This window comes from Paenibacillus sp. BAC0078, assembly GCF_054483875.1.
On record NZ_JBTLRW010000008.1, the window covers coordinates 230686 to 320203 of the forward strand.

General features: G+C 50.4%; 82 protein-coding genes and 2 riboswitches. Of the genes, 59 read left to right on the forward strand and 23 right to left on the reverse strand.

The window, feature by feature from the left end:
* Positions 1-191 precede the first annotated feature (191 nt).
* From nirB to ACX1DY_RS17135, 10 genes are all read left to right on the forward strand, one after another.
* Positions 192-2627 carry a nitrite reductase large subunit NirB gene (nirB, locus tag ACX1DY_RS17090; protein WP_458965393.1) on the forward strand — a complete coding sequence of 812 codons (2436 nt, stop codon included), beginning with the start codon at positions 192-194 and terminating at the stop codon, positions 2625-2627.
* 19 nt (positions 2628-2646) lie between these two features.
* A complete protein-coding gene (gene nirD / locus ACX1DY_RS17095) occupies positions 2647-2964 on the forward strand; it encodes a nitrite reductase small subunit NirD (RefSeq protein WP_458965477.1) in 318 nt (105 codons plus the stop codon).
* 22 nt (positions 2965-2986) lie between these two features.
* On the forward strand, positions 2987-3751 hold the full coding sequence (gene cobA, locus ACX1DY_RS17100) for a uroporphyrinogen-III C-methyltransferase (RefSeq protein WP_458965478.1): 765 nt from the start codon (positions 2987-2989) through the stop codon (positions 3749-3751).
* Positions 3752-3883: 132 nt separating this feature from the next.
* Positions 3884-4210, forward strand: a complete 327-nt coding sequence (locus ACX1DY_RS17105) for an iron-sulfur cluster biosynthesis family protein (protein ID WP_458965394.1) — start codon at positions 3884-3886, stop codon at positions 4208-4210.
* Between the two features lie 351 nt (positions 4211-4561).
* On the forward strand, positions 4562-5251 hold the full coding sequence (locus ACX1DY_RS17110; protein ID WP_458965395.1) for a response regulator transcription factor: 690 nt from the start codon (positions 4562-4564) through the stop codon (positions 5249-5251).
* On the forward strand, positions 5244-6341 hold the full coding sequence (locus ACX1DY_RS17115) for a sensor histidine kinase (protein ID WP_458965396.1): 1098 nt from the start codon (positions 5244-5246) through the stop codon (positions 6339-6341). Before ACX1DY_RS17110 ends, ACX1DY_RS17115 begins: the two co-directional genes overlap by 8 nt.
* An 83-nt stretch (positions 6342-6424) precedes the next feature.
* Positions 6425-7300 (forward strand): M15 family metallopeptidase, encoded by an 876-nt coding sequence (locus ACX1DY_RS17120; RefSeq protein ID WP_458965397.1) that lies wholly within the window; start codon positions 6425-6427, stop codon positions 7298-7300.
* Complete coding sequence (locus ACX1DY_RS17125; RefSeq protein WP_458965479.1) at positions 7297-7782, forward strand: VanZ family protein; 486 nt, start codon at positions 7297-7299, stop codon at positions 7780-7782. Before ACX1DY_RS17120 ends, ACX1DY_RS17125 begins: the two co-directional genes overlap by 4 nt.
* Before the next feature lie 91 nt (positions 7783-7873).
* The gene (locus tag ACX1DY_RS17130; RefSeq protein ID WP_458965398.1) at positions 7874-9394 is read left to right on the forward strand and encodes a family 43 glycosylhydrolase; all 1521 of its coding nucleotides are present in this window, start codon (positions 7874-7876) and stop codon (positions 9392-9394) included.
* Between the two features lie 257 nt (positions 9395-9651).
* Complete coding sequence (locus ACX1DY_RS17135; protein ID WP_458965399.1) at positions 9652-11049, forward strand: sedoheptulokinase; 1398 nt, start codon at positions 9652-9654, stop codon at positions 11047-11049.
* A 22-nt stretch (positions 11050-11071) separates the two neighbouring features.
* Here the strand turns inward: ACX1DY_RS17135 and ACX1DY_RS17140 are convergent, their stop codons facing one another.
* Together ACX1DY_RS17140 and lacZ are read right to left on the reverse strand one after the other, a co-directional pair.
* Positions 11072-11632 carry an acetylglutamate kinase gene (locus ACX1DY_RS17140; RefSeq protein WP_458965480.1) on the reverse strand — a complete coding sequence of 187 codons (561 nt, stop codon included), beginning with the start codon at positions 11630-11632 and terminating at the stop codon, positions 11072-11074.
* 203 nt (positions 11633-11835) lie between these two features.
* Positions 11836-14949 (reverse strand): beta-galactosidase, LacZ type, encoded by a 3114-nt coding sequence (gene lacZ, locus ACX1DY_RS17145; RefSeq protein WP_458965400.1) that lies wholly within the window; start codon positions 14947-14949, stop codon positions 11836-11838.
* A 107-nt stretch (positions 14950-15056) separates the two neighbouring features.
* On the opposite strand from lacZ, the gene ACX1DY_RS17150 reads away from it, so the two are divergent.
* Entirely contained in the window at positions 15057-15878 is an 822-nt protein-coding gene (locus tag ACX1DY_RS17150; protein ID WP_458965401.1) for an AraC family transcriptional regulator, read from the forward strand.
* A 306-nt stretch (positions 15879-16184) separates the two neighbouring features.
* Here ACX1DY_RS17150 and ACX1DY_RS17155 read toward each other — a convergent pair whose 3' ends face one another.
* The 6 genes from ACX1DY_RS17155 to ACX1DY_RS17180 all read right to left on the reverse strand — a co-directional run bounded on the left by ACX1DY_RS17155 (position 16185) and on the right by ACX1DY_RS17180 (position 21782).
* Positions 16185-17603, reverse strand: a complete 1419-nt coding sequence (locus ACX1DY_RS17155) for a DHA2 family efflux MFS transporter permease subunit (protein WP_458965402.1) — start codon at positions 17601-17603, stop codon at positions 16185-16187.
* Between the two features lie 23 nt (positions 17604-17626).
* On the reverse strand, positions 17627-18412 hold the full coding sequence (locus ACX1DY_RS17160; RefSeq protein WP_458965403.1) for an N-acyl homoserine lactonase family protein: 786 nt from the start codon (positions 18410-18412) through the stop codon (positions 17627-17629).
* Between the two features lie 48 nt (positions 18413-18460).
* Positions 18461-19240 carry an ABC transporter ATP-binding protein gene (locus ACX1DY_RS17165; RefSeq protein WP_458965404.1) on the reverse strand — a complete coding sequence of 260 codons (780 nt, stop codon included), beginning with the start codon at positions 19238-19240 and terminating at the stop codon, positions 18461-18463.
* A gap of 1 nt (position 19241) precedes the next feature.
* Positions 19242-20048 carry an ABC transporter permease gene (locus tag ACX1DY_RS17170; RefSeq protein ID WP_458965405.1) on the reverse strand — a complete coding sequence of 269 codons (807 nt, stop codon included), beginning with the start codon at positions 20046-20048 and terminating at the stop codon, positions 19242-19244.
* 61 nt (positions 20049-20109) lie between these two features.
* Positions 20110-20715: a cysteine hydrolase family protein gene (locus ACX1DY_RS17175; protein ID WP_458965406.1), complete on the reverse strand. Its 606-nt coding sequence runs from the start codon at positions 20713-20715 to the stop codon at positions 20110-20112.
* Positions 20716-20729: 14 nt separating this feature from the next.
* Positions 20730-21782, reverse strand: a complete 1053-nt coding sequence (locus ACX1DY_RS17180; protein ID WP_458965407.1) for an ABC transporter substrate-binding protein — start codon at positions 21780-21782, stop codon at positions 20730-20732.
* 112 nt (positions 21783-21894) lie between these two features.
* Positions 21895-22000, reverse strand: a riboswitch (guanidine-I (ykkC/yxkD leader).
* 195 nt (positions 22001-22195) lie between these two features.
* Positions 22196-22303, forward strand: a riboswitch (guanidine-I (ykkC/yxkD leader).
* Positions 22304-22369: 66 nt separating this feature from the next.
* On the opposite strand from ACX1DY_RS17180, the gene ACX1DY_RS17185 reads away from it, so the two are divergent.
* From ACX1DY_RS17185 to ACX1DY_RS17205, 5 genes are read left to right on the forward strand one after another with little or no spacing between them, the layout of a single operon-like run.
* A complete protein-coding gene (locus ACX1DY_RS17185; protein ID WP_458965408.1) occupies positions 22370-23101 on the forward strand; it encodes an urea amidolyase associated protein UAAP1 in 732 nt (243 codons plus the stop codon).
* Between the two features lie 34 nt (positions 23102-23135).
* Positions 23136-23792 (forward strand): urea amidolyase associated protein UAAP2, encoded by a 657-nt coding sequence (locus ACX1DY_RS17190; protein WP_458965409.1) that lies wholly within the window; start codon positions 23136-23138, stop codon positions 23790-23792.
* A 28-nt stretch (positions 23793-23820) separates the two neighbouring features.
* Entirely contained in the window at positions 23821-27429 is a 3609-nt protein-coding gene (uca, locus tag ACX1DY_RS17195; RefSeq protein WP_458965410.1) for an urea carboxylase, read from the forward strand.
* Between the two features lie 18 nt (positions 27430-27447).
* The gene (locus ACX1DY_RS17200) at positions 27448-28812 is read left to right on the forward strand and encodes an allophanate hydrolase (RefSeq protein WP_458965411.1); all 1365 of its coding nucleotides are present in this window, start codon (positions 27448-27450) and stop codon (positions 28810-28812) included.
* Positions 28809-29204: an allophanate hydrolase-related protein gene (locus ACX1DY_RS17205; protein ID WP_458965412.1), complete on the forward strand. Its 396-nt coding sequence runs from the start codon at positions 28809-28811 to the stop codon at positions 29202-29204. Before ACX1DY_RS17200 ends, ACX1DY_RS17205 begins: the two co-directional genes overlap by 4 nt.
* Positions 29205-29241: 37 nt before the next feature.
* Here the strand turns inward: ACX1DY_RS17205 and ACX1DY_RS17210 are convergent, their stop codons facing one another.
* Positions 29242-29853, reverse strand: coding sequence for an AAA family ATPase (locus tag ACX1DY_RS17210; RefSeq protein WP_458965413.1), 612 nt, complete (start codon positions 29851-29853; stop codon positions 29242-29244).
* Positions 29854-29999: 146 nt separating this feature from the next.
* Between ACX1DY_RS17210 and ACX1DY_RS17215 the strand changes: the two genes are divergently transcribed.
* Genes ACX1DY_RS17215 through ACX1DY_RS17230 form a run of 4 tightly spaced genes read left to right on the forward strand, consistent with a single transcriptional unit; the run spans position 30000 to position 33350 of the window.
* Complete coding sequence (locus tag ACX1DY_RS17215) at positions 30000-31160, forward strand: DUF116 domain-containing protein (RefSeq protein ID WP_458965414.1); 1161 nt, start codon at positions 30000-30002, stop codon at positions 31158-31160.
* Positions 31157-32338, forward strand: coding sequence for a YARHG domain-containing protein (locus ACX1DY_RS17220; RefSeq protein WP_458965415.1), 1182 nt, complete (start codon positions 31157-31159; stop codon positions 32336-32338). Before ACX1DY_RS17215 ends, ACX1DY_RS17220 begins: the two co-directional genes overlap by 4 nt.
* 56 nt (positions 32339-32394) lie before the next feature.
* Positions 32395-32958, forward strand: a complete 564-nt coding sequence (locus tag ACX1DY_RS17225; RefSeq protein WP_458965416.1) for a TetR/AcrR family transcriptional regulator — start codon at positions 32395-32397, stop codon at positions 32956-32958.
* The gene (locus ACX1DY_RS17230) at positions 32958-33350 is read left to right on the forward strand and encodes a DMT family transporter (RefSeq protein ID WP_458965417.1); all 393 of its coding nucleotides are present in this window, start codon (positions 32958-32960) and stop codon (positions 33348-33350) included. Before ACX1DY_RS17225 ends, ACX1DY_RS17230 begins: the two co-directional genes overlap by 1 nt.
* A 129-nt stretch (positions 33351-33479) precedes the next feature.
* Here the strand turns inward: ACX1DY_RS17230 and ACX1DY_RS17235 are convergent, their stop codons facing one another.
* Positions 33480-34025, reverse strand: coding sequence for an NADPH-dependent FMN reductase (locus tag ACX1DY_RS17235; protein ID WP_458965418.1), 546 nt, complete (start codon positions 34023-34025; stop codon positions 33480-33482).
* A 119-nt stretch (positions 34026-34144) separates the two neighbouring features.
* Positions 34145-35602: an alpha-L-fucosidase gene (locus tag ACX1DY_RS17240; RefSeq protein WP_458965419.1), complete on the reverse strand. Its 1458-nt coding sequence runs from the start codon at positions 35600-35602 to the stop codon at positions 34145-34147.
* Positions 35603-35723: 121 nt separating this feature from the next.
* Between ACX1DY_RS17240 and ACX1DY_RS17245 the strand changes: the two genes are divergently transcribed.
* Positions 35724-36560 carry an AraC family transcriptional regulator gene (locus ACX1DY_RS17245; protein ID WP_458965420.1) on the forward strand — a complete coding sequence of 279 codons (837 nt, stop codon included), beginning with the start codon at positions 35724-35726 and terminating at the stop codon, positions 36558-36560.
* A 3-nt stretch (positions 36561-36563) separates the two neighbouring features.
* Here ACX1DY_RS17245 and ACX1DY_RS17250 read toward each other — a convergent pair whose 3' ends face one another.
* On the reverse strand, positions 36564-37340 hold the full coding sequence (locus ACX1DY_RS17250; protein ID WP_458965421.1) for a DeoR/GlpR family DNA-binding transcription regulator: 777 nt from the start codon (positions 37338-37340) through the stop codon (positions 36564-36566).
* Between the two features lie 280 nt (positions 37341-37620).
* On the opposite strand from ACX1DY_RS17250, the gene ACX1DY_RS17255 reads away from it, so the two are divergent.
* The 7 genes from ACX1DY_RS17255 (at position 37621) to ACX1DY_RS17285 (ending at position 45434) form a co-directional block, all read left to right on the forward strand.
* On the forward strand, positions 37621-38421 hold the full coding sequence (locus ACX1DY_RS17255; protein WP_458965422.1) for a creatininase family protein: 801 nt from the start codon (positions 37621-37623) through the stop codon (positions 38419-38421).
* Positions 38422-38442: 21 nt separating this feature from the next.
* Entirely contained in the window at positions 38443-39216 is a 774-nt protein-coding gene (locus tag ACX1DY_RS17260; protein ID WP_458965423.1) for an ABC transporter ATP-binding protein, read from the forward strand.
* Positions 39217-39245: 29 nt separating this feature from the next.
* Positions 39246-40607, forward strand: a complete 1362-nt coding sequence (locus tag ACX1DY_RS17265; protein ID WP_458965424.1) for an FAD-binding oxidoreductase — start codon at positions 39246-39248, stop codon at positions 40605-40607.
* The gene (locus ACX1DY_RS17270; RefSeq protein ID WP_458965425.1) at positions 40604-41491 is read left to right on the forward strand and encodes an ABC transporter permease; all 888 of its coding nucleotides are present in this window, start codon (positions 40604-40606) and stop codon (positions 41489-41491) included. Before ACX1DY_RS17265 ends, ACX1DY_RS17270 begins: the two co-directional genes overlap by 4 nt.
* A 31-nt stretch (positions 41492-41522) precedes the next feature.
* A complete protein-coding gene (locus ACX1DY_RS17275) occupies positions 41523-42851 on the forward strand; it encodes an amidohydrolase family protein (protein ID WP_458965426.1) in 1329 nt (442 codons plus the stop codon).
* 150 nt (positions 42852-43001) lie between these two features.
* On the forward strand, positions 43002-44042 hold the full coding sequence (locus ACX1DY_RS17280; RefSeq protein WP_458965427.1) for an ABC transporter substrate-binding protein: 1041 nt from the start codon (positions 43002-43004) through the stop codon (positions 44040-44042).
* Between the two features lie 51 nt (positions 44043-44093).
* Entirely contained in the window at positions 44094-45434 is a 1341-nt protein-coding gene (locus ACX1DY_RS17285; protein WP_458965428.1) for an amidohydrolase family protein, read from the forward strand.
* Positions 45435-45603: 169 nt separating this feature from the next.
* Here ACX1DY_RS17285 and ACX1DY_RS17290 read toward each other — a convergent pair whose 3' ends face one another.
* From ACX1DY_RS17290 to ACX1DY_RS17300, 3 genes are read right to left on the reverse strand one after another with little or no spacing between them, the layout of a single operon-like run.
* On the reverse strand, positions 45604-46200 hold the full coding sequence (locus ACX1DY_RS17290; protein WP_458965429.1) for a ferric reductase-like transmembrane domain-containing protein: 597 nt from the start codon (positions 46198-46200) through the stop codon (positions 45604-45606).
* The gene (locus ACX1DY_RS17295; RefSeq protein ID WP_458965430.1) at positions 46181-47125 is read right to left on the reverse strand and encodes an FAD:protein FMN transferase; all 945 of its coding nucleotides are present in this window, start codon (positions 47123-47125) and stop codon (positions 46181-46183) included. The genes ACX1DY_RS17290 and ACX1DY_RS17295 overlap by 20 nt, the downstream gene beginning before the upstream one ends.
* 15 nt (positions 47126-47140) lie before the next feature.
* On the reverse strand, positions 47141-47437 hold the full coding sequence (locus tag ACX1DY_RS17300; protein ID WP_458965431.1) for a hypothetical protein: 297 nt from the start codon (positions 47435-47437) through the stop codon (positions 47141-47143).
* A gap of 154 nt (positions 47438-47591) precedes the next feature.
* Here ACX1DY_RS17300 and ACX1DY_RS17305 point away from each other — a divergent pair, with 154 nt between their 5' ends.
* The 6 genes from ACX1DY_RS17305 to ACX1DY_RS17330 all read left to right on the forward strand — a co-directional run bounded on the left by ACX1DY_RS17305 (position 47592) and on the right by ACX1DY_RS17330 (position 55175).
* Positions 47592-48266, forward strand: coding sequence for a response regulator transcription factor (locus ACX1DY_RS17305; RefSeq protein ID WP_458965432.1), 675 nt, complete (start codon positions 47592-47594; stop codon positions 48264-48266).
* Entirely contained in the window at positions 48256-49665 is a 1410-nt protein-coding gene (locus ACX1DY_RS17310) for a sensor histidine kinase (RefSeq protein WP_458965433.1), read from the forward strand. The genes ACX1DY_RS17305 and ACX1DY_RS17310 overlap by 11 nt, the downstream gene beginning before the upstream one ends.
* A gap of 37 nt (positions 49666-49702) precedes the next feature.
* Entirely contained in the window at positions 49703-50995 is a 1293-nt protein-coding gene (locus tag ACX1DY_RS17315) for a VTT domain-containing protein (protein WP_458965434.1), read from the forward strand.
* 191 nt (positions 50996-51186) lie between these two features.
* A complete protein-coding gene (locus ACX1DY_RS17320) occupies positions 51187-52836 on the forward strand; it encodes a spore germination protein (RefSeq protein ID WP_458965435.1) in 1650 nt (549 codons plus the stop codon).
* A 25-nt stretch (positions 52837-52861) separates the two neighbouring features.
* A complete protein-coding gene (locus tag ACX1DY_RS17325; RefSeq protein ID WP_458965436.1) occupies positions 52862-53965 on the forward strand; it encodes a GerAB/ArcD/ProY family transporter in 1104 nt (367 codons plus the stop codon).
* Complete coding sequence (locus tag ACX1DY_RS17330; protein WP_458965437.1) at positions 53958-55175, forward strand: Ger(x)C family spore germination protein; 1218 nt, start codon at positions 53958-53960, stop codon at positions 55173-55175. The genes ACX1DY_RS17325 and ACX1DY_RS17330 overlap by 8 nt, the downstream gene beginning before the upstream one ends.
* A gap of 72 nt (positions 55176-55247) precedes the next feature.
* Here ACX1DY_RS17330 and ACX1DY_RS17335 read toward each other — a convergent pair whose 3' ends face one another.
* A complete protein-coding gene (locus tag ACX1DY_RS17335; protein WP_458965438.1) occupies positions 55248-56048 on the reverse strand; it encodes a YheC/YheD family protein in 801 nt (266 codons plus the stop codon).
* 196 nt (positions 56049-56244) lie between these two features.
* On the opposite strand from ACX1DY_RS17335, the gene ACX1DY_RS17340 reads away from it, so the two are divergent.
* From ACX1DY_RS17340 to ACX1DY_RS17350, 3 genes are read left to right on the forward strand one after another with little or no spacing between them, the layout of a single operon-like run.
* Positions 56245-57249 (forward strand): FecCD family ABC transporter permease, encoded by a 1005-nt coding sequence (locus ACX1DY_RS17340; RefSeq protein ID WP_458965439.1) that lies wholly within the window; start codon positions 56245-56247, stop codon positions 57247-57249.
* Position 57250: 1 nt separating this feature from the next.
* Positions 57251-58285, forward strand: coding sequence for a FecCD family ABC transporter permease (locus ACX1DY_RS17345; protein ID WP_458965440.1), 1035 nt, complete (start codon positions 57251-57253; stop codon positions 58283-58285).
* A 47-nt stretch (positions 58286-58332) separates the two neighbouring features.
* Complete coding sequence (locus tag ACX1DY_RS17350) at positions 58333-59292, forward strand: ABC transporter substrate-binding protein (RefSeq protein ID WP_458965441.1); 960 nt, start codon at positions 58333-58335, stop codon at positions 59290-59292.
* Positions 59293-59353: 61 nt separating this feature from the next.
* Here the strand turns inward: ACX1DY_RS17350 and ACX1DY_RS17355 are convergent, their stop codons facing one another.
* Both ACX1DY_RS17355 and ACX1DY_RS17360 read right to left on the reverse strand, forming a co-directional pair.
* On the reverse strand, positions 59354-60322 hold the full coding sequence (locus ACX1DY_RS17355; RefSeq protein ID WP_458965442.1) for a cysteine peptidase family C39 domain-containing protein: 969 nt from the start codon (positions 60320-60322) through the stop codon (positions 59354-59356).
* Entirely contained in the window at positions 60300-61220 is a 921-nt protein-coding gene (locus tag ACX1DY_RS17360) for a helix-turn-helix domain-containing protein (RefSeq protein WP_458965443.1), read from the reverse strand. The genes ACX1DY_RS17355 and ACX1DY_RS17360 overlap by 23 nt, the downstream gene beginning before the upstream one ends.
* A gap of 165 nt (positions 61221-61385) precedes the next feature.
* On the opposite strand from ACX1DY_RS17360, the gene ACX1DY_RS17365 reads away from it, so the two are divergent.
* Genes ACX1DY_RS17365 through ACX1DY_RS17385 form a run of 5 tightly spaced genes read left to right on the forward strand, consistent with a single transcriptional unit; the run spans position 61386 to position 66288 of the window.
* Positions 61386-61628 (forward strand): acyl carrier protein, encoded by a 243-nt coding sequence (locus ACX1DY_RS17365; protein ID WP_458965444.1) that lies wholly within the window; start codon positions 61386-61388, stop codon positions 61626-61628.
* Entirely contained in the window at positions 61625-62944 is a 1320-nt protein-coding gene (locus ACX1DY_RS17370) for an ATP-grasp domain-containing protein (RefSeq protein ID WP_458965445.1), read from the forward strand. Before ACX1DY_RS17365 ends, ACX1DY_RS17370 begins: the two co-directional genes overlap by 4 nt.
* 16 nt (positions 62945-62960) lie before the next feature.
* Positions 62961-64085, forward strand: coding sequence for a UDP-glucuronosyltransferase (locus tag ACX1DY_RS17375; RefSeq protein WP_458965446.1), 1125 nt, complete (start codon positions 62961-62963; stop codon positions 64083-64085).
* Positions 64085-65278, forward strand: coding sequence for a radical SAM protein (locus ACX1DY_RS17380; RefSeq protein ID WP_458965447.1), 1194 nt, complete (start codon positions 64085-64087; stop codon positions 65276-65278). Before ACX1DY_RS17375 ends, ACX1DY_RS17380 begins: the two co-directional genes overlap by 1 nt.
* The gene (locus ACX1DY_RS17385; RefSeq protein ID WP_458965448.1) at positions 65275-66288 is read left to right on the forward strand and encodes a Gfo/Idh/MocA family protein; all 1014 of its coding nucleotides are present in this window, start codon (positions 65275-65277) and stop codon (positions 66286-66288) included. The genes ACX1DY_RS17380 and ACX1DY_RS17385 overlap by 4 nt, the downstream gene beginning before the upstream one ends.
* A 67-nt stretch (positions 66289-66355) precedes the next feature.
* Here the strand turns inward: ACX1DY_RS17385 and ACX1DY_RS17390 are convergent, their stop codons facing one another.
* On the reverse strand, positions 66356-67144 hold the full coding sequence (locus ACX1DY_RS17390) for a hypothetical protein (protein WP_458965449.1): 789 nt from the start codon (positions 67142-67144) through the stop codon (positions 66356-66358).
* Between the two features lie 187 nt (positions 67145-67331).
* On the opposite strand from ACX1DY_RS17390, the gene ACX1DY_RS17395 reads away from it, so the two are divergent.
* The 4 genes from ACX1DY_RS17395 to ACX1DY_RS17410 all read left to right on the forward strand — a co-directional run bounded on the left by ACX1DY_RS17395 (position 67332) and on the right by ACX1DY_RS17410 (position 69864).
* Positions 67332-68102, forward strand: a complete 771-nt coding sequence (locus ACX1DY_RS17395; protein WP_458965450.1) for a flavodoxin family protein — start codon at positions 67332-67334, stop codon at positions 68100-68102.
* 30 nt (positions 68103-68132) lie between these two features.
* Entirely contained in the window at positions 68133-68543 is a 411-nt protein-coding gene (locus ACX1DY_RS17400) for an FMN-binding protein (protein ID WP_458965451.1), read from the forward strand.
* Positions 68544-68843: 300 nt separating this feature from the next.
* Positions 68844-69389 (forward strand): helix-turn-helix transcriptional regulator, encoded by a 546-nt coding sequence (locus ACX1DY_RS17405; RefSeq protein ID WP_458965452.1) that lies wholly within the window; start codon positions 68844-68846, stop codon positions 69387-69389.
* On the forward strand, positions 69367-69864 hold the full coding sequence (locus ACX1DY_RS17410; protein WP_458965453.1) for a hypothetical protein: 498 nt from the start codon (positions 69367-69369) through the stop codon (positions 69862-69864). The genes ACX1DY_RS17405 and ACX1DY_RS17410 overlap by 23 nt, the downstream gene beginning before the upstream one ends.
* Positions 69865-70173: 309 nt before the next feature.
* Here ACX1DY_RS17410 and ACX1DY_RS17415 read toward each other — a convergent pair whose 3' ends face one another.
* Complete coding sequence (locus ACX1DY_RS17415) at positions 70174-71829, reverse strand: cellulase family glycosylhydrolase (RefSeq protein WP_458965454.1); 1656 nt, start codon at positions 71827-71829, stop codon at positions 70174-70176.
* Between the two features lie 188 nt (positions 71830-72017).
* On the opposite strand from ACX1DY_RS17415, the gene ACX1DY_RS17420 reads away from it, so the two are divergent.
* Positions 72018-72629 (forward strand): DUF2239 family protein, encoded by a 612-nt coding sequence (locus tag ACX1DY_RS17420; protein WP_458965455.1) that lies wholly within the window; start codon positions 72018-72020, stop codon positions 72627-72629.
* Between the two features lie 43 nt (positions 72630-72672).
* Complete coding sequence (locus ACX1DY_RS17425; protein ID WP_458965456.1) at positions 72673-73563, forward strand: alpha/beta fold hydrolase; 891 nt, start codon at positions 72673-72675, stop codon at positions 73561-73563.
* A gap of 128 nt (positions 73564-73691) precedes the next feature.
* Here the strand turns inward: ACX1DY_RS17425 and ACX1DY_RS17430 are convergent, their stop codons facing one another.
* Positions 73692-76157, reverse strand: a complete 2466-nt coding sequence (locus tag ACX1DY_RS17430) for an FAD-dependent oxidoreductase (protein ID WP_458965457.1) — start codon at positions 76155-76157, stop codon at positions 73692-73694.
* Positions 76150-76446 (reverse strand): ArsR/SmtB family transcription factor, encoded by a 297-nt coding sequence (locus tag ACX1DY_RS17435; RefSeq protein ID WP_458965458.1) that lies wholly within the window; start codon positions 76444-76446, stop codon positions 76150-76152. Before ACX1DY_RS17435 ends, ACX1DY_RS17430 begins: the two co-directional genes overlap by 8 nt.
* A gap of 196 nt (positions 76447-76642) precedes the next feature.
* On the opposite strand from ACX1DY_RS17435, the gene ACX1DY_RS17440 reads away from it, so the two are divergent.
* From ACX1DY_RS17440 to kdpC, 11 genes are all read left to right on the forward strand, one after another.
* Positions 76643-76999, forward strand: coding sequence for a rhodanese-like domain-containing protein (locus ACX1DY_RS17440; RefSeq protein WP_458965459.1), 357 nt, complete (start codon positions 76643-76645; stop codon positions 76997-76999).
* A 68-nt stretch (positions 77000-77067) separates the two neighbouring features.
* The gene (locus ACX1DY_RS17445) at positions 77068-77889 is read left to right on the forward strand and encodes a methyl-accepting chemotaxis protein (RefSeq protein ID WP_458965460.1); all 822 of its coding nucleotides are present in this window, start codon (positions 77068-77070) and stop codon (positions 77887-77889) included.
* A gap of 99 nt (positions 77890-77988) precedes the next feature.
* A complete protein-coding gene (locus tag ACX1DY_RS17450; RefSeq protein WP_458965461.1) occupies positions 77989-78891 on the forward strand; it encodes a DUF1835 domain-containing protein in 903 nt (300 codons plus the stop codon).
* A gap of 135 nt (positions 78892-79026) precedes the next feature.
* Complete coding sequence (locus ACX1DY_RS17455; protein WP_458965481.1) at positions 79027-81678, forward strand: DUF4118 domain-containing protein; 2652 nt, start codon at positions 79027-79029, stop codon at positions 81676-81678.
* Positions 81671-82366: a response regulator gene (locus ACX1DY_RS17460; protein WP_458965462.1), complete on the forward strand. Its 696-nt coding sequence runs from the start codon at positions 81671-81673 to the stop codon at positions 82364-82366. Before ACX1DY_RS17455 ends, ACX1DY_RS17460 begins: the two co-directional genes overlap by 8 nt.
* An 18-nt stretch (positions 82367-82384) precedes the next feature.
* Positions 82385-83131, forward strand: a complete 747-nt coding sequence (gene map, locus ACX1DY_RS17465) for a type I methionyl aminopeptidase (RefSeq protein ID WP_458965463.1) — start codon at positions 82385-82387, stop codon at positions 83129-83131.
* Between the two features lie 218 nt (positions 83132-83349).
* On the forward strand, positions 83350-83523 hold the full coding sequence (locus tag ACX1DY_RS17470) for a hypothetical protein (RefSeq protein WP_458965464.1): 174 nt from the start codon (positions 83350-83352) through the stop codon (positions 83521-83523).
* Positions 83524-83885: 362 nt separating this feature from the next.
* Positions 83886-83963, forward strand: a complete 78-nt coding sequence (kdpF, locus tag ACX1DY_RS17475; RefSeq protein ID WP_458965482.1) for a K(+)-transporting ATPase subunit F — start codon at positions 83886-83888, stop codon at positions 83961-83963.
* Positions 83964-83993: 30 nt separating this feature from the next.
* Positions 83994-85670: a potassium-transporting ATPase subunit KdpA gene (gene kdpA, locus ACX1DY_RS17480; RefSeq protein ID WP_458965465.1), complete on the forward strand. Its 1677-nt coding sequence runs from the start codon at positions 83994-83996 to the stop codon at positions 85668-85670.
* Positions 85671-85686: 16 nt separating this feature from the next.
* Entirely contained in the window at positions 85687-87714 is a 2028-nt protein-coding gene (gene kdpB / locus ACX1DY_RS17485; protein WP_458965466.1) for a potassium-transporting ATPase subunit KdpB, read from the forward strand.
* Positions 87715-87753: 39 nt separating this feature from the next.
* The gene (gene kdpC, locus ACX1DY_RS17490) at positions 87754-88374 is read left to right on the forward strand and encodes a potassium-transporting ATPase subunit KdpC (protein WP_458965467.1); all 621 of its coding nucleotides are present in this window, start codon (positions 87754-87756) and stop codon (positions 88372-88374) included.
* 195 nt (positions 88375-88569) lie between these two features.
* On the opposite strand, the gene ACX1DY_RS17495 is transcribed toward kdpC, so the two are convergent.
* Positions 88570-89518, reverse strand: a 949-nt coding sequence (locus ACX1DY_RS17495) for a transposase (protein WP_458965468.1), incomplete at its 5' end; no start/stop codon positions are given.

Genomic DNA, 89518 nt, shown 5'->3' on the forward strand with positions numbered 1-89518 from the left:
ATATGTCATAATTATTGACGTATCCGGAGCTCCTGTAGTATAGTCGGTTTAACAAAAATCTACGAATACAACGATGTATTCGCTTGAAGCGGCAATGGCGCCTGCTCTCACTTTCGGCAATCGGAAATGTATGTTTCCGTGCGGAGTGAAGCGGGCTTTTTCTGTTGTCCACATGGGGAGGAGAGAGACAGATGTCAACTATTCGCAAAAAACTAATCCTGGTCGGCAACGGAATGGCAGGGGTACGGGCTATCGAGCATTTGCTGAAATTAGCTCCGGATGCCTATGAAATTACTATATTTGGCACTGAGCCGCATCCTAACTATAACCGGATTATGCTGTCTTCTGTCCTTGCGGGCGGAGCTAAGATGGATGATATTATCATCAATGATCTGGAATGGTACCGCAGTCATGGCATTAAATTATATATGGGCCATACCATCACCGCGATAGACACCACGCAGCGCAAAGTTTACTCCGATCAAGGCATTGAACTACATTATGATGAGCTGATATTGGCGACTGGCTCCAATCCCTTTATGCTTCCACTGCCCGGAGCTGAGAAGGAGGGCGTGATTGCCTTCCGCGACATTAAGGACTGCGAAATCATGCAGGAAACCTCGAAGTCCTACCGGAAAGCGCTGGTCATCGGCGGCGGCCTGCTCGGTCTGGAAGCGGCCAGAGGCCTGCTGCATCTGGGAATGGAAGTTTCCGTGGTACACATTCATGAATATATTATGGAACGCCAATTGGACGAGGCGGCCTCCGTTATGCTGCGTAGAGAGCTGGAAGATCAGGGGATGAAGTTCCTGCTGAGCAAGCAGTCGGAAGCCATTCTCGGCAAAAAAAGAGTCAAAGGCCTGCTGTTCGCTGACGGCAGCATTGAAGGTGCTGATCTGATCGTGATGGCTGTCGGCATCAAGCCGAGCATAGAGCTGGCCCAAAAAAGCGGAGTTCAGATCGGCCGCGGCATCATTGTCAACGATTATATGGAGACGAATATTCCCGGCATCTATGCTGTAGGGGAATGCGCGGAGCACCGGGGGATTGCCTACGGACTTGTGGCCCCGCTGTATGAGCAAGGCGCTGTACTAGCCAAAAGACTGGCTGGAGTTCCCACTGAAGGTTATGCCGGCTCGGTAACATCGACCAAGCTGAAGGTCTCCGGTGTAGATGTATTCTCGGCAGGCCAGTTCACGGAACTGCCCGGCTCCAGGGCGTTGCGTTATCAGGATGAAATCGACGGGGTATATAAGAAGCTGGTCATTAAGGATGACAAGCTGATCGGCGCCGTACTATTCGGCGATACAGGTGACGGTGCGCAGTTGTTCTCGATGATCAAGAACGGCGAGAATATAAAAGGGAAAGAGAAGGAGCTGCTGCTCGGAGTCTCCTCTGACGCTCTTGCTTCTCCTAAAGGCAACCGGCTGGAAGGGATGGCCGATGATGAAATCATCTGCGGCTGCAACGGTGTCTCCAAAGGTGCAATCGCCGAAGCTATTCAACAGGGAGGCTGCACCAGTGTCGGGCAGATCAAAGCCTGCACCAAAGCTTCCGCTTCCTGCGGCGGCTGCAAGCCGCTCGTAGAAGGATTGCTGCAATTGTACGCCGGAGACAATGTGGTAACGGTAAAAGAAGGCATCTGCGGCTGTACAACGCTTAGCCGTGATGAAATCGTCGCTGAAATCCGGCGGATGGAGCTGAAGTCCATCAAGGAAGTCATGAATGTGCTGGAGTGGAGCAATGAGGAAGGCTGCGCCAAATGCCGTCCGTCCCTGAATTATTATTTGGGCATGCTGTGGCCTGAAGATTATGTGGATGAGAAGGAATCCCGTATCACGAACGAGCGTTATCACGCCAATATTCAGAAGGATGGGACATACTCTGTAGTTCCGCGAATCTATGGCGGAGTGACCTCACCGGCTGAGCTGATGAAGATTGCCGAAGTGGCGGCTAAGTTCGAAGTGCCGCTGGTGAAGTTCACCGGAGGTCAAAGACTTGATCTGCTCGGTGTCAAAAAAGAGGATTTGCCATTGATGTGGGAAGAGCTGGATATGCCGTCCGGCCATGCTTACGGGAAGACGCTGCGCACGGTTAAGACCTGTGTAGGTTCCACCTTCTGCCGGTTTGGTACCCAGGACGCTATGGGGATGGGAATTCGGCTGGAAAAAGCTTTTGAACGGCTGAACACTCCAGGCAAGGTGAAGCTGGCTGTCTCCGGCTGTCCGCGCAACTGCGCTGAAGCGACAATTAAGGACTTTGGCGTTGTAGCCATTGACGGCGGCTGGGAGCTGCATGTCGGCGGCAACGGCGGCGTGCATGTCCGGGCAACCGATCTGCTCTGTGTGGTCAAGACCGATGATGAGGTTATGGAGTGGGCGAGCGCATTCCTGCAATATTACCGGGAGAATGCCGGATGGAATGAGCGAACCGCACAGTGGGTGGAACGTGTAGGTCTGGACAGCATTAAGGAGGTTTTGGAATCGCGGGAGAACCGGCTGGCGCTGCAGGAGAGAATTCAGGCAGCACTGCGCCTGACAACTGATCCGTGGAAGCAGATTGTCAATGAGCCGGAGCTGCGTAAAAATTTCGAACAGCTCGCACAGCCTGAGACTGAGACCGTATAAGGAGGCCGCACCTATGAAGATGACCAAAATGCTTGTTGGCAAAGTGACGGATATTGACGTTAAGGGCTCACGGATCTTCCGGGCGGGGAACACTGAAATTGCACTGTTCCGGCTGTCGGATGGAGAGGTGCTGGCCGTTGAGAATAAATGCCCGCATAAAGGCGGGACGTTGTCGGAGGGCATGGTCTGCGGTTCGAAGGTCCACTGTCCGATGCACGATTGGCGTATCGACCTGCATAGCGGAGCCGTACAGGAGCCGGATACCGGACATGTAACCACCTTCGAGGTGGAAATTGACCGGAGCAGCGGTTCAATCTATGTCACTCTGGAAGATTAGCTAATCTGGAGGTGAGCCTATGGTGCAGGGGAAAGTGTCGATTATCGGAGCCGGACCGGGAGACCCGGAATTGATTACGGTCAAAGCCATGCGCCGGATTCAGACGGCGGACGTTATTCTGTATGACCGGCTGGTGAATGAAGAGCTGCTGAATTACGCGAACCCCGAGGCTCTCCGCATTTATTGCGGCAAAGCGCCGGGCAAGCATTCCATGCCCCAGGGAGCCATAGAAAAGCTGATCATAAAATATGCAGCCGCAGGCAGCCATGTCGTCCGCTTAAAAGGAGGAGATCCCTTCGTGTTTGGACGCGGCGGGGAAGAGGCACTTGCCGCCGCTGCCGCCGGGATTCCATATGAGGTGATTCCCGGCATTACCTCGGCAATCGGCGCCGCAGCGTCAGCGGGAATTCCGCTGACCCACCGCGGCCTTGCCGCCTCCTTTGCCATCGTAACCGGCTGCCGCTGCACCGGCCACACTTCACCTGTCCGCTGGGACGGGCTGGCCCATAGTGTGGATACTCTTGTCATTTACATGGGAGTAAGCACGTTAAGTGAAATCCGCGAAGAACTGCTGCGGCACGGAAAAGACCCGAATACTCCGGCAGCGCTGATTGAGAATGGAACAACAGACCACGAACGGACCGTGACAGGGACACTTGGCAACATCGACAAGCTGGCTGCGGCGCTGAAGATCAGCAATCCGGCGCTCATCATCATTGGTGAAGCGGTGAAGGTAAGAGAACAACTGCTGGCGATGGAGAGAGCAGCACGCTCCCAGATCGGTTAGGCATTGGCATATAGTTGAATGACTGTCATAATAAAAGTGATTGCAGTCACAGGGGGGTACTTCATAACCGGATTATACTTGTGCCCGTGATCCATTCGGAGAGAACCCTGCTGTAAAGGAGAGAACTATGATATGTACATTCAACTAGACACACTCGCTTCGAAACGGCTGGAAGAGCATCTGGCGGAGCAATCCGGTTATCTTAAGCTGTTCTATGATACGGAAGGCTGCGGCTGCAATGGCGTGCTTGTCATCCAAATCGTGAGCGAGCCGAACAATACTGACATTGTGATTCAGAGAGAGCCCTTCACCTTTCTCTGTGACCGCCAGCAGGAATCCTTATTTGATGAGCATATGAGGCTGGAGGCGGATGAACACTATCCTTCCTTTAAGCTTAGCAGTGACTCCAGTTTATTCAGTAGTAACGTTAGAATTCAGGATCTGCGTGCAGCAGACTGAAGCAATTGTAGCAAAGCCCGTTCCCACGAAATACAGGGGAACGGGCTTTTTCTGCTTTAGCCAAAGTTAAGATATGGCTCATTTCTAAATACTGTTGCTATATAGATTGAACTTGAAAAAATAAAAAAGAGGGGAAAAGTGACGGAGGGGAAGTTTGAAACTGGAAGAGCAGTAGCGACCGCCTTTGTCTCCGGATGTTATCCGCACAGCGGTATAATCAAGAAATTCTTACGACAACAGCGGCTGGAAGTCCAAACATTCCCCGGAGTCACGACCAAATCCCACAAAAAAATCACAAGTTCAATCTTTATAGTATAATAATCCTTATCTGACACAGGAGGCTGTACGAAAATGAAGCCGATTACGATCTTGATTGCGGATGATGAGACTGAAATCGCCGAGCTGATCGCCATGCATCTGGAAAAGGAAGGGTATCTTACGATCACTGTCGCCGACGGGAGCGCAGCCATTCAGGCCATCCAGTCCCAGCCGGTGGATTTGGCGATACTCGATGTGATGATGCCGAAGCTGGATGGCCATGAGGTCACTCGTCAAATCCGCGAGAAATACCGGATGCCGATTATTTTTTTGAGCGCAAAGGCCTCGGATCTGGATAAAATCACCGGACTGGTCATCGGGGCAGATGACTACATGACCAAACCGTTTAACCCGATGGAATTGGTTGCACGGGTCAAGGCCCAACTGCGCCGCTTCATACAGCTGAACCCGTCACCCGCAGATTCCCCGTCTATGCTGCAAATCGGCGGGTTAACCATCGACCCGGAAAAGCGCACAGTTACGATATATGATCAAACGGTAGAGCTGACGCCGAAGGAATTTGATATTTTGCATCTGCTCGCAAGTCATCCCAATAAGGTGTTCAGCGCGGAGAATATCTTTTTGCAGGTTTGGGGCGAGTCATACTACGACAGCGGGAATACAGTAATGGTCCACATCCGCACACTCCGCAAGAAGCTAGGCGAAGACCCCAAGAAATTTATAAAAACCGTATGGGGAGTAGGGTATACGTTCAATGACTAGACAAAGGCGCAGCTTTCGCACCAGTATGCTGATGCTGTTCGGACTTAGCATGCTCATCTCAGGTTTACTCACTTATTTGGTCTATAAAGTCTTGCAGCGATATTATCATGAGAAGGTCTTTGCGGAGGATGATTTGGCCCGAATGAGACTTTTCATAAACCAGGTAGGGGATTTGAATTTCTTTTTAATCCTGTTTATACCGCTTGCGATTATCTTTTTCTTCCTGCTGACCAAGCGCTACGCAGATTATTTTGAGAGGATTTCCGGGGGGATACATAAGCTGGCCAACGGCGACTTTGACTCGCGGGTGGAAATAATCTCCCATGATGAGTTCCAGCTCATTGCCGAAGACATTAACCGGGCCAGCGAACAATTGCAAAAAGCTTTGGAACGAGGCGATTTTGCTGAAAGCAGCAAGGATCAACTGGTGCTGAACCTGGCCCATGACATCCGAACCCCGTTGACCTCTGTTCTGGGATATTTGGATTTTATTCTGAAATCTGCGGATTTAACGCCTGAACAGGCCCGCCATTATACAACCATTGCCTATGCCAAATCACAGCGGCTTGAGAAGCTGATCGAGGAGCTGTTCGAGATCACCCGGATGAACTACGGGAAGCTGACCGTGCATAAGGAGCCGATTGACCTTAGTGAGCTGTTGCTCCAATTGAACGAGGAGCTGTTCCCGCTTTTTGAACAGAGCAAGCTGGTCTCCCGCCTTTACATTGATCCGCATCTGGTGGTTCCGGCAGACGGGGAGCTGCTTGCCCGTGTCCTTGAGAATCTTCTGACCAATGCTTTGAGATACGGCAAAGACGGGCAATATGTGGATATACATTGCAGGCAGGAGGCTGCTTCCGGAGCAGCGGTTGTTCAGGTGACCAATTACGGGCATTTCATCCCGCCGGAGGAGCTGCCTTACCTTTTTGATATGTTCTATACTGGTGACAGGGCACGGACCTCTAGTGAAGGCAGTACCGGCCTTGGCCTGTTCATCGCTAAAAACATCGTGGAGGGACACGGGGGGACCATATCCGCCGAGAGCAGTGTAACCAAGACGATCTTTGAAATACGCTTGCCGCTAATTTAAGAAAAACTTTATTTTTAGCCCACTTTGAACTTAAACATTTCCCATTAGTCTAGGTGAAGACACACTAAAGGGAGATGCTTATTGTGAAGAAGTGGCTTTTTTTATGCATAGTACTGCTCGTCATCGGATTTAAATTCTATCAGAAGGAAGAGGCGTCTATAAAATACCGGCCAGATACAGAGAATGTCGCTGTGCAATCAGACGCTGAGGGCAGCGAGAAGACGATACATATTAATAAAGAACAAATTTACGAGGGAAATCTGATACTGGTCAATAAAGATTATCCTATCCACAAGAAAGGTACTGCTTCAGACATCATCAAGTTATCTCAGCATGAAGAGCTGACTAACGGATTTAGCCTGCTCGATCATTCAATACGGCTGTCGCAATCTGTGACGGAGCAGTTTGCACGGTTGACGGAAGCTGCGGCAGAGGAGGGGGTTACCCATTTTCGGATCAGCAGCGGCTACAGGGATTCTGAAGAGCAGGAGGTCCTGTACCGGGAGAAAGGAGCCGATTATGCGCTGCCTGCAGGATATAGCGAGCATAACTCAGGGTTATCGCTGGATATTGGTTCTACCCTTGGTGAAATCGGGAAAGCGGCTGAAGGTGATTGGCTCAAAGCTAACGCCTGGAGATATGGATTTATTTTAAGATATCCGAAGGACAAGACAGCAATTACCGGCATTAAGTATGAAGCATGGCATTTCCGCTATGTCGGCCTGCCCCACAGCCAAATTATGAAGGACAAGAATATGGTTCTGGAAGAATATCTGGAATATCTGAAGCAGCAGAGGAGAGTGCAGATTACTGTCGATAACCGAAAATATCTGGTATTGTATGCCCCCGTTTCCAAGAATGCGAGCATTCAAGTTCCGGCTGGCCATCCTTATGAGATTTCAGGAAACAACAGCGACGGCGTTATCGTCACGGTTCTGTTGAGTACGTGGAAGTTATGAAGCGGCTGAGTCGAAGTCTCATTATCCTGCTTTATGTCGTGTATTTGTACCTGCTGACCAAAATTATCCTGTTCAAGTTTGGCTCAGGGGACATCAGAAATCTTTGGGAACAGCTGCAACTGGCGCTGGAAGATCCTAGGCGCATTCAGAACCGGTTGATGTTTGCGAATTTCATTCCGTTTGTATCCATAAGGGGCAATCTGGAAAGGCTGTCCAATCCGCATGACTTTATCAATCTGGTGGGGAATATCGCACTTTTTGTTCCTCATGGAATGTTCATACGGTTAATGGTAAAAAGAAGCTTTGTCAAAGCACTCCTCTACTCCCTGGGGTTAAGCTTAGGATTGGAATGCTCCCAGCTTATCTTTTCTATAGGGACTTTCGATGTGGATGATCTTATTCTTAACACCCTCGGAGGCTTGCTTGGATATGGAATATTCATGAAAAAATCACAAAACGTTACTATTCAAAGTAAATCGTAAGTTTGTACCCTTACTATTTAAAATCAAAACGTTATAGTATAAATCGAGCAAGATGAACTGCCAATATCTCAAAGTGGAAAGGAAGTCGACAATGAAAGCTTTTGTTAAAAAGCATCGCCTTCTTCATAGCTTTCTGCTGCTTATGTCTGCCGTACTGCTCTTTGGGGCAGCCAGCGCGAGTGCTTCAAGCGAAACACTCACAAACGATGTGTTCTGGAAGGATACCTCTAACAATCCTATCTATTCGCAGGGCGGAGGCATATTGAAGGTAGGCAGCACTTATTATTGGTATGGCGTCAAGTATAACGGGGCGGTGACCTATTACAACAATCCCGTCTCCAAGAACAATGATTCCAGCTTAAATGCAGTGACTTGCTATTCTTCTACAGATTTGGTCCATTGGAAGTTCGAAGGAAATGTGATTAACTCGGCTTCCGATGGTTCAACCTGGGACACCGATTGGGTGGGCAGGCTGGGTGTAGTCTACAACAGCAATACCAAGAAATATGTGCTCATTACCCAATATGTCGGGTCCGCCGGATCGGGGATCGCTTTTGCAACGAGCAGCAGTCCTACAGGGACCTTTGTTTTTGATCATGTGCAGACTTCCATTGCCAATGTAGTGAACAATATGTCGGGGGATCAGTCGATATTTATCGACGACGACGGCAAGCCTTACCTGGTCTTCAGCAACACCAAAGGGCGAAGCCATCTGTATGTATCGCCGCTGCGCTCCTCGGATTATCTGAATGTCGAACCGGCTACCAATGTGTTCAACAGCAGTTCGGGCGGCCGGGAAGGCAACGCCATGTTCAAGTACAATGGGGTTTATTATTTAGCTTCCTCCGATTTGCATGGCTGGAATGCTTCCCATACGTACTACATTACCGCCACCAATATTCTCGGCCCGTATTCCGCTGAAGCGGTAATGAATAATACAGATGCGGATTTCTCGCACGTCACACAGACCGGGCTATTTGTCAGCGTACAGGGAACCTCCGGTACCACCATCCTGTTCGGAGGCGACCGCTGGAGTGATTTTGCCGGAAATGGGATCGGATACAATCAATGGATGCCGATTACTTTTAACGGAAGCGTTCCAACACTCAATTCCTTGAGCGAATTCAATCTCGATGCGACGGCGGGCACGTGGAGTGTTGGAAGCGGCAACAATTATGCGCTTAACCCGAGCTATGAAGCGGACCGGGTAGCACAGACTGCTCTGGCGGGCTGGACGAATTGGACGAATGCCGCTGCGGACCCGAACAGCAATGTACTCGGCGGGCATACTGGAAGATGGTCTGCACAGCAATCGGGAACGGCAGCCTACAGCACCAGCCGGTACCAGAATCTGACCAATTTACCTAACGGCACATATACGCTAAAAGTATGGGTTCAAAGCAGCGGCGGGCAAATGGCCGCCCAGATCTTTGTGAAGAACTACGGCGGGGCGGAAAAGAATGCAGCCATCAACACAGCCATTGGCAGTTGGACACAAGTTACCATTCCCAACATCAATGTGACGAATGGCTCTGCCCAGATCGGGGTCTACAGTGTCGCAAATGCCGGCAATTGGGTTAAGGTGGATGACTGGACATTCATTAAGAATTAACCGGATTAAGTTAATCCAAGCAGAAACGGCTTCGCCGTCCTTAAAAGAAGCCTATGCTTCCGAAGCAGCGATACTCTGTATCGCTTTCAGGTATCCGTTTCAGCGAGAAATATAAGGATGATTCATGGCGTAAAACATATAAATCTTATATTTTAAAAAGCCAAAGGGTACATAGCGCCATTCAGGGCTGCTGTTGTACCCTTTTTAGTTGGCTGAAATTCACGTATAATGCTTAGAAGTAAACAGGAGGGAAGCATATGAAAATAATCGGACTGGACATTGGCACGACCTCCATTTCCGGCTTAGTGTACGATTTGGAGCAGCGCAGTGTACTGCATGTCATTACAGAAGCGAATCCGGCTAACCTGCCCGGCAGTCAAGGGGAATGGGAGCGCCTGCAAGATCCGGAGGCCATTGTGCAATCTGTGAAAAGAGTGCTTGAGCAACTGCTCACCCGGGTGCCTGACGCAGCGGGAATTGGACTTACCGGACAAATGCACGGCATTGTATATACAGATCAAACGGGCAAGCATGTGAGTCCGCTGTTTACCTGGCAGGATGGCAGAGGAGGGCTGCCGTATGACAATGACAGCTCTCATACCTATGCGCAGAAGCTAAGCGAAGCAACGGGATATACCATCGCCCCCGGTTATGGACTGGCAACGCATTTCTATAACATGCAGCACGGCCTTGTCCCTCATGAAGCGGTCAGCATGTGCACAATTGCTGATTATGCGGCGATGCGGCTCACCGGAAGGACAATTCCCCTTATGGAAGCGACTCAAGCTGCGGGATTAGGCTGTTACAGCTTCGCTGCCGGTGATTTTGACAAGCTGGCCCTTGCAAAAGCGGGGATACATCCTGACATGCTGCCCAAGGTTGTCCCGTCGGGGACCCCGGTTGGCCTCACCGATGACGGCCTTACAGTATACACATCAATTGGTGACAACCAGGCCAGCTTTCTTGGCAGTGTGCCGTTTCCTGAGGAAGCAATGCTGCTTAACATCGGAACGGGAAGCCAGCTATCCGTACTGCTTAGTGATTCAAGCAGCTATACCGAAGAGCTGGAGGCGCGGCCTTTTCCCGGTGGGGGTCATCTGCTCGTCGGCGCCGCCCTTAGCGGCGGGAAATCCTATGCGCTTCTGGAACAATTCTTCCGGCAAATAATTGAAGCCTATACCGGGGAAACCCAAGGTGAGCTATACCCGTTAATGGACACACTTTTACAGAATGAGACCTCCTCAGGCGGTCTAAAGGTGAAGCCGCAGTTTCTGGGAACACGGCTTAATTCTGAAGCGCAGGGCAGGATAGAGGGGATTACGCCGGGCAATTTCACACCCGGTATGCTGACCCATGCTTTTCTTCAAGGAATGGTCGATGAATTGTATGCTTTTTATAGAAGCCTTGGAGATGCGGAATCCGCGAAGCCTTGGACACGGTTAATCGGCTCGGGCAACGCACTGCGCGCAAATCCGGTTCTCTGCAGGAAGGTAGAAGAGAGGTTCGGACTGCCGCTGCTGCTAAGCTCAGCTATGGAGGAAGCTGCGGTCGGCGCAGCGTTATGCGCAGCGGTTGGCGCAGCGTTATGCGCAGCGGTTGGCGCGGGAATGATCGGCAGCTTCAGGGAAGCAGGGAAGTATCTTGGATGGAGGTAATGGCTGGACTGAAGCTGAACAATCAGAACATTTGCGGGAATTGATTGATGATTGCAGTGCTGATCATATCGGCCATAATCAGAGCCTCTTTTTCGATCCGGTCATAGAGCTGCACACTTAATTTGTAATCTTTATTCAGCAAGGATACAGCTTCTGCTTTGGTTAATGCCAGATGCGAATAGAACATTTTTCTGAACTGTTCTTTCGGGAAATATGGATTGATGCGGCTTAGAAATTCAACAATTTGGTCAGCATTTGCGTACCACTTTTTCTCCGCTACCGCAGCAGCTTGCTGGTCGCCTGCCTTAGCAGCTTTGACAAGGTCTACTGCAATGACTAAATGCTCTTTAATAAGATTGCTGTAGGTTTGGGCTGCAGCTTCACCATAGAAGGGCTTCAGTGCTTCCCCCATATCCGGTCCGTTTTGCAGAAGCCGGGCCACGACCACATCGGTGTCAGGCAAATCAAAAACAATGCTGAGGATTGCCATTCGGGTCCAGGCCACATGCTGCTCCCAAAGCGATCTCATGTGATTCATGTAATCAACCTGCGCTCTGCTCAGGCATTCCTGCTTTGCCGGCATATATATTGGCATCGGATGGGGATAGGCATATCGCATTCTATCTACGGTAAAACAAGGCCCCCAATAAGGTTGCATCATTGTATCCTCCTTAGGAAATATATAACCAATAATATGGTTCATTTGCCTAAGTGGTTCATCATAAACTCTCATTATTAAAAAAAGGCGCGACCCCCAGCTTCATGCCGGTGATCGCGCCTTTTAGATTAAAGTATGGACAGGGTAAAGTGGAAAGTATAAGGCCGGTTAGCCGGAAGTGTGAACTGATCATGCGTTGGTGCGCCCCAGCTATCATCTCCGCCGACACCCATTTGTTTGTAGTTGACTCTCAGCACACTCTTGGTGGAAACCGGCAGCTTATAAGGATGATCGCTTGCTTCCAGCTCTTCCGGCGTCCAAGGAAGCACGTTAACTTCCATAGGCAAGGTGCTCTCCAGATGAAATCCGCTGCCTGTTGCGCTCTCCGTAAGGGAAGCAAAACGTACATCGGTTTTGTTGCCGCATTCCTGAGGACGGAGATAATTAATGAACTGCTCACTTACCTTGCCGGTATAACGTCCCAGCTTGGCGCCAGTCTTCCGGTCCCAATAGTTCTCATGCGGCCCATTGCCATACCAGGACACGGTATCGAGCTGTTCATCCAGCAAGAACACCAGCCCGAATTCAGGAATTTCCGGCAGTCCGGCGCTTCCCGGGTTCATTTCCTGAGTGATTTCCACAGTTCCGTCCGGGGTAATTTCATAGCGCAGACGCAATGTGGAAGCAGGACTCGTAGCCAGCAGGTAGTTGACCGTCACAACGCAGAAATTGTCGCCGGTGGAGTAGGAGAAGCCCGTGAGTGTTCTGTTGTAGGAAGCTTCTTTCCAGACTGCACAGCGTTTGTCCAGGCCATTGCCCAGGTCGTTGTCCGTTACCGCTCTCCAGAAGTTAGGTCTTACAGGTGCAAGCAGACGTTCCTTCCCGGAAGATGTATAGGAGAATAAGTCTCCGGTTGCGGTGCTGAATGCCAGCGCGAATTGCTCGCCTTGAATGGTGACAGCCTGCTCTTGTTCGGTTACGCGCAGTCCATTTCCAGCGGTGTGGGAAGCGCTTCTTCCGATGTAAGGTGTCAATACAAACTGTTCCCAGGCGATCTCATGATCAGGCTGCGACCAAGAGGTTGCCTCATGCTGGATGAAGGAAAGGGTGAGGACAGCTTCTTGCTCCTCGGTAATGGAGCTCCATTCATAAGGAACAGTGATTTGGGCGGTTTCCCCAGGCTCGGCAGAGACGCGCAGAGCACCTTGTTGTTCAGCCTGACCGTTCAAGGCAATTTCCCAGTTCAGCTCGAACTCTTCAATATTCGTGAACAAGAATCCGTTACGGATCTGGAACAGTCCTTTTTGAAGATCAACAGCCGTTATTTTCACATTCTGATAGCATTTCTTAACCTCAAGCAGCTTAGGTGTTACAGCACGGTCGGCGAACAGCAAGCCGTTGCCGCTGAAGTTGCCGTCATGCGGGGTTTCGCCAAAATCGCCGCCGTAAGCCAAGTACTCGATACCCTTAGCAGTTTTGGTGCGGATCGCCTGATCGACCCAGTCCCAGATGAAGCCGCCCTGGAGGATATCATATTTGTCAAACAGGTCCGTGTACAAATGCAGACCGCCGCAGGAGTTGCCCATCGCATGGCTGTATTCGCAGAGGATATATGGCTTCTTCGGCTCATTCAGCGCATATTTTTCAACGTCAACCGGCTTCACATACATCGTGGATTCGATATCGCTTGCCGCTTCCGATGGACGGTAGTGGAAAATACCTTCATAATGAATAACCCGGCTCGGGTCAGCTTCCTGCAGCATATCATGCATCGCGATAAAGTTGTCGCCGCCGAAGGACTCATTGCCGAGTGACCAGATGATGACGGACGGGTGGTTCTTGTCTCTTTGCATCATGGAGTTGCAGCGGTCGAGCACATTGGCGCGCCATTCCGGCTTGCTTGCAGGAACGTTGAATTCATTCAGTTCCTTTTGCCCATATTTCCAGGAGCCATGTGTCTCCAGGTTGGTTTCGTCAATAACATACAGTCCATACTGGTCGCACAGCTCATACCAAATGGATTGGTTCGGGTAATGGGAGGTACGCACCGCATTGATGTTATGGGCTTTCATCAGCTCGATGTCGCGGATCATATCCTCTTTGCCAAGCGCACGACCGGTCTCACAGGAGAATTCATGGCGGTTCGTGCCCTTGAAGAGAATTCTTTTTCCGTTAATCTTCATCAGACCGTCCTTGATTTCAAATGTGCGGAAGCCCACCTTGCTGCTGACCGCTTCCAGTAAATGCCCCTGTTCATCCAGCAATGAAATGACAAGCGTATATAAATTAGGCTTCTCAGCGCTCCATTTAAGCGGGTCCGCAACAGGCGCCCCCAGCTTGAGCTTCAGGACATCGTTTTCATTAAAAGATACTTCACCGGACACCGGTGCTGTCCAGACCGTCTTGCCGCTGGCGTCATAGAGCTGCATTTGAAGCGTGTACGGACTCAATTTCGCGTTAAAATAATTCTCGACCTTCAGGTCCACATTCAGCTCCGCATCAACATACTGCTCATCCAGATCGGTATGAACGAAGAAATCGGCAATGTGCACAGAAGGGGCTGTATACAGATAGACATCACGGAAAATACCGCTGAGCCGCCAGAAATCCTGATCCTCCAGCCAGCTTGCATCACACCAGCGGTAGACTTCAACCGCCAGCTTATTTTCACCTTCCTGAATGTATGGAGTAATGTCGTATTCAGATGGGGTAAAGGTGTCTTCGCCATAGCCGACCAATTCTCCATTCACCCATACATAAAAGGCGGATTCTACGCCCTGGAAGCTGAGGTAGACCGGCTGGCCTGTCCAGGCTTCCGGCACTGTAAAGGTACGTACATAGGAGCCTACCGGATTATAGACTGTTGGTGCAAAAGGCGGCTTCAAATCCGGCTCGGATACTGCCCACGGATAACGCACATTCGTATATTGAGGGTAGTCATGGCCATGGAATTGCCAGTGGGACGGCACAGGAATTTCAGCCCAGCTGCTGCTGTCATAGTCTGCTGTATAGAAGTCCTTGATCCGCTGCTCCGGAGTTTCGGCGAAGGCGAATTTCCATGTGCCGTTCAGCGAGCGGTAATTAGGGGAAGCGGTTTTGTCTCCGTGCAAGGCTTCACTAATGCTGGTGTAAGAAATCATGGAAGCATGCGCTTCCAAACGGTTCAGTTGAAAAATTTCGGGGTTATTGTTCCATTCCGGGTAGCCATTGGCTGGCGGCTGATAGATAAACTTCTTGCGCACATTAACATCTCCTCATGTTATGATATTCATATTATAAATTGGAGACATTGCAAGGGATATAGTAAAATATTCGCACGCATATCAAAATATGAAACTGGAGAGCGGACATGGAGAGCAAACTGATATTTTGTGAGACGGAGGACATCTCGTTACTCCCGCTGTATGTGACAACCGTCGGATTCTGGGAGCATCAGCCCGAAATGGAGCGGCCTACAGGCTTTCCGGATTATCAGCTGCATCAGGTGCTGGAAGGCAAAGGGGAACTGATTCTGGGGGATAAGCGTTACATTGTGGAGCCGGGGGATGTGTTCTTTCTGTTCCCGAATATTAAGCATGCCTATGCTCCCATCAGCCAGCAGTGGAAGCTGTCATGGGTCTCATTCAGCGGAAGGGAGGCGGGAGGGATGCTGCTGTATGCCGGAATCCGGGAATCCGGTCTGGGAAGGCTCAGCGATCACCAATTAATGAAGCCACTGGAGAAGATGCTGCTGATGCCAAACGGCAACGACCTGGAGGAGAATCTGGAACGCTCCAAGCTGCTCTATGCACTGCTGCTCGACCTCAAACACCTGTTGTCGGCGCCTGCGAATGAGAAGGATGAAATGGAACGCATCAAGCCGGTGCTCCAGCATATTGAGCTTAATCTGCACCGGCCGCTGGCGCTGAAGGAATTAGCCGACGTGGCTTCCGTGTCACCGCAATATTTATGCCGCTTGTTCAGGCGGACGATGCATGAGCGGCCTGTAACCTATATCAACAAACAGCGGATTAACCGGAGCAAGCAACTGATGTTCAGCGGCAGAGAGAAAAAAATTTATGAAATCGCGGAGCAGGCCGGATTCGAGAACACGAGCTATTTTTGTGCGGTGTTCAAACGGGTGACCGGAATGAAGCCGGAGGAGTTCAAGCAGCTTCATGGCCTGGCTTAAGGTGAGGCCTGTGGTTGACAAAGGGCTGGCTCACAGTAGATTTATCTACGAATGAGCCAGCCCTTTTTATTCGAAGCAGGGAGCATATATAAGTTAAACTTTAAAGGAATCATAAAAAGGTAGGAGTGCGGAGGGGGAAGTTTGGAACTGGAGGAGCGGTAGCGTCCGCCTTTGTCTCCGGATGTTATCCGCTATTAGCGGTACAATCCAAAACATCTGGAGACAACAGCGGCCGGAAGTCCAAACATTCCCCGTAGTTACGACCAGACCCTAATATGAAAATCTAAAGTTCCACTTATACAGTTGTCAGGAAATCTTGCCGGATTTGCGGAAGGTAAGCACTAGCGGCAGCATACAGACCAGCATGAAGGCTACCAGCATGAACACCTGCTGCACACCGAAGACTACGGCTTCAGAGCTGCTAACTGCTGCCGGCCCGTCTGAAGTGTACACCTCCGTTCGCCAGGTGTAGAAGGCAGTGAAAATTGCAATAGACAGCGAACCCATGCATTGGCGGAACCAACTGGTCATTGAGGTGGCGTACCCGATCAGGTTATCGGGCAGGCCGGACAGACCTGCATTCATCAGCGGCATTGACGAGAAGGCGATGCCGACATTGCGGGTAACCGTCCACAGAATCACTTCGCTATTAGCTGTATCCACTGTCATGCGTGAGAGCATCCAGGTGCCAAGCACCATCAGGGAAATCCCCGCAGCCGCCAGCTTCATCGGCCCCAGCCGGGAATACAATTTGCCTACCAATGGGAGCAGCAGCACCATCACAACAGAAGAAGGCAGCATTACAAGCCCGGTGCTGGCAGCGGGGACCCCTTTGGCCGTCTGCAGAAAATAGGGCACGAAGTAGACCGCCGCGAACAATGCGGCATTAATTAGTCCGAGCAGCAGCACGCTTATCGCGTAAGCGCGGTTCTGAAATACGCGGAATTCGAGTAGCGGAGTATCCGCTCTGAGCTGCCGTCTAACGAAGAGAATCAGCAGTAGGATTCCAGCCGCGAGCAGCAGTAAGGTCCTGGTGTCCAGGAGGCCCCAGGCGGAGGCCTTGCTGAAGGCGAACAGCACAGTGAAGCTGCCGATACTGGATAATACAGCACTGAGCTTGTCCAGCCGCATGCTTGAATCTCCCGGACTTGCGGGTACATAACGGAGGACAAGGAGAATGGACAGCAGGAGCAGCGGTAAGTTCAACAGGAACAGCCACCGCCAGCTTAAGAACTGCAGACAAAGGCCGGAAACGGCAGGGCCAAGTGCCGGACCAAGCCAGCCTGCTGCTTCCCAGAGACTGACTGCCATCGGCTGCTGCTTGCGTTCAACCGTCCGGTAGAGCAGGGTAAGTGTGACGGGCAGCATCAGTCCGGCACTGCCCCCTTGAATCACCCGTGCGGCAATCAGGAAGAGGGGATTCCAGGCCAAGGAGCAGAGAAGAGAGGCGAAGGAGAAGCCGATTAGCGTAGTGGCGTACACCTTCTTCGTGCCGAATCTGGAAATCAGGAAGCCGGCGAGCGGTGAGCCGATGCCTATAGCCATCATATATCCCGTAAGCGCCCACTGGATGACCGGCATTTCGGTATGAAACACCTTCATCAGCGTCGGTACGGCAAGATTGACTGTGCTTGTATTCAGATTCGAGATAAATACACTGCAGAAGACAGCAATCATAATAGGCGCCAGCGGGACGGAGGCGGCCTGCTTGGGTGTGGATTTCAATGCGTTACATCTCCTTGCAGATTTCAATCATAGTAGAGCGGTGCCAGCTTGGCGGTCTGGATAAAATTCGGATCATGCAGCGGGAACAGAATGCTGCCGGGTTCTTCGGCAAGCTGCTTCAGCCGCAGGATGGAAGCCAGAGCTTGTGCGTCATCACTTGCAGTGCCGGGAAGCAGCTCCTGCTCGAAATTCTGCAGGAAGTCTCCGGCATCGAAGGTGAGCACAAGACGGCTCCCGCCAGGTAAAGAGATAAGTGCGGACTGATGCCCGGGCGTATGTCCGGGTGTGGCGATGAGCTGTATGCCCGGCATCAGCTCGCAGTCTCCTTCAATGAGCTGCCAGTCCAGATCGGGAAGATTGTAATCCTCTATGATATTTCCCAGCTCAGGCGGTGTGTGCAGAGCATAATGATGTTCTGCCCGCTGGGCGATAATTTTCGCGTGGCGGAACAGCTTCAGATAGCCTGTATGATCGGCGTGCAGATGGGACAGCACGACCTGTTGAATGTCTTCCGGGCGCACTCCAATTTCCTTGAGTTGACCGGTCAGAGAATGGGCAGGCTGCACAACAGGAAGCGTGGTCCAGCCCCGGTCGGTATAATAGGTCTTGGCGAGAACCGGATCATGGATACGTGAAGCGTCGATGCCTGTATCGAACAGGACCCAGCCTGTATCGGTTTCTGCAAGATAAGCGCAGATTGGCTCTGCAACAATAATGCGGTTATCGCTGCCCCGGATGGAAACTCCCAGCGGGAGCACCTCGAAACCGCACAGCAGGACGTATAATTTTTTGACTGCAGTAGCTGTCATAATGCCTCCTATCCGCACAGGGCTGCTGGCCCGGATTCGCTTATGATATTATTCCTTGGAATGCAGCAGATCAACGATTTCCTTCTTGAGCGCGATAAATGGCTCCGAATCCTTAAGTTCCTTGTTCTGGCGCATATCGGCGGGGATTTCAATCTCCCGGACAATGCGGCCGGGCCGGCTTTTCATCACATACAGTCTTTCCGACAGGAAGATCGCTTCCTCAATATCGTGGGTGATGAAGAGGATGGTCGCTTTCTCATGCTTTTGAATATTCAGCAGCAGCTCCTGCATGTCTCCCCGCGTCTGTGCGTCCAGTGCGGCAAAGGGCTCGTCCATTAGCAGCATCTCCGGGGAATTGGCCAGCGCTCTGGCAATCGCCACCCGCTGCTTCATACCGCCGGACAACTGCTTGGGATAGGTATCCCCGAAATTCACAAGGTTCACCAGCTCCAGATATTTATCGGAGACTTCTCTGCGCTGCTTGCGCGGAACGTTCTTTAGCGCCAGGCCGAACTCGATGTTGTCGCGGACAGTCAGCCAGGGGAAGAGCGTATAGGATTGAAAAACAACACCACGGTCTGCACCCGGACCCTCAATCGTTCTGCCGGAGATGGAGGCTGCTCCCGAGGAAGCATCTTCAAGACCTGCCAGGATCCGCAGCATGGTAGATTTCCCGCAGCCGGAAGGGCCGACAAGGGTAACGAACTCATTTTCATAAATATGCGCGTCTACATGATCCAGGGCCAGAAAAGTGTCCTTTTTAGTTTCATAGCTTTTGGATAAGGAATTAACTACGATTTTGCGTTTTCTGGATTGGTTTGTGCTCATTTTATCGTCCTCCTTCAGCCCAAGGGAACAGCTTCTTATTGAGCAGTGCGAACAGCCGGTCAATAATCAGCCCCAGCAGCCCGATGATAAGAATTGCCATGAAAATAGTCTCAGTCTGCATATAACGCTGTGCGCGAATAATCATGAATCCAAGCCCCGAGCTTGCAGCGAACAGCTCGGCCGCCACCAGGTAGGACCAGGCCCAGCCCATGATCAGGCGCATGGAGTTCATCAAATCTGGAAGCAACGCTGGCAGAAGCACCTTGCGGAGCACCTGGATTTTGCTTGCACCGAGTGTATAGGATGCCTGCAGCAGTTCACCGGACACGGATTTGGCATTGTCGGCAACCATCAGTACCATCTGGAAGAAGCAGCCGACGAAGATCACCGATATTTTGGCGGATTCACCCAGCCCGATCCATACAATAATTAAAGGAATGAAGGCCGTAGCCGGCATATAGCGGATAAATTCAGTTACAGGCACGATGATAGCCTCGAAAATCTTGAACGTACCGGCAAGAATGCCGAGCGGAATAGCGAGCAGACAGGTCAGCAGATAGCCCATCAGTACACGGTAGGCGCTGATCCCGACATAACCCCAGAAATCCGCATCTTGCAGATTCGTTGTGAAGGACTGCCATACTTTTCCCGGTGACGGCAAAAAGGTTGCGCTGACCAAATTCCCATAGCTGAGCAGGCTCCAAATCGCGAGTATAGCGGCAAATGTAGCAAATACAGTGATCAAATATACCTTGCGGCTGATGTCACCGCGGATTTTGAACAACTGCCTGTTATTCTTTTTCTTCATCTAAAAGCTCTCCCTCCGTTAAGCAGCCTTGCGGATTACTTATGGTTGACAAGCACCCGTATTAAACGGATGCTCGCTTTTCCTTGCCCCAAGCTTCAATTAATGGAACCATTTCATCGGAATTTGTGCGGGATGCATGCTGCAGATAAGTCATGGCCTTGAGAGACGCTTCGTGTGCTTCATCACTGGAGCCACGGCAGGCGTCATGAAGGACACGGATATAATAATCATGCTGATGGGCATCCACAGCGGTGTAATGTACGCAGACATCTGTGTAATAGCCGCCCATGATCAGCGTTTGAATGTTCAGCCCGCGCAGCAGAATGTCCAGGTCTGTACCGAAAAAGCAGCTATACCGGCGTTTCATATTGGTAAACTCTCCATCAATAGGCTGCAGACGCTCAATTATATCAATATACTCCGAGCCCTCCAGGCAATGGATGTTCTCGGTTCCGTCCAGCTCCCGGCCATAATCGACCATTTCCTTGCGGTGAATTTCCTGGAAGAAAATGACCGGCATGCCGGCCTCCCTGGCAGCTTTCAGCACACGCTCCAGTGCTACAACGGACGCTTCCACATCCTTGGCGGGAGATTTGTAGATTCCTTTTTGCGGGTCAACCAGCAGGAGGGCGGGATTGCCAACGATTTTACGCGATTCTTTTTCCATTATTCATTCTCCTTTTATTGGTATAGGAACGTATTGATAATGCCTGCAGGATCGACTGGCGACGTGATGATCTTCTGGTCCATGAAGAATGCGGAGAATCCCTTCATCGTAGTTTCCCATTCTGCCTTGTTATCAACCAGCATCGTTTTGGAGGCATCGGAGGTCGTCAGATCCAATGTGGCAATAGTACTGTCTACAGCAGCAACATCCATGCCCAGCGCATCGGCAACGATTTTTTTGCCTTCATCGGTGGTGCTGAACAGCTTCAGTCCTTCATCAAAAGAAGCAACCATTGCTTTCAGCGCTTCCGGGTGCTCATCAATCATGCTCTTCTTGACAACCAGCGCATCAACGATCAAATTCGGCGCATCCTTAGTGGAGTAGAGCAGGTGTCCGCCCTTGGCGGCAGCTTCGGACAGGTATGGCTCCCAGGTTACTGCTGCATCGACTTTACCCGCCATGAAGGTGGAGCCGGCCAGGTTGTTATTCATATTGACAATATTTACATCGCTTTCCTTCATATTCACTGTCTGAAGTGCATTCAGCAGCAGGAAGTGGGCGACTGAACCGATGGATACGGCAACATCCTTGCCTTTGAGATCCTGCAGAGTGGCGACATCCTTGCTTGCAATAATTCCATCCGCACCTTTGGAACGGTCAATAACAGCAATAACCTGAACCGGGTCCTTCGGATCTTCAGTGGCTTTCATTTGTACAACGGCGTCAAGGGATTGCACAACCGCATCCAGCTTGCCGGACATAAACGCATCCTTCGTATTGCCTTCCATTTGCACAAATTCTACATTTACACCTTTATCGGCAAAAATTTTCTTCTCGTTGGCAACAATCGCACCGGCTGAACCGAGCCACGGGCTGTAGCCAAACCGGATGTTCACATCATCTGCTGCCGGAGCGGCTGAGCTTGAGGCTTCGGTTGTTGGCGCTGTGGTTGCTGCGGCGTTGGCGGCATCATTACTTTTATTGCTCGCATTGCCGGCTCCACAGCCGGCGATAAACAGCAGAGTGGACATGGCGAGTGCAAAAAATCCTTTTTGGTGCTTTTTCATTTAGGTACCCTCCGTTTAATGTGTTATTTACTGTCCTACCCGTTAAATCCAACTGCTGCCTCCTTATGTTATTTTAGGTAAAATGAAAAACCCGGAAGATTATTTGGTAATAATCTCCCGGGTTTTTATCCCTCCGTGTCACATGCCGCATCCAAAAGCAGCAAGTGGTTTACTCTCGGACCTGACCCCGTTAAGGCGGAACCCTAGTAAACTGTTTTGTTTTTAATTTATGTTACGTATACTAACATATGCATTTTTCTTTTGACAAGCTTTTCTTTAAAAAAACATAAAATTCACTGTAAACGTGCCGAAAAATGCTGAAAAATGTCATTTCCCGAATTATTGTTTGACATAAAAATGAATCTAATGTTATATTAACTGACGTAATAGCTAGTGCGATTCTAATTGAATAACTAATAGTCTACTAGGGTTCCGCCGGCATCGCAGCCGGGGCTGGTCCGAGAGTAGACAGCTTGCCGCCGAGCGGCCAGCGGACACGGAAGGATAAAAACCTGGGAGATATCATCGAGACGCCAAGTCTTGTGATGTCTCCCTTTTATTTTTCCATAATACAGACATTAGAGGAGATGAGCGGGATGAAATCGCAGCAGCATTGGAGTGAAACTATGACTCCGGGAGGCAAATGGTCAGGCAGAATCGGGAAGGGGAAGCTGGTCCGCTTTACGGCTTTGGAGCAGGGGGCCAATGTTTCACTTCTTCTGTACAACATGCAGGACTTAACGGAGCGCTATAACATGCCGGATACCCTGAAGGCACAGCACACTGCCCACCTGACTCAAGGCCATGTGCTGATGAGCGACAACGGACGCGCTATGGCCAGCATTGTTCAGGACTCTCTGGGCTGGCATGATCCGCTTGGCGGTTATACCTTGCGTTCGGCGACGGAAGCCAAATATGGAATCAGCCGCTACCAGGAGGTGCGCAATGAACGTTACCGCAGCGGCCAGGACAATTTCTCTGTAGAGCTGGTGCGTAATGGTCTCGCGGTCAGGGATTTGTCACCTGCCATCAATCTGTTCTCCAAAATTTTCTGCGATGAGGAAGGAAATATGCATTTTGCAGACGGACATTGCATTGAGGGGTCCACTGTAACATTGCGTACGGAAATGGACATTCTGCTGCTGGTTTCCAATACTCCTAATCCGCTTGATCCAAGCAGCGTCTATCCTTCGGTTCCGGTCAAAATCGAAATTCTGGGCGCTGAGCCGCTGAAAGCGGACGATGAATGTGTGAACGCCCGGCCGGAGAACCGGCGCGCCTTCGAAAATACATGGAAGTATTACGCGCTTCAAGGCTGAAGCTACATCAATAAGTAACAGGGAGGATACAAAAATGAACGGATTTCATCGGGTGGAAAGCAGCCGTAAGGCTGATGAAGCAATATATAGCATGATCATCCCCGCGGGTGAAGGCTGGATGCAGGAGCTGAAGCCGGGTCAGGTGCTGCGGATTGTTGATCTGGAGGGCAACCAGGCTGCTGATACATTGCTCTATGATGCAGAGCATCCCGAAGATCACTATAGCGCGGTGCAATCTATCGCTGCCCAGAAGAATATCTATCTGACCACCGGCTCTGTGCTGATGACCGAATCGGGTCAGCCGCTTGCCACCATAGTAGCTGATACCTGCGGACGCCATGACACGCTTGGGGGAGCCTGCTCTTCACAGAGCAATACCGTGCGGTATGCCCATGAGAAGGGACATATGCATAACTGCCGGGATACCTTCATGCTCGAGCTGTCACGCCATCCCGAGAGCCATAAATACAGCAAACGCGATTTGTCACCGAACATAAATTTCTTCATGAATGTGCCCGTAACCCCTGCAGGCGGTTTGACCTTCGAGGATGGGGTATCCTCTCCCGGTGCTTATGTGGAGATGCAGGCGCAGCGCCGGACCACGGTGCTGATCAGCAATTGTCCGCAGCTTAACAACCCCTGCAATGCCTATAATCCGACACCGGTGCAGGTACTAATCTGGGATAAATAAGATCAAATCTTCAGGGAGGAGGGCAACTATGTTTACAAAAGTGCTAATCGCAAACAGAGGCGCAATCGCCGTCCGCATTGAACGTACGCTCCGGGCCATGGGGATTGCTTCTGTAGCTGTCTATACCAAAGCAGATCAAGCCAGCCTTCACGTTGCCGGAGCGGATGAAGCAGTACTGATCGGGGAAGGCGCTCCGCAGTTCAGCTATCTGAACGCTGAACTGATCCTGCAGATTGCCAAGCAGACCGGCGCGCAGGCGATTCATCCCGGTTATGGCTTTCTGAGCGAGAATGCCGGATTTGCCCGTGCCTGCCGGGAGCAGGGGATTGTGTTCATTGGTCCATCGCCTGAGCAAATGGAGATGTTCGGCCTTAAGCACTCGGCCCGGGAAATCGCCGAAGCCGCCGGGGTCCCGCTGCTTCCGGGAACCCCGCTGCTGACCGAACTTGAGGACGCGCTGCAGGAAGCCGAAGCCATCGGCTATCCGGTTATGCTCAAAAGCACAGCCGGGGGCGGTGGGATCGGGATGCGTATCTGCGGTGCGGCGTCAGAGCTGCGGGAAGCCTTCGCTGCCGTAACCCATCTGGCAGCGTCCAACTTCAATAACGGCGGTGTCTTCTTAGAGAAATACATCGCCAAAGCCCGGCATATCGAAGTGCAAATTTTCGGCAACCGGGCGGGTGAAATCGCCGTTCTGGGTGAGCGGGACTGCTCGATTCAGCGGCGCAACCAGAAGGTGGTTGAAGAGACTCCGGCTCCGCTGCTGCCGCAGCGGATAAGGGCCGACCTGCTGGAGTCCGCCCGCAAGCTGGCGGCAGCGGCCGGCTACCGCAGTGCCGGAACGGTCGAATTTCTCTATGATCCGAATGCTGAGGCCTTTTACTTCCTTGAGGTGAACACCCGGCTGCAGGTGGAGCATGGGGTCACCGAAGAAGTGCTTGGCGTCGATCTCGTGGAATGGATGGTTCGTGAAGCTGCTGATGAGCTGCACGGACTGCAGGCGCTTGTGCCTGAACCGAAAGGGCACAGCATCCAGGCCCGCATTTATGCCGAGGACTGCCTGCGTGATTTCCGCCCCAGTGCGGGACGGCTGGATCAAGTCATACTCTCGGGAGGCTCCCGCAATGAAACCTGGGTGACAGATGGTGTAGAGGTGACTACACTCTATGACCCGATGCTTGCGAAGATTATTGTTCACGGCAAGAGCCGTGAGGAGGCCATTCATCAGCTTGCTGATGCGCTGGCAGAGAGCCGCTTCTATGGTTTGACCACGAATTTGTCCTATATTACCGAACTGCTTCGAGAGCAGGAGTTCACTGCCGGACGTGTCTATACCCGGCTGCTGGACGGATTCGCGCCATCCGAGCATGCCTTGGAGGTACTGGATGGTGGAGTACAGGCTACTGTGCAGGATTATCCCGGACGGACTGGCTATTGGGATGTGGGAGTTCCCCCCTGCGGACCGATGGACCCGCTCGCCTTCCGAATCGGCAACAAGCTTCTGGGCAATCCCGATACTGTTCCCGGACTTGAGCTGACCTTGCGCGGCGGAACTTACCGCTTCCGCGGCGCCATGTGGTTCTGTCTGACTGGAGCAGATATGAAGCCAGTGCTGGACGGTCTTCCTGTTCCAATGTTCCGCCCGGTCCTGGCTGAAGCGGGCCAGACGCTGGCGTTCGGCGAGGCACAGGGCGGAATGCGCACTTACCTGCTGCTTGGCGGCGGCCTGGATATGCCCCGGGTGCTGGGCAGCGCCTCCACCTTCACGCTTGGCGGCTTCGGCGGACATGGCGGGCGCGCAGTGCGGACAGGGGATGTGCTGGGTGTCAAGCCCGCGGCGGCCCTGCCCTCCGCTGTGGAGCTGCTTCCCGGGAACCGTCCGGCACTGGTCCGGCACTGGTCAATCGGCGTAGTTCCGGGACCTCACTGCACCGAAGAGTTCCTGAATCCGTCCTATTTGGACCAGCTTACCGGCACCGAATGGGAGGTGCATTTCAACAGCTCCCGGACCGGAGTCCGTCTGATGGGACCGGCACCGCTCTGGGCACGTGAGGATGGAGGCGACGCCGGACTGCATCCCTCTAACATCCATGACAACGCCTATTCAATAGGCGCTCTTGATCTAACCGGCGATATGCCCATTCTGCTTGGTCCGGACGGACCGTCGCTTGGCGGCTTTGTCTGCCCTGTCACTACCGCTTCGGCGGAATTCTGGAAGATTGGCCAGCTTCGTCCGGGAGACAAGATCAGCTTCCGGCTGCTGACTCTGGAAGAAGCGGAGAGGCTACGTGAAGCGCAGGAGCAGTTCCTGCTTGAGCTTGGCACAGGCCAGAACAGGGCTAATCTGCCTGCGCTGCAAGGTGCCGGCACCCTGGTGGCACCGGATTACCCAATTCTTCATCACGAAGAAGCGGGCCGCCAGTTTGCGGTTACGATCCGCGCCAGTGGAGATGCCAACCTTCTGGTGGAATACGGGGATATGGAACTGAATCTCCTGCTCCGCTTCCAGGTTCATGCGCTGATGCAGGCAGTTCAGGAGCATGGAGAAATTCCAGTGATGGACCTGACTCCGGGCATCCGCTCCCTGCAGGTTCATCTGGATGCATCACGGATGACGGTCAAGGAAGCGGCGCTCCTCATTGCTGAAATCGACCGCTCGCTGCCGCCGCTGGAATCCATCCGCGTCCCTTCGCGGATTGTGCATCTTCCGTTATCCTGGGATGATCCCGCCACCCGCATCGCGATTGAGCGTTACCAGCAAACCGTCCGGCCGGATGCCCCCTGGTGTCCGAGCAATATTGACTTTATCCGCCGGATTAACGGACTGGACAGCATTGAAGACGTCAAGAAAATCATTTTCGAAGCCAATTATCTTGTGCTTGGCCTTGGAGATGTCTATCTGGGCGCCCCAGTGGCAACACCGACTGATCCGCGCCACCGGCTGGTCACGACCAAATACAACCCGGCCCGCACCTGGACTCCGGAAAATGCAGTCGGCATCGGCGGAGCTTACCTGTGTGTGTACGGCATGGAGGGGCCGGGCGGCTATCAATTTGTCGGACGCACCATCCAGATGTGGAATCGCCTCAGATCTACAGACAGTTTCCAGCCAGGCAAGCCGTGGCTGCTGCGCTTCTTCGATCAAATCCGGTTCTATCCGGTAAGTGCGGAGGAGCTGTTGACGCTTCGCGAAGATTTCCTGCTTGGCCGATTTGAAGCAAGAATTGAAGAAACTAGCTTCGATCTCGGAGAATATCTGGATTTCCTTGAGTCAATTGAAGAGAGCACCGCTGAGTTCCGTGCCTGCCAGCAAAGTGCGTTCCAAGCGGAACGCGAGAACTGGAAAAAGCTCGGGCTCGCCGAATACATGTCCGAGCAGGACCACGCACAGCCGGAAGCTGAGCATGAGCTGCCGCCCGGCACAGTCGGAGTGCGCAGCGACATGCCGGGCAGTGTGTGGAAGATTATGGTCGCCCCAGGCCAGCACATCAATGAAGGCGACACGCTGGTCATTCAGGAGAGCATGAAGATGGAATTCAATCAGAAGGCAACCTCCTCAGGGACGGTTGAGGCGATCTATGTTGCTCAGGGTGAAACCGTGCAGGCGGGCCAGCTTCTGGTCAGTATTGTCACTTAGGAGAGGAGAGGCAAGCTAATGAACAATAAGGACATCCCGCATAAACTGACGATAACCGGATTGCGGACTGCTTATCTAAGCGGGGACACCACTCCATACGAAATCATTCATGAAATTATTCTGCGCGCAGACAGAGACAAGAGGATGAATATTTGGATCACAGCCCCGGACCTGGAGTTCATACAGCCTTACCTGGACCGCTTGTCTGCGCGGAATCCGCTGGATTACCCGCTTTGGGGGATTCCCTTTGCCATCAAGGACAATATTGACCTTGGCGGGGTGCCAACCACGGCGGGGTGCCCTGAATATTCCTACATGCCTGAACGGCATTCCGGTGTGGTTGAACGTCTGATCGCCGCTGGAGCCATTCCGGTCGGCAAAAGCAACCTGGACCAATTCGCCACCGGTCTCGTCGGTACCCGCAGTCCCTACGGCGAAGCGCATAACGCGCTGCGCCCGGAGCTGATCAGCGGCGGCTCCAGCTCCGGCTCCGCGGTGGCCGTTGCCCGGGGGCAGGCCGCTTTCGCGCTCGGAACCGACACCGCCGGCTCGGGGCGCGTGCCTGCCGCGCTGCACGGCCTGGTCGGCTGGAAGCCCAGTCTGGGCTCCTGGCCGACGGTTGGCGTCGTTCCGGCCTGTGCCAGCCTGGACTGCGTTACCGTTATGGCTCATACGCTCGCGGATGCGCTTGAGGTAGACCGCACGGCAAGCGGCTTCCACGAAGATGATCCGTGGTCGCGCCCCCTGCCGCAGCCCGAAGAGAATCTGCCGCTACGCATAGCGGTTCCGGCAGAGACGCCAATGTTCTATGGGCCATTCGCGGACAGCTACAGACAAGCCTGGGAATCCGCACTCGTGAGTGTGCAGGAGCTTGGGATTCCGCTAGTTGTCGTCGACACGGCGATGTTCTCGGAAGCCGCCGCAATTCTGTACGGCGGTCCGTGGGTAGCCGAGCGCTGGGCGGATCTCGGCAGCTTCATAGAAGCGAATCCCGGAACGGCCTTCCCGGTGACGGAGACCGTTCTGCGCTCCGGAGCGGCAGCAGAATATACTGCCGCCTCCGTCTTCCTGGCCATGCACAAGCTGCAGGCCTTCAAGCTTGAAGCGCGGAAGCTGCTGAAGGACGCAGTGCTTGTGCTGCCGACAGCAGGCGGAACCTGGACGCGGGATCAGGTGCGGAAAGATCCGGTCTTTACGAACAGCCAGATGGGGCTGTATACCAATCATTGCAATCTGCTGGATCTTTGTGCGGTGGCGCTGCCTGCGGGTGAAGCGGAAGATAGCCTTCCGTTCGGCATCAGCTTGTTCACACCGGCTGAAGATGAGGGACGGCTGCGCGCTTTTGCCAAGCTGTATTCGAAGAATGGAGGGAGGGAGCAATGATGGAACAGCAGACGATTACGGTTGCGGTATGCGGCCTGCACATGCGCGGATTGCCGCTTGAGCAGCAAATGAACAGCAGCGGCGCGCAATTTCTGCGAGAAGTAGTAACGGCAGCGAAATATAAGCTTTACAAGCTCCCGACGGTGCCGGCCAAACCGGGTCTAATTAAACAGACAAAAGGTGGAGCTTCCATCCGACTGGAGCTGTGGGAGTTGCCGCTTGCTTCATTCGGCGCATTTACCGCATCCATTCCTGCGCCGCTTGGCATCGGCAAGGTGGAACTGGAGAACGGCGAAGAAGTCAGCGGCTTCATCTGCGAAGGCTATGCGGCGGACACCGCCGAAGACATTACCTCATTCAGCGGCTGGCGCAGCTACATCTCCAAGACTTAACCGATCCCATTGTAACCGAAAAAACCTTGCCCGGCGCTCATTCTGCCAGCAAGGTTTTTTCGGCTCTGTCATAAATGAATTCTTCCACTTCTGCGGCGGCAGCCTGAACATCCGGGTTCGAATTGTCAATGTGCCGAATGTTCCCGGCCGGAAGCGGCCAGGCCACCGTGCGGCTTCCCAGCGCAGAACGAAATTCGTTCCAGTGATTGAATTTCCAGTCATCCAGCAGCGAGTGTCTGCCCTCAATCCGCTTCCGGTACAGCTCCTCACTCCCCAGCTCCACCAGCAATACCTTGACCTGGGTATCCTGAAGGGAGCGTCCTATCCGGGCCAGCTCGCTACTGATCCACTCCGCATCTGCAGCTTCCTTGGTAAAAGGCCCCACTACAAATACATCACAATCCAGCCCCATATTGTCGAGCGCGGCATCCATTGTAATCCGGTAGCCCAGGTCGCGGCAGAGCCGTTTATATTCAGCGGAATCCCGGTCCGCCGGGTCTAGTCCGTGCATCGTCATGATGGCATCGGCGGCAGGACGCAGCAGGATATCCATATCCAGAACAGCGGCTTTGCGCCGGGACGCTACGGCTTTGGCCAGTGTGGTTTTGCCCGCGCCCGCTGGTCCCAGAAAAAATACAAGCTGATTCATCGTGGGTCTCTCCTTAGCTCACAGGTTCATCTGTACTATCTTATCATTTTTTGCCAATAAAATCGCTGGTAGAAGCATGTCTGATCACTGACAGCCTTCACTGGAAATGCTACCTTGGTCATATAGCTAAGCAAGAGGTGATCTTCATGAGTGAAAACTTTATAGAAACGTTAACCTACTCTTTAAGTGATAGCAGCGGAGGGACTGAAACTTATTATGCGGATGTTGCTGCTTTTACCGATGAGGTGCTGGCAAAATTGCATACAGAACAAGCTGTAGGCAAATTCAGCCGTTATCTTGCACTCCGCAAGCTGGAACCGTTCGCTCCAGACGTGTGTGCCCTTGAATATTTGATGATTGGTGTATTATGGAAGGTCTATGGAGATAGAGCGGTTGCGGGCAGTGTGTTTACCGGACGGCTGCTGTCATCAATTTACGGACAAAAAGGATGGAGCGCGGGTGCGCGCAGAGCGGTGGATCGGCTGAAAGGGTTTGCCGGAACCGCCATATTAGCACGGCATAGACAGCCCAAGGAGCGGATTCGTTTGCAAGAGTTCGCCAGGCTTGTTGGCTGGCTGCAGGCGAGCGGAGAGTTCGAGCAGGAGTGTAAACGCCTCACGCTCTGGCTGGATTTTATGAAGGGGTTGCCGGCTGGGGAAAGCGACAGTATGTTGGTAAAAGCAGTAAAGAAAGCCGTCTGGTTCGAACACGAAAGTGTCGAGCGTCTGGGCAGCTACACAACGAGTGTAGATTCATATATTGAACGCAACCAGCAGCGCCTGAAATGGCAGGAAAACCGCATCTTCTGCAGCCGCGCTCGTGTGGAGTATCATCTGAATATGGTGGGCGCTGAGATCATGAACAGGGTCTTTCACGACGGCTTCCTGGCAGCCAAAGAAAAAATGGTCTTTCTCCCCGTGTGCATGCGCAATAAATCGGCTGACGCTTGCCGGGCTGTACAGGAGGGGACTGGCTATGTCTGCAAGGGTTGTTCCGTGAACTGCCGGGTAAATGCAGCTACCAAAATGGCCGCAGCCTACGGCTGCAAGGTGCTGATGATCCCGCATGCCTCAACTGCGTTCGGCCGTGAGCACATTCAGAAGGGAGAGATTGGTATCGTCGGGGTGGCCTGCGTGCTGAATCTGATTTCCGGCGGATATAAAGCGAAAGAAATGGGATACGAACCGCAATGTGTACTGCTCCATCAATCAGGCTGTGTGCAGCATTGGCACCCGGAAGGCATCGAGACCTGCATAGATATGGAGCGGCTGGAGCGGGTTTTGCGTGAGGGAGGCAAACTAAATTGAATCGCCGTAAACTTCAACTTTTACTACTTATAGCAGCCTTGCCGCTGCAGATTGTCGGATGTGATGCTGAGCAAGCCGCACAGCCGGAGAAATCTCCGGAAGTACATATAACGGAAAATGTTCCAAGCAAAAGCAAGGATTCGGAAGCTTTTCAAGGCAGAGATTATATATTCCAAGACAGCAGCACAACGTTGTTAACGGAAGCCAATCTCAGCAACATCGACAGCAGAATGCTGGAGCTGGCCCGAAATGAGATATTTGCCCGGCATGGATTGGTGTTTAAGCGGGCGGACCTGAATGACTACTTTGCAAGCAAACGCTGGTACAAGCCTGATGCCCATTACAAAGACGGTCTGTCGGAGATAGAGAACAAGAATATCAAGCTGATTCAAAAACACGAAAAGCTGCTCGCGGCGAACAAGCTGACAAGGGAGTGGGACGTAGATTATCATGTGCTGGGTTATCCGCAGGAGGAGGGTTCAAAGAGGCTTCAGAATGCCTATGTGGACTTAAACGGTGACGGAACAGTTGACCATATCCAAATGACCTTAAGCAAACACAATGAAGAAGATGACGAATGGGTGCTTAAGGTGAATGATACTTCAGTGAAATTTTTTCTGTCCAATTTTGTGCCGAGACCCTATTTCAAAATCGTAGATGCCGATATTCAAGACCCGTATTTTGAGCTCGCCTTGGAGGATGTCAATGTAAGCGCGCAGCGTTCCACGAATTACTATTACTACAACGGGAAAAAGCTGATCAGCATGGGGACTCTGGACGGGTATACCGGAAACGCACAAGCGATGGATGGGCGGGGAACCGCCATTTCTTCCAGACAGGCCTATGACTTTCAATGCTGGTTCTATCTTGAAAAATATAAGCTGGACAGCAACCACTTGTGGAAAGAAGCTCCTGCTGATTTTTATCCAATGGAGCCGCCGACTCCCTGGGTCGCCAAAGTGCGGTTTCCGGTTTACAAAACCTCCGGGAGTCAGGATATCCTCAAATGGATAGAACCGGGGGAGACGGTTTATTTTCTGGGCGGAGATACCAAGAAGTATGGAAAGATTAAGACGAAGGGTGGTGCAACCGGCTGGATTTGGCTTGAAAATGATAAGCTTTCCGGGACGGATATAGATATCAACGATTGCTTTGATGGAAGACTGTTATACGGGTAACTAATTTGACAACTAAACCGTCCAGACGGTATAGTCATTTCAGGACGGTGATGAATATGGATTCGCAAGCTCAACAGAAGGAGAAAATCCCCAAACGGAAGCTAATCTTGATTGCTGCCACATCTGTGATGAAGGAGCTGGGCGGAGAGCAATTGACTCTGGATTTGGTTGCCAAGAAGGCAGGCGTCAGCAAAGGCGGTCTGTTGTACCATTTTCCCAGTAAAGAAGCGCTGGTGCTCGGTGTGGTGGAAGAGATGACGGCAACCTTTGAGGCCGATGTGGCTAAAAGAATTGTGCGGGACAAAGAGGAACGGGGGAGGTGGAGCAGGGCTTATATCGAGTCTACCTTTGATGATGCAGGTGTCGGTAATGAAATGGGTCCGGTGCTGTCTTCAGCGCTCTTTTTCAATCCCGAATCGTTAAATAGCATGCGTTCTGCGTATGAGAAGTGGCAGCACAATATTGAGAATGATGGACTTGATCCTGTGCAATCGACCATTGCCAGACTTGCGGCTGACGGTCTTTGGTTTGCGGAAATGTTCGGCCTTGCGCCTCCTGATAAGGAATTGAAGCAGCAGATCCGAAACGAATTGCTGCGCTCGGCGAAGGAGGTGAAATGATGGCTTACTTATTATTGGCCTTATCCATTTCCAGTGAGCTGCTCGGAACCTCGATGCTGAAGGCTTCTCAGGGATTTACCAGACTGTACCCGTCTATCGTGACGGTTATTGCTTTCGTCTGCTCGTTCTACTTCTTGTCGATATCACTGAAGACCATCCCGCTGAATGCGGCTTATGCGATCTGGTCAGGGCTTGGCACAGTTGCAACAGTGATTATTTCGGTAATCATATGGAAGGAAAAGATTAATACGGCAAGCGTTGTTGGCATCGCCCTCATCATCATCGGGGTAGTTATCCTCAATCTGCTTGGCCCGGGCCATGCTTCCTCAGAAGCTGCAGCCTCTTCGGACGGTCAAATTCATACAGTGCAAGAGCAAAGCGGAATCCAGTAAGCAGCATAGAAGTCCAAACATTCCCCGCAGTTACGACCAGACCTAATATGAAAATCTATAGTTCAACTAATATAGAACACTCAAAAAAGCCACTTCAGATTTTGAAGTGGCTTTTGGAGCAGTTCTTTTTTATTTGGAACGCAATGGTTTCAAAGCGCCGCTCCAGGCAAGCACTTGATCAAGCATTGCATTTACGTTGGCAGTGTGGAGTTCTGCTGGTTTGAAGACAGATCCGTTCTCGAAGTCAGTGAACAGGGACAGAAGCGGATGTACCCGAACGTCGGCGACCATCAATTCGCCAAGGATTCCGCGCAGATGCTCTGCTGCACGAACGCCGCCGGCAGAGCCGTAGCTGACGATACCCGCTGCTTTGTTGTTCCATTCCTCACGGGCGGAATCCAGCGCATTCTTCAAAGCGCCTGTAACGCTGTGGTTATATTCCTGGGCAATGAATACGAAGCCGTCCAGAGTAGCCAGCTTAGCCGCCCAAGCCTGTGCCGGAGCATAGTCATCCGATTCTCCAAGGAGAGGCAATTTGTAGTCGGCAATATCTACGATCTCATAGTTCGCATCCCCGCGCGCATCCGCAATACCTTTTACCCATTCGCCTACCTGTGGGCTAACACGTCCTTGACGGGTGCTGCCCAGAATAATTCCGATGTTTAGTGTTGTCATTTGAAATTCCTCCTAAATAGTTGATTTTACTTGCCTAATCTGATTTATTTCTTAACATGTTTTTATTATAGCACATTACTTTTATATAGCAAGTTTTATTTTGAAAGCATAAAATTTTATTAATCCAGCTCAATTCTGAACACAACCGGCAGCACACTTGCAACTGTGGAAGTTGTAATTATAAGAGCTTCTCCCGTTCTCTTCCAGGCTGGGACTTCATCGAAGCCAAGAATGCTGATATTCTTGATGATCCCTTGGAAATGAGGGGAATTCACCTTAAGTGACTGAATATGCACCGAACCCTTCTTAGGATACACAAGGACGGTGGCATATAGAACAGAACCTTTGACCGTAAAACGGATATCCTCGCTTGTGAACAGCTTGGTCTGGCCATCAGTAAATTGGCCTTCCTGAATTTCTGTCGGTCCTTCACCGAACGTTCGCCAGTAAGCCGTATCATAGATAGCTTCGCCGTTAGCTTTTAGCCATCCCCCAATCTCCAGAAGAATATTCTTGTCCTCCTCGGGAATAGTGCCATCCGCCTTAGGGCCAATGTTCAGCAGCAGGTTGCCGTTTTTGCTGACGATATCGACCAGATCTCTGATAATCTCCGCAGCGGATTTGTAATTGTTGTTTTCGGTATAACACCAGGAGTTTTTGGCCACAGCTGTATCAGTCTGCCAGAAATAAGGCTTAAGCCCGGCAAATTGGCCTCTCTCCACATCGGGAACGGCAGCGCCGAACATAAAGGCATCATGCTTATAATTAATCGCCACAGGGAAACCCCATTCTTCACCTCTGTTGTAGTAATATGCGGCGAATTTCTTGAGATAAGGCTTAAAGGCGGCGTTCTGAATCCACCAGTCAAAATAAAACACCTTAGGCTGATACTGATCGACCAGCTCGCAGCAGCGAACCAGCCAGTCCTCCAGAAATTCATCAGTTGGGGGAGAACCATATAAGTCATGATGATCCGGTTCAGGCATTGACGGCCAGTAGAAATCTCCGGGAGCTAACGGCTCATGAACATCGGATTCGAATTCTTTGCCATGCGACATGAAGAACCAGTGCTCCGCACGGTGTGAAGACACGCACAGCTCCAGCTCCTGCTCGGCGAAGGCAGCCTTCATTTCCCCCAGAAGATCACGTTTTGGCCCCATTTCGTACGTGTTATAATGTGAGTATGCGCTTTTATACATTTGAAAACCGTCATGATGCTCTGCAACCGGCATAACGTATTTTGCCCCGGACTGCTTGAAAAGCTCTGCCCATTCGGTCGCATTAAAGTACTCCGCCTTGAACAACGGGATGAAATCCTTATAGCCGAAATCTGTATGCTTACCGTATACAGCCAGGTGATGCTCATATTCCGGGGAGCCCTGAATGTACATATTGCGGGAATACCATTCGCTCCCAAAAGCAGGAATCGAGTAAAGGCCCCAATGAATGAAGATGCCGAATTTCGCTTGCTTGTACCACGCAGGAGCCTTGAACTCACTTAACGAGTCCCAGGTATCCTTGAATCTGCCACACTCAATCGTATCCTTAATCAATTGTAAATATCCGGCTTTGTCCATTATTATTCCCATCCTCTCGTAATTCTTGTACCGCTCTCATTGTAGCGGGGGATGGAACGAATAGGTATGTAGATCATTAACTTGTTGATGTACAAAAATAACTCACTGAGGCGGTCTCTTTATGGATAACCACATGCTGCTCACCAGCTACATTTCCAACCTGAAGCTTGATTTAATTATGGCTGACTATAATCTGTGCAGCACGGAGTGGAAGGATTTGGACTATACACCTGACTATAGCAAGTTCTATTTCATATGCGAAGGCGAAGGGTGGCTGAAGATCGGGGATCAGGAATATTATCCTCAGCCTGGTGAGCTTTTTTTGATGCCGGAGGGAGTGCAGCAATCTTATTCCTGTATCAGCAATCAGCCTTTTCTCAAATATTGGTGTCACTTCAGCGTGAAGTCTGGAGATATTAATCTGTTCAAAATATTGGAGCTGAGCCACACATGCAGCGCCGTGGACCGCGAGGTTGTCAAGGAAATGTTCAGCAATATCGTACTCCACGTCAAATCGGGTGAGATCTACGCCCAGTTGCTCGCCAAGAGCAAGCTGATGGAGCTTTTTTCCTATTACCTCAGCAAGCTGGACCCAAATGAAATCACTCTGAAAAATCTGTCCTCTGTCGAAAAGCTAACCAAAATCCTGAACCACATTGAAACGAATATTGAGCAAAATATTACGGTGCATGAGCTTGCCGAGATTGCCCACATGCATCCCAATTACTTCATCCGCTTGTTCAAGAAGCAGCTCGGCGTGCCGCCCATACAGTACATAACGCGAAAAAAGATCGACAAAGCCAAGGAGCTGCTCACATCTACAACCAGCACCATTAGCGAAATCGCCGTACAGCTCGGGTTCAGCGACATGTTCTATTTCTCCAAGCAGTTCAAGAAGAATGCAGGCCTTGCGCCTACAGACTTCAGAAAGCAGATGCAGCTCCTGCCGGAGAAATAGCGATTATTTCACGGGGACGATTCGAAGCGGATAGCCGGCACTCTTGTACACATCCGCTTCATCCTCATCGAGTCCGTCTTCGGTAATGATCTCGTCGAACGCATCCAGACTGGAGAAAATCGCAAGCGAGCTGTAGCTGAATTTGGTCGAATCCACCAGCAGAATATTTTTGTCCGCCGCATTCATAGCCGTTTGCCTGGCGCCTACGAGTACAGGTGACCACGCCATAGCCCCTTTGGCATGTGAAATAGCTTCACATGTAAGGAAAGCTACATCCACTGTTAACGAAGCCAGCATCTTCTCCGCATAAATTCCGTCCAGACTGTATGCCCACTTGCTAAGCCGGCCCCCTGTGCAGTAAACATCGAAACTGCCGAATCGCTCTTCGTTAGAGAGGAGCAGGGCTGTGTGCAAATCACGGGTAATGATTTTCAGACCTTTGAATTTCTCCAATTCGTCCACCATAGCCGCGACCGTTGTTCCCGCATCCAGAATAATGCTCATCCCGTCCTGAATATGGTTCACTGCTTCCCTCGCGATCGCCATTTTCTCCGCCTTGTTTTCATTGGCCCGCTGGTCGTAATCAGCGCCCATGAATCGTTTAACCTTGACAGCTCCTCCATGGGACCGTTTTATTCTGCCTTCGGACTGCAATTGGTCCAGATCGCGGCGGATCGTCATATGTGAGACTTTGAATGTCTCAGCGAGCTCCATGATCGTGATTTGCTGCCTGAGCTCCAGCAGCTTCAGGATTTCATGTTGTCTTGTTCCCATGAGCATAGATGAATCCTCCCTGGAAAATCTCTTTCTTGACAATTATAGCCTGCTAAAGTTCTGTTGTCAGCAAAGAAATGTTAACTAATGTTCGTTTGATGTGAATTTATACTATGCAAACTTTCGTTTATGTGATATATATGATGTACGAATGTTAGTTTAGTTAACTTGATTCTCAAAAAACAACCTAATTGTCTATGCTGAGTATAAAAAGGAGGAGGAAATTGCATCGTTATGTCATTTTACATCACATATTTAAAATTTGAAATGATAGGAGAGTGGTTCGATGTTCAGATATACCGGAAATGCCTTTAATCGCCGATTTCTGCCAAGACTAACAACACAGGAGATCAGGGAGCTGCCGAAGGAGGAGGTGCTGATTGTCCTTCCCGTGGGTGCCATCGAGCAGCATGGGGCGCATATGCCTGTCTACACTGACACTTTGCTTGGAGAGGCGTTATTGGCCGAAGCCTTTGAGCATTTGCCTGATGACGCCCAGATTTGGCTAATCCCCTCTTTCAGCTACGGAAAAAGCACCGAACACACCGAATACCCCGGGACCCTTACATTGTCAGCCCAGACGATGATGATGCTCCTTCAGGACATTGGCGCTTCCCTCGCCAGAAGCGGATTTACAAAGCTGCTGCTGTTCAATACTCATGGAGGCAATGCTGATCTTCTCGGTATGATGGCTAGGGAAATCCGAATCTCAACCGGACTCGCTGTATACCGCCTTGATCCGGGTGCGGTCCGTTACAGCGAATCATTCACCGATGATGATGAGAAGAAGAGCGGCATTCACGCTGGAGATGTTGAGACTTCTCTGCTAATGGCAGTCTGTCCGGAATGGGTTCACCCCGAGCTGGCAGTAAGAGAAATGCCTAAGTTTCCTCAATCGGTATCGTTCAACTTCCGTTCCAGGTCGTTTGCATGGGTTATGAAAGACATCTCCCGCAGTGGAATTGCCGGCGACGCGACCAAAGCAACACCTGAGCGGGGCGAGGCGATGCTTAAGAAGGCGGGACCGCTTCTGGCGGAAGCTCTTATGGAAATTGCTGCATTTGATATGGAATCCATGAAGGATTAAGGGGAGGAGCTGAAACAGCATATGGAAGTGACAGCGGCCAGAAAAGAAAGAGTGGCAATGGAGCAAGTGTCCAAAGTGTATCCGAATGGCACCATCGCCGTTCAGGACGTGAATCTCTCTATCAGTGAGGGTGAATTTCTTTGTTTCGTCGGCCCTTCCGGCTGCGGCAAGTCAACAATCTTCAAAATGATCACCGGTCTATCCGGACCGACGGGCGGGGTGCTTGAGGTGATGGGAGTTTCACCCAAGCAGGCCCGCAAACAAAGTGATACCGCCTTCGTCTTCCAGGACCATACGCTGTTGCCCTGGAGCTCCGTTATTGACAACGTGACCCTCCCGTTGGCTATTCGCGGCGTCCCCCGCAAGCAGCGTCAGCTAGAAGCAGAGCATGTGCTTGAGCTGGTGGGTCTGAAGGATTATACGAAGGCCATGCCCAGACAACTGTCCGGGGGGATGAAGATGAGAGCTTCGATTGCCAGGGCGCTCATCTCCAAACCGAAGCTGCTGCTGATGGATGAACCGTTCGGCGCACTGGACGAGATTACGAGACAGACGCTTCAGCTTGAGCTGCTGGACCTCTGGAGCCAGGACAAGGAAATGACTGTACTCTTCGTCACCCACAATGTTTTCGAAGCTGTATTTTTGTCCACCAGGGTAGCTGTCATGACTCCAAGACCCGGGAAGGTAGCCGCTGTAATTGACGTGCCGGTTCCTTTTCCCCGCACTGAAGCTTTTCGTACCACACCGGAATTTGGACAGCTTGTCCGTTCCGTATCGGATGCTCTGCAGCACTGACTCACAGAACTTGACGATAGGGAGGCTATATGATGACGGTTGTTTGGACTAAGGAAATGACGGAGATTGTCGGGGAAGATAGGCTGCTGCTCAGTTTAGAGCAAGTTGACAAGCTTTCGAAGGATTATTACTGGTATTCCCCCGTACTGGAGCCGCTGCTTCGGGACAAGAAAGCCGATGCAATCGTCATCCCTCAGACGGAGGAGCAGGTTACAGAGGTGCTTTCCTTCGCTTATCGCAACGGAATTCCAATCACTACCCGCGGAGCGGGAACTGGAAATTACGGTCAGGCAGTACCGCTCGAAGGTGGGGTTGTCCTCGACCTCAGCGGACTAAGCGCCGTGCATGAGATAACTAATGAATACGTCCGGGTTCAGGCCGGTGTCCGCTTGGGGGTACTGGAGAAGCAGCTTCGTGAACAAGACAAGGAACTGCGGATTTATCCGAGTACTTTCGTGAAAGCTACGGTAGGCGGCTTCGTCTGCGGCGGTTCTGGAGGCATAGGCTCCATCACCTGGGGAAATTTGTGGGATGGAAACGTGCTGGAAGCGGTCGTATATACAATGGAAGAAACTCCCCGGAGGCTTATCGTGAATGGCCCCGAACTGGCTGCTTACATTCATAACTACGGAACCACTGGCGTCGTAACGGAGCTGAAGATACCCGTCGCAACAAAGGTAACCTGGCGGCAGACGGTCGTGCAATTTGATGATTTTGAAGCAGCGTACCGTTTCGCTCATGCTGTGGCTCTGGATGACTCCATTCGCAAGCGATTGGTCACTCCCATCGAATGGCCAATTCCATCGTTCTTCAAGCCGATCGTAAAACGGTTAGAGCAGGGGGCGAGTGTGTGTTTTCTGGAGACGGAGGAAGGCACCCAGACTGCGCTAGAGTCCCATGCCGCCATATTTGGCGGACGCACCGGCTATGTGATCCCCTCAGATCAGTACCACCTGACTATCGGGCTATCCGATTTCACCTGGAACCACACCACCTTATGGGCGCTCAAGACAGATCCTTCACTTACTTATCTTCAGGCAGGCTTTGACCCTGTAGATTTCCCCCGGCAAATCGGTCAAATCAAGGCAGAGTTCGGAGACGAAGTTCTGTTGCACCTTGAATTCATTCGTTCTGCCGGTGTCGTCGTCCCCGCCGCACTGCCTATCGTCCGCTATACCTCTCATGAACGATTATATGAGATCATTGAATTTTTCCGTTCGATTGGCGTGGGAATCAATGATCCCCACACATGGCTGCTTGATATGGGCGGACGCGGGCAAATGGAGGCGATGCGTGCAGCCAAACATGCGAACGACCCGCGATCCCTGCTTAACCCGGGCAAGCTGAAGAATCCTACTCCACTGGAAACGACAAGGAGTGATGACCAATGAGTGAAGAGATCGTTATGAAGGCCGCAGACTCCAGTCTTCATTCTCTTACAAAGACAACCCCGAGAGTGGTGCCGGAGCGGAAATTAAGCCTGTTCAAGCAGTCATGGTGGAAAACGGTGCTCCCGCCCGTCGTAGCGTTTGTGATTGTCATTGGCGGTTGGGAAATTTTCTGCCGGCTGGCCGATATTAAGCCTTATTTGCTGCCAAAGCCTTCCGATATCGTTCTGGCTGCGTCGGAGAACGCCGCAAATCTGTGGGTATCGGTGTATACGACGATTATTGAAGCCGTGCTTGGGTTTCTCCTCAGTGTTGTACTCGGGATTGGATTCGCGATTGTTCTGGCGAGCTCCAAGCTTGTCGAGCGAAGCATCTACCCTTACGCCATTATTATGCAGACCATTCCGATTGTCGCCATCGCGCCGATCATCGTAATTTGGTTCGGGGCCGGAATCAACGCCATAGTGATCATTGCATTCCTGATCGGCTTTTTCCCGATGCTGTCCAATACGCTGATCGGACTCAACTCCACCGAACACAACATGAAGAACCTATTTTACCTCTATAACGCTACTCCTCTGCAATCCATGTTTCGCCTGCGTCTGCCGTCTGCACTGCCTTACATCGTCGCCGGCCTGAAAATTTCCTGCACCCTTTCCGTCATCGGAGCCATCGTGGGCGAATACATCGCCGGCATCGGAGGAGGGCAAGGAGGCTTAGGATATGCCATCACCGTGGCGGCGTCCCGTCTTCAAACTGCTTATCTATTCGCCTGCGGCCTTTCGGCGTCTCTGCTCGGAATCATTTTCTTCCTGCTGGTTAATGCCTTCTCCAAGTGGATGCTCAGCTCCTGGCATGAGTCCGAGATGAGTTCGTCGGAAGGGTAGCGTACGTTAGACTTGAAAGGATGGTATCAGCATGCCAACTGATCTGGAAGCTGTCAACGCAAGGTTGCCCCTTGCCGCGAGCGGCGGATTGTTCATGCTAAGGATCAAGAACGGGAAGTGGGTATCCATTCAGGCCCAAGAGGGCCCCGTTGTTTCAGAAGAGCACCTGCCGATCACTGAACTAAACGCTCAGGAGCTTCGGACAGCCGGAGCTATTGATTTGCAGGGGCGGGTGGTGCTGCCCGGATTTGTAGACGTTCATATGCATCTGGACAAAGCCTACACGATTGCTCATGTGCGCAATCGTTCAGGAACGCTTCTTGAAGCCATCGAGAATTATCGTTCCGTTGCCCCGACCTTCAGCAAGGAGTCGATTAAGGAGCGGATCGTCCAGGCTGCGCTTCGAGCAGCCTCCTTCGGCAGCCTGTCGCTGCGCAGCCACCTTGATGTCCCTTATCATCTTGGCCGTGAGGTTGCCCTTCGTACGGTTGAGGCAGCTTTGGAGGCCAGAGAGATTGTGAAGGATGTTCTTGACATCCAATACTTTCCAATGTTTTTCTACGATCCAGCCCACAAGCGGGAGCTTACCGAGTTCGCCGAGGAGACGCTGCGGATGGGTATCGACGGTGTCGGCGGAGCGCCGCACCTCACGCCTGATCCGAATGAGGGCATTCGTTGGGCGATTCAGCTTGCCACAGCGTTTGACCGACCGATTGACCTGCACTGCGATGAATCTGATCATCCTGAAGTAAAGACGATAGATTTCTATTGCGACCAAGTCCTCTTGCACGGCTATGCAGGAAGAGCGACAGCAGGCCATCTGTGTTCGCTATCGGCGATGACTCAGCAGGAGGCAGATCGGCTAATCACTAAGATAGCAGAAGCGGGAATCGGAGCAGTCACTCTTCCTGCAGTCAATCTGTACCTGCAGGGCCGCGGCGATCAAGGCAACATAAGACGCGGCATAACGCGTGTCAAGGAGCTGTTGAACGCGGGAGTTCCCCTTGCGGCAGCCTCCGACAACATTCAGGACCCGTTTCACCCTTTTGGCCGGGGAGACATGCTGCAAATGGGTCTTATGACGGCCTATGCAGCACATCTGGCCCGTGAGGAGGATATTGTTACGGTGCTGCGGATGCTGACCCATCAACCTGCAGCTATATCCGGGATTCCTGAATATGGCGTTACTGCTGGTAATCCGGCAAGCTTCGTTGTCCTGGATGCAGGTTCAGGAGAAGAACTGTTACAAGAAATACCTGCCTCACGTTGGGTATATAACAAGAACCGCTGGATCTATACGTCCCGGTTGAAGCAGCAGTGGACGGAACCGTTAGGCAGCGCTGCCACCGCAAGTCTCTGATATTTGCAATGACGCGTTTTTCACCCCAGACCACCGTAGTTCCCTGATTATTTAGAGACTTGACCCAGACAGGCTGATTTCCTCGGGTGTTTATCTGCGCAACATGCGGATGCACATATAGATATTCATTAGGATAAGGGAGGAAGAAACATGCGCGCAAACAGTACGAGAGACAAGAAAATCAGGTTAGCCCTGTTATCTCTAATCGTTTCGGCCGTCATGGCGTTGTCGGCCTGCGGGTCCGATAAGAATGGAGAGGCTGCTCAGAGCAGCGAGACATCTAGTAACAAGCCCGCTGAGGTCAAGCTGACGAAAGTCACACAGGTGACGAACTGGTTTGCGCAGCCGGAGCATGGCGGACAGTATGCAGCACTCTCCAAAGGCTTTTATAAGGATGCAGGTCTTGACATGACGATTCAATCCGGCGGACCTGGTGTCTCAGCATCGCAGATTGTTGCTTCCGGCAAGGCCGAATTTGGAATGGGGCAGGCAGATGAGATTTTGCAGGCGCGGCAAAACGGGATTCCTCTCGTAGCAATTGCAGCGATCTTCCAAAAGAACCCGCAGGGCATTATGTATCATAAAGGAAAATACAAGGATATTTCTGAGCTGAACGGTCATAAGGTTTACGTTGGCAGTGGCGTATCGTTCTGGGATTATCTCAAGAAGGCTTATAAGCTTGACAAGGTAGAAGAGATGAAGTATACAGGCTCGCTCGCTAATTTCGTTGCCGATCCGGACTCCGCCACGCAGATTTATGTTACCTCTGAGCCATTTTCTATGCAGGCGCAGGGGGTGGATGTTGATTATATCCTCAACTATGATCTAGGATACAAGCAGTATGGCAACATACTGTTCACCACGGAAGACTACATGAAGGACCACCCGGATATCGTTAAAGCGTATGTCGAGGCCTCGGTCAAGGGCTGGGATTACTACAAGGACAATTCCGAAGAAATCAACAAGAGCATGCAGGAAAAGAACCCGGATCTGAAGCTGGAAGCAATGGCATTCGGCACGAAGGCTCAAGAACCACTTATCTACGGCGGGGACGCGGAGAAGAACGGTGTCGGCTATATGAACAAGGACATCTGGGAAGGGTTGCAAAAGCAGTTGGTCGACATCGGCATTCTGAAGGAAGCTGAGCCGATTGACAATGTGTTCACCAATCAATTTCTTCCTGGAAAGTAAGGAGTAATTCCGAATAGGTGCCAAAGGCATTAAGTGAATGGCGGGGATGAGATGACGAACCCTTATGATTTGATTGTGAAGAATGTCCATCTGGCGGGAGACGGTGCAGGTGTTGATATTGGTATACGGGATGGACGGGTTGCGGGCATAGGTCGTCTGACAGAAGCGACTGCTGTAGAAACAATTAACGCGGAAGGCAGACTGCTGGTGCCTCCGTTTGTTGAACCTCATGTTCATCTGGATACGGTTCTGACCGCTGGAAATCCTGTTTGGAACGAGAGTGGCACACTTACAGAAGGGATCGAAATCTGGTCTTCAAGAAAGCTCAAGCTCACGAAGGAGGATGTCATCACAAGAGCAGAGCGCATGATTCGCCACTATCTCAGCTACGGTGTGCTCCATCTGCGCTCGATGGTTGATATTGGAGATCCGAAGCTGACCGCGCTGGAAGCGGTCATGGAACTCAAAGAACGGTACCGCGAGCAGATAGACATCCAGATTACCGCTTTTCCCCAGGACGGAATCATAGGCTGTCCGTCCAATGAGGAGCGGATGAAGGAAGCACTGCGGATGGGCGCAGACGGAGTGTCCGCAGTCCCCCATTTGGAACATACCCGGGAAGAGGGAGTACTGTCCTTGCGCAAAGTGTTTGATCTTGCAGAGCGCAGTGGCGCTTATGTTCATGTTTTCTGTGATGAGACAGATGACATGAACTCCAAGTTTTTGGAGGTCTGCGCATCGCTGGCGCTATCCACAGGGATGGGCTCTCGGGTGACAGCGGCACATGCAAACGCCTCAGCTTATTATAATGAACCGTATTTTCAGAAATTAATGGAGCTTGTCAAGCAGTCTGGTCTTTCGATCGTTGCTTGTCCGCTGATTAACAGTGTGATGCAAGGCCGCTATGACAGCTTTCCCAAGGGCAGAGGAATTGCGCGCATTAAAGAATTTCATGGCGCAGGCATCAATGTCGCGTTATCCCACGACGATACTCGTTCTCCGTTCTATCCGCTGGGTACGGGAAATCCGCTAGACGCCGCCCATATGGCCGCACATCTGGCCCATATGAGCGGACGCTCCGAAATGCGAAGCCTGATTGGGATGATAACGGAAAGCGGAGCTGCGGCGATGGAATTGGAGGATTACAGTTTTCATGGAGGTAGCCTCAAGGTAGGAGCCCCGGCCTCGTTTCTGTTATTCGATGCGAAGACCGCTGACGATTTAATCCGCCAGCGCCTGTCCCCAAGGTACGTATTCCGAAACGGCGTTGTGCTCGCAGAGACATTGCCCCCGGTGACAATTCTGAGAGGCGTGTATGAAGAGAAGGATCGAACAGGTCCGGTAGAGGAACCCAAGCTTACGATACAATTGGGGGCGTCACCCAATCAGTAGTATTCATGTGGGGAGAGCGTGACTTGTCGCCGAATTCATCAAGTCGCTTTTGTACGACAGAGACGTGCACTGAAAGCCATGATCCGAAGTGGAGCACCGCTTACAGTACACGTCTCTTTTTCATGCTTGTTTCTCTTTTGGGGGACTCAGCAGTGAGCAGCTCCATCGTTCACTTATGCTGAACAATAGAAACGGATACCTGCCGCTTCTTCTCTTTGACTCCCCGTCCTGAACTTATTCTTCTAATCACCATGCAGGCAACTGCGAGTGCAGTCAGCATGTACAGGACCTGTATCCAGGCCGTGCTGCTGTCAGTGCCAAGCATGATCCCATGAAGCAGGGCCATAACATACGTTGGCAGGGCAAGAAAGTGGATCGCACGCCACAGCTTTTTACTTATTTTACGCATCAGATCAGAGCTGGCCATGATCGCAAGCAGCATATAAAAAGAGAGGCTGCCGAGTCCGGTCCAGAGGGGTTCATTTTTCGCGGCAAAAGGAATAACAATGTCGAAGAACGAGTATCCCACATATTTGTCAAAGGTGAGCACCAGTCCGTGAACGATGCCGAACAGCAGCCCAAACCAGCCGCTCCATTGATGAATCAGCAGAAGCTGGGCCCGCCGGGTTCCTTTTGCCCATGCCTCGCCCTGCAGCAGTCCTGCAATTATAGCGACAAATAACAGCAGATATGAAGTGAATCCCGCTGCTCTTACTGTAGTCCAGACCGATAAGCTATCTGAGAGATTACTTAACCAAGCTTGCATGTGCACCGCCTCCTTGCCGTTCTAAAATGCAGCATTCTGCCTGGCCTGTCTTCATGACCACGCCGTCCGCCCGGACGGCAACAGCACTGCAGTCGGGATGGTTGCGCTCAAGCCAGGGCAGTCCTTGCTCCGATCCCAGAATTAGAATGCATTTCGCATAAACCTCTGCCTGCGTAAGCGTTGGACAGATCGCCGTCACCTGCACCAGATCCGAGGCACTGGGTCTTAGGGTGTGTGGATCCAGGATATGATGCCGCTCACTGCCATCCGCTGCGGTCCATCTGCGCTTCATTCGGCTGCTGGTGGCGATGCCCGCCCCTGAATTCAAACGGATGGCTGCAATATTACGGTCAGGCATGAAGGGATCGGCAATATCAATCAGCCGCGCGGTTTCCCCCCATAGCATAATATCGCCACCGGCATCCAGGGCCCCCTGGTGTATTCCTTCCCGGATAAGCTTTCCCGCAAATTGCTCCGCGCTCCACCCTTTGGCAATGCCGCCAAGGTCAACAGCATAGCCTGGAGAGAGGGTAACGGAGCTACGAGCAGTATCCAAGCTGAGGACTGTTGAGGAATCAGGCAGAGGGTGTGATGCAGACTGCGCGTGTGACTCCGCGCCTCCCGTTCCTATCAGCTCGAAGCTGTCTTGATACCCGGCTGCAGCCAGAACATTGCCCAGATAAGGGTTGAACAAGCCTCCCGTTTCTATATAAAACTTATCCGCCTTGAGCAGCACCTCGAACAAAAGAGGAGAGACAACCACCGGAGCGCCAGCCATACGGTTCAGCTTCGTCAGCCCGCTGTCCTGCTTGAACCGGCTTAGCTCATCTTCTACAGCTCGGAACCATTGTTCAGCTTGTTCATGAGCAGCGTCCGGCAGACCATAAGTATAGCAATCTGTATTCATCGTCCGAAAATGCTTCATTATCCTCGTCCTCCCTTAAGATGCGCGGGTGCGGATTCTTCCATCACTCTGGCTGTCCCCTGAATCCGAATTGCCTGAGAAGGCGGATTGATTCCGGTCAAACCCTGAACCGAAATCTCCCCGGCGCTCCCTTGGCTGTTGCATTGTTGAGGTACTATCATTGTCTTGATTCTGTTCGTAATTGGACGAAGCCGTAAGGGAACTATTATCACTATGTGCTGAACCGGAATTGTCGATATATCCAACGAATCCTGTAAATAGCAAGGCTCCAGTGACTCCGGTCAGCCATTTAATCCATGTTTGCTTTTTCACTGTGATCTACCTCATTTCGTTTTGTTGTTATTTGGAGATTACTTCAGCTTGGTGAAAATATGGTGAAAGCGGGAACCCGCTGCTTTTCATGTAAATTTCATCATCCGATGCTATCCTTAAATCATTACTTCACTTAGCTAAAGGGGATAGAACCATGAGAATACTGCTGGCTGAAGATGATTCGCGTCTTGGTGAACTGATTGCCCACATGCTGAAGAAAAAAGCCGAATGCGACGTGGATTGGGTGATTACCGGTGAAGATGCCTATCTTTATGCTTCCGGATCTGTCTATGACCTGCTGATTCTGGATTGGATGATGCCGGCAGGGGATGGGGTAAGCATATGCCGGAGGCTGAGAAGCGAAGGATATATGGGGGCCGTGCTGATGCTGACCGCCAAGGATAGTCTTTCGGATAAAATCACTGGCCTTGACGCCGGAGCCGACGATTATTTAATCAAGCCCTTTGAAATAGACGAGCTGCTCGCCCGTATTCGGGCCTTGCAACGCCGGAATTTTGCGCCGATTCTGGAACAGGAAATCCGGGTTGGCGACATCTTCCTCAACCGTACCGCCCAATGGGTTAAATCCGGCAACGGCGAGGTACAGCTCACTCCCCGCGAATTCCAGCTCCTTGATCTTTTGGTGCAAAATATCGGGATTGTGCTATCACGGGAGGTTATTCTGGACCGGATCTGGGGTCTCGAAACGGATGTCGGGCCTAAGACAATTGATGCCACAATCAAGCTGCTGCGCAAAAAGCTGGCCGGGATAACCGGGGAAGGCTGGATTCAGAGCATACGGGGGGTCGGCTACAAAATTGACAAATAAGCTGCGCAAGAAATGGAAATCCGTATTTGGCAAAACCAGAGGTACTGACCTGCTCAGACGCACCCAGCGGAAGCTCACCATCCAGTACAGCGCCGTTCTGATCACATTTCTGATCTTGTTCGTTTCCACGGTCTATGGACTGCTGCATTATTTGCTGATTAACGAGCAGAAGCAGCAGCTCGAAACCTGGCTTGTGCAGAAGGCGGGTTCGATGCGGGGAGATGGAGAGTATGGGGGAGACAAGAACCGGCTTCCAGGTCCTCCAAAAGAAGGGGCAAGTGATGATACTTCGGCCAGGGCAGGAGGAATCAGCGGGATCTTTGTAGATCGTGACGGAGAGCTGCTGACTCCAGATTTGCCTTTCTCCCTGTCGGTCAACCAGATCAGCGCATTCCTGAAGGGATTAGAGCCAGCAGGTGAAGAGACCGTATACCGGACAGTGCGGTACAGTGAATCGGATAACAGCAATACAGGACAGAAGGATCTCTCCGGCCAACTCCTCATCGCCGGCAAAACGTTGTTTCACGATGGGCAGGCCATAGGAATCCTGTATGCTGTCAAAGATGCGTCAGCACTGTTCCGTTTGCTTCAGTGGCTGCTTGTAATCCTGATCGTCATCGCGCTGCTTTTTTTCGGGCTGGCAATCTTCCTGAGCTACAAGATGTCATCGAAAGCAATGGTTCCGGTCAGGCGCTCGTTCACCAGACAACAGGAATTTGTTGGCGACGCTTCTCATGAGCTGAGAACTCCTTTAAGCGTGCTGTTGTCGTCAATCGACACGCTGGAAATGGAGGGGGTAACGGATAATCATCCGTTTGCCCGCAAGGTGCTGGACAATATGAAGGATGAGGCCAGAAGAATGATCCGTTTGTCAGATGGCCTGCTTACACTTGCGCGCTCGGATTCCGATGCGGCTACACTACAGATGGCTCCTTTTAATCTGGTGGAGACTGCTAGTAGGCTTGTCCGTTCACTTCAGCCGATAGCGGCCGCCAAGCAAATCCCGCTTCACGTTCATGCCGCTGAGACGCTGATGATGAACGGCGATGAAGCAAGAGTGTCGCAACTGCTTGTGATCCTGCTCGACAACGCGATCAAATACACGCCGGAAGGCGGCAATGTGAACCTCACGATATCCCGGAGCGAAGGACGGTCCCGCAAGCTGATCATTGAGGTGAAGGACAGCGGGATTGGCATTGCCCCTGAGGATCTGCCCCGCATATTTGAGCGCTTCTACCGTGTAGACAAATCGAGGGCACGGGAGCTTGGAGGTTACGGCATCGGCCTTTCCATTGCCAAATGGATTGCAGAGGCGCATGAAGGAAGAATTACCGCGGCTAGCGTGGTTGGCGAAGGCAGCATTTTCACAGTTGAAATTCCAAGTGCAATAGAATTCTGAATATGTACACACTATAAAGAAGAGGAGGGGGTTAAAAATGGACATAAACACATGGCTTGAGCATTATGGATACGGATTGATTTTTATCGCCGTATTTCTTGAAATGCTCGCCTTGCCTCTTCCGGGTGAAATGCTGCTCAGCTATACGGGCCTGTTTGTTTTTGAAGGAAAGCTGAATTTCATGTTCAGCATTATAGCAGCTAGTGCCGGCGTAACCTCCGGCATTACACTTTCTTACTGGATTGGCTACCTGCTGGGTCAGCCATTCCTGCATAAGCATGGGCACCGCGTTCATTTGGGGGAAGAGCAACTATTGAGAATGAACGTGTGGTTCGAGAAATACGGCAACAAGCTGTTATTTGTTGCTTATTTCATTCCCGGGGTCAGACATATTACCGGATACTTCAGTGGAGCAACCCGCATGCCCTTCCGAAAGTACGCGATATATGCCTATTCCGGTGCGATTTTCTGGGTCAGCCTGTTTATCTCTCTTGGCAAAGTCCTGGGACCCAAATGGGAAGTCTATCATCAAAGTGTAAACCGTTATATGCTCCTCTTCGCGGTTGCGTCTGCTGTGCTTACCCTGATGATTTATCTTCTGAAGAAGTACAGACAGCGTCTGCTGGCAGTCTTTACCCATTTGCTTGCCAAAGGAATAGAACACTTTCATTCGCTGGACAAAGTCAGATTTCTGATACTAACTTCATTTGCAGCCTTTGTATTGTTTGTTTCCTTGATGCTGGGACTGATTCAGGATTTCCTCGCGAAAGAGTTCACTCAATTTGATGAGGTTACAAGCTACATCGTCCATTCTTTTTTTGGACCTGAGTGGCAGGGCTTCATGAACCGGCTCACCGAACTCGGCTCGATTTATTTCTACGGTCCTGTAATCGCCATAGCCGTTCTTGGGATCGCCATTTACGCCCGTGAAAAGCTGCTGGAGCTTCTGTTCCTGTTCTGGGTGGTCATTGGAGGCGAGGGGCTTGACGAAGGCCTGCGTCTATTGTTTCATCGTTCGGGACCGGTTGCTGCCGGGTTCCAATGGTTTAATACCTTTCCAAGTGAGGAGACATTAACTTCAATCACGGTCTGCGGTTTTTGCGCTTTTTTGATTCTTCGTCATAATAGCAACAGACTCATTCGGATTTCGGTTACTTTAGCGGTGATATTGGTATGTCTGTTAATTGGAGTAAGCCGGATCTATTTGAATGTACAATTCCCAAGTGATGTAGCTGCGGGCTATGTGTTCGGCGGAGTCTGGATCAGCCTGAATGTACTGCTTCTGGAGATTTTCCGAATACTTCAAGCGGATACAGGCAGCCCTGTCTGACATAACACTTCATCTCAAACAAAAGACTCCTGCCAGTGAACAACTCTCTGGCAGGAGTCTTTGTTATGGGCATATTCCCGCGAGTTTATGGATGGAATTACCTTAGGTGAGTTTTATTAACTGTGACTAAAGAAAACTGTTATTTGGCACACTTTAGGTTATAGCCTACCACCTGCGAAAGGATGATCAGGATGTGGTCAACTATTGTTTCTTATATTCCTGATTGGAAAACATTTATGCAGGCCGCAATAACGCTAGTGTGTCCGATAGCAATTTATTTTATCTACAACTCGCTGTACTCCGTTATCGGGAGCGGAAGGGCCGCTAAAGCAGGGAAAGCCCCGGCTCACCCTTCAACTTCGAATAAGACTGCACCAGCTAGTAAACAGCTTAGCGGGGACTATAATGCTGACCTAATGTCCATTAGACAAGCCATTGGCGAGAACAGTGATGTGCATTTTCGTGAATTTACGGTGAAGGCGCATAACCTTCGGGCAGTGCTTATCTTTGTAGAAGGCATGCAGAATGAAGCAATGATTAACAAGCAAGTGCTGCAGGTGTTGATGCTAGACAACCAAGCTGACAATGAAGTCATGACCCTATCCCTGTTAAAAGAAAACATGCTTCCACTGACTGAGCTTAGTGAAATCAATGAAATGGACAGCCTGCAGGAGATGGTTCTGTATGGCTATACAGCATTAATCGTAGAAGGAATGTCTACAGCGCTGCTGGTGGGAACGCGGGACGGGAGCAAACGCGCGATTACAGAACCAACCTCGGAAGCCTTGCTTCGCGGGCCGCGGATCGCATTTTCAGAGGTGCTGAGCGAGAATACATCCATGCTTCGCCGCCAAGGCCTGAGTACAAACTTGGAAATGAAGCTTTACGAGGTTGGAAGCCGCATGAAGAGAAAGCTGGTTATTGCCTATATTAAGGATATCGTTAACCAGGAGCTGCTTCAGGAGGTTAAGGATAGAATTTCCAAAATAGATATGGACTTTCTCGCTGAATCCGGGTACGTAGAGCAACTGATTGAAGACAATTATTTGAGCCCCTTTCAGCAGACTCAGAATACAGAGCGGCCTGACCGGGTGATTAACTCGTTACTTGAAGGAAGAGTAGCCATCCTACTGGACGGCACCCCGTTTGCCCTCATCGTCCCTGTGACCTTTAGCATGCTGCTGCAATCTCCAGAGGATTATTATGAGCGGTGGCTTCCGGGAACTATGCTGCGGTTGCTGCGGTTTTTTGCAGCCTTTCTGGCATTGATGGCTCCGTCTTTGTATATTTCGTTTATCTCGTTCCATCCCGGCCTAATCCCCACGCAATTGGCGATTACCATCATTGGGACCCGGCAAGGCGTACCGTTTCCATCTCTTATTGAAGTTATGATTCTTGAGGTATCCATTGAGATCCTGCGTGAAGCGGGGATTCGGCTGCCTAAACCGATTGGACCGGCAATGGGCATCGTAGGGGGCTTGATTATTGGGGATGCTGCTGTTAATGCCGGGATTGTCAGCCCATTTCTGGTGATTGTCGTTGCGGTTACTGCGATCTCTTCCTTCTCCATACCGATGTACAGTGCCGGCATAACACTCCGCATTTTGCGTTTTGTGGGTATGTTATTTGCCTCCGTACTAGGGATGTTCGGTACGATATTGTTTTTTCTGATGATCATCGTTCACCTCTCCAAATTAAAGAGCTTTGGAGTGCCTTATGTTACCCCCTTCACACCAATGCGTTTTAGTGACTGGAAGGACCTCTACATTCGTGCTCCGATCCCGGTTATGAAACGAAGACCGGAGATGATGAAGCCGCAAAAGAAAAAACGCAGATCCTAGGAAGTTAGAGGAAGGGGGAGAAGAAGTGTTTGTACGCTCTGATGATAAAATCACATCGAGACAGGCAGCGTTATTCTTGACGAATACGGTACTGGGTGCGGGAATCCTGACTTTGCCGAGGAGTGTGACAGAGGCTGTTAAGACCCCTGATTCATGGATGTCTGTACTGCTGGGCGGAGCCATTGTAATGCTGGTGATTTGGGTAATGGTGAAATTAAGTCAACAATTCCCCGGCAAGACCATTTATCAATACTCCAAGCGCATCGTCGGAACATACCTTGGAGGATTTTTGTGCACGCTGTTAATCATTTACTTCATGACCATAGCCGGCTTTGAGATACGCGTATTAGTTGAAATTACGTTGTTTTTTCTGCTGGAGGGCACACCCGACTGGGCCATCGTCATTCCGTTCATCTGGGTGGGGGCGTATCTGGTGTTTGGAGGAATCAATTCCATTGCCAGAGCCTATGGAATAATTTTCCCTATCAGTTTCCTCGTCTTGTTCTTATGTTACATCTTTAGCATCAGAGTATTTGACATTAACCATCTGCGTCCTGTGCTGAGCGAAGGTTTTATGCCGGTAATTAAAGGATTAAAGTCTACTATCCTTGTTTATACGGGCTGTGAAGTGGTGATGACGATTACAGCCTTCATGCAGCATCCTCAGCAAGCGGTTAAGGCTATGTTAATTGGAATTGGCGTACCTATGGGCCTATACTTGCTGACAGTAATTCTGGTTGTAGGAGGATTGACCATAGACTCTGTGGTTACGAGCACGTGGCCTACCATTGATCTAGTCCGCAGCTTTGAGATTTCAGGATACTTTTTTGAACGCTTCGAGTTCCCGTTGCTGGTGATCTGGATGATGCAGATGTTTTGCAACTTTTGCAGTTTCTTCTTCAATGCGTCCCTGGGGATTTCCCAGGTCTTCAAGCTCAAGCTTGTCCCTGTGATCTTTGGAATGATGCCGCTGATATTTATCTCAACCATGATTCCCAAACGTATTAATGATGTATTTGCCCTTGGGGATGCTATCGGAATAATGGGGGTGATTTTGTTTTTTTTGGTGCCTGTATTGTTGTCGGTAGTGCTGATCATTCGAAAGAAGGGATTGAAGCAGGATGTGTAAACGTCAGCCACTTCTTGTATTGCTCGTTGCTACGCTCCTAATCACACAATCCGGCTGCTGGAGCAGTAAGGAAATTGAAGATCTAAGTCTCTACACCGGGCTTGCTCTTGACAAAGGGGAGCTTACTTCCACAGAGCAGGCCTTAGAGAATGAGGGAGGAAGCTATTATAAGAACAACAAGATTACGGCTACAATTCAAATTGTTCCCAAAAAAATGTCTGGAAGCGGCGGCGGCGGCAGCGGCAGTTCATCCAAGTCATCCGATACCGAAAAAACGCCTAGTTATATCAATGTCTCGGAAACGGGCGACTCTTTGCTAGAGATTTTCCGCCAATACTCGATTCGTCTGGACCGCCCGATCATTGGTCACCACCTGAAAGTAATCGTAATTTCTTCGCAACTGCTGCAGCAGCAGAGGATACAGCAATTGATGGATTTTGTGCTGCGTGACAACGATATCCGTCCAAGCTTGTTTGTCTTCTTGAATGAGGGGCGGGCAGCAGATGCTTTTGTTATGAAAGATAAGGATGAAATTCCTTCCTTCCATATCAGTGAAATGATCCGCAACCGTTTTCGTACCAGCAAAATTATGAAGGACGTGAAACTGTCCACTCTGGATGCGCTGATGCATTCCAAACGAAGCTTTGTGCTGCAAAATATTGTCGAAGCGAACGGAGAGCTAGAGTTTTCTGGAGGCGGAATAATCAAAGGGGACACCGGCAAGTGGATCGGGTCATTGGAGCAGGACGACCTGAAGAGTATTGCCTGGATCAATGGAGAGGTCAAAGGCGGGACGATCAAGACGTACAATGAGCATCATGAACCGATAACCTATGAAATCAAGTCCGCAAAAAGTAAAATAACATCTAAAATTATGGAAGACAACAAGGTCTCATTTCACGTAAGTATCGAATCGGAAGGACGCTTAATTGAAAATTGGGACCCGGAACAGCGTTCAACAGAGGTACCCGCGCTTAAAGAGAGGGAGCAGTTCTTCAAAAAACGGTTGACCGGCATGCTTGAACAACTAATGCAAAAGATGCAGTCGACCTACAAAGTGGAGGTTGCCGGATTTGGGGACCGGTTAAGCATTGGACATCCCAAGGTATGGAAAAATCTGAAGGATCATTGGGATGATGTCTTTAGCCAAACCCCTGTTACCTTTGATATTAAGCTCTCGATTACGGATTATGGGGCATTTAATAAATGACCATGCAGGTCATACAGGAAACCGCCAAACAGCAGTTTCCTGTTTTTTGTATATATGCGCTGCTAAGCCGTTCTATTTCTTGGCATCCTTCTTGCGGGCCTTGATCAATCCGTTAACGCGCTTGAGCTTGATTACTCTGCGGAACATCGCTTTTTCTTTCAGTTGATTGAAGATGTATGCATCCGGATAGGTGTTAACCTCAATAATCCACGGTTTCATTTCCTTATCTATTCCAATATCAAGGCCCAGCTCCTTAAAGCCCGGGTGTTTTTTCTGAAAAGCATCCGCAACCTCATAGCCCAGGCTCACCAGCTTACGGATATACTCTTTTTTCTTATCACCCTTGAGATAAGGGCTGAGCAGCGTTTCCAAGGGGAGAGGTTTTCCGCTGTTATGAAAGTTGGTTACGACCTTTTTCGGGTGCGCAAGCCGCCCGATATAACCGCTGACCTCCCATTTCTTAACCTCATTCTTCTGGATCATAATACGGATATCAAAGATCCGTTCCTGATACTTCAGCAAATGTATCCCTTGTTGAATCAGGTACGGGCGGTTTAGTTTTCTTTTACCCAGCGCGGCGTAGAGGCCTGAAAATGTTGAAAAGCTGCGCGGGGTGGTGCCGGAATGGTAAGCATATTTGTTCTCACTGTGTTTAATGACCTTGATAACGCCATTGCCGCAGGAGCCGTTAACCGGCTTGACATAGACCATCTTGTGTTTATTTAACATCGTATTAAGGCTTTCCTGTGAATACATGACTGTTGTCGGAATCAACTGACTCAAACGCGGATGCTTCAGCAGAATCTTTGTTTTTAACCATTTGCTAACCAGTGTGCTTTGTATTTTCGGTTTTATCTTTTCCTTTGTAGTCATCGGACAGATCCTCTCATTCGGATTTCTGAAGGGAACAGATATAACAGAATATGAATAACCGTTGCAAACAACCACGGGCATACGCACAGACGATTGGCGGAATATTTCATTAGACAACAAGCTGCTGAATACATATAATTGATACTGATTATCATTATCTACAATGAACAGAGGGAGGCTGTCCAAGCGAAAACATATGAAACTAACTCGGAGAATCAGCACATGCCTATGGTTTATCGCTGCCGCAGCGGGATTATTCCTGACTATTTTCCTGTCCATTTCATACGGGGCCAAGGAATTGACACTGCGGACGGTCTGGGCGGCAGTCTTTCAATATGATCCCTCATTAACCTCTCATCAAATTGTGCATGAGCTTAGACTTCCCCGTGTGCTTGGAGCGGCGGTGACAGGAATGGCTTTTGCGGTGGCGGGTGCGATCATGCAGGGGGTTACACGCAATCCGCTGGCGGACAGCGGAATACTTGGGGTAAATGCAGGCTCTGCTTTTGCAGTTGCTGTGTGTTTCGCCATTGTGCCGGGAATGGCCTACTCGGAGCTGATCCTGTTTTCTTTTATCGGGGCGGCGTTGACCACAATGTTTATTGTCCTGCTGGGCTCTGCAGCGAAGGGGGGCTTAACCTCAATCCGGCTGACGATTGCTGGAGCGGTGGTAGCGGCTATTCTTCACTCGCTCAGCACTGGAGTAGCCATCTATTTTGAGCTGAGCCAGGATCTGGCCTTCTGGTATGCCGGGGGTGTTGCTGGAGTAACCTGGGAGCATCTGCGGCTGCTTACACCAATAGTCCTGATCACAATTGTATGGGCCATCATGCTGGGGAAACCGATCACCCTGATGGGAATGGGCGATGAGACAGCCGTCAATCTGGGAATACATACGAATCGCATTCGCATTCTTGGGCTTCTTGCTGCTGTAATCCTTGCCGGTTCTTCGGTGGCGGTGGCAGGGTCCATTGGTTTTGTAGGTCTGGTAGTGCCGCATGTCGCCCGCCGGCTGCTGGGCGTGGATTACCGGGTGTTGATCCCTTTTTCTGCACTGCTTGGAGCCATTCTGCTTGTCTGGGCCGACTTCGCCTCACGTATGGTGAATCCTCCTCAGGAATTTGCAATAGGCGCTATGGTCGCTATGGTAGGCGTTCCTTTTTTCCTCTACTTGGCGCGCCGGGAGGGAAGGGAGCTATAGAATGAAACAGAATATCAATGTGCACGAAAGAAAAAGAGGGCAGAAGGCACTCTTTGTCAGCCTTATACTGCTGCTGCTTGCAATGGCCGTCATAACGGTCAGCCTGAATACCGGGACGATTTCCTTATCGCCAGGAACAGTATGGAAGACGCTGCTCGGCTATGGATCAGCCGAAGATTCAATGATTTTGTTCGAATATCGTATGCCGCGGATCATCGTAACGATGCTGGCGGGGATCGGGCTTGGAATATCCGGGGCCGTATTTCAGGGAACTACCCGGAATACCCTTGCAGACCCCGGCATACTCGGAATCAATACCGGAGCAGCACTCGGGCTGATTATTTTTGTCTCCTTTTTCCGTACAATGGAAGGTCCGATGGCGCTCTTGATTCCGTTGTTCACCTTTATCGGGGGGACCTTAGCCGCGCTGATGATCTTCATCTTCGCTTATGACCGCCACAGAGGGATTGTGCCGATTCGATTAATCCTGGTCGGCATTGCGGTTGCTGCCGGTATTAGTGCGGTTACGCTGCTGCTCTCCCTGAAGCTGGACGAGGATACCTACGCATTCACAGCACGCTGGCTGGCCGGAAGTGTCTGGGGTAGGGATTGGATTCATGTGCTGGCTCTGCTGCCATGGATTATTGTGCTGGTGCCGCTGATCTACAGCCGTTCCAAAGCGCTGGATCTCTTCGTATTGGGCGACGAGATTGCCTATAGCGTGGGCAGCCATGTCACCCGTGAACGGCTGCGGCTGCTGGGTATGGCCGTAGCTCTCTCCTGTGCCAGTGTATCCGTTGCGGGCGGAATAGGTTTTATCGGCCTGATCGCCCCGCATATTTCAAGAAGGCTCACGGGTCCGCAGCACCGCTATTCCCTGCCGGTGGCCGCACTGATCGGCCTGGTCATTTTGGTCACAGCCGATACCATCGGCAGATCTATTTTTCGGCCAAATGCCATTCCCGCGGGCGTAGTTGTTGCGGCAATCGGCGGCCCGTACTTTTTATATCTGCTGTTCACAAGTAGAGACGGCTAGGCCGTCCAAAAAAAGACTGATCTTACAACCTGGAGGAATCTGCTCATATGAAAAAACTAACCTTAACACTTGTCTCCATACTGCTGCTTGCCGTGTTGTCCGCCTGCGGGCAATCCAAGGAATCGGCGGCAAATTCTACAGCAACACAACCTGCCGCGTCTGCGTCTGCTTCTGCCGAGCCTGCAGCGGATTCGATAACCCATGATCCCAATGCAAGAATCGCTTCAATGTCGATTCATATTACCAATAACCTGCTTGCCCTGGGCATTACACCTGTTGGCTCAGTTGTCGGCGGTGATGTGAAAGACTTTTTGCCGCATGTGGCGGATCGGCTGCAGGGAGTGACCAAGCTTGGGGTGGTTACGGACCCGGATATGGAAGCAGTACTCGGGCTTAAGCCGGATGTCATCTATATTGATGAAGAATATTCGGGAGAGGATCTGGCCAAATTCCAAAAAATCGCCCCAACGATCTCCATTGACATGAATAGCGGAACCTGGAAAGATCATCTGAAACGAATTGCCGCAAATGTAGGGCGCGAGAAGGAAGCAGATGCTTTTATTCAGGATTATGAAGCTAAGGCTGAACAAACGAGCAGCCTGATCACAGCAAAGCTCGGTGCAGATGCCAAAGTGATGGCCATTCGCATGACGGCGAAGGAGCTGCGTGTGATGGGAACCAAGAAACCGCTGGGGCCGATTATGTTCAAGGATTTGAAGCTCAAGATGGCCGACGGAGTAGAGAAGATTCCGGCTGACGAGCCGTACCAGGTCATTTCCAAGGAGGTGCTGCCTGACTTTAATGCCGATGCCATCTTCGTAATTATCAGCAAGGGCAAGGAAGCGAAGGGGAACTTCGAAGAGCTGGAGAAGAATCCGGTATGGCAAAATCTGAAGGCTGTCAAAAACAATCACGTCTATCTCCTGGATGGACAAAAATGGCTCGACTACTCCTCGATAGGCCAAAGCATGGCGCTTGATGATGCCGAGCAGTTGTTCAGCAAATAAGCAAGTTTACAAAAGATACTCCACCAGGCATGATGTCTGCCGGAGTATCTTTTTGTTTATTTTACACAACCAAACTTTCAAGCTCTTGCAGCATCTGCTCTTCTATGTTAATCATTTCATGCATTTTTTTATGGATTTTACTTCGCTGATCCAGCTTATTGCCTGAGCACATGACCTTTATTATGAATTGATTGATCGCATGCCATTGCTCTCCGACATATTGATAGCTAGCCGCGATCCGTTTGAGAACTGCCGAATTGGAATCTCCAGCAATGTAATTCAAGAAGAGGCTGTATCTCACCCGGCTGATAGGGATGCTATTCGCTGCCATCAAGAAGTAAGAGCTGTACTCTGCGGGGGATTCTGCCGAAATTCCCGTTTCCAGATAGGAGTCGGCGTAGACTCTGAGATGATCCGCCACTTCGGCAGGCGGCAGATCATTTGCCGGATTGAGAAGGGTATGCTGAAGAACGCTGTGCCAATTGGCAGGAGAGCGCGTCTCCTCACACTCTGTAAATATCGCGTAGAAATGACAGGCTTGTTCGAACTCGTCAAAATCAACGATTTCATGAGGTCTTCCATAATACGCATCCAATAATTCAATCCTGCGGTGCAAGCGGTCAAGCCCAATGGCAAGACAGGCATGGCTGGTATGCAGCCTGCGGTAGGCGACACACCATGGGCAATCGTACGAATCAAACCCAACCAACACTGGCATACCTGAAGCTAATTGGCTTTCCAGCATATCGAGCATGAAGTGGCTATCCATGAATGAATCATCCCGTGCGATATAGCTGAACTGGATTCCATGATACTCAGCGAGATATTCCCGGCTGATATGTGGAATATGTACCCGCTCAATCAGTTGTTGATCTGGAGACTGCTGATCTTCATACGATAATTGCCAGGCGTTGCCGTACATGCACTTGTTGCCTTTGCTGAGCCCTTCGGCTACAGACTGGATACTGTCATCTATGCAACTGCGAATCGTGGGGTAGGGGGTGCTTTTAACGGGCAGTATGTTCAACATAGCTCATCATCTCCTTAACTGATGAAAAATGGCTATGCAGCCAATTGCGGTAACTGGCTGGAGTCATTCCACTGTATTCGCGGAACAAACGGTAGAAATATTTCATATCCCCGATCCCGACCTCCAAGGCAATCTTCTGAATACCAAGGTCCGAGAAGAGAAGCAGAATGCAGGTGTACTTCATACGGATTTCCTGAAGCATCTGGATAAAGGATTTACCGGTCTTTAGCTTGAATAATCTCTGAAATTGCCGGGAGCTCATAGAAATATAGCGGCTGATCTCCTTCAGCGAAATTTTTTGCCGAAAATTAGTAATCATGAACAGGATCACATCGTGGAGCGGATCATTGTTTTTCCGCGAACTATCTTTGAACGGAATACAGGCAGACGGACCGATCAGGCCGAGAAGCTCAAACAGCAATGAATACATTCTTAGCTTGTTCATGGGGAAATCATCGTTACTTAATTCTTGCATACGGCTGAACAAATCTGCCAATTCCGTGTTTTGCTCCCTGTATCCGGACCAGCACTTCTGCTCCCGTAAATGAGTTATTCCGGCAAGGTCATTTTGGGAGAAGTGTTCAGACAATTCCGCAGGGACCTCGAACACTTCGGATCTCAGCATACAGTTCAGAATACGAAGCGGCTCGGAGCCGGTTAGATCCTGCGGATGGAATACATGGGACACTCCGGGTGGAATCACAAATAAATCGCCTTTTGCAACTTGTATTTTATTCTCGGCAACAAGGTGTATTCCCTCCCCCTGATAGACATAGGCAATTTCCATAAAATCATGCTGATGACGTACTGATGTGAGTGTTTCCTCAGTCAGGAGCAATTGAACCGGTGAATGGGTATCAAATAGATATTCTCCAGTAACTACCGGATAAATTTCCATAGACAAACCTCCGTTTCCTACTTCCTTATAAGAAAAATTGCGATAAGTACTTGAAACCACCCTAGTATAACTGAATATTTTGGCGCATTCAACCATATATTTACATGTTATATTTTGATATATTCATAACATTATTTCCTAACACTTGCAGAAAGGGGTACACATATGCAGCAAAAAATAATTAAAATCATCGCCGAAATCAAGGAGGAGCCTCGGCTGCTGCACACGCTGAACGGAGCTTCCGATCTGACAATGGATGCCGCACTGGATTCGCTGCAAATTATTAATTTTATTCTGAGAATCGAAGATGAGTTTGATATTGAGGTTGATTTCGACACCTTTGATCTGGAGCATTTGAAATCGGTTGACCGGTTTACTGAGTATGTTGCCGGACTTGCCGTACGATGAAGACCACAGTGCATTGCGGCAGCTTTGAATCGGAGCGGTTTTGGCGGGAGGAGGATCTGGCCGTATTGCCTGCAATACCCGATGCCAGCGCTATATCCATTGTACAGGCTATGGATGAGATGCTGTTTGTTTTCTGTGGCAGTGACGATGTTCTGCTGACACGCCACGGCATGGAGAAGGCACAGTTCGATTATCTGCGTTCTCTCGGACACTCATTCAACACTAATTTGTATCCGCTGATAGGAGGTAGTGATACTTCCGGAACGCTGGACAAGCTGAATGTGTTTGAACTGCTTGACAGGCTGGAGCCGGAAGGGACTGTAGGGTCGCTAATCCCCGAAGGAGCGGTGCTTGAACCCTTTGCCGTACTTCCCGGGACACAGCATGCCGCCCGGCGCTACCAAATGTCATCCAATCTTCCTGATGAACAGACGGTTCGCAAGGTGAATACCAAAACCTACTCGATTGCGATGCGCGATAGATTAGCTCTGCCCAACGTAGGCGTTGCAGTTTCCAGCATAACAGAGATGCTGAAGACTGGGCAGCAGCTACTTACGCAGGGGCCGTTCCTGATCAAGGATGAGTACGGCGTATCCGGTAAAGGAAACCAGCTTGTGGATAATGAACGAACCTTGCGGAGAATCACCGGTTACCTTGATTCCAGCAGGAACAAGGATAAAAGAATACGCTTTGTGCTGGAGCCTTTACTTGATCGCGAATCGGATTTCTCCTGTCAATTCTATATTGATCCGGCAGGTGTGATCTCCATTCTGTCTGTGCAGCAGCTAGTGAACAATGGCTTTGCTTTTGGTGAATCCCATTCTCCGGCTCCGGGGCTGCTCGAGAAGCTGGAGCGGGAGAGCTACTGGGAACTCATGCACAAGATCGGAAAGGAACTGTATGCGGATGGCTATCATGGCGATGTCTGCGTGGATTCGATGCTGCTTCTTGATGGAACACTCGCACCTTTGGTAGAAATCAACGCCAGAAAGTCGATGAGCCTGATCAAACATCAAGTAGACCGTCTTATTAATCAAGAAGAGTTGCATTCCTGTCTTATACAAGTCCCGCTAATCCCCCAGAGCGGCGCTCTTTACGGGGATCTTCTGCAGCGATTGGAGCAGGAAGGCATTCTGTTCACCCTTGGGAGCGGGGAAGGTGTCATACCTTTATCGTCGGGAACCCTTCGTCCTGCGGGTTCCGGCAAGGGTAAGCTGTATGCTGCACTTGTCTATCCTGGCAGCGAACATAAAAATAGACTTTCGCTTAAGCTGAACGAAGTGCTGCAAGGATCAGGATATACCACTTTGCGATAATGAAAGGAAGCAGCAGATGAAGGATACAGTGACAATTCTATGCTCTGGTTTTGGGCTTGGCTTCTATGTCCCCGGATTGCTGATTGAACGTAAACTCAAGACACTCGGTCTCCAGGCTGAGGCTGAGGTCTTTGAAACGCTTATGACTGACGGTAAAAAGAAACAGACGGATGACAGCCGCAAAGCTTATAGGGAGAGCTTTGATGTGGCGCTGACTTCACAAAAAATACCGGGAGACATTAGAAACAGCCTTGATATGACCGCTGTCGAAACCTTATTTGCGCGCTGGCGTTCAGAGGGAAGACGGCATTTCATTGTGCTGTCCGGGCACTGGGTTCATGTTATGGATATGTACCGGAAAGCTGCCAATAGGCCAATATCTGTTGATCTGCTATATATCGACGCTGATCTTTCACCCTCCTGGAAAAATTTGCGCAAGCTGAACCCAGGCTATGCCGATGGCTACCATGAAGTTAGCCTGTATGACCGCGAGAAGCGGGAGGTGCTGTGCAGCATTTCTACGGGCCCCCTGGAACCGCTGTCTGCTCATGCAAGAAACGGCCGGTTGGTCGTTCATGGCGGGGGCTGGGGAATCGGAACGTTCCGCCAAAAGTTCAATGAACTGGAGTCGGCGGGGTACCAGCTCGATATTGCCGCTTACAGCGCCGAGGAGATCGGTGATGATATCGCCGGGAGACAGTACTATATGAACGATCCCGAGTGGCGGACTTGGCTCCGTGACGAGGACGGGAAATACACCCTTCCTCCTTTTTCCAGAGTGAGCAAAAGTGAAACCAACAGCTTTCCGCTTTGTCATCACTATCACGAGGGAATGTTCGGAGTTATCCGGCAGGCTGCGGCCGTCATCAGCAAGCCCGGGGGAGGCGCTTTGATTGATTCACTGGCTTCGGGAACCCCGTTAGTGCTGCTGGAGCCGTTTGGCCCTCATGAGAAGATTAACAGCGACCTCTGGGAAGCTCTCGGCTACGGCATCCGTTTTGAGCGGTGGCAGCAAACCGGCTTCGACAGTGAAGAGCTGCGGCGGTTGTCGGACAACATTATGACTGCCAGGGAACGTTATCCTGATTATGCTGCGAGTTATGTGGAACGTCTCTATACAGCAGAAGGGAGAAGAAGCTAATGCAACCCACCAGCAAAGTAACCCTGGATACCCAATCGTTCGAGGCGCTTAAACGCACGATCAAGAATGTCGTCGTACCTCATAGACAGCGGAAGCAAGATCCCGGATTCAAGACGGTCATGCCTGAAATTATGTCATTGAAGCTGACCAATCGCTGTAATCTCCGCTGCAAGCATTGCTATCAATGGAACGAGTCCGGCTATCATCATGATATGGACAAGGCGGAGCAGAATCTGGATATGGATGTGGAAATGATCCGTGAACTTCTGGAGGAAACGGATGAGGTGCAGTCCCGCTTGTATTTATGGGGAGGGGAGCCGTTGTTTCACCGGGAGGCCAAACAAATTCTGGAGCTCTTGCAGAAGCATCCCCGGGATACAACCATTTGCACCAACGCCTACATGATTGATAAATACGAAGAGGAGCTGTGTGCGATCTCGGACAATCTGGAGCTGCTGATCCCGATCGAGGGTTTTGAGCAGGAGCATGATTGGCTGCGCGGCAAGGGCTCCTTTCAGAAAGTGCTTCAGAATGTGGACAGACTGCTGGCCTTGCGGGAGCAGGGGAAGTTCAAGGGCAGAATTTCGGTGCATAATGTGATCAACGACAATATGATCGGCAGGCTGTATGAGCTGGTAGAATTTTTTGAACAAAAGGGAGTCGATCTGGTGCTGCTCTGCTTCCCCTGGTATATCTCCCCGGAGACGAGCCTGGCTATGGACCAGTACTACAATGATCACTTTCAGTGGCTTGCCGAGCTGGATCCGAACCACCGCAGCAGTTGGCATGCTTTCAAGTATCATATCAAGCCTGACAATGTCGTCAGGCTGACCGAAGACCTGAAACAAATCAATGCCCATACCTGGCATAATACCCGTATCCGTTACCAGCCTGGACTGGATTTTGATGAAATTGAGGATTTCGTGGCCGGCAAGCCTATGGCCTCACGGAGCTCGTCGAAATGCCTGGCGCTCAGCACCAGAGTGGATATTGCCCCAAATGGACAAGTGAGCGCCTGCAAGTTTTTTTCAGAGCTGTCTATCGGCAATGTGAACGAGCAGTCCTTAACGGAAATATGGAACTCACACCGCTACGACCGGCTGCGGCGGATTCTGGATGAAGGCTTGTCCCCGGCCTGCTCCAAATGCAATGTGCTGTATCTGAACACTTATTCGGCTCTGACACACATATGAATACCGGAAGCGATAAACGTATCTACCGGCTGGGCCTTCTCGGTTCCTCGAATATTGCCGTGCCCGCCTTGCTCGAACCGGCCCGGTATGTTGATTCAATAACCGTATCCGCAATTGCCAACCGGACACAAGTGAAAGCTGTGAAGATGGCCGAGGCCTACCAGATCCCCTGCATTGCAGGCAGTTTCGACGAGCTCCTGGCGATGAAAGAGCTGGATGCCATATATATTGCCCTTAGCAATGAGCTGCACACGGAGTGGGCCTTAAAGGCGCTCGAGGCCGGTAAGCATGTTCTGGTCGAGAAGCCGATTGCCTTAACTTCTGAAGAGGCGGAGCGCTTGAAAGCTGCTGCGGAGCGCACACCAGACCTTAGACTCGTTGAAGGGCTGATGGTGGCGCATCATCCCTGGCAGCAAGTGTTGAAGTCTATTGTAGACTCCGGGGAATACGGTCAGTTGCGCAAAATCAGGACACGCATCTCCGTGCCCGCTAGTGACAGGCACTCCGGGAATTACCGCAGCAGCAAGCACAAAGGCGGGGGAACTTTTGCTGATCTGGGCTGCTACTGGCTGCAGTTCCTGCAAGTGCTTGTTGGTCTTCAGAACACGGAGGTCTCCGCTCAGTCCGAGTTTGCCGGACCGGATGGCTGTGATTGGACCTTCCAGGCAGCGCTCCGTTATAGTAGCGGTTTGGAGGCAGAGTGTCTTACTTCTTTTGAGCTGCCTTATCGCGCTTCGCATACGCTGTATTTTGATCGGACGGCGCTGACGGTTCCGGATTTTTTCCGGGCGATCAAAGGGTTCTACAAAATCAAAATCCGCCATGACCTGCCTGAGAACCGCAGCACTCTCCATGAGTTTGCGCCAATGAATTATTATGTGAACCAGCTTGAAGCCTTTGCTGGAATGTTGGATGGACGCCGGGCGGGGGAACTTGAGCCTTCTCTGGAACGGGTAAAGCTCCAATCCAGAATTATGTCTGCGGCTGAACAAGGCTGGGTCCATCGGTGAACAAGCAGCAGCCTGCATCCAGTACCAGAACCAATGGTACTTCATGCAGGCTGTTTTTCTGTGCAAATTAACGATCCTGTAAAGGAGGAGGCTGCTCCATCCAGTTCCGCTCATTGTTCTTTACATAAATCCCTAATGCCTGATCAAAGGAAAGGCCCGGGTTATAGAATACGAGTATCATTGTGGCGAACCGCACACTTTTGTCAGCGCTTGGGTTCTGCAGCAGCTCACTGGCCAGCTTCCTGAAATTTTTCGGCTTGTGCTCCACAGTCTCCACCGTATCAAGCAAAGCCTTGTGACTCGGGAACAGTACCCGGTTATACGCCAAAATAATCCGGCCGCTGAACAAGACCAGATTGCTCACCGCATGAACGAGCAGGTAGGGGTCATTCTTCTTCGCAGCTTCCCTGGCGAAATAAAATGCATGCAAATAAATCTGGGCCGTGAAATCCTGCAAATTCCGTTCACGGTTCTCCTCGGGGTAGACTGGGATTCGGGCCACCAGTTCATCCACACCGGGGATTCTGGAGAACAGCACCTCTGACCCGGTAAAAGCATACCGTGTTGGTTCATTGCCCTGTGTCGCGGCAAGCTCCAAAAAACGGAGGTTGATGACCTTCACATCTGCGTAGCCGCCTTCATAGGTGCTGACCTCACGATCCACAAAGGACAGGGTATTGCTGTTGTAATATTCTTCATACGCTTCATCGGCTACCAACAGGTGGACATCCACATCGGAGGTGGCCCCTGCTTGTCCCTGAGCGACCGAACCGCTGGTGATGACAGCCAGGCAAGCAGGGTTCTTTTCCAGCTTCTGCACCAGCCTCTCCAGGGTTTGTTTGTGATGCTCTAACATCAGTTTCATCCTTTCTTAACTATCTTTCATAGCTTAAGGGTATCGTTTGAATCGCTCATCGGCTATGGTCTATTCAGACAAGAACAGATTGAAGACACCTTAGGACTGTGCTACAATATGAATGAATATTTTATTATTCATTCATATTGAATAGGATTAATAAAAGCGCTCTGAAGGGAGGACTTAAATGAAAAAAGTTACAGTATTTCTCGGCACTCCGCGAAAGCAGGCAACGTATAGGGCGGTATGTGAATTTGAGAGTTATCTGAGAAAACATGCGGAAATTGAATTTGAGTATATCTTTTTAAAAGATTACCGGCTGGACTATTGTCTCGGCTGTAAGGTTTGTTTTGACAAGGGTGAGGAATATTGCCCCTTAAAGGATGATCGTGATTTGCTGCTGGAGAAGATGCAGGCTTCCGACGGCGTTATTTTTGCGACTCCGGTGTATGCCTTTCAGGTATCTGCACCCATGAAGAATTTGCTGGACCGTCTCGCGTTTGTATTCCATAGGCCGCAGTTTTTTGGCAAGACCTTTACGTCAATCGTCTCTCAAGGAATACTCGGCGGGGAGAAAATTGTGAAATACCTTGACAGCATGGGAGAATACTACGGCTTTCAAGTCGCCAAGGGCCTAGTCTTGAAGACACTGGAGCCAACAACCGAAGCTGTGCAACTAAGAAACTCCCGCGAACTGGGGAAAGCTGCAGCCAGATTTCACAAGGAGCTCATGCGTACTTCCATTCCTGTTCCTTCATTGCTCAGACTGATGTTGTTTCGTATGGCCCGGACAAACATCAAAAGTATGCTGAATCCCAAGTACCGCGATTACAGGCATTACGAGGAGAAGGGCTGGTTCGAGTCCGGCTATTATTACTCTGTATCTCTAGGGCCCTTCAAAAGAATATTCGGCCGCCTGTTTGACTTCTTGGGGACACGAATGTTTAACCGTCCTTAGCGGACAGATAGAAGAAAGGAGCACTCATGCATGAAAAAACTATTATTAAAGGCATTTCTGGGGATCGTTGTTCTGCTGATTATAGGTGGCGCTGTTTCCTGGACTGTGCTGTCCAAAGAGCACCGTGAAGCGAAGAACCTTTCTCTTGATTCGAGTTACTTTCAGCATCTCCAAGACGGCACTTATGTCGGGAAATACGAAGGTGGGATGTACAAATGGAGAGCGAATGCGGTTCGGGTAACAGTCTCCTCCGGTAAAGTTACAGCCATTGAGCTGCTGCAGAACAAAGAGAATCAACCGCTGGAATTCACGAATACACTATACGGCAGGGTAATGGCTTCACAGTCATTGCAGGTGGACACGATGAGCGGCGCAACCCTCACTTCCAAGGCCTATCTCAAGTCGGTGGAGAGCGCACTGGCCAAAGCCCAGAAACCATAAATGAAGCGGTTTAAGTTGAGTTTATAAATGAGAACGGCAAGATCGTGATTCAGCGAACGAGAAGAGATAGAGATATTGAAAATTGCAGTTTACTTTGAGAAATCTAAAGGGATAACATCCTTTTGGATTTTTTTGCTGTACAAACACTATTGACAAATCGATCGTCAACCCATATATTTAATGTATCGAAACGATATATATCGAATGAATATATATAACTTAGCTATATGTAAATAGAGATAAGTTCACTTTGATTTCAGAAGGATAATTCACTATACCAGGAAAGAAGGGATAGATTTTATGTTGATTTATGTAATACTTGGGTTCCTCTGCGAAAAGGATATGACGGGATATGAAATCAAGCAGAAGATGACGTTAAGTACTTCCAACTTTATTGATGCCAGCTTCGGAAGCATATATCCTATGCTGAAAAAAATGGAAAAGGGAGAGCTAATCAAGTATGAGGAAGTGGTAGAGGAAGGCAGATTCAAAAAAACATATGGTATCACGGAAAAAGGGAAGAGTGAATTTATAGAATGGTTAAAAACACCATGTACTTTTTCTCCTTTTAATTATGAGTTTTTGAGTAAGCTTTTCTTCTATAAATATCTTGACGATCTTGAGGTTGTTCGATTGATTGCCAGCTTTCAAACCACTGTCGCCAGTGAACATAACAAGCTTGCTTTGATAGAAGATAATCACGTTCATGAGATGGGCGTATATGAGCACGCGACGTTGATGTTTGGCAAAGAATATTATGAAATGATTATGAATTGGCACGATCGACTCACAAGAAAAATTACAGGAAAGAAGGATAATGAATATGAGAATGACAAAGAAATTTAAATTGCAGATTGCAGCTAACAATGTGGATTTGTACAAATGGGTAACTGAGATGACTCCATCTGAATATGAATCATTTTCAAAAGGTCACAAGGCAATGGGCAGTCATTTTGAAGATGGTGAATTCTATATGGTTAATGTGGAAAATATGGGGAATGAGATGATAGTTCAGCACTATCAATTAAAAGAGCACACCAAGGATCATTTGCGTTTCTACTCTGACAGGACAAAAGCATATATATGGCGATGGATACCAGCCATTGTTGGAGTTCCATGGGAAATGAAGGTCACGCCAATTGATAACTACTCTTGCGAATTAAGTTGTACGATTGGAGCGGACTTTCCATCTCGGCTACTGGCTTTTGCAGCATGGATAAATGGTTTTGGCGGATTCTTTATGAGAAAACATTTAGCCGATGAGGGCGGGGAATTTGCTAAAGATATAGAAAAGAAATTTAATAACGGCAGGTATGTATAATTCATGAACGTACTGATCAGAAATCTAGGCCAGTCCCATTTCAAAGCACTGGGTAAAGCGGAGATCCAGTGCTGGAGTTGACTTTTAATCAGGGCGGATAGTTTTTTGCCGACTTCATCACATAGCAAATAAACAGTCCGCCCGTCACGTGATTCTTGAACCGAGCCAGAAGTTCCACGGCTTAGCTCCGGTCTCGTTTCAGGGGTTTAATGGATCTTCGACAATCTCACTTTACGAAATGAACCCCCGGCATGAGACCGACTCCATTTTGACTCTGTGAAAGTTGAGTAAATAAATCCATACCGGCTTCTAAGGCTCTATCCCATAAATCAGCTTTCCCTTATGGTAGACCGTGATCCGATCGTTCGCTGTGTAGCTGGTAAGGGATGGCTTAAAGGAATAATCATCGGCCTGATTGTAGTTCGCCCAATTATTTTTGTGAATGCGGAACTGGATGTCACCAGTTGTGCCGGAAGCGGCGAGAGAGCCTGCGTTTGAAGTGAAGCTGATTTCCGCATAGGTGTCAGCACCGGTGGCCGGCTGGGCCATAGATACAACAGACGTCAGCAATTTTTCTTTTCCAATCGCCGCATAATCAAATTCCACAGTCTGTGCTGTACTTCCCTCACTGGTATACCAATAGCGGACAGTTAGTTCACTCAAGGGGATGGGGGCACCCGACTCGTTCTTCAACTGCAGGCTGGCCCTGATCGAGTTGACAGCAGTTCCCGTCTCGCCAACGCGATAAAGAGGAGTCACTTTGGGATTCCCGGGGTCCGGCCCACCACCAGGCTCGCCAATGGGCGTAAAAGTTACCGGTTTCATAATAGTGTCCAGCATCGCCTGCTTCGGTTCATTCCAGGAGGTCCAGTCATCCAGCAGCAGACCGCCCGTATCTCCGCTGTTCGGGTTAAGGCTCCAATAGGTCCAATATAGATTGTTCTGACCAATATATTTCACCAACGCATTTTGCCATTTTCCTTCCACCGAAAGGTTATCCACACTGCGTCCGCCAAATTCACCTACAAGAATCGGCGCAATTTGTTCTTTGCTGATATAACCCCACATACTATCCCAGAGCTCAGGCATATTGTTCGGGAAATTGGCAGCGCTGAACCAGGGCTGTGAAGCGACGCCGGGACCGTAATCATGCGGGGAATAGACCACGCGATTCGGTACCGAAAGTTCAACCGGATAGTTCCGTACCCCCGTCAGATTGCCTCCCCACCAATAACCGCTGGAGTTTCCTTGCACATTTTTTTCGATGCCTTCCACAATGATCAGCCAGTTCGGGTTCACGGCCAGAATCGCATTACCCGCCCGCTGGCTGGCAAGCCGCCAATCTGTGTTCAGATCACCGGTGCCCCAGCTTGCTGAGCCGTGCGGCTCATTATGGAGATCTGCTCCGATGACGACCGGATTATTCACATAACGTCCGGCGAGCATCACCCAATCGCTGATCCACCGGGATTCAGGGTAGGCTGCGGTGTACCACAACGTCGATTGTCCGCCCGAATCCGGCCGGTGCCGGTCGAGGAATATCCGAATCCCGCGGGCTCCGGCTTTTTCAATCAGTTTATCCATGATTTGAATTGGCTTCAGGCCAACCAGGTCCGGGTTCTTGGCATAATCAATACTGTTGGCCTGCGAGCCTGCATCAAACATTTGGTTACAGTAGGGCAAGCGGATCAGGTTGTAGCCTTCTGCTTTGATTTGGTCCAGCACATCATCCATTGAACGTGACCATAAGCCGTGCGGGGAGTAATTAGAGGTTTCGAAACCAAACCAATTGAGGCCGTTAAAAACTGCCGGGTTGCCTGCAGCATCCACAATCCGGTTGCCAGAGGTGTGATAATAGCCTTCCGTGCCGGCAGCCTTAGCCGGTTGACCGGGATAGGCGTAAGCACCCGCAAGTAGCACCAAAGCAAGTAAAACCAACCCAAGCTTCCTGAAACCAAAGATCATTCATTTTCCTCCTCTTTCTGATTTGAGAACATGAGGTCAGACTTTATAGTCTACGAACGAAAAGTAAACGTATTCATGGCAGCCAAGCTGTAATTATGGCGAAACTGAAAAATAAATTTACCCGGGTAATATTGATTTTTGTTTTTACCCGGGTATAATTAGTGAGGTATTCAGAGGAGGAGGTCAGCATGAGAAATGAACTAACGAGCTTTTACTACACGGCATTTTTGGGTGTGGGAGTCGTCGCCCGTGGTTCGTTACAGCACGTTGTTTCTACAGTGAAGGATACTCTGGATGAGAGAGACCTCACACAGCTGCTTATTTTTGACGATTCCACGGGGAAGCCAATAGATGTTGATTTTCGTGGGAAGACAGATGATGTGCTCGAACGATTAGGAGAACAGTTTGGTGACTTTCCCGCTACGGAAGTGAATGACCAGCCTACACGGCGGGTAGGTCGACCTAAGCTGGGGGTTGTATCCGGTGAGGTTACGTTGTTGCCGCGACATTGGGAATGGCTCAAGAGTCAACCTGGAGGAGCGTCGGTAACATTACGAAAACTCATTGATGAGGCTCGCCGTGCTGGAGAAAAACAGAGCAGTATCCGAGAATCACAAGAAGCAACATATAACTTTATGACAGCTACGGCCGGGAACTTCCCTCAATACGAAGAAGCTTTGCGGGCACTGTATGCAGGTGATTTGGAGCGTTTTTACCACTTCATCGATGATTGGGCACCTGATATCAGAAACCATGTCAAAAGATTAGCCGCAAATGCATTCCCTGAAGAGGGCTTATAAAAGAAAGCGAAGATTCACAAATTAATTGAAGGAGAACATGATCATGAATATTCTGAAAGTCAACGGTGTTGAGTTGGCCTATGATAGTTTCGGTAACGAAAATGACGAGGCTATTATCCTAATCGCCGGGCTTGGAACCCAGATGATCCGGTGGACGGTTCCGTTTTGCGAAATATTGGCAGCGCGTGGCTTTCGGGTGATCCGCTTTGACAATCGCGATGTAGGTTGCTCGACACACTTTAGCCATTATCGGACGCTGGATTTTGACGCACTAGCGACTGCTCTCATGTCGGGACAGCGACCGGACATCCCTTACACTCTTGATGACATGGCAGGCGACGCTATCGGACTGCTCGACGCCCTTTCCATTGACCGGGCACATTTCGTAGGCAGATCAATGGGCGGAATGATCGCCCAGATTGCAGCCAGTGAGTACCCTAAGCGGGTGTTATCCCTCACCTCCATTATGTCTAGTTCCGGTAATCCCGCCCTTCCGCAAGCTTCCCAGGAAGTCATGGCGATGATGACTAAACCGGCGCCGAATCCCTTTGAGGATGAAGCCGGATTTTTGGCGCACAGCCTCACTTTTGCCAAACGCATCGCTGGCACCGGCTTTCCGTTTGAAGAAGACGCTTATCGTGCGCTCATTCTGGAAGAAGTTCAGAGAGCCTACGATCCAGGCACTGTAGGACGACAAATTGCTGCGATTGCTGTCTCCGGTGACCGTCGTCCGCGGCTGGGGACCATAAAAGTACCAGTTCTTGTCATTCATGGAGTGGACGATCCCCTGTTCGTCCCGGCGTGTGGCGAGGACACGGCTTCTGCCATCCCGGGCGCCGAGCTAATGTTGGTTGAGGGCATGGGACACGACCAGCCGCATCAACTGTACAAAGTAATCGCTGATGGCATAGAGCGAACGGCTCGCCGCAATTGACACGCGCTTCCTGAATAGACAGCCAGCCGGAGTCCCGTGGTGCTAGAGATTCCATTTGAACGTATATGTGGAGATGCTCGAAAAAAAATGCCCCAGAGCCATATTGCCGGCTTTGGGGCACCTATATTTTAGATAAATAAATTATGGCCGGAATGTTCAGCTTGACCGAGATAATAACCTACGCCTCCGAGACCAACACCATCAATAAGCTCTTCATGGCTGATGCCCATGAGATCCATGGACATTTGGCAGGCGACAATCTCAACACCTTGGTCGATAGCTGATTGAATTAATGCCTCTAATGATAAAACGTTCTTGCTCTTCATCAGTGAACGGATCATCTGCGAGCCCATGCCCAGCATGTGCATATTGGACAGCTTCAGCTTCCGGCTGCCCCGGGGCATCATCGCGCCGAACATTTTACCCATGAGGTTCTTGTCCACGGCTACCTTCTCATGCTTGCGGATAATATTCAGTCCCCAGAAGGTGAAGAACATCGTTACTTTCTTGCCGCTGGAGGCTGCTCCGTTAGCAATTATGAATGAGGCAATCGCCTTATCCAGGTCCCCGCTGAAAACAACCATCGTACTGCTACTATGAGCTTGAGACTCTAGGGAGTTTGCCGGTTTATCCTCCTCCGGGATGCCTTTGCATAAGTAAGCTTCGATCATACCATTAGGCAGCTTGGTCAGCTTCATCAGCCGATTGCCGGACATTTGCGCCCAAGCCTTAATATCTTCAAAGAAACCGGGATCGGAGGCGGTTACCTTCAAGATCTGTCCGTCCTGCAAACGGTCCATGCTCTGTCTTACCTGAATGAGCGGTCCCGGGCAGCACAATCCGCAAGCGTCCAGAACATCATCGGGTGTTAATTCTGATTGAGAACCGGAAGTTTCTTTAGCTGTTTCAGATGGCGTAGGCGGGGCGGTCAGATTATCTTTTTTGGCGAGAACAGGATTACTCATCAGATAAGTTTTGTAGCCGCCGGTCAGGTTCTTCACCCGCAAGCCATGCTGCTGCAGTATCCGGGATGCCGTATAACCCCGCAAGCCAACCTGGCAGTACACCCAGATCTCTTTGCTTGGATCAAGCTCGGCCAGACGTTCACGCAGATCGTCCACGGGAATGTTGATGGAGCCTTCAATGTGGCCATTCGCATGCTCCAGCTCCGAGCGCACATCCACCAGGAGGGTGTTGCTCTTGTCACGCTGCTTGAGATCTGACGGAACAAAAACCTCGGTCAACCCTGACAATACGTTCTCCGCAGTATAACCCGCCATATTGACAGGGTCCTTCGCGGATGAGTAGGGTGGGGCGTAAGACAGCTCAAGTTCGGTCAAATCTGTAACTGTGCCTCTGAAGCGGATCACCGTCGCAATATCATCAATTCGTTTATCCACTCCGTCATAGCCGACAGCCTGGGCCCCGAGCACCGTTCCTTGTTTATCGAAGAGCAGTTTCAGGGACAAGGGAGTAGCGCCCGGATAATAAGAGGCATGAGAATTAGGGTGAACATGGATAACATGATAGGGAATATTCAGACGCTGCAGCGTTTTTTCGTTGTTGCCGGTAGCAGCTCCTGTCAGGCCGAACACTTTAATGATGGATGTTCCTTGTGAGCCTTTGTAGGTTGTTCCCAGTCCGCATACATTGTCCGCAGCAATCCGGCCTTGTTTGTTCGCCGGACCGGCCAGTGGGATAGCGGTTTTGCTGCCATTAACGAAATCTACGACTTCCACCGCGTCACCAACCGCAAACACATTCTCCAGATTGGTCTCCATGCGTTCATTGACTAAGAGATGCCCACGGGGACCAAACTCCAATCCGCTGTCCTTCAGGAAGGAGGTGTCCGGCGACACCCCGATAGCCATCAAAACCATATCACTCTGAACCGTAGCGCCGCTCGACAGACTAACCTCAATTTGGGTTCCTTTGTCTGCGAATCCTTGCACCAGATCAGAGAGAATAAGGTTCACCCCGTGATCCTCAAGCTCCTTGGCCAGCACTGAAGCCATCTCAGCATCAAAGGGAGCCATGATCTGCGGACCTGCTTCGATCAGCGTTACTTCAAGACCCGCATCCCTGAGATTCTCCGCCATTTCCACCCCGATAAAGCCGCCCCCGATGACAACAACCGAGCGTGTAGCTTCTTCAGTAATCTTGGCTTTGATCCGGTCCGTGTCAGGTATATTCCGCAGCGTGTGAATTTTGGAACTTTCAATACCCGGCAGAGCAGGGCGGATAGGCTTAGCACCCGGGGATAAAATAAGCGCATCATAGCTCTCCTCGTACACGCCTTTGTCCTTGCTCTGAACACGGACCGTCTTGTTCTCAGCATCAATCGAGAGGACTTCACTCTGAATCCGCACATCAATGTTAAAGCGTCTATTCATCGCCTCAGGAGTCTGAACGAGCAGCTTGGAACGGTCCTGGATGGAACCCCCGATATAGTAGGGCAGACCACAGTTGGCAAAAGAAATATAAGGATCACGCTCAAACATCACAATATGTGCCTCTTCGTCCAATCTACGCAGCCGGGCTGCGGCGGAAGCGCCTCCCGCAACTCCGCCGACAATCAGTACTTTTTTACTCATAATCATCTGTTCCTCCCAAAAATAATTGAACTAGCTGTTTGACTTTCTCATTCTTGACCGAATAATTCACCTCAAGGCCGTTTCGCTCAGTCTCAACGATGCCTGCAGCTCTGAGCTTCTGAAGATGCTGGGAAACCGTTGATTGCGGAAGCTCCAGGCATTCTTGCATAAAACTAACGTTGCAGCTCCCTTTTTTCAGCAGGCCTTTAACGATGCATAATCGAACGGGATGAGCCAGAACTTTTAAGATATCAGCCGTTTCGTTATAGGTTTTAAAATTATTGTCCATAGAGCGTAACACCTCATTTCGCCTTTATTGAATCCTAATATCGCAATATTACGATATAAGGATATTAAAATCAAGCTCCTGCACTTAAATCATGATCTCTTGACAGCGGATTTCAAACTGGCTACGATCATATTATACCCATAGGGGTATGTGTAATCAACATTTTTTTGATTTGAATATGAAAGGAGGGCTCTACGTGTTAATTGTTATAATGCTGCTTGTAATATGTGCCTTATGGTTCATACGTTATCTTTGGCCTGTAAATGGTCTGGCCTTCATTGATATGGAGGCAATGGCTAGAAGCGGAGAGGCTTATGGCGCTATGAAAATTCTCGATATAAGGGATGCGGTGGACTACCAGAGCTGCCATATGCCAAGCGCAATTAATATATCCATTGGCCGCTTGCCTTTTGTCTGGAATAAGGAAATTTCACCTATAGAACCTGTTCTTATCATGTCCGATAGCCTGTATAAAAGCAAAAAGGCTGCGCGGCTACTGAAGAAACGTGGCTTTAACCGGCTTTATGCGCTTCGTGGACTGCCCTGTTCATAATTTTCTCCTAAATAAAATCCAAAATGTGTCGATAATAATTATAAATATTCACATTTAGGAGATGCCTTATGGATAATTTGACTGCACTAGTATTGGCCGCGCCTTTTTTTAAACAGATTCATTCACAGGATATTATGGTTGGAATTACGGATAAGGAGATCTTTCATTATTACGCGCCCAGCAAGGTGCTCGACTTCGGGCTGACCAAAGGAAGCCCCATTCCGCCGGATGATCCGTCGCTTGGGAATGCCCTTGCAGGGCGCGCGACGACAAATCGTCTGTCACCTGAATTATATGGGTCCACTGTGATTTCCTCCGCAGTGCCGATTCTCGATGGGGAAGGGGAAGTCATCGGCGCATTTGCGATTGCCTATACCTTGGAGAACGAAGACAAGATGGAGCATCTGACCGAGAGCATCAACCTGATCAGCGGCCAATTGGTCGATATGGTCCAGAACGTGGCTGCCCAGTCCGAAGAGCTGTCGGCTACCACGGCACAAATCCTGGAGAATTCACGAAAGACAGTAGAAGAGTCCACACAGGTAAGCAAAGTGGCCGGCTTCATCCGTGAGATTTCCGAGCAGACGAACTTGCTTGGCCTGAATGCGGCTATTGAAGCGGCCCGCGTCGGTGAGCAGGGGGCAGGCTTCGGTGTAGTGGCAGCAGAGGTCCGCAAGCTGTCGGTCAATACGAAGGAAGCGACCAAGTCCATTGAAGAATCGCTAAGCCTCGTTCAGCGTTCCATTCAACTGATGGAGAAAGAGATCGAAGCCATTGCCGCTTCCTCTCATGAACAGGCCGAGCTTGTCACCGAGTTCAGCGATGTTATTGAACGTCTGAATGAGACCAGCAGCGAGATGACGCGTTTCATTTCATCCATTATTCAATAGAGATTCCATAACGTACCTATAAGCCAACCCCCGGGATGATTTCTTTCCGGGGGTTGGCTTATAATGAGTAGAGCGACTTACGTATTGGGAGGAGATCAAATGAGAAATGGGCTGCAAGAAAAAAGAAATCGCTGGGACCCGGTGCCGCACTGCACTCATGTTCATCTCGTATACGGCGACTCCTTTGCAGGCAGCCTGAAACAGGCACTTCTTGGTCTTGGCTGGGAAGAGACACATAAGCTGATAGTTTTCAGAGAAAACTATTCCATCGGCCCGCTCCTGGAGCTGGACTCTCCTGAAGGCAGACAAGCACGGAGTACCTGGTTCCGTGATAATATCGCCGGTGCTGTGGAAGCTTACTCTGAATTTGAAGAAGATTATAATGAGCTTCAAGGCAGGATAGAGTGCATACCGCAGCAGGCGGAGGTTGTGCTCTGGATAAGCAATAATGCCTGTGAGCAGACGGCCATGCGGCACATGCTCCATCTGCTGCATGGCACAAGCAATGTGCTTGCAGTATATGATGCTTGTGCTGTAGCCCAGGAGCTGTACAATCGGCCGGATGCCTATATAGAGTATCGGCACTCAGGGGAGATTCCGGCAGACAAGCTCTGCGATGCGCTTTTACATATGGATGGGAGCGGGAGACTGGATAATGCCCTAGTCCAGCAATTGCAGCGGGAGTGGCAAGCCATCACCGGGCAGGCCGGAGTACTGCGAATCTGGCGTGACGGTGCTGTGGCCCAGGTGCCTGCCGATTATTTTGACAATTATTTGCTGGACAAGCTGGATAAGCTTAAGCCACCCGCCGGCGATAACGGCTTTCTCAAATCAGCCCGGCTGATCGGAGAGGCCATTGCCTACTGTGAGCAATATATCGGTGATGCTTACTTTGAATACCGGCTTAGACAGATGATCTATGACGGAATCCTCGAAATAAAGGGCGTGCCGGCGGCTATGAGATTTTACAGTGTCAGACGCAGAAGGGATTTGGCGAAATAATTCCTTTCTTAATACGATCTTAATGTGATCTTAATGCTACGGCCAAAGTTGTAACACTATGCTGATTTTTCCCGTGATATACTAGCGCTAAAACTCAGAAAGGGGGGGATATTCCTGCTTCATCGGACTTCAGACATACCTGCGGAGAAAAAAAGCGGACGGCTTAAAATATTTTTCGGCTATGCGGCGGGTGCCGGCAAAACCTGCGCCATGCTGAATGCCGCACAGGAGGAGCAAAAGAACGGGAGCGATGTGGTCGCAGGTTTTATAGAGTCCCATGAAAGGCCGGAAACGGCAGTTCTTACAGAGGGGCTGGAGCTGATTCCGCCACTGGAAATCCCCCTTAACGGTGCTGTTATCCAAGAATTTGATCTGGATCGTGCGATTCGCCGGAGACCGGAGCTGATCTTGTTGGATGATCTCGCCCATTCCAATGCTGCCGGCTGCCGGCACAAAAAAAGATATCAGGATATTGAGGAGCTTCTCCGGGCGGGAATTCACGTATATACCACCATTAATGTTCAGCATATTGAAAGCTTGAATGATGTTATCGCCGCTATTACCGGCAGCTCTGTGCATGAACGTATTCCTGACAGCGTATTCGAAAGCGCCGAGCAGATTGAACTGGTCGATATTGAACCTGATGATCTGATAGAGCGCTTGAACAAAGGGAAGATTTATCAGGATGAACCGGCTCAGAACGGGCATGCCCATTTGTTCAGCAAAGAAAAACTGATCGCCCTGCGTGAGATCGCGCTGCGTTACACGGCGAAGCAGTTGAACCGGATCGCGCTGCAAATTAGTGCAGAGGAGCAAAATAACGAGTACTATACGAAAGACCATATCTTAGTGTGCCTGTCTTCGGCTGCAACCAACAAAAAGGTTATTCGCACTGCTGCGAGAATGGCCGATGCGTTCCACGGGAATTTCACAGCACTCTACGTGGAAACACCGGAGAACAAGCATCTGACCCAAAAAAACAAGACAGAGCTGAGGGCGAACCTTAGGCTGGCCGAGCAGCTCGGGGCACAGCTTGCAACGGTTTATGGGGAGGATATCCCGGGGCAGATAGCCGAATACGCCAGAACCAGCCGGGTTTCGAAAATCGTCATGGGACGTTCCCATAACAACAAAAAAAGATGGTTTGCCAAACCAAATGTAGTGGATCGGCTGACTGCCTCTTCGCCGAATATTGATTTTTATATCATCCCTGACACTCAGCCATCTTTCTACAAATGGTTCCCCCAGTATAGAAAATCCCCAAATTTCTCATTGGTGGACACAGTCAACACCGTGGGAATATTGGCTGGCTGCACCTTAATCGGACTCTGGTTCCAATTTCTGGGTTTTCGGGAAGCGAACATTATCACGGTGTATATTCTGGGTGTTCTGCTGAGTGCTATTATTACCAAGGGCAGGATATATAGCGCGATAACTTCGGTATTAAGCGTGCTTGTCTTCAATTATTTTTTTACTGAGCCTTACTATTCACTGACCGCCTATGATCCGGGTTATCCGGTTACCTTTTTGGTTATGCTGTCAGCTTCCTTCATTTCAAGTACTCTAACCATGCGTGTAAAAGAACAGGCCCGCCAATCCGCGCAAAAGGCCTACCGCACAGAGGTACTATTAGAAACAAGCCGTAAGCTGCAGCAGGCGAAAGACACACCCGCAATCATTAACGAAACGGCGCATCAAATGGTGAAGCTGCTGGACAGAACGGTTATTTTTTATCCGGTAGGGGAGAATTCCTTGGCTGAGCCAGTGATTTTTGCAAAAGAAGAATCGGCTGTTGATCCGCAGATTTACACGGAAGATAATGAACGTGCGGTTGCTGACTGGGTATACAAGAACAACAAGCGCGCCGGAGCGACAACGGACACCTTCTCAGCCGCCAGTTGCTTGTACCATGCGGTACGGGGAGGCGATTCTGTTTTTGCGGTAGCGGCCATTGTTATGGAGCAGGAAGACCCTCTGGGGATTTTTGAGAAAAGCCTCATGTTTGCCATGCTGGGAGAATGTGCGTTGGCGCTGGAGAAGGAGCACCTGAACGAGAAGCAAAAAGAAATATCCATGCAGATTCAACAGGAGCAGCTTCGCGCTAACCTGCTTCGGGGCATTTCCCATGATTTACGTACCCCGCTGACCAGCATCTCCGGGAATGCGGGAATTCTCATCGGAAACTCCAAAGTGCTGAGTGAGGAGCAGAAGCAAGGACTATACACGGATATTTATGACGAATCCATGTGGCTCAATAATCTGGTTGAGAACCTGCTGTCGATAACCCGTATTGATAACGGCACATTAAATCTGAATTTACAGCCGGAGCTGCTCGAGGAGGTCATTGCGGAAGCGCTGCTTCACATCAACCGCGACAGTAAGGACCATCATATCAAATCTGTGGTGAATGACGAGCTGATCATGGCAAAAATGGACTCCCGGCTCATCGTTCAGGTGCTCATCAACATTGTGGACAATGCAATAAAATATACGCAATATGGCTCGCATATCACGGTCTCGGCGCGGCGTGAAGAGGATCTAGTGGTAGTGCTTGTGGCCGATGACGGACCCGGTGTCTCTGATGAGGCCAAGGCGAAACTGTTCGACATGTTCTATACGGCTGACAATATCCGTGGGGATGGCCGGAGGGGCTTGGGTCTTGGGCTTGCTTTGTGCAAATCCATTATTATTGCCCACGGCGGCACTATTGAGGTACATGATAATTTCCCGCAAGGTACAGTATTCCGCTTTACCCTGCAGGCTGAGGAGGTGAGTGTGCATGAATAAGCCTTTGATCCTTGTTGTAGAGGATGACAAACCGATCCGCAAGCTGATTACTACCACTCTGGAGACACAGGGCTATAAATATCACACGGCTGAAACGGGGGCTGCTTCGATTCTGGAGGCAGCCTCCAGACAGCCGGACATTATGATTCTGGATTTGGGGCTTCCCGATATGGACGGCGTGGATATCATTACCAAAGTCCGGTCTTGGTCGAATATCCCAATTATTGTAGTCAGCGCACGCAGTGAGGACCGGGATAAAATTGATGCGCTGGATGCAGGTGCGGACGATTATCTGACCAAGCCCTTTAGCGTGGAAGAGCTGCTGGCCAGGCTAAGGGTGAGCTTGCGGCGCATCCGTAATGACACGGATAAGCTGCAGAAGGATGCCTCCATATTTACCAATGACAGCCTGAAAATTGATTATGCAGCAGGCTGCGTATGGCTGGATGCGGAAGAGATTCATCTGACTCCCATTGAGTATAAGCTGTTATGCCTGCTTGCAAAGAATGTGGGCAAGGTGCTGACGCATAATTATATCCTGCATGAAATCTGGGGCACGCATACCTATGACATTCCAGCGCTGCGCGTTTTTATGGCAACCTTGAGAAAAAAAATTGAAAAAACACCTTCGCAGCCAAAGTACATCCAGACGCATATTGGCGTGGGTTATCGGATGCTTCAGGTGTAGGAATATGGGGGAGCTTGTATGACAATAGGATCACAAGACGATATTGATGGCCTGAAGGAAATTGGCAGAATCGTTGCAATGACGATAAATGAAATGAAAAGTCACGCGCGCGCCGGAATTACGACCAAGGAATTAGATGAAATTGGAGGACAGTTTTTGAAAAGGCACGGGGCTGTGCCTGCACCTAAAGCAACCTACAATTTTCCCGGCAACACCTGTATTAGTGTTAATCATGAAATTGCCCACGGAATACCGGGAAACCGGATCATTCAACCGGGCGATTTAGTAAATATTGATGTTTCGGCTGAATTGGGCGGCTATTATGCAGACTCGGGACATTCTTTTCCGATAGCTCCATACGAGCCGTCATTAATGCGTCTGTGCCAATACACACACGACACGATGATGAAAGTAATCTCATCGCTTAAAGCTGGAGTAAAATTGAACGAAGTCGGAAGGATCATTGAAAGCGAGGCTGAAAAAGGCGGCTATACTGTCATTGAGAATCTATGCAGCCACGGTGTCGGGAGGTCACTGCATGAATCCCCAAGCGAGATTTTGCCGGTATATAACAAGCACGATAAACGTAGATTGAAAGAGGGGATGGTCATTACAATCGAGCCCTTTTTATCTACAGGTGCAAGGTATGCCGATGAGCAAGGGGACGGATGGACGTTATGTGTACCGGACAACAGCTTTGTGGCACAGCATGAGCACACCATTATCATTACAAAGGATCAGCCGATTATCTTGACTGCAGTATAGATCATCAAATGAAGAATTCGTGTTAACGAAGCGCGCAGGTTCAATAAAAATAAAACAGCGGCAGTCCAGGACTTTTTTTCTCGTCCTTGGCTGTCGCTGTTTAAATTTCCAGGTCTTTATGCAATCTTTATCCGCTCATAGAAACCCTAACCCTGAACTAATGGCGGGAGTGATACGCTATATCCGTAACCAAGAATAAGGGAGAAGGAGTCTTTTTTATGAATGAAATTTTGAAAAATACCGGTCTTGTATCGCTCATGCTGGTGCTGCTGTATAGCATTAAAAAAATATTCGACTATTGCGATTTGCGTAGCACTGACAGCTATGAGGATGAGAACGTCAATAAAGCGGCTGAAGAATTTGTCCGGGAAATCTCCCGCAAGGGCAAGTAGAAACGGCTAGCCGTCCATAAAAGGACGGTATCCGTTTCAGCGAGAAATATAAGGATAATTTATAGTGTGAAACATATAAATTCTTATATTTTGAGAAGGCTGATCTATGACAATGTTTCTGGCGTATCTTAATGCAATCTTTATCCGCTCATGAAAACTCTAACCCTGAACTAATGGGAGAAATGTTACGCTAAACCGGAAGAATAAAAGAGTTGGAAAGCAGAAAAAGGTAGAGAGAGGGGAGTGGCAAAGGCGATGCTGGATGTGTATATGGTGGCGGCTTTGGCCGGGTTATTCGTTTTATTTTACACATTTGTACTGTGGTGTGGGAAGGTTGTTGATGATAAAGGAGGAACCGGGCAATGACGGTGGTCATTATAGCAACCTTGTTATTGTTTCTGTATTTGATTTATGCCTTGGTTAATCCCGAGAAATTCTAAGTCAGCTTTTACATTTAAGGAGGAGCATCCGTGGGTATAGTGCAAATCATTGCTGTCATTGCCATACTGCTGCTGCTGGTTAAGCCAGTAGGAACTTATTTATATCATGTATTCTCAAATGAACCGAACCGGACAGACCGGATCTTCGGTGGTTTTGAACGGGGGATATTCAAGCTAAGCGGTCTGAACAACCGCAAGGGAATGTCCTGGAAGAGGTATGCCATCAGCTTTCTGGCAACCAACATCGTACTGGTCGCCTTCAGCTATTTGTTCCTTCGCCTGCAAGGCGCATTGCCGCTTAATCCGAATGGAACCGGCAAGATGGAACAGACGCTTTCGTTCAATACAGTAATCAGCTTCATGACCAACACTAACTTGCAGCATTACAGCGGTGAGACCGGCCTATCGTATTTCTCGCAAATGGCGGTCATCACCATGATGATGTTCACTTCGGCAGCGAGCGGATTTTCTGTAGCCGTGGCCTTCGTGAGAGGCATTACCGGCAGGGACAGCGTGGGGAACTTCTTCGAAGACTTCGTGAAGGCGATCACCCGTGTATTCCTCCCGCTTGCGCTGCTGATTACACTAGTGCTTGTGGCGCTGCAGGTTCCGCAGACACTAAAGCCTACTCTTCAGGTAACAACGCTGGAAGGAGCTTCACAGCAGATCGCAATCGGACCTGTAGCCTCACTCGAATCAATCAAGCATCTGGGAACGAACGGCGGCGGATTTTTCGGGGCGAACTCTGCGCATCCTTTTGAGAACCCGTCGCCGCTGACCAACATCATTGAAATCCTGTCGATGTGGACGCTGCCCGCAGCGTTGCCTTATATGTACGGATTATTCGCCAAAAACAAACGCCAGGGCTGGATGATCTTCAGCGCCATGATAACCTTGTTCGTGCTACTGCTGGGGCTGAACTATTATGCCGAAACCCAGGGGAATCCGGCGATTAATGCGATGGGCATCAATGCTTCGCAGGGCAGTATGGAAGGCAAGGAGGTTCGCTTCGGCATCCCGCAGAGTGCCTTGTTCACCACTGTGACAACTGCGGCGACAACCGGTTCCGTTAACAATATGCATGACACCCTCACACCGCTCGGCGGCATTACTCCGCTGGCCCTGATGATGCTGAACAACGTGTTCGGAGGCAAGGGCGTCGGTCTGGTCAACATGCTGATGTATGCCATTCTGGGGGTCTTCCTCTGCGGGCTTATGGTTGGCAGAACGCCGGAATTCCTGGGACGGAAGATTGAAGCAAGGGAAATGAAGCTGATTGCGATCGCCATTCTGATTCATCCCTTGATTATTCTGGCACCGACTGCCGGAGCCTTCCTGACCGAGCTGGGTAAAGGCGCTATTACTAATCCGGGCTTTCACGGGTTGACACAGGTGTTATATGAATATACCTCCTCTGCCGCTAATAACGGCTCGGGTTTTGAAGGGCTGGCGGACAACACTTCGTTCTGGAATATTACCACCGGGATCGTAATGCTGTTGGGACGGTATGTCTCCATTATTGCGATGCTCGCGGTTGCCGGCTCCATGATCCGCAAGAAGCCGGTTCCTGAAACGATAGGCACCTTCCGCACAGACAACGGCTTGTTTACCGGTATTCTGATCGGTACGGTGCTGATCATCGGCGCGCTGACCTTTCTGCCGGTCGTTGTCCTCGGTCCGATTGCCGAATATTTGACCTTACGTTAGGAAGAGGGAGAACACAATGAGTACTGTACCAAGAAAAAAGCTGCTGACAGGTCCTATCATACAAAGTGCGGTCAAGGACAGCTTCTTGAAGCTGAACCCGATGACCTTAATGAAGAACCCGGTCATGTTCGTTGTTGAGATCGGAACCTTTATTGTTCTGCTAATGGTTCTCGCTCCCGGTTATTTCAATGCCGAGGATTCCATAGGCTTCAATATTACGGTGTTCTTCATCCTGCTGGTTACCGTCCTATTCGCCAACTTCGCGGAAGCGCTGGCTGAAGGCCGGGGGAAAGCGCAGGCCGATACGCTCAAGAAAACGAAACAGGATATTTCCGCGAATAAGCTGGTAGGCGGGGCCATCAAAACTGTTGCCTCTTCTGAGCTGCGCAAGGGCGATATCGTTGTCGTCAGCCAGGGTGAACTGATTCCCGGCGACGGCGAGGTCATTGAAGGACTGGCTTCCGTAGATGAATCAGCGATTACCGGGGAATCAGCTCCCGTTATTAAAGAGGCTGGCGGAGATTTCAACTCGGTCACAGGCGGCACAAGGGTTGTCAGTGATGAGATTAAAGTGCGGATTACAAGTGATCCAGGTGAATCCTTCCTCGACCGGATGATCTCACTCGTCGAAGGAGCCAAACGGCAGAAGACGCCGAATGAAATTGCGCTGAGCACACTTTTAATCAGCTTGACGATTATCTTTCTGATTGTGGTTGTCACTCTGCGTCCGATTGCATCTTATCTGAATGTTGACCTGGAAATCCCGGTTCTGATCGCGCTGCTGGTCTGTCTGATCCCAACGACCATCGGCGGTCTGCTGTCAGCCATCGGTATTGCAGGCATGGACAGGGTGACTCAGTTCAACGTGCTTGCCATGTCAGGAAAAGCGGTTGAGGCCGCTGGTGACATCAATACGATGATCCTCGATAAAACAGGCACAATCACCTACGGCAACCGTATGGCGAGCGAATTTGTTCCTGTGGGCAAGGAAAGTGCAGAAGAACTGGCTGTATGGGCGGCAATCAGCTCCCTGAAGGATGAGACGCCTGAAGGCCGTTCCGTCATTGAACTTGTTAAAAAGCAAGGACACAGCTACGATTCCTCACTGGAAGGACAGTTCATTGAATTCCGCGCCGAAACGCGGATGAGCGGACTGGACTTGAAGGACGGCCGCATGGTGCGTAAAGGAGCTGTAGACTCCATTAAACGTTGGGTATCTTCGCAAGGAGGGCTGATCCCGGACAACCTGGATAAATGCTCTAACGAGATCGCCGGTAAAGGGGGGACCCCGCTTGCCGTGGCAGTAGATAACCGGATTTACGGGCTTATTTATTTGAAGGACACGGTTAAGCCGGGGATGAAGGAACGGTTCGACGAGCTGCGCAAAATGGGTATCAAGACCATTATGTGTACCGGTGACAACCCGCTTACTGCCGCGACAATAGCCGCCGAAGCCGGGGTGGACGGATTTATTGCCGAAAGCACGCCGGAGAATAAAATCGAGGTTATCCGCCGTGAACAGGCCGAGGGCAAGCTGGTAGCTATGACAGGCGACGGCACGAACGATGCGCCCGCACTGGCACAGGCGGATGTGGGTCTTGCGATGAACAGTGGCACATCGGCCGCCAAGGAAGCTGCTAATATGGTCGATCTGGACTCTGACCCGTCCAAGATTATTGAGGTTGTGGCTATCGGTAAGCAGCTCTTGATGACCCGTGGCGCCCTGACGACCTTCAGTATTGCGAATGATATTGCCAAATATTTTGCCATCATTCCCGCGATGTTCACGCTCGCTATTCCGGAGATGAATGTGCTGAACGTAATGGGGCTGGGGTCGCCAAGCTCTGCGATTATCTCGGCGCTGATCTTTAACGCCATTATCATCCCGCTGCTTATTCCGCTGGCGATGAAAGGTGTATCCTATAAGCCAATGAGCTCTACCAAGCTGCTGCGCCGGAATATTTTCATCTATGGGCTGGGAGGAATTCTGGTTCCGTTTGTGGGCATTAAGCTGATTGATCTGCTGGTCAGTATTTGGATTTGACGGATAGACATAAGGGTGAGAGAGAGGATGAAGTTAAGAATGGGAACTATCAATTCAGAACCAGTTGAACAGGAACAGGTGTCAAAAGGTTCTTATTGGATAAGTATAGTTAGGCTAAGCGTAGTGTTCATTGTACTCTGCGGAATTGTATATCCGCTGGCTTCCACAGCCATTGCCCAGGTGCTCATGCCTTCCCAGGCGAACGGCAGCCTGCTGAAGAACAGCGAGGGCCAGGTGGTTGGCTCTGGACTAATTGGACAGAACTTTACGAATCCGGCGTTGTTCCACGGGCGCGTATCCAGCATTGATTACAAGGCAGAGGCTTCGGGGTCGAACAACTATGGACCATCGAATCCTGATATGCTGCAGCGCACACGCGATTCAATCGCCCAGTGGAAGCAGGATAACCCTGATGTTCCTGTGAATCAACTGCCGGTTGATCTGGTGACGAATTCAGGCTCGGGTCTGGACCCGGATATCTCCCCGGCCTCCGCCACTGTACAGATTCCCAGAATCAGCAAGCTGACAGGAATTTCGGCGGATAAACTGGAAGCATTAGTGAAGAAATATACCACAGGCCGCGATCTCGGATTATTTGGCGAGGAACGGGTCAATGTGCTGAAGCTGAATATGGCTTTAATGGAAATGTCGGCGAAATAGCCGGCTGTACCCTGTCCGAAGCGGACAGGGTAGTTTTCATTAGAGATTTCAAGCATGAGCGGCGAGAACGCAGGGTAATCGCTTACGGAATGAACCGCGAGATTGGATGAAGTGGAAAAAGGAAACCTAATTTGTGAATTTCACTAACTTTTTGGTGAATAGATGGAAAAAGTCAGACTGTTGGTAAAGTCCATTTTAAGCCGCAAAAATCATGTTGAAATCCAAACGGCGGTCGAAGTAGCGAAAGTTAACGTTTTTCATACACAAATAAAGAGCACGGGTCTCCTTCTGTGCTAAATGTCGGGCTATTTTCTTCAGATTCTGTGCAATAGCCGTCATTAACGCCTGTTCCTGCATCTTGGCTTTGCCGCGCATTCGGCATCGACGGTACCCATGCAGATTTTTGGCATCAGCAAAGCTACGCTCAATGGTTTGAGCGCGGTAATTGTATATCTTTTCGCCTTCCGGACTTTTCTTGTTTTGCTGTACTCTTTCTTTGAAGTCCTCCCATACATGCCGCTGAATCATACGCTGGTGCTTGGGATTTTCGGTGCATTGAGTCACTTTCGGACAAATCGCGCAGTGTGCCTTGGGCGAAATATACTCGTCATAGCCTTGTCGGTTCGTCGTTCGGTACGTGAGCTGTTGTCTTAATGGACATACATATACATCCTTTTCCGCATCATAGGTGAATTCTTCTTTCGCAAGAAATCCGGGCTTACTCGGTGGTTTTCGCTCGGCAATCACACTCATCCAAGGCATCGTTTCCTTGCAAATATGAGGTACCATGTATCCAGAATCCAGGGCTATGGCTTCAAGGGTGTCTCGAAAACCAAAGGTCTCCAGCTGCCGGTTTAAGCGCTCCATGTACACGGTGGAGTCATTAACATTGCCTGGCGTCACGTACACATCGGTAATCATATTGTATTTGTGGTCAACGGTCCGGTGGTCTAAGTAAAAGAACCCTTCCGGTTTATTCTTACGACTCATGTAGCCGCTCTCCGGATCGGTCAGGCTCACTTTCAGTTTTTTCGTTTCCGCCTCCTCTTTCGACAGAGGAGGTAGCGGCTTTTTTCCGTGAGAGACACGGCTGTCGGTGACGGCTTGCTCCAACTCTTGAAGATAGGCTTGGGGTGTCTCATTC

What these genes read in the sequence shown, in the direction of transcription:
- ACX1DY_RS17470 (WP_458965464.1), top strand. Translation starts at nt 83,350, where the DNA reads ATGAATGAAATTTTGAAAAATACCGGTCTTGTATCGCTCATGCTGGTG.
- ACX1DY_RS17330 (WP_458965437.1), top strand. Translation starts at nt 53,958, where the DNA reads ATGTGTAAACGTCAGCCACTTCTTGTATTGCTCGTTGCTACGCTCCTA.
- ACX1DY_RS17355 (WP_458965442.1), bottom strand. Translation starts at nt 60,322, where the DNA reads ATGTTGAACATACTGCCCGTTAAAAGCACCCCCTACCCCACGATTCGC.
- ACX1DY_RS17135 (WP_458965399.1), top strand. Translation starts at nt 9,652, where the DNA reads ATGAAAATAATCGGACTGGACATTGGCACGACCTCCATTTCCGGCTTA.
- ACX1DY_RS17215 (WP_458965414.1), top strand. Translation starts at nt 30,000, where the DNA reads ATGAGTGAAAACTTTATAGAAACGTTAACCTACTCTTTAAGTGATAGC.
- ACX1DY_RS17140 (WP_458965480.1), bottom strand. Translation starts at nt 11,632, where the DNA reads ATGCCGGCAAAGCAGGAATGCCTGAGCAGAGCGCAGGTTGATTACATG.
- map (WP_458965463.1), top strand. Translation starts at nt 82,385, where the DNA reads ATGACAATAGGATCACAAGACGATATTGATGGCCTGAAGGAAATTGGC.
- ACX1DY_RS17235 (WP_458965418.1), bottom strand. Translation starts at nt 34,025, where the DNA reads ATGACAACACTAAACATCGGAATTATTCTGGGCAGCACCCGTCAAGGA.
- ACX1DY_RS17125 (WP_458965479.1), top strand. Translation starts at nt 7,297, where the DNA reads ATGAAGCGGCTGAGTCGAAGTCTCATTATCCTGCTTTATGTCGTGTAT.
- ACX1DY_RS17320 (WP_458965435.1), top strand. Translation starts at nt 51,187, where the DNA reads ATGTGGTCAACTATTGTTTCTTATATTCCTGATTGGAAAACATTTATG.
- ACX1DY_RS17130 (WP_458965398.1), top strand. Translation starts at nt 7,874, where the DNA reads ATGAAAGCTTTTGTTAAAAAGCATCGCCTTCTTCATAGCTTTCTGCTG.
- ACX1DY_RS17205 (WP_458965412.1), top strand. Translation starts at nt 28,809, where the DNA reads ATGATGGAACAGCAGACGATTACGGTTGCGGTATGCGGCCTGCACATG.
- ACX1DY_RS17345 (WP_458965440.1), top strand. Translation starts at nt 57,251, where the DNA reads ATGAAACAGAATATCAATGTGCACGAAAGAAAAAGAGGGCAGAAGGCA.
- ACX1DY_RS17415 (WP_458965454.1), bottom strand. Translation starts at nt 71,829, where the DNA reads ATGATCTTTGGTTTCAGGAAGCTTGGGTTGGTTTTACTTGCTTTGGTG.
- kdpB (WP_458965466.1), top strand. Translation starts at nt 85,687, where the DNA reads ATGAGTACTGTACCAAGAAAAAAGCTGCTGACAGGTCCTATCATACAA.
- ACX1DY_RS17425 (WP_458965456.1), top strand. Translation starts at nt 72,673, where the DNA reads ATGAATATTCTGAAAGTCAACGGTGTTGAGTTGGCCTATGATAGTTTC.
- ACX1DY_RS17405 (WP_458965452.1), top strand. Translation starts at nt 68,844, where the DNA reads ATGTTGATTTATGTAATACTTGGGTTCCTCTGCGAAAAGGATATGACG.
- ACX1DY_RS17450 (WP_458965461.1), top strand. Translation starts at nt 77,989, where the DNA reads ATGAGAAATGGGCTGCAAGAAAAAAGAAATCGCTGGGACCCGGTGCCG.
- ACX1DY_RS17105 (WP_458965394.1), top strand. Translation starts at nt 3,884, where the DNA reads ATGTACATTCAACTAGACACACTCGCTTCGAAACGGCTGGAAGAGCAT.
- ACX1DY_RS17180 (WP_458965407.1), bottom strand. Translation starts at nt 21,782, where the DNA reads ATGAAAAAGCACCAAAAAGGATTTTTTGCACTCGCCATGTCCACTCTG.
- ACX1DY_RS17255 (WP_458965422.1), top strand. Translation starts at nt 37,621, where the DNA reads ATGTTCAGATATACCGGAAATGCCTTTAATCGCCGATTTCTGCCAAGA.
- ACX1DY_RS17250 (WP_458965421.1), bottom strand. Translation starts at nt 37,340, where the DNA reads ATGCTCATGGGAACAAGACAACATGAAATCCTGAAGCTGCTGGAGCTC.
- ACX1DY_RS17305 (WP_458965432.1), top strand. Translation starts at nt 47,592, where the DNA reads ATGAGAATACTGCTGGCTGAAGATGATTCGCGTCTTGGTGAACTGATT.
- kdpF (WP_458965482.1), top strand. Translation starts at nt 83,886, where the DNA reads ATGACGGTGGTCATTATAGCAACCTTGTTATTGTTTCTGTATTTGATT.
- ACX1DY_RS17385 (WP_458965448.1), top strand. Translation starts at nt 65,275, where the DNA reads ATGAATACCGGAAGCGATAAACGTATCTACCGGCTGGGCCTTCTCGGT.
- ACX1DY_RS17190 (WP_458965409.1), top strand. Translation starts at nt 23,136, where the DNA reads ATGAACGGATTTCATCGGGTGGAAAGCAGCCGTAAGGCTGATGAAGCA.
- ACX1DY_RS17240 (WP_458965419.1), bottom strand. Translation starts at nt 35,602, where the DNA reads ATGGACAAAGCCGGATATTTACAATTGATTAAGGATACGATTGAGTGT.
- ACX1DY_RS17170 (WP_458965405.1), bottom strand. Translation starts at nt 20,048, where the DNA reads ATGAAGAAAAAGAATAACAGGCAGTTGTTCAAAATCCGCGGTGACATC.
- ACX1DY_RS17390 (WP_458965449.1), bottom strand. Translation starts at nt 67,144, where the DNA reads ATGTTAGAGCATCACAAACAAACCCTGGAGAGGCTGGTGCAGAAGCTG.
- ACX1DY_RS17260 (WP_458965423.1), top strand. Translation starts at nt 38,443, where the DNA reads ATGGAAGTGACAGCGGCCAGAAAAGAAAGAGTGGCAATGGAGCAAGTG.
- ACX1DY_RS17265 (WP_458965424.1), top strand. Translation starts at nt 39,246, where the DNA reads ATGATGACGGTTGTTTGGACTAAGGAAATGACGGAGATTGTCGGGGAA.
- ACX1DY_RS17285 (WP_458965428.1), top strand. Translation starts at nt 44,094, where the DNA reads ATGACGAACCCTTATGATTTGATTGTGAAGAATGTCCATCTGGCGGGA.
- ACX1DY_RS17160 (WP_458965403.1), bottom strand. Translation starts at nt 18,412, where the DNA reads ATGACAGCTACTGCAGTCAAAAAATTATACGTCCTGCTGTGCGGTTTC.
- ACX1DY_RS17150 (WP_458965401.1), top strand. Translation starts at nt 15,057, where the DNA reads ATGGAGAGCAAACTGATATTTTGTGAGACGGAGGACATCTCGTTACTC.
- kdpC (WP_458965467.1), top strand. Translation starts at nt 87,754, where the DNA reads ATGGGAACTATCAATTCAGAACCAGTTGAACAGGAACAGGTGTCAAAA.
- ACX1DY_RS17295 (WP_458965430.1), bottom strand. Translation starts at nt 47,125, where the DNA reads ATGAAGCATTTTCGGACGATGAATACAGATTGCTATACTTATGGTCTG.
- ACX1DY_RS17280 (WP_458965427.1), top strand. Translation starts at nt 43,002, where the DNA reads ATGCGCGCAAACAGTACGAGAGACAAGAAAATCAGGTTAGCCCTGTTA.
- ACX1DY_RS17165 (WP_458965404.1), bottom strand. Translation starts at nt 19,240, where the DNA reads ATGAGCACAAACCAATCCAGAAAACGCAAAATCGTAGTTAATTCCTTA.
- ACX1DY_RS17110 (WP_458965395.1), top strand. Translation starts at nt 4,562, where the DNA reads ATGAAGCCGATTACGATCTTGATTGCGGATGATGAGACTGAAATCGCC.
- ACX1DY_RS17375 (WP_458965446.1), top strand. Translation starts at nt 62,961, where the DNA reads ATGAAGGATACAGTGACAATTCTATGCTCTGGTTTTGGGCTTGGCTTC.
- ACX1DY_RS17370 (WP_458965445.1), top strand. Translation starts at nt 61,625, where the DNA reads ATGAAGACCACAGTGCATTGCGGCAGCTTTGAATCGGAGCGGTTTTGG.
- ACX1DY_RS17365 (WP_458965444.1), top strand. Translation starts at nt 61,386, where the DNA reads ATGCAGCAAAAAATAATTAAAATCATCGCCGAAATCAAGGAGGAGCCT.
- ACX1DY_RS17230 (WP_458965417.1), top strand. Translation starts at nt 32,958, where the DNA reads ATGGCTTACTTATTATTGGCCTTATCCATTTCCAGTGAGCTGCTCGGA.
- ACX1DY_RS17175 (WP_458965406.1), bottom strand. Translation starts at nt 20,715, where the DNA reads ATGGAAAAAGAATCGCGTAAAATCGTTGGCAATCCCGCCCTCCTGCTG.
- uca (WP_458965410.1), top strand. Translation starts at nt 23,821, where the DNA reads ATGTTTACAAAAGTGCTAATCGCAAACAGAGGCGCAATCGCCGTCCGC.
- ACX1DY_RS17350 (WP_458965441.1), top strand. Translation starts at nt 58,333, where the DNA reads ATGAAAAAACTAACCTTAACACTTGTCTCCATACTGCTGCTTGCCGTG.
- ACX1DY_RS17340 (WP_458965439.1), top strand. Translation starts at nt 56,245, where the DNA reads ATGAAACTAACTCGGAGAATCAGCACATGCCTATGGTTTATCGCTGCC.
- ACX1DY_RS17275 (WP_458965426.1), top strand. Translation starts at nt 41,523, where the DNA reads ATGCCAACTGATCTGGAAGCTGTCAACGCAAGGTTGCCCCTTGCCGCG.
- ACX1DY_RS17115 (WP_458965396.1), top strand. Translation starts at nt 5,244, where the DNA reads ATGACTAGACAAAGGCGCAGCTTTCGCACCAGTATGCTGATGCTGTTC.
- ACX1DY_RS17435 (WP_458965458.1), bottom strand. Translation starts at nt 76,446, where the DNA reads ATGGACAATAATTTTAAAACCTATAACGAAACGGCTGATATCTTAAAA.
- ACX1DY_RS17225 (WP_458965416.1), top strand. Translation starts at nt 32,395, where the DNA reads ATGGATTCGCAAGCTCAACAGAAGGAGAAAATCCCCAAACGGAAGCTA.
- ACX1DY_RS17460 (WP_458965462.1), top strand. Translation starts at nt 81,671, where the DNA reads ATGAATAAGCCTTTGATCCTTGTTGTAGAGGATGACAAACCGATCCGC.
- ACX1DY_RS17410 (WP_458965453.1), top strand. Translation starts at nt 69,367, where the DNA reads ATGAGAATGACAAAGAAATTTAAATTGCAGATTGCAGCTAACAATGTG.
- ACX1DY_RS17335 (WP_458965438.1), bottom strand. Translation starts at nt 56,048, where the DNA reads ATGACTACAAAGGAAAAGATAAAACCGAAAATACAAAGCACACTGGTT.
- ACX1DY_RS17395 (WP_458965450.1), top strand. Translation starts at nt 67,332, where the DNA reads ATGAAAAAAGTTACAGTATTTCTCGGCACTCCGCGAAAGCAGGCAACG.
- ACX1DY_RS17400 (WP_458965451.1), top strand. Translation starts at nt 68,133, where the DNA reads ATGAAAAAACTATTATTAAAGGCATTTCTGGGGATCGTTGTTCTGCTG.
- ACX1DY_RS17200 (WP_458965411.1), top strand. Translation starts at nt 27,448, where the DNA reads ATGAACAATAAGGACATCCCGCATAAACTGACGATAACCGGATTGCGG.
- ACX1DY_RS17245 (WP_458965420.1), top strand. Translation starts at nt 35,724, where the DNA reads ATGGATAACCACATGCTGCTCACCAGCTACATTTCCAACCTGAAGCTT.
- ACX1DY_RS17290 (WP_458965429.1), bottom strand. Translation starts at nt 46,200, where the DNA reads ATGCAAGCTTGGTTAAGTAATCTCTCAGATAGCTTATCGGTCTGGACT.
- ACX1DY_RS17360 (WP_458965443.1), bottom strand. Translation starts at nt 61,220, where the DNA reads ATGGAAATTTATCCGGTAGTTACTGGAGAATATCTATTTGATACCCAT.
- nirB (WP_458965393.1), top strand. Translation starts at nt 192, where the DNA reads ATGTCAACTATTCGCAAAAAACTAATCCTGGTCGGCAACGGAATGGCA.
- ACX1DY_RS17380 (WP_458965447.1), top strand. Translation starts at nt 64,085, where the DNA reads ATGCAACCCACCAGCAAAGTAACCCTGGATACCCAATCGTTCGAGGCG.
- nirD (WP_458965477.1), top strand. Translation starts at nt 2,647, where the DNA reads ATGACCAAAATGCTTGTTGGCAAAGTGACGGATATTGACGTTAAGGGC.
- ACX1DY_RS17270 (WP_458965425.1), top strand. Translation starts at nt 40,604, where the DNA reads ATGAGTGAAGAGATCGTTATGAAGGCCGCAGACTCCAGTCTTCATTCT.
- ACX1DY_RS17185 (WP_458965408.1), top strand. Translation starts at nt 22,370, where the DNA reads ATGAGCGGGATGAAATCGCAGCAGCATTGGAGTGAAACTATGACTCCG.
- ACX1DY_RS17445 (WP_458965460.1), top strand. Translation starts at nt 77,068, where the DNA reads ATGGATAATTTGACTGCACTAGTATTGGCCGCGCCTTTTTTTAAACAG.
- ACX1DY_RS17210 (WP_458965413.1), bottom strand. Translation starts at nt 29,853, where the DNA reads ATGAATCAGCTTGTATTTTTTCTGGGACCAGCGGGCGCGGGCAAAACC.
- ACX1DY_RS17315 (WP_458965434.1), top strand. Translation starts at nt 49,703, where the DNA reads ATGGACATAAACACATGGCTTGAGCATTATGGATACGGATTGATTTTT.
- ACX1DY_RS17430 (WP_458965457.1), bottom strand. Translation starts at nt 76,157, where the DNA reads ATGAGTAAAAAAGTACTGATTGTCGGCGGAGTTGCGGGAGGCGCTTCC.
- ACX1DY_RS17420 (WP_458965455.1), top strand. Translation starts at nt 72,018, where the DNA reads ATGAGAAATGAACTAACGAGCTTTTACTACACGGCATTTTTGGGTGTG.